Origin of the sequence: Rhizobium leucaenae USDA 9039 (assembly GCF_000426285.1) — a bacterium.
Taxonomy (GTDB): domain Bacteria; phylum Pseudomonadota; class Alphaproteobacteria; order Rhizobiales; family Rhizobiaceae; genus Rhizobium; species Rhizobium leucaenae.
In genome coordinates this window covers 1-87,066 of record NZ_AUFB01000022.1, presented here as the reverse complement: position 1 = coordinate 87,066, position 87,066 = coordinate 1, and the positions used below count along the sequence as shown (strand labels likewise).

75 protein-coding genes, 4 pseudogenes and 1 riboswitch are annotated in these 87,066 nt (G+C 58.9%); of the genes and pseudogenes, 41 read left to right on the top strand and 38 right to left on the bottom strand.

Annotated features, from left to right (window positions below; translation table 11 throughout):
• Together K290_RS35015 and K290_RS35935 are read left to right on the top strand one after the other, a co-directional pair.
• Positions 1 to 5,337, top strand: a 5,337-nt coding sequence (locus K290_RS35015) for a hemagglutinin repeat-containing protein (protein WP_202595640.1), incomplete at its 5' end; no start/stop codon positions are given.
• The gene (locus tag K290_RS35935; RefSeq protein ID WP_028754537.1) at positions 5,334 to 6,152 is read left to right on the top strand and encodes a hypothetical protein; all 819 of its coding nucleotides are present in this window, start codon (positions 5,334 to 5,336) and stop codon (positions 6,150 to 6,152) included. The genes K290_RS35015 and K290_RS35935, both read left to right, overlap by 4 nt.
• Before the next feature lie 694 nt (positions 6,153 to 6,846).
• Here K290_RS35935 and K290_RS0125830 read toward each other — a convergent pair.
• The 6 genes from K290_RS0125830 to K290_RS0125805 all read right to left on the bottom strand — a co-directional run bounded on the left by K290_RS0125830 (position 6,847) and on the right by K290_RS0125805 (position 14,873).
• Positions 6,847 to 8,796, bottom strand: coding sequence for a HAMP domain-containing methyl-accepting chemotaxis protein (locus K290_RS0125830; protein ID WP_028754536.1), 1,950 nt, complete (start codon positions 8,794 to 8,796; stop codon positions 6,847 to 6,849).
• Positions 8,797 to 9,160: 364 nt separating this feature from the next.
• Positions 9,161 to 10,273, bottom strand: coding sequence for an ABC transporter permease (locus K290_RS0125825; RefSeq protein WP_028754535.1), 1,113 nt, complete (start codon positions 10,271 to 10,273; stop codon positions 9,161 to 9,163).
• Between the two features lies 1 nt (position 10,274).
• Positions 10,275 to 11,429, bottom strand: coding sequence for an ABC transporter permease (locus K290_RS0125820; protein ID WP_028754534.1), 1,155 nt, complete (start codon positions 11,427 to 11,429; stop codon positions 10,275 to 10,277).
• Positions 11,426 to 13,168 carry an ATP-binding cassette domain-containing protein gene (locus K290_RS0125815; RefSeq protein ID WP_028754533.1) on the bottom strand — a complete coding sequence of 581 codons (1,743 nt, stop codon included), beginning with the start codon at positions 13,166 to 13,168 and terminating at the stop codon, positions 11,426 to 11,428. Before K290_RS0125815 ends, K290_RS0125820 begins: the two co-directional genes overlap by 4 nt.
• A complete protein-coding gene (gene hlyD, locus K290_RS0125810) occupies positions 13,165 to 14,178 on the bottom strand; it encodes a secretion protein HlyD (protein ID WP_028754532.1) in 1,014 nt (337 codons plus the stop codon). Before hlyD ends, K290_RS0125815 begins: the two co-directional genes overlap by 4 nt.
• A complete protein-coding gene (locus K290_RS0125805; protein WP_028754531.1) occupies positions 14,175 to 14,873 on the bottom strand; it encodes a CerR family C-terminal domain-containing protein in 699 nt (232 codons plus the stop codon). Before K290_RS0125805 ends, hlyD begins: the two co-directional genes overlap by 4 nt.
• 287 nt (positions 14,874 to 15,160) lie before the next feature.
• On the opposite strand from K290_RS0125805, the gene K290_RS38480 reads away from it, so the two are divergent.
• Both K290_RS38480 and K290_RS35005 read left to right on the top strand, forming a co-directional pair.
• Complete coding sequence (locus tag K290_RS38480) at positions 15,161 to 15,382, top strand: hypothetical protein (protein WP_028754530.1); 222 nt, start codon at positions 15,161 to 15,163, stop codon at positions 15,380 to 15,382.
• A 216-nt stretch (positions 15,383 to 15,598) separates the two neighbouring features.
• Positions 15,599 to 16,078 (top strand): GNAT family N-acetyltransferase, encoded by a 480-nt coding sequence (locus tag K290_RS35005; RefSeq protein WP_051264219.1) that lies wholly within the window; start codon positions 15,599 to 15,601, stop codon positions 16,076 to 16,078.
• Positions 16,079 to 16,490: 412 nt separating this feature from the next.
• Here K290_RS35005 and K290_RS0125785 read toward each other — a convergent pair whose 3' ends face one another.
• From K290_RS0125785 to katG, 5 genes are all read right to left on the bottom strand, one after another.
• Positions 16,491 to 16,916 (bottom strand): hypothetical protein, encoded by a 426-nt coding sequence (locus tag K290_RS0125785; RefSeq protein ID WP_028754528.1) that lies wholly within the window; start codon positions 16,914 to 16,916, stop codon positions 16,491 to 16,493.
• A 216-nt stretch (positions 16,917 to 17,132) separates the two neighbouring features.
• Positions 17,133 to 17,636 (bottom strand): RES family NAD+ phosphorylase, encoded by a 504-nt coding sequence (locus K290_RS0125780; protein WP_028754527.1) that lies wholly within the window; start codon positions 17,634 to 17,636, stop codon positions 17,133 to 17,135.
• Positions 17,637 to 17,644: 8 nt separating this feature from the next.
• Positions 17,645 to 17,995 (bottom strand): antitoxin Xre/MbcA/ParS toxin-binding domain-containing protein, encoded by a 351-nt coding sequence (locus K290_RS0125775; RefSeq protein WP_028754526.1) that lies wholly within the window; start codon positions 17,993 to 17,995, stop codon positions 17,645 to 17,647.
• Positions 17,996 to 18,202: 207 nt separating this feature from the next.
• Complete coding sequence (locus tag K290_RS35930; protein ID WP_051264218.1) at positions 18,203 to 19,159, bottom strand: GGDEF domain-containing protein; 957 nt, start codon at positions 19,157 to 19,159, stop codon at positions 18,203 to 18,205.
• 451 nt (positions 19,160 to 19,610) lie between these two features.
• Positions 19,611 to 21,809, bottom strand: a complete 2,199-nt coding sequence (katG, locus tag K290_RS0125765) for a catalase/peroxidase HPI (RefSeq protein ID WP_028754525.1) — start codon at positions 21,807 to 21,809, stop codon at positions 19,611 to 19,613.
• A 270-nt stretch (positions 21,810 to 22,079) separates the two neighbouring features.
• Here katG and K290_RS0125760 point away from each other — a divergent pair, with 270 nt between their 5' ends.
• Entirely contained in the window at positions 22,080 to 23,084 is a 1,005-nt protein-coding gene (locus K290_RS0125760) for a hydrogen peroxide-inducible genes activator (RefSeq protein ID WP_028754524.1), read from the top strand.
• A 935-nt stretch (positions 23,085 to 24,019) separates the two neighbouring features.
• Here the strand turns inward: K290_RS0125760 and K290_RS0125755 are convergent.
• Positions 24,020 to 25,030, bottom strand: a complete 1,011-nt coding sequence (locus tag K290_RS0125755; RefSeq protein ID WP_028754523.1) for a LacI family DNA-binding transcriptional regulator — start codon at positions 25,028 to 25,030, stop codon at positions 24,020 to 24,022.
• A gap of 336 nt (positions 25,031 to 25,366) precedes the next feature.
• Between K290_RS0125755 and K290_RS0125750 the strand changes: the two genes are divergently transcribed.
• From K290_RS0125750 to K290_RS0125715, 8 genes are all read left to right on the top strand, one after another.
• The gene (locus K290_RS0125750; protein WP_028754522.1) at positions 25,367 to 26,356 is read left to right on the top strand and encodes a sugar ABC transporter substrate-binding protein; all 990 of its coding nucleotides are present in this window, start codon (positions 25,367 to 25,369) and stop codon (positions 26,354 to 26,356) included.
• A gap of 167 nt (positions 26,357 to 26,523) precedes the next feature.
• Entirely contained in the window at positions 26,524 to 28,044 is a 1,521-nt protein-coding gene (locus tag K290_RS0125745) for a sugar ABC transporter ATP-binding protein (protein ID WP_028754521.1), read from the top strand.
• Positions 28,028 to 29,050, top strand: a complete 1,023-nt coding sequence (locus K290_RS0125740; protein WP_028754520.1) for an ABC transporter permease — start codon at positions 28,028 to 28,030, stop codon at positions 29,048 to 29,050. The genes K290_RS0125745 and K290_RS0125740 overlap by 17 nt, the downstream gene beginning before the upstream one ends.
• A 205-nt stretch (positions 29,051 to 29,255) precedes the next feature.
• A riboswitch (TPP riboswitch) is annotated at positions 29,256 to 29,388 on the top strand.
• Between the two features lie 90 nt (positions 29,389 to 29,478).
• Positions 29,479 to 31,305, top strand: coding sequence for a phosphomethylpyrimidine synthase ThiC (gene thiC, locus K290_RS0125735; protein ID WP_028754519.1), 1,827 nt, complete (start codon positions 29,479 to 29,481; stop codon positions 31,303 to 31,305).
• Between the two features lies 1 nt (position 31,306).
• Positions 31,307 to 32,287: a glycine oxidase ThiO gene (gene thiO, locus K290_RS0125730; RefSeq protein ID WP_028754518.1), complete on the top strand. Its 981-nt coding sequence runs from the start codon at positions 31,307 to 31,309 to the stop codon at positions 32,285 to 32,287.
• Complete coding sequence (gene thiS / locus K290_RS0125725) at positions 32,278 to 32,475, top strand: sulfur carrier protein ThiS (protein ID WP_028754517.1); 198 nt, start codon at positions 32,278 to 32,280, stop codon at positions 32,473 to 32,475. The genes thiO and thiS overlap by 10 nt, the downstream gene beginning before the upstream one ends.
• A 3-nt stretch (positions 32,476 to 32,478) precedes the next feature.
• Positions 32,479 to 33,252, top strand: a complete 774-nt coding sequence (locus tag K290_RS0125720; protein ID WP_028754516.1) for a thiazole synthase — start codon at positions 32,479 to 32,481, stop codon at positions 33,250 to 33,252.
• On the top strand, positions 33,249 to 33,863 hold the full coding sequence (locus K290_RS0125715) for a thiamine phosphate synthase (protein ID WP_028754515.1): 615 nt from the start codon (positions 33,249 to 33,251) through the stop codon (positions 33,861 to 33,863). Before K290_RS0125720 ends, K290_RS0125715 begins: the two co-directional genes overlap by 4 nt.
• Before the next feature lie 2 nt (positions 33,864 to 33,865).
• On the opposite strand, the gene K290_RS0125710 is transcribed toward K290_RS0125715, so the two are convergent.
• From K290_RS0125710 to bioB, 6 genes are all read right to left on the bottom strand, one after another.
• Positions 33,866 to 34,498: a GntR family transcriptional regulator gene (locus tag K290_RS0125710; RefSeq protein ID WP_028754514.1), complete on the bottom strand. Its 633-nt coding sequence runs from the start codon at positions 34,496 to 34,498 to the stop codon at positions 33,866 to 33,868.
• Positions 34,499 to 34,611: 113 nt separating this feature from the next.
• Positions 34,612 to 35,598, bottom strand: coding sequence for a beta-ketoacyl-ACP synthase III (locus K290_RS0125705; RefSeq protein WP_028754513.1), 987 nt, complete (start codon positions 35,596 to 35,598; stop codon positions 34,612 to 34,614).
• Positions 35,595 to 36,866 carry an adenosylmethionine--8-amino-7-oxononanoate transaminase gene (locus K290_RS0125700; protein WP_028754512.1) on the bottom strand — a complete coding sequence of 424 codons (1,272 nt, stop codon included), beginning with the start codon at positions 36,864 to 36,866 and terminating at the stop codon, positions 35,595 to 35,597. Before K290_RS0125700 ends, K290_RS0125705 begins: the two co-directional genes overlap by 4 nt.
• A complete protein-coding gene (bioD, locus tag K290_RS0125695) occupies positions 36,863 to 37,501 on the bottom strand; it encodes a dethiobiotin synthase (RefSeq protein ID WP_028754511.1) in 639 nt (212 codons plus the stop codon). The genes K290_RS0125700 and bioD overlap by 4 nt, the downstream gene beginning before the upstream one ends.
• Positions 37,498 to 38,643, bottom strand: a complete 1,146-nt coding sequence (locus K290_RS0125690) for an 8-amino-7-oxononanoate synthase (protein ID WP_028754510.1) — start codon at positions 38,641 to 38,643, stop codon at positions 37,498 to 37,500. Before K290_RS0125690 ends, bioD begins: the two co-directional genes overlap by 4 nt.
• Positions 38,640 to 39,620 (bottom strand): biotin synthase BioB, encoded by a 981-nt coding sequence (gene bioB, locus K290_RS0125685; RefSeq protein ID WP_210311588.1) that lies wholly within the window; start codon positions 39,618 to 39,620, stop codon positions 38,640 to 38,642. Before bioB ends, K290_RS0125690 begins: the two co-directional genes overlap by 4 nt.
• Before the next feature lie 523 nt (positions 39,621 to 40,143).
• On the opposite strand from bioB, the gene K290_RS0125680 reads away from it, so the two are divergent.
• Both K290_RS0125680 and K290_RS0125675 read left to right on the top strand, forming a co-directional pair.
• A complete protein-coding gene (locus tag K290_RS0125680; protein WP_154668669.1) occupies positions 40,144 to 40,467 on the top strand; it encodes a PleD family two-component system response regulator in 324 nt (107 codons plus the stop codon).
• A gap of 346 nt (positions 40,468 to 40,813) precedes the next feature.
• On the top strand, positions 40,814 to 41,233 hold the full coding sequence (locus K290_RS0125675; protein WP_028754507.1) for a DUF4168 domain-containing protein: 420 nt from the start codon (positions 40,814 to 40,816) through the stop codon (positions 41,231 to 41,233).
• 180 nt (positions 41,234 to 41,413) lie between these two features.
• Here the strand turns inward: K290_RS0125675 and serA are convergent, their stop codons facing one another.
• Positions 41,414 to 42,652, bottom strand: a complete 1,239-nt coding sequence (gene serA, locus K290_RS0125670; RefSeq protein WP_028754506.1) for a phosphoglycerate dehydrogenase — start codon at positions 42,650 to 42,652, stop codon at positions 41,414 to 41,416.
• Between the two features lie 13 nt (positions 42,653 to 42,665).
• Between serA and K290_RS0125665 the strand changes: the two genes are divergently transcribed.
• Positions 42,666 to 42,854 (top strand): hypothetical protein, encoded by a 189-nt coding sequence (locus tag K290_RS0125665; RefSeq protein ID WP_028754505.1) that lies wholly within the window; start codon positions 42,666 to 42,668, stop codon positions 42,852 to 42,854.
• Positions 42,855 to 43,014: 160 nt separating this feature from the next.
• Here the strand turns inward: K290_RS0125665 and K290_RS0125660 are convergent, their stop codons facing one another.
• Positions 43,015 to 43,797 carry a L,D-transpeptidase gene (locus K290_RS0125660; protein WP_028754504.1) on the bottom strand — a complete coding sequence of 261 codons (783 nt, stop codon included), beginning with the start codon at positions 43,795 to 43,797 and terminating at the stop codon, positions 43,015 to 43,017.
• 524 nt (positions 43,798 to 44,321) lie between these two features.
• On the opposite strand from K290_RS0125660, the gene K290_RS0125655 reads away from it, so the two are divergent.
• From K290_RS0125655 to K290_RS0125635, 5 genes are all read left to right on the top strand, one after another.
• Complete coding sequence (locus K290_RS0125655) at positions 44,322 to 45,458, top strand: hypothetical protein (RefSeq protein WP_154668668.1); 1,137 nt, start codon at positions 44,322 to 44,324, stop codon at positions 45,456 to 45,458.
• Positions 45,459 to 45,870: 412 nt separating this feature from the next.
• Complete coding sequence (locus K290_RS0125650; RefSeq protein WP_245276673.1) at positions 45,871 to 47,364, top strand: ABC transporter substrate-binding protein; 1,494 nt, start codon at positions 45,871 to 45,873, stop codon at positions 47,362 to 47,364.
• 82 nt (positions 47,365 to 47,446) lie between these two features.
• Positions 47,447 to 49,216, top strand: a complete 1,770-nt coding sequence (locus K290_RS0125645; RefSeq protein WP_245276672.1) for an oligopeptide/dipeptide ABC transporter ATP-binding protein — start codon at positions 47,447 to 47,449, stop codon at positions 49,214 to 49,216.
• Positions 49,213 to 50,076: an ABC transporter permease gene (locus K290_RS0125640; RefSeq protein WP_028754500.1), complete on the top strand. Its 864-nt coding sequence runs from the start codon at positions 49,213 to 49,215 to the stop codon at positions 50,074 to 50,076. The genes K290_RS0125645 and K290_RS0125640 overlap by 4 nt, the downstream gene beginning before the upstream one ends.
• Positions 50,077 to 51,066 carry an ABC transporter permease gene (locus K290_RS0125635; RefSeq protein WP_028754499.1) on the top strand — a complete coding sequence of 330 codons (990 nt, stop codon included), beginning with the start codon at positions 50,077 to 50,079 and terminating at the stop codon, positions 51,064 to 51,066.
• Positions 51,067 to 51,296: 230 nt separating this feature from the next.
• Here K290_RS0125635 and K290_RS0125630 read toward each other — a convergent pair whose 3' ends face one another.
• Positions 51,297 to 51,653: an SPW repeat protein gene (locus K290_RS0125630; protein WP_028754498.1), complete on the bottom strand. Its 357-nt coding sequence runs from the start codon at positions 51,651 to 51,653 to the stop codon at positions 51,297 to 51,299.
• A 547-nt stretch (positions 51,654 to 52,200) separates the two neighbouring features.
• Between K290_RS0125630 and K290_RS0125625 the strand changes: the two genes are divergently transcribed.
• The 4 genes from K290_RS0125625 (at position 52,201) to K290_RS0125615 (ending at position 56,434) form a co-directional block, all read left to right on the top strand.
• Positions 52,201 to 53,115, top strand: a complete 915-nt coding sequence (locus tag K290_RS0125625; protein WP_028754497.1) for an MBL fold metallo-hydrolase — start codon at positions 52,201 to 52,203, stop codon at positions 53,113 to 53,115.
• Between the two features lie 61 nt (positions 53,116 to 53,176).
• The gene (locus tag K290_RS36500; protein WP_081670435.1) at positions 53,177 to 53,392 is read left to right on the top strand and encodes a (2Fe-2S)-binding protein; all 216 of its coding nucleotides are present in this window, start codon (positions 53,177 to 53,179) and stop codon (positions 53,390 to 53,392) included.
• A 92-nt stretch (positions 53,393 to 53,484) separates the two neighbouring features.
• Positions 53,485 to 54,681 (top strand): HlyD family secretion protein, encoded by a 1,197-nt coding sequence (locus K290_RS34995; RefSeq protein ID WP_081670434.1) that lies wholly within the window; start codon positions 53,485 to 53,487, stop codon positions 54,679 to 54,681.
• Between the two features lie 142 nt (positions 54,682 to 54,823).
• Positions 54,824 to 56,434, top strand: a complete 1,611-nt coding sequence (locus tag K290_RS0125615; RefSeq protein ID WP_028754496.1) for an MDR family MFS transporter — start codon at positions 54,824 to 54,826, stop codon at positions 56,432 to 56,434.
• Between the two features lie 1,169 nt (positions 56,435 to 57,603).
• Here the strand turns inward: K290_RS0125615 and K290_RS0125610 are convergent.
• Both K290_RS0125610 and K290_RS34990 read right to left on the bottom strand, forming a co-directional pair.
• Positions 57,604 to 59,442: a PAS domain-containing sensor histidine kinase gene (locus K290_RS0125610; protein WP_028754495.1), complete on the bottom strand. Its 1,839-nt coding sequence runs from the start codon at positions 59,440 to 59,442 to the stop codon at positions 57,604 to 57,606.
• A gap of 60 nt (positions 59,443 to 59,502) precedes the next feature.
• The gene (locus tag K290_RS34990) at positions 59,503 to 60,210 is read right to left on the bottom strand and encodes a response regulator transcription factor (protein WP_051264217.1); all 708 of its coding nucleotides are present in this window, start codon (positions 60,208 to 60,210) and stop codon (positions 59,503 to 59,505) included.
• Positions 60,211 to 61,087: 877 nt separating this feature from the next.
• Here K290_RS34990 and K290_RS34985 point away from each other — a divergent pair.
• Positions 61,088 to 63,066 (top strand): annotated as a pseudogene (locus K290_RS34985) (adenylate/guanylate cyclase domain-containing protein).
• A gap of 14 nt (positions 63,067 to 63,080) precedes the next feature.
• Here the strand turns inward: K290_RS34985 and K290_RS0125585 are convergent.
• The 11 genes and pseudogenes from K290_RS0125585 to K290_RS0125530 form a co-directional block, all read right to left on the bottom strand.
• Positions 63,081 to 63,539 (bottom strand): YHS domain-containing (seleno)protein, encoded by a 459-nt coding sequence (locus K290_RS0125585; RefSeq protein ID WP_037136260.1) that lies wholly within the window; start codon positions 63,537 to 63,539, stop codon positions 63,081 to 63,083.
• A gap of 58 nt (positions 63,540 to 63,597) precedes the next feature.
• Positions 63,598 to 64,192 (bottom strand): annotated as a pseudogene (locus K290_RS34980) (ankyrin repeat domain-containing protein).
• A gap of 246 nt (positions 64,193 to 64,438) precedes the next feature.
• Positions 64,439 to 64,828: a type II toxin-antitoxin system VapC family toxin gene (locus K290_RS0125575; RefSeq protein ID WP_028754490.1), complete on the bottom strand. Its 390-nt coding sequence runs from the start codon at positions 64,826 to 64,828 to the stop codon at positions 64,439 to 64,441.
• A complete protein-coding gene (locus K290_RS0125570; protein ID WP_028754489.1) occupies positions 64,825 to 65,025 on the bottom strand; it encodes a type II toxin-antitoxin system VapB family antitoxin in 201 nt (66 codons plus the stop codon). Before K290_RS0125570 ends, K290_RS0125575 begins: the two co-directional genes overlap by 4 nt.
• Positions 65,026 to 65,297: 272 nt before the next feature.
• A complete protein-coding gene (locus K290_RS0125565; RefSeq protein WP_028754488.1) occupies positions 65,298 to 67,070 on the bottom strand; it encodes an adenylate/guanylate cyclase domain-containing protein in 1,773 nt (590 codons plus the stop codon).
• A 340-nt stretch (positions 67,071 to 67,410) separates the two neighbouring features.
• Positions 67,411 to 67,548 carry a hypothetical protein gene (locus K290_RS38990; RefSeq protein WP_425337608.1) on the bottom strand — a complete coding sequence of 46 codons (138 nt, stop codon included), beginning with the start codon at positions 67,546 to 67,548 and terminating at the stop codon, positions 67,411 to 67,413.
• A gap of 294 nt (positions 67,549 to 67,842) precedes the next feature.
• Positions 67,843 to 68,304 (bottom strand): annotated as a pseudogene (locus K290_RS34975) (YcbK family protein); the annotation flags it as partial.
• Positions 68,305 to 68,870: 566 nt separating this feature from the next.
• Positions 68,871 to 69,191, bottom strand: coding sequence for a tetratricopeptide repeat protein (locus tag K290_RS38470; RefSeq protein ID WP_051264215.1), 321 nt, complete (start codon positions 69,189 to 69,191; stop codon positions 68,871 to 68,873).
• Entirely contained in the window at positions 69,188 to 69,574 is a 387-nt protein-coding gene (locus K290_RS0125540; protein ID WP_028754487.1) for a tetratricopeptide repeat protein, read from the bottom strand. The genes K290_RS38470 and K290_RS0125540 overlap by 4 nt, the downstream gene beginning before the upstream one ends.
• Positions 69,575 to 69,604: 30 nt before the next feature.
• Positions 69,605 to 69,682 (bottom strand): annotated as a pseudogene (locus K290_RS38985) (hypothetical protein); the annotation flags it as partial.
• 395 nt (positions 69,683 to 70,077) lie between these two features.
• Positions 70,078 to 70,458: a hypothetical protein gene (locus K290_RS0125530; protein ID WP_028754485.1), complete on the bottom strand. Its 381-nt coding sequence runs from the start codon at positions 70,456 to 70,458 to the stop codon at positions 70,078 to 70,080.
• Positions 70,459 to 70,731: 273 nt separating this feature from the next.
• Between K290_RS0125530 and K290_RS0125525 the strand changes: the two genes are divergently transcribed.
• From K290_RS0125525 to K290_RS0125475, 11 genes are all read left to right on the top strand, one after another.
• A complete protein-coding gene (locus tag K290_RS0125525) occupies positions 70,732 to 71,730 on the top strand; it encodes a LacI family DNA-binding transcriptional regulator (protein WP_028754484.1) in 999 nt (332 codons plus the stop codon).
• Positions 71,727 to 73,244: a sugar ABC transporter ATP-binding protein gene (locus K290_RS0125520; RefSeq protein ID WP_028754483.1), complete on the top strand. Its 1,518-nt coding sequence runs from the start codon at positions 71,727 to 71,729 to the stop codon at positions 73,242 to 73,244. The genes K290_RS0125525 and K290_RS0125520 overlap by 4 nt, the downstream gene beginning before the upstream one ends.
• Complete coding sequence (locus K290_RS0125515) at positions 73,244 to 74,287, top strand: ABC transporter permease (RefSeq protein WP_028754482.1); 1,044 nt, start codon at positions 73,244 to 73,246, stop codon at positions 74,285 to 74,287. The genes K290_RS0125520 and K290_RS0125515 overlap by 1 nt, the downstream gene beginning before the upstream one ends.
• Before the next feature lie 53 nt (positions 74,288 to 74,340).
• Complete coding sequence (locus K290_RS0125510) at positions 74,341 to 75,330, top strand: substrate-binding domain-containing protein (protein WP_028754481.1); 990 nt, start codon at positions 74,341 to 74,343, stop codon at positions 75,328 to 75,330.
• Positions 75,331 to 75,864: 534 nt separating this feature from the next.
• The gene (locus K290_RS0125505; RefSeq protein WP_028754480.1) at positions 75,865 to 76,545 is read left to right on the top strand and encodes a redoxin domain-containing protein; all 681 of its coding nucleotides are present in this window, start codon (positions 75,865 to 75,867) and stop codon (positions 76,543 to 76,545) included.
• Positions 76,546 to 76,970: 425 nt separating this feature from the next.
• Positions 76,971 to 77,504, top strand: a complete 534-nt coding sequence (locus K290_RS34965; protein WP_051264214.1) for a 2Fe-2S iron-sulfur cluster-binding protein — start codon at positions 76,971 to 76,973, stop codon at positions 77,502 to 77,504.
• Positions 77,501 to 78,490 (top strand): FAD binding domain-containing protein, encoded by a 990-nt coding sequence (locus K290_RS0125495; RefSeq protein ID WP_028754479.1) that lies wholly within the window; start codon positions 77,501 to 77,503, stop codon positions 78,488 to 78,490. The genes K290_RS34965 and K290_RS0125495 overlap by 4 nt, the downstream gene beginning before the upstream one ends.
• The gene (locus K290_RS0125490) at positions 78,487 to 80,772 is read left to right on the top strand and encodes a xanthine dehydrogenase family protein molybdopterin-binding subunit (protein WP_028754478.1); all 2,286 of its coding nucleotides are present in this window, start codon (positions 78,487 to 78,489) and stop codon (positions 80,770 to 80,772) included. The genes K290_RS0125495 and K290_RS0125490 overlap by 4 nt, the downstream gene beginning before the upstream one ends.
• A gap of 117 nt (positions 80,773 to 80,889) precedes the next feature.
• Positions 80,890 to 81,792: an aminoglycoside phosphotransferase family protein gene (locus K290_RS0125485; RefSeq protein ID WP_051264213.1), complete on the top strand. Its 903-nt coding sequence runs from the start codon at positions 80,890 to 80,892 to the stop codon at positions 81,790 to 81,792.
• Between the two features lie 266 nt (positions 81,793 to 82,058).
• A complete protein-coding gene (locus K290_RS0125480) occupies positions 82,059 to 82,316 on the top strand; it encodes a hypothetical protein (RefSeq protein WP_028754476.1) in 258 nt (85 codons plus the stop codon).
• A 59-nt stretch (positions 82,317 to 82,375) separates the two neighbouring features.
• A complete protein-coding gene (locus K290_RS0125475) occupies positions 82,376 to 82,558 on the top strand; it encodes a hypothetical protein (RefSeq protein ID WP_028754475.1) in 183 nt (60 codons plus the stop codon).
• A 178-nt stretch (positions 82,559 to 82,736) separates the two neighbouring features.
• On the opposite strand, the gene K290_RS0125470 is transcribed toward K290_RS0125475, so the two are convergent.
• Positions 82,737 to 82,949 carry a hypothetical protein gene (locus tag K290_RS0125470; RefSeq protein ID WP_028754474.1) on the bottom strand — a complete coding sequence of 71 codons (213 nt, stop codon included), beginning with the start codon at positions 82,947 to 82,949 and terminating at the stop codon, positions 82,737 to 82,739.
• Positions 82,950 to 83,267: 318 nt separating this feature from the next.
• Here K290_RS0125470 and K290_RS0125465 point away from each other — a divergent pair, with 318 nt between their 5' ends.
• Together K290_RS0125465 and K290_RS0125460 are read left to right on the top strand one after the other, a co-directional pair.
• Positions 83,268 to 83,513, top strand: coding sequence for a DUF6074 family protein (locus K290_RS0125465; RefSeq protein ID WP_028754473.1), 246 nt, complete (start codon positions 83,268 to 83,270; stop codon positions 83,511 to 83,513).
• Between the two features lie 330 nt (positions 83,514 to 83,843).
• On the top strand, positions 83,844 to 84,119 hold the full coding sequence (locus K290_RS0125460; protein WP_028754472.1) for a hypothetical protein: 276 nt from the start codon (positions 83,844 to 83,846) through the stop codon (positions 84,117 to 84,119).
• A gap of 149 nt (positions 84,120 to 84,268) precedes the next feature.
• Here K290_RS0125460 and K290_RS0125455 read toward each other — a convergent pair whose 3' ends face one another.
• The gene (locus tag K290_RS0125455; RefSeq protein WP_280750407.1) at positions 84,269 to 84,604 is read right to left on the bottom strand and encodes an HU family DNA-binding protein; all 336 of its coding nucleotides are present in this window, start codon (positions 84,602 to 84,604) and stop codon (positions 84,269 to 84,271) included.
• A gap of 302 nt (positions 84,605 to 84,906) precedes the next feature.
• Between K290_RS0125455 and K290_RS0125450 the strand changes: the two genes are divergently transcribed.
• Together K290_RS0125450 and K290_RS0125445 are read left to right on the top strand one after the other, a co-directional pair.
• Positions 84,907 to 85,128, top strand: a complete 222-nt coding sequence (locus K290_RS0125450; protein ID WP_028754470.1) for a hypothetical protein — start codon at positions 84,907 to 84,909, stop codon at positions 85,126 to 85,128.
• 247 nt (positions 85,129 to 85,375) lie between these two features.
• Positions 85,376 to 85,597 carry a hypothetical protein gene (locus K290_RS0125445; protein ID WP_037136255.1) on the top strand — a complete coding sequence of 74 codons (222 nt, stop codon included), beginning with the start codon at positions 85,376 to 85,378 and terminating at the stop codon, positions 85,595 to 85,597.
• Positions 85,598 to 85,684: 87 nt separating this feature from the next.
• Here K290_RS0125445 and K290_RS0125440 read toward each other — a convergent pair whose 3' ends face one another.
• A complete protein-coding gene (locus K290_RS0125440) occupies positions 85,685 to 86,089 on the bottom strand; it encodes a GFA family protein (protein ID WP_028754468.1) in 405 nt (134 codons plus the stop codon).
• Between the two features lie 697 nt (positions 86,090 to 86,786).
• Positions 86,787 to 86,948 (bottom strand): hypothetical protein, encoded by a 162-nt coding sequence (locus K290_RS38060; RefSeq protein WP_154668597.1) that lies wholly within the window; start codon positions 86,946 to 86,948, stop codon positions 86,787 to 86,789.
• Positions 86,949 to 87,066 lie beyond the last annotated feature (118 nt).

The following is an 87,066-nucleotide window of genomic DNA, read 5'->3' as shown; positions in this document are numbered from 1 at the left end:
CAATCGGGCGGCGTCGGCGGCACCGTGCCGGGCCAGGTCTTCCTGTTCGAGACGCGGGCCGCCTTCCTTGACGTCTCGACCTTCTACGGCTCGGGTTATTTTATCGACCGGATCGGCTACACGCCGGAGACCAAGGTTCCCTTCCTCGGCGATGCCTATTTCGACAATCAGCTCGTCGACGAACAGATGCGGCAACTGGTCGGCGATGGTCTCGGCGCCGGCTCCTTCATCCCCGGCAACAACGCCACCGATCAGATGAAGACGCTGCTCGACAATGGCGTGGCCTATGCCGAGGCGAACGGCCTTTCCCTCGGCCAGGCGCTGACGCCACAGCAGGCGGCGTCGCTCACCCAATCAATCGTGATCTATCAGGCCGAGGTCATCGAAGGCGCGCAGGTACTGGTGCCGGTGGTCTATCTCTCGGCCGCCGACCGCGCCAAGGTCAACAGTTCTGCTGCCGTCATCGCCGGCAACACGGTCAGCATCGATGCCGGCTCCGTCGACAATTCCGGCGCGATTGCCGCCGCCGACGGCATGACCATCAACGCCACGGACATCAAGGCGAATGGCGGCGTCTTCCTCGCCGGCGGCAACATGAACCTCAATGCCACCAACGGCATCACGCTTGCCGCCCAGACGATGAACATCGGCGGGCAGAATGTCGTCAACACCAATGCCGGTATATCGGCCGGCGGCAACCTGCAAATCGCTGCGGGCGGCACGCTGAGTTCGCAGGGCGCCAAGATCGCCGCCGGCGGCACAGCCCAGCTTTCCGGCAACAATGTCACGCTCGGCGCAGTCAAGGTTGACAATGGCGGCCAGCAGAATGCGACCGGCACCCGCATCACTACCGGCGGCAATCTCACTATTGCCGCCAACGACAACGTCGATATCAGCGCTTCCATGGCCAAGGCCGGCGGTAATCTGACTGTCACGGCGAAGCAGGGATCGGTCAACATCATCTCCACCGATGTCGCCCGTCTGACCAATGATGGCTACACCGAGACCGCGGGCACGGATCAACAGGCCTCACAGCTCATCGCAACAGGCAATCTGGTGGTCAACGGCAATGCGGGCCTTCTGATCTCGGGCGCGCAACTGTCGGCCGACCGCAATCTCAGCCTGACCTCGAAGGGCGATATCAATGTCTCGACGTCGCAGAGCCAGTCTTCATCGACCTTCGGCGGCAACTCGTCCTCATCGACGACACATACGGGCTCGGAGATTACCGCAGGCGCCGACATCGTCGCCAAATCGGGTGGCGACCTCAATGTCATTGGCTCGAAGATCTCCGCCGGCGGCTCTGTCGGCCTGCAGGCCAATGGCGATGTAACCGTCGCCGAGGCGACGGATTCCTCGATCCTGGACGTTCACTCCTCCTCGAAGAAGTCCGGCTTCCTCGGCACCTCGATCAAGGAGAAGGCCAACGGCCATTTGGAAGATACGACCGCGGTCGGTTCGGCGATCTCCGGCAAGGAGGGCGCGACCATCATCTCCGGTGGCGATACCACCGTCTCGGCCTCAACCGTTACCGCCGGCGATGCTGATCACGTTGCCGATCTCAATATCCAGTCCGACGGCAATCTGGTCGTCACCGCGGGCAAGGACACAGAGACCGAAAACGACAGCGCCAAGCGAAAGGGTTTCCTGCGCAACGGCAGCTCGAGCTACGACGCCTACAACGAGACGACGGTCGGTTCGCAGCTTTCGGCATCCGGCGACGTCAATCTCGATGCCGGCAAGGCTGCCATCATTGCCGGCTCGAAGGTCGATGCGGACGGCTCCATCAACGTCTCCGGCGACACCGTCGCTGTTATCGGCGCGCAGGAGAACCATCAGGTCGACAGCCAGCGCAAGGATTCCGGCCTCTTCGTCGGCTCCGGCGGCGGCTTCATCTCGCTCTACGGCAAGAACGAGAAAGACGGAAAGCAGTCCTCTACGAACAATGTCGGCTCCGAACTCAGCGCCGGCGAGGACGTCAATCTGACGGCCCGCAAGACCAACCTGAATATCATGGGGTCGTCGGTCAGCGCCGATCAGGACATCAATCTGTCGGCTGCGCAAGACGTCAATGTCACACCGGGTGCGGAAAGCTCGTCGGAATCGCAGACGCAAAAGAAGTCCGGCTTCGGCCTGTCCTTCTCGGCCGACAATGGCGGCTTCTCCATTGGCATCGGCGCTCAAAAGACCAAGGACGAGACCGCGCAGCAGTCCGACACCAACGCCATCTCGACGCTGACTGCCGGTCGTGATCTCAACATCTCTGCCGGTAACAACGTCAACCTGCAGGCAACCAGCGCGTCCGCGGAGCGCGACGTCAATCTCTTTGCCGGTAACGACATCAATCTGCTCTCGGCCAATGATGTCACCAACTATCAGGAGGCCCACGAGAAGACGTTTGCCGGCGTGACGCTTACGGTTTCGAGTCAGGTGGGGAAAGCGGCCCAGAGTATCTATAACTCGGCCGAACGCCTTAGCGACAGCGGTGGTGTCAATGCCATCACCAACACTGCCATTGCTGCGCTCGGCTTCTATCAGGGCTTCAAGGACCTGCAGAGCGTCTCTGACGATCTCGCCAAGGGCAAGGGCCTCTCCTTCAACATCGGTATCAATGCGGGCGTCAACCATCAGCAGAGCGAATCCTCCTCGACGACATCGACACCGGTGGTCACCGATATTCGGGCCGGCCGCTCAATCACCATGGAAGCTGAGAACGGTTCGATCACCAGCGATGGTGCGCAGATCTTGGCTGGCTACGGCAAGGACGGCTTGCCCACTATCCCCGGTGATCCGCTGACGGGCGACATCTTCTTGTCTGCCGAAAACGGCGACATCAATCTTAATGCAGCCACGGGTACGTCGGATTCATCGAGCTCGAACAGCTCCTGGAGTGTCGGTGTCGGCGTCAATCTCGGCTGCTCCACGGCGACGAGCAAATGCAGTGCCAATGTCGGCGTCAACGGCTCCTATGGCGAGGGCGGTTCGGATACCGCGTCCGTCAGCCATACCAACACTCATGTCAACGGCACCGGCGACGTCACGATCGTCACAAACGATCTTGCGCTTAGGGGCGCAACTGTTGCCGGCAACTCGGTGACGGCCGATGTCCGCAATCTGACAATTGAGAGCCTGGTGGATACCGCAAAGGCGAAGGCCGATCAGACGAGTGCCTCGGCCTATATCGGCACTGACGGCGTCAGCCTTTCCGGCACGTTGCAAAAGGCGGACGGCAAAGCGGCAGTCGTATCCGAACAGTCCGGCATCCACGCCGGCAGCGGCGGCCTAGATCTCAATGTTGAACAGCAGACGTCGCTGATCGGCGGCTTGATCACCAGTCAAGCTCCTGCGGCCCTCAACAACATATCCACCGGCACGTTGGTCACGCAGGACATCGACACCTATTCCAAGTGGAACGCCAGCACTTATGGGGGCTCGATCGGCACTAGTGGACTGACGATCGCCCCGCCTGTCAAGGACGGCGACAGCAACTCGGGGAAGGCTTACTCGGCGATCGGCGGCAATATCGGCATCACCATCACCGATCCGGCCCACCAGACGCAGGATATCGGCGCGATCCGCCGGGATACCGAGAACACCAACACCTCACTGCCCGGTCTGCCGGACCTGCAGAACATCTTACGCGAGCAGTACAAAACGCAGGCCGATCTGCAGGCAGCTCAGGTCACTATGGCAGGGCTTGTTGGGGATATTGCCAGCGAGTTCTACAAGCAAGCCGCTCTGAGCGGAGACCAGGCGGGAATGGACTACTGGAAGGAGGGCGGATCGGGCCGCGTGCTTCTGCACACTATCGGCGCGGGCGTCCTCGGCGGGGTCAACGGCTGGGAAGGCGCGATCAAAGGTGCGGCTGGCGCCGCTACCTCGGCGTTACTGACGCCTGCCATTGCGGACCTTGTCAAGGGCATGCTGAAGGACAGCAGTTTGTCGGCCGCTGATCGCGAGCAACTTGCCGCACTGCTTGGCGAGAGCCTGAGCGCCATTGTGGGCGGAGCTGTCGGTGGCGCCGAAGGCGCTGCATATGCTGCCACGCAATATCAATATAATTATCTGACGCATGAGCAGCTTGACGAAGCCAACAAGGAACGTGGTGAACTCCTCAAGAAGATTGCCGATTGCAAGGCCGGCCTTAATAATGGCTGCTCCGGCCAGACCCTAGCCCGGCTCGAGGGTAATTTGGAAGTCAGCACGGCCTACTACCGTCAGTTGTCAGATGCGAACAATGCGGCCTTGGTAAGCGCCTGTGCGGCCTCCTTCACGAGTGCGGCCTGCCTCTCAGGTCGTCAGGAACTTCAGAACGCCGTTGATGAAGAAAGCGGGCTTGAAGCTCACGTGCTCGGTACAAGCGCGATCAACACGCCGGATGCATTGCTGCTTGGCGTACTTAGCGATGTGACGGCCGGCCATCTCGCCCCTGATCAGATCGCCGCCCAATATCAAAAAGCGTTGGTTACAAACCAGGTCGTAATAAATGGTGTGGCTGCTCTGTCCGTACTAGTTGCGGCCGGCGTAACCATCGGTCCGGAGGTTTACGGGTATTGCGCAGCTAACAGCGCGGCCTGCGCCAATGCCGTTACCGAACTACTGGATTGCACCGTTACCGTGGCCTGCACGAGCACGGCCGGAGGCGTTCTTTCGGTGGGCGCTGCAACCAAAGTTGCTGGCGAATTGGAGCAATCCGCTAGCGCGGCGGCAGGAGCAGCGGGAACACGCACGATTTTCGCATCCGATGGGACCAGCGTCATTGTACCAGCTGGATACAGGCCGATCTTAACGAGCAGTGCGAGTGATGTTAGTGGCTTACCAAATGGCTTCGTCAGGGTCATTGATGACGCCGGTAATGTTGTAATTGCTGGACCTAATGGTGCAATTTACGCTGACGTTGCTGCTGCTCAGAACGCGGCAACTATCAGCACTAATGCTCCAACGAACACAGCGCAGGTGATAATAAATCGGCAAAACGGGGCTGAGTTTGAGCAGCAGGTTTTGGACGCCTTTGGGCACGTTGGCGGCGCCAAGAATACTACTCCTATAACTGTCACATTACATGACGGCACGCAGGTGACGACGATTCCCGATCTTTGGGGAGCAAACGTCGGCGGCATTCTCGAAGCTAAGAATGTTCAGAATCTCTCGATGTCCAATCAGTTGCGCGCTCAAATTCAAGTTGCTATTGAGACTGAGCAGCCGCTGAACTTGGTGGTAAGCTCTAGGACTCAAAGTGTTTCTGGCCCTCTTATCAATGGCGTACGTAGTACCGGCGGTAACGTATATGTGTATAATCCCGCGAGTGACCGCCTTACATTGTGGTTGAAAAAATGAAGTCTGACTTTTTAATCACAGTACAGACAAGAAACGACCTTATTCCCTGGGTGATGGGTGAGAAAATCCTATCGGTGCTATTTTCAGAAAGAAAATTAATACCTGAAAGGATAGCGACGTTCGGTGAGGTTACAAAGAGCCATGGGGTGAATATTGTCGGCATTGAAGATTGTAGAGAACTTTGGGCCTCGAAGGCTATAATGCGTGCTGGCGGCTCCCAGTATGAAGTTATAGAAGATTTTCATTGGAAAAGGGATAAGATTGCCAAGTCTCAAGGCGCCGTGACCTTTGCTAGCACAAGCGCCAAGGGCGTGAAGCGCCCGGGGAGTATCTTTTTTCAATCACAATATCGGCGAGAGATTGACTGGATTCAGCTGTTTCGTGCTTGGTGTGAAGCGGCATCTCCGTTTGCCGCTGTGCTACATCCATTTATTGCAGAGGATGGTCCGCGAAAAGGTAACACAGACATTAGGGAATACAACCATAAGGAAGAAATTTCCCAACAGGCGTGGTCCCGATTCTTGAGCGGGGAATTTCATTGCGAATTTCGAGCAGGAGAGACGAACAGTCTGGTATCTGGTCTAACTAACCTCGGATGGGCATCTTGGTTTGGAGAGGAATATGCCAAGGAAGTTAACCAGCAAGCTATATCTTCTGCGGGCTTTCCAGTCCTTAAGATTGGATGTGGTTATTTGGTCCAATTAACAAGTCATCCAAACGATGTGATTGGCGACTATCCAGCTTTCTCGAGACTTCGGGCTCATCTGAAATCTCTTTTCAGACCTGGCTTGTTCTTGATTGATGATGAACCCTAGTCTCACGCATCTTTCCCGCTTTTTTCGGGCAGCATAGCGGGCGTTCTAAAGTTAATCGCTATCCGTTGGCACTCAGTGATGTGATGGCCGCCAGCTTGCTCCTGATCAGATGAGAATTTAACACTTACAAACCTGGGCGGAAATCAATCCGCAATCGTTGGGCTGCGCGCGGAGTGGGCTTGCGCCCGAGGGCATGATCCCGCCAAGGCAGCAGCCGAGCATAGTTCGGCCATCGCCCTCCTTCGAGCCCATCGCACTCGGTCGATACAATTAACTATGCGAAAGACCAGCACAGCGTGAGCCAGCGTGGCGGGGTCATCTGGTTTGAGGCCGGCGGTAACGATGACTTTCTATTTAATTATGTCAGCCCGAGAGCACAATTAGGATTGGATCGGAGCAGATTTTTGATGCCAGCTACATTCCCGCGATGGAACGCCGCAGCAATCCGACCGTCCTGGCGTCTGAGGCCTCCGGCACAGAACGTGAGCCATGAAGGAAGTTCTTGCTGAGATTTACATCTCCATACGGTTCACGAAATTTGGCTCGTCGTGGCGTTGTTAGTCAGGCCGTGGTTCTGCATCGACTTGAAGCCCATGCTTGGGCCTCGCGATCATTTCAGAAAAGTGACGCTCGCTCCAAACCGTTACCACTCCACCCTTACTATCCCCACCCCGACCACAAACACCTTCACACTTCAGCTCCCATCCGCCACCGCATTCCCGCCAAACGCGCTCGCCAGCTTTGCGGTCAACCGCCGCGCGGGCGACGCCGATGGCCTCGATGCCGCGCTGGCGACGGAAACATTTGCGGGTCGGGTGGGAGCGAACGTCGTTTGCGCGCTTATTCTGAACTGCGACAGCAGTTGGAAGAGAGCCTCGGCCTCGGATGCCAGGTTGTGAGCCGCGGCGGTGGCCTGTTCGACCATGGCGGCGTTCTGTTGTGTGCCCTGATCCATCGTGTTCACGGAGGTGTTGATTTCCTTGAGGCCGGTTGCCTGCTCCTTCGAAGCTTCGACGATCGCTCCGACATTACCATCGACCTGCTGGACCTGTGTGACGATTTCTTCCAGTGCCTTGCCGGTTTCGCCGACCAGGGATACGCCGCTTCTGACATGGTTGTTGGAAGTGTTGATCAGATCCTTGATTTCTTTCGCGGCCTTGGCGGACCGCTGAGCCAGTTCGCGGACTTCCTGGGCGACGACGGCGAAGCCTTTTCCGGCCTCGCCGGCGCGTGCGGCCTCGACGCCCGCGTTCAATGCGAGGAGATTGGTCTGGAAGGCGATTTCGTCGATGACGCCGATGATATTGCCGATTTCGGTCGCGGAAGCCTCGATTTTGTCCATGGCTTCCACGGCACTGCGCACGACGCGTCCGGAGTGTTCGGCGCTTTCCTTCGTCTTGCGCACGAGGTGACCGGCTTCCTGGGCGCGGTTGCTGGAGCCAGACACCGTTATGGTGATCTCTTCCAGCGCTGCGGCGGTTTCTTCCACTGAGGCAGCCTGCTGTTCGGTCCTTTTCGCAAGGTCGTCGGAAGCAGAACGAATTTCCTGTGCGCCCGATGCAATGGCACTCGCATTCTCGGCGACCTTTTGCATCGCCAGCCGCAGCTTCTCGACGGCTTGGTTGAAATCGACGCGCAATTGGTCGAGCGAGGGAATGAACGGGCCGGTGATCTGGCGCGTGAGGTCGCCATTCGCCAAGGCCTGAAGGGCGTCTGCAAGCTGGTTCACCGCCGCATTGGTCTGTTCGGCAAGAGCCTCGCGCTCCGCCGCTTCGCTCTGCAGCCGGTTGCGTTCTTCAGTGGCTCGCCTTGCATCCGAATCCGCGTCGCGCTCAGCCTTTGCCGAGATCGCGTCACGGAGTGCTGCGACTGCGCGAGCCAGCATGCCGATCTCATCGCCGCGTTTTTCCAGCTTGCGATCGCCTTCCATATTGCCTTGCGCCATCGATACGAGCGAGGTCTGGAGTTTTGCCAGCGGTCCGACGATGGAGCGGGCGGTTAATGCAGCCGCCACGCTTGCGAGGAAAATCGCAATGGCAAGTGCCGTCAGAGCCAGCGAATTGAAGCCGCCCGCGGCGCTTCGTACATCGTTTCCGATCGATTTGTTGAGGGCTTCCTGATAGTCGATGAACTTGTTGATCGCCTTCAGCCAGGCGACGAACTGAGGCCTTGCCTGTTCCAGAAGGATCTTGCGCGCCCCTTCGCCATCGCCTTTTTCCTGTCGTGCTATGATTTCGGCGACGAGCGGATTGGTCTTGGCCTGAATGCCGGCAATTTCATCGAGGATGGCCTTCTCTTCAGCCGTTGCGCCGGCTGGCGAAGCGATCATGTCCGCCATCTTCTTTTCATTATCTGCATAGGTAGAGGCCAGCGTCTCGATAAGCTTCTCCACGGCTTGGCGTTCTTCCGCAGATGTGACGAGGGTCACGTCGCGGATTGCGATCGCCCTATCGTGAACACTGCCTCGATAGTTGATTGCATAGCGCTGTTTCACGCTGTTGACGTCGTTGATGACACCAAGGTTGCGGTCGATCGTCTCGACCTGCCGGATCGAATAGAGCGTCAAACCGATCATCAGAATGAGCAGAAAGCCAAATCCTGCTGCCAGGCGAGCGACGATGCCGAATGTTTTCCAATTTGCCATATGCAGGTCCCCACCCCTGGTTTTGGAATCCTGCTGCCATCAGGGCTAACAGGAGCAAGGGAAGGTTGCGTCGGCAAGGGTCCGTGTCATCGACCCTGCATCCCGAAAGTTTTCTGAGCGACGAATCATTCGCCCGCACCACGGTTCCCATCTAGTGTTACTTTTATGGGTAACATAGTTTACATTGTGTAAACCAGTTCAATAAAGCCCCTAAAAATATGACTACAACTATCGGGGTGAAATGTTCGACGTACATTTCTTAGGAATTTACTTCTGTAGATTGCGCTATACAGCACTTCGCCATGCCTTATACCGACAATTGATCTCGCTTCGGAGGAGATGCCTTACGGCGATGTAATCTGGGCTACTCAAGCCTCCGCCGAAACAGCCATGATGCGGCGCTGAGAGTGATCGCCGCGATCACCAGGAGCGGCCAGGTCTGATTGAGCACCTCGGCAGGCGGAATATCCTTGAGAAAGACGCCTTTGACGATCACCAGAAAATAGCGCAGCGGATTGATGACGGTGAGCGGCTGCAGCCAGTCGGGCATATTCTCGATTGGCGTGGCGAAGCCGGAAAGCAGCATGGCGGGCACCAGAAAAAGGAAAGCGCCGAGAATTGCCTGCTGCTGCGTTGTCGAAAGGGCCGAAATGAAGAGGCCGAGACCGGCGACGGACGCGAGATAAAAGAGCGAACTGCCATAGAGCAGAAGCAGCGAGCCTCGCAGCGGCACGCCGAAGATAAAGATTGCGGCAAGGATATAGATCGTCATGTGAAACAGGCCGATCATCATCGGCGGGATGAACTTGCCGATCAGGATCTCGTGGGTGCGCAAGGGCGACACCATTAGCTGGTCAAAGGTGCCAAGCTCCCGCTCGCGTGCAATGGAGAGAGCGGTGACGATGAGGCCGATGAGCAACGCAATGCTGGCGATCAGGTTCGGCACCATGAACCATTGAAAGATCAGGTTGGGATTGAACCAGTTGCGCGGCACGACGGCTACGGATCGTGCCGCCGCGTGTTCTCCTGCCGGCGTTTCGGCGGCAAGGGTCGCCACGATCTGGTTGAGATAGCCGGCGACGATCTGCGATGCGTTCGAGCGGCGGCCATCGAGAATGATCTGCAGGTCGGCTGGCCTGCCCGCCTCGATATTGCGCGAGAAATCCGGACCGACGACTAGGGCGGCGGTGACACGCTGGCGATCGACCGCTTCCTGCAGTTCGGTCAGGTTTTGCAGCGACGAGATGCTGCGGAAAGTCGGTGAGCCGTCGATGCGCTGGACGAGTTCCTGTGCCCAATGGCCGCTGTCGCGGTTCAGCAGCGCAATATCGACGTTGCGCACCTCCAGGGTTGCCGCATAGGAGAAGACAAGAAGCTGCACGATCGGCGGCCCGATCAGGATCAAACGGCTCTTCGGATCGCGCATCACAGCCAGCAGCTCTTTTATGATGAGGGCCTTCAGCCTCGACCACCACATGTTACGCGATCCTCTTTTTTGTGCTGCGCGCGGCAAGCAGGAAGAAGATGCAGCCGATGGCGAACATGACGGCGATGGCCTGCAGGAACATCGGCCAAATATCTCCGGCGAGAAAGACTGTCTGCAGGCTCGGAATAAGATAGCGGGCGGGGACGATGAAAGTGATCCACTGAATGATGGTGGGCATCGAATTGATTTCGAAGAGGAAGCCCGAAAGCAGAAAAGCCGGCAGGAAGGCAGAGATCAGCGCAAGCTGCGAGGCGAGAAACTGGTTCTTGGTCACAGCCGAGATCAGCAGGCCCTGGCCAAGCGCGGGCATCAGGAAAACCGCCGATAAGGCGTAGAGCGCCAGCACCGAGCCGCGGAACGGCACGCCAAAGAGAAAGACCGCGAGCAGGACGCAGACTGTCATCGAGGTCAAGCCGAGCAGAAAATAGGGAAGCAGCTTGCCGGCAAGCAACTCGGCCGCCGTCACCGGTGTGGCCATCATCGCTTCCATCGTGCCGCGTTCCCATTCGCGTGCGACGACCAGCGATGTCAGCAATGTTCCGACTAGGGTCATGACGATTGCGATGGAGCCGGGCACGAGGAAGGAGCGGCTGGTAAGCTCCGGGTTGAACCAGAAGCGTTGTTCGACGGTGATGGCCGGGTTCCCCCCTTTCATTTCCGCCTGCCGCTGTAGCTGCCAGTTAGCGACGGCGCCCTGGGCATAATTCTGGACGAAACTGGCAGTGTTGGGATCGGAACCGTCGACGATCACCTGAATCTCCGGGCGACTGCCCGCCATATAAGTCGCGGTGAAGTCCGCTGGTATGACGATGATACCGCGGACGCGTGAGAGCACCAGGTCTTCCTCGAATTGCCGGCGGTCGCGGCCGCTGACGACCGAAAAATAGCGGGATGCCCGGAAGCTCGCGGCAAGATCGGCGGTGAGCGGCGTCGTCTCTTCCATGACTAGGCCGACACGCGTCAATTTGGTATCGAGTGAAACGCCGTAGCCGAACAGGAAAAGCAGAATGATCGGAAGCACGAAGGCAATCAGGATGCTGCTCGGATCGCGCATCACCTGGAAGCTTTCTTTGCGTACCAAGGCGGCGAAGCGGCGGAAGCGCTGGCGCTCCGAGGAAGCAGTCGTGGCGGGAGGAGGGGATATCATGCCGCCATCCTTTGCTCCGATGCCTGGACGAGGGCGATGAAGGCGTCTTCCATTGTCGGATCGGTATTTTCCGCAGTGGCAACCCCAGCCTTCAACTCGTCAGGCGAGCCCAGCGCGATCGAGCGTCCGCGGTAGATCAGCGAAATGCGGTCGCAATATTCGGCCTCGTCCATGAAATGCGTGGTGACGAGGACTGTGACGCCCTTTTCAACGAGCGCATTGATATGGGTCCAGAATTCTCGCCGCGTGATCGGATCCACGCCGGACGTCGGCTCGTCGAGGAAGAGCACCTCGGGCTCGTGCATCACGGCGCAGGCAAGTGCCAGCCTCTGTTTCAGGCCTAGCGGCAGGTCCTTCGCCGACATGGACAGGCGGGAGTGAAAATCGAAGATCGATGTCATGAGGTCGACGCGCTCGCGCTTGTGCGCGCCGCGCAGGCCGTAGACGCCGGCGAAGAATTGCAGGTTTTGGGAGACGCTAAGATCGCCGTAGAGCGAAAATTTCTGCGCCATGTAGCCGAGACGATTGCGTGCCTCCGCTGTGTCGCGACGCAGATCGAAACCGGCAATCCGGCCTTCGCCGCTCGTCGGCTTCAATAGGCCACAAAGCATCTTGAAGGTCGTGGACTTGCCGGCGCCGTTCGGGCCGAGCAGCCCGAAGATTTGGCCGCGCGGAATGTCGAAGGTGATATTGTCGGCCGCCGTGAAATCGCCGAAACGCTTGGTCAATGCGTGCGCTTCGATCACCGGTTTGTCGCCTTCGACGGCAAAGCTCCGTTGTGTCTCGGCCAGTTGCGAGCGACCGCCCGGTCCGCCGCCAAGCATGTCGATGAATGCGTCTTCGAAGCGCGGCTCCGCACCCGTGACCTCAGCGTTGCCGGCAGCCGCAAACCGGCTTTCTCTGTCTTTGACCGTAACGAGCCTTATCGCTTCTCCTTGAATGACGCCGTCGACGACGCCGTCTTCGTCAAGGAGTTTCGTCAGCATCTGACGGCGCCTGCCGGCAATGCCGCTGACCCGGAAAACGCGGCCGGCGACGCGTGCGGTCAGTTCCTTCGGCTCGCCGGCAAAAAGCAGCTTGCCTTCGCTGAGCAGGAACACGCGGTTGCAGGCTTCGGCTTCGTCGAGATAGGCAGTCGACCAGACGACGCCGACACCCTCTTCGGTTAGGTTTTCAACCATCTTCCAGAGATCGCGCCGCGAAATGGGATCGACGCCGACGCCGGGCTCGTCGAGCAGCAGCAGCTTCGGTTTCTTAAGAAGCGCGCAGGCAAGGCCGAGCTTCTGCTTCATGCCGCCGGAAAGTTTGCCCGCGAGACGGCCGGTGAAGCGTTTCAGATCGGTAAAGGTGAGCAGCTCGTTGAAGGTTGCAGTTCGTTCCTGCTTGGGAAGCCCGCGCAGATCAGCATAAAGATCGAGATTTTCCTGAACCGAGAGGTCCTCATAAAGGCCGAAGCGCTGCGGCATATAACCGATCCCCGCCTGGATCGCAGCGGAATCCTTGCGCGTGTCGAAGCCGAGAACCTGCACGCTGCCGCTTTCCGGCAGCATCAGCCCCGTCATGAGGCGGATGAGCGTCGTCTTGCCGGCTCCGTCCGGCCCGACGAGGCCGGTTATCTCGCCGCCACGGATCGAGCCGGTAATGGCGTCCAGCGCTGGCTTTTCCGCGTCAAACTGTTTGGTGACCCTCTCGAGCCGAACTAGATCGCCGCTACCGGTTCTGTCGACCGCGCCGCTCATTTTTCCGCCGCCTGTAATGTCGGGAAGTGAAGCGTTACCGGCATGCCCTGCCGCAGATCGGGTCCGGGCCTATCGATGGTGACCCGCAGCCGATAGACAAGGTCCGTGCGCAATTCGGGCGTCTCCACGGATTTCGGCGTGAATTCGGCAACAGGCGAAATGAAACCGATAGTGCCGTCATAAGCTTCGTCCGGCTTGGTGTCCGACGTCACCTTAACCTTCATGCCCGGATGAATCCGGCCGAGATCCGGCTCGGCGACATAGGCGCGGATCCAGACAGGCTCCGTCAGCGAAAGCACGAAGACCGGATCGGTCGGCGCCACGATTGCGCCTGGCTCCCGCACACGGGAGAGGATCACGCCGTCGTTCGGCGCGTGCAACTCGGTATCGCCAAGCGAGGTGCGTGCCGTCGCCAGCGTAGCCTCAGCAGCTTTTAGCTGCGCTTCCGCGGCCGCGATATCTTCCGCGCGGCTGCCTTCTTCCAGCAGCTTCAATGCCTGATTGGCTGAATCCGCGCGCGCGGCAGCCATCGCCCGCGCCGCAGTTGCCTGATCCAGATTGGCTTCGGATATGTTTCCCGACGGCCGCAACTGCCTGGCGCGGTCATAGGCCAGATTGGCGTTTTGCAGATCGGCAAGCTGCTCTTGATAAGAAGCGCGCGCCTGCGCGATTTCCGTCGGGCGCGCGCCGGCCTTGAGCTTGTCGAGCGTGGCGCGCAATGCCGCGGCGCTGGCCTCGGCCGAGCGGACGGCATACTCGTATGGCTCCGCGTCGAGCCGGGCAAGCAGCGTGCCGCGTTTCACGACATCGCCCTCGTCGACAAGAGCCTCGCTGAGCTTGCCGTTGACGCGAAATGCGAGCGAGACCTGGCGGATGTCGACATTGCCGTAGAGCACGAACTCCTTTTGCTGTTCCCATTTCCAGCCGAGCTTTGCCGGCGCATCGGACCACCAGGCGGCTGCGCCCGCAGCAATGATGACAACGGCGGCAATCGGAATGATCCTGTTCACGATATTTCTCCTTTCGCCGGCCCAAGAGCGGCGACAAGCCTGTGCGCATGCTGCTGCAAAATGGCGATCTCCTTCTCGCCGATCGCATGCCATTCCATCTGAGCAAGCACGGCCGCGTTGGCCATCCTGAAAACCATGAGACTGCCAACGAAAGACAGGCAGCGCAGGCGCACATTTTCCGATGCCGGATCGTCGGCGATGATCGCTCCGATCAGACGCCGCCCAATGGCGATCATTGGCCCCATGATGCCGGAATAGACCCGTTCGAAGGCCGCTGTCGGCTCCATCTGCTCACGGATGATGAAGCGCGCCCAGGCTTCGGATCTCTTGCTGACGAAAAGAACAACCATCGTCTCGACGATTTCATTCAGAAAGAGCCGCGCCTGCGCTTCGCCGAGCTTCGTACCGGTGGCATCGAGCGCTGCGATTTCCTTCGCAATGCGTTGCCGCATGCCGCCGACATGCTGACCGATCATGTCGGCGAGATATTCGGCTGTCGCGATGTAAAGCCCTTCCTTGTTGCCGAAATAGTAGGTGATCGCCTGAAGGTTCACGCCGGCCGCGTTTGTGATCTTGCGCGTCGAGGCGCCGTCGAAGCCGTATCGACCGAAGACGTCGAGAGCATTTTCGAGCAGTTTCTCACGCGTTATGTCGCTGCGCGCAGCCTCGGATTTTGTATCGTTTCGCTGTCTCATGCTCCCATAATGAACCAATTTTGAAATAAGTCAATCGATTGACTGAATATTGATTTGAGCGTCTGCCGCGGAGTCTCTGTTAACTGGGCGGCAAGCTTCCGCAATTCGGAGGCAACACAGAAATTTAGATCAGCAATTGCAGAAATGGACGCTGCGGCAATTTTCGGGATGCATGGCTAACGACATGGCCCGCTTAATCTTTTAGAAAATAAGCATAATAGCAGTGCAGGAAAAAACAGAAGTTCAGGACGAACTTGCAACCAGTCAACCTTTAGGGGGACGTATCAATGGAACCTACCCGACCGACAATACAAATCAGCGCCCCTCAACACGCTGCGAACAATCCATATCGCGTCGTCGAGCGCGAGGAAGTACTCGCCGAGGCATTTCGAGAGTTCGTGCTGACGGCTGTGGCTGCGGGTTGGAAAGAATCGGAGGTCGCTTTGACCTTGGCCGATATCGCAGATGACTACGTGATGGCTCTCGCTCGAAGAGTTGCGGCAAATTAGTATCGAGTTCCATCGGCGTTCGTGCGGAGCGGGCAAAGATGGCTGCCAAAACTCTTCATCAAGCCGCCGGCAAGCCGCTTCCAACCAGGCGGCTTGCCGGTGGCATAACGGGCATAATGGGGCGGGGCCGGTCGCCCCACGCGTCATCCGTCGATTTTGCACGAGAGGCCTGAGGCGCAGCAGGAGCCGATATTCTGGACCCAAGCGACGGACGGCATGTGGATGAAACCACTGCGTGAACTTCAATTCGACCAAATTGTAGGCCGCCTTCCGGCAGGTTTCGATGTTCTGCGCAGCGAGGCCGCGTCCGAAGGCAGGCGGTTTATTGAACGGCTGCATGACGAATGGCAGAGCGGCGAGCAGCGCTTCAATCGGGCACATGAAGTCCTGCTGGCCGCCAGGTTCAACCATGAGCTGGCAGGAATTGGAGGCATGACGGTCGATCCTGATCTGCCGTCCGCTATGCGCATGCGACGCTTCTTCATACGTTTCGCCTATCGCCGCCGTGGGCTCGGACGCCAGTTGGCCGCGGCGATCTTGAACCGGACAATCCCGAAGGGGACAATTGTAACTGTGAATGCGGACAATGCCGACGCGGCCGCGTTTTGGGAGGCTCTGGGCTTTCAACGCGGCTCGAAGCTTGGCCACTCCCATTGGCTCGCCTGGGAGCCCTCGCGAGATCGGCCCGGTGTCTAACCGACCGCATCGCGCGGCCAAGTCACGCTTAATATGGCTGCCTTCAAGTCAGGTCAGCAAGGCCTGCAATATGATGGCTGCAAAGAACGCGATGATAACGGCTGCAGCCATCAGGGTGACCTGCCGATTGGCACGTTGAAGGACGCGGGCCTGCCGCCCATGTTTCGCGCGAAGGCGATACCCTCGCACTGGGGTAGCATTCGAACGGACTTGCTCTTTTTTCCCGGACATACCTGCCTCCCTGCAGATGCGAGCCGTTGACTATAACAACCGATGTTCGGAGGGGTAAAGTCTCGCGCACTCACCGAACGATCGGTGCCGGCGCAGCGTCGACATATCCGGGAAATATCCGCGGTTGGTTAGAGTGCAGGTTTGGGCAGCTTGCCCTTCGCGATGAAGGGAGTTTAGCGACCTACTTGTGTTTGCCGCCACCGTGTCCTCTTCCAGAGGAGCCGTTAGATCGAGTGCCTGTGATGGTTGCGTCCGCCGGTGCAGAGTTGTCCTCTATAAATGCGTTGGCTTGATACCCCTGTACATCTGCGTTCTTTAGGCCAGGATTACCTTCGCCAGTGGCGCAGCTATAGGAGGTGGAAACGCCGTGCCGAATGAGAGTGTCGCTGCCGGGACCATTGTGAACGAAAACCATGTCGTGTCCGACCAGTCGTGCCGTCTTCTTGGAGATTTTCTCCTTCTTCATTTGAAAGAAAGTGCCGTCGAGTTCAATGATTTGCTTCTGCCACATCACGCGAAGATGCGGGTTTCCATTGCACTCCTGAAAGGCGTGTGCGGTATTGCATGCCAAGCCGGTAGTCAAAAACAAAGTCGCTATGAGGCGCATTTTCGACCCCTCCGCACCTTTTGCTTTCAAGGCGATAAATTATGCTAGGGGTTTATTAAATTATGAAGCCAACGCGCGGTAAAGTAGCCTACGGTGATTAGTCCAAAGAGACCCATAGGACTGCGGAAAAAGGGCTAAGGTGTTGTGTTTCAAACGCTCCGCTTGCGCGAAATTGGTCCTGCGCAGCGGCCCTTATTCGGGTCGGCCCAGCGGCCCTTATTCGGGTCGGCGCAGCCTGTTCTCATCATCGATCAGGGTTAGCCGCGCCGAAGCACGCTCACTCCAAGTCCAAAGGACGAGGTTCAGATCGTCTCCGGTTGCACCGGGGGCGAAGCTCCGGACGAGCAGACCTTGATAGCCGGCAGCGATAAGCCGCCGGGCAAAGCTCTGCGTCTTCGCTTCACCGCGCGCCTTCACCTGGTCGCGCCACGTCGGGTCGGCAATTGCGACGGCGTCCATTCCTTCGGCCCGGAGGGCATCTCCGTCGCGACTGTCGAAGACCCGCTCGAACGCAGCGTCATAGGAGACGAGTGTCGTCGGTTGCAAATTGCCGACCTGGTTGGCTTCGCGTAGCGCCGCCAGGACTGATAGCGACGTGTAAAGGGCGGGCACTCCCTTCGGATTGAATCGGCCGCCATAAAGTTCGGCTCCCCGGCCCGAGAGCGGCTGACGGGCATAGATCGGGTTCAACGCCCGATAAAGCTTTCCTTCGTATCGCATCGACGGGGCTATGCGTGAACGCCGGCGTCGACCGCGTCGATATAGTCGAGCACCTCATCCGTGCGGCCGTCGCGCACCAACTGCATGGCCGTCTGGCCCGAGAATCCGGACAGGGGTTCGGAACGATACCAGGCGTAAGCCATCAGCGCCGAGCCGAAACGCGGTTCGACCTTGTTGACGACCTCGATCATTTCGCGCAAGCGCCGCTGCGTCTTGTCCGAGCGGATCCGGTCCTTGCGTTGAATTGCATCCTTGCCCAGGCCGGCCGTCCGAGCGATCTCTTCACTGGTCGTGCGGAAGGCATCCGCGATTTTCCGCGGCGCGAATAGCCCATCATCCGCATATTGGGCGAGACCCATTTCTCTCACCTCCATTTTTAATGCCAATTATTATGACGGTATATAGCGTCAAAGAACGCGGCATTCAAGCCGATGGAGTGAGAAAGAGCAAAAGGAGGAAGGGGTGATCGGCGCCCGCCCAAACGGCGCGTCGGACGCGGACAGGACTTTTCTGCTAAAGAATAGATGTGGCCAAGGTGGCAGCGCGAGATGAACCTTCGGTCGCCTTCAGGATTGATGCGAGTATGTCTGAGGTCTTGGAGGCATCGAGGATTCAAAGTCGAACGGAGGAGTATGGCCCGCCAAGCTGAAGCCAGCTTTGGTGTCATGTTTCACCGCATACATGAGCTGATCGGCATGGCGCATCAACTCATGCAGCGAAGCGCTACCACCGGGAAGGGCGACCACCGCGCCCATGCTGCATGTAACCATGTGGCCGGTCCTCTCCAATGCAGCGGTGAATCCCGCATGCAAATGCTCCGTCACCGCTAGAGCTCGCTCTGTCTTGGACAGCTCCATCAACACTGCAAACTCGTCGCCGCCCATCCGCCCGAAGCAATCCTCCAAGCCAATGAGTGACTTCCCCTCTTCTGCAAGGCTTTGCAGGAGCCGGTCTCCGGCTTGGTGTCCGAACTGATCATTAACGGCCTTGAAGCCATCGAGATCGAAATAGGCAAGTAGCAAAGATTGATTGCGGGCCGCTGCCGAGACTAGCATTACCTCAGCCTGCCGTTGGAATTCCTGTCTGTTTAAAATTCCCGTCATCCAATCTCGTCGCGCGAGAAGGCGCTCCCGGTCGAAGCTTTGCCGGAAGCGCGCCACGACACCGGCCGCACATCCGTACTTGATGAGTTGCATTACCAACTCGATCATCGCGCTCGCGTCCAGATGACCTGAAACTCTTAGTGAGCCTACAAGCGACAATATGATTTCCGCGACCGCGATGCCCATCCCGGTTTTGAAACCGAAACGCCAGCACGCGATACAAATTGGCACCATATAGAGCGGACCGACATTGTGGATGCCGTTGGCTTGAAAAAGCCAATTCAAACTTGCGATGCAGATCAAGCCGAGGATCAGCAGTCGCCAAACAGCGACAGTCGTCAGGGAGTCGAGCCACTGTTCAGGGCAAAACAAAGGGGTCTCGAAATGGCCACTCCGCTGGCTTCGATAGTCTTCCCGCAATGCTGTCAGCCCTCCGTACGCAGCGTCCCTCCGCCTGTGTGCCGGTCGAGACCCGGACTAGTCGCATCAGGGGATCAAAGATGCGTAAGAGTGCAGAAGCCGGCGTTGGAAACCCGAGGTTAGTCTGGCACAGACGCCGTTAGCTCAAATCTGAACATGCGCGCCCGTCATCGGGGTCGCCGCGGCATCACGCTTATTCCTAACCAGGAGGTTTCACACCCCGGCCTGCGTCTCCACAAGCTGTCGGAGGAAATACCTGAAAATCCTTAATATTTAGAGCGCGCAACTTGTCTTCGCGGGGCGGCTATTGCCGTTCGCCCGTCGCAGACTCAGCCACTTCATACACAGGCGAAAGCTGCCGCTGAGCACTGATGCATATTCGGACGATTGCCCGACAAAAGACTCAGGCGCGGCTGGAGTTCAGCCGCGCCCGAGTGTCTCTCTATCCGGATCAGGCGATATCGAAACGATCCGCGTTCATGACCTTCGTCCAGGCGGCCACGAAGTCGCGCACGAACTTCTCTTGCGTGTCGCTCTGGCCATAGACTTCGGCAAGTGCCCGGAGCTGAGAGTTCGAGCCGAAGACGAGGTCGACACGGGTGCCGGTCCACTTGATTTCGTCCGTACCGCGGTCGCGTCCCTCGAAGACATACTTCGAGTCCGCCGATGCCTTCCACACCGTGCCCATGTCGAGCAGGTTGACAAAGAAATCATTGGTCAGCGTTTCCTGACGCGTGGTGAAGACACCGTGCTGGGACTGTCCAGCATTGGCGTTCAGCACGCGCAAGCCACCGACCAGGACGGTCATTTCCGGCGCGGTCAGCGTCAGAAGCTGCGCCTTGTCGATCAGCAACTCTTCAGGCGAAATGGAATATTCGCCCTTCTGATAGTTGCGGAATCCATCGGCGATCGGTTCCAGAACGGCAAAGGAGCTCACATCCGTCTGCTCCTGCGTTGCATCGGTGCGGCCGGGCGTGAAGGGAACTTCGATGTCGTGGCCAGCATTCTTGGCGGCCTTTTCGACCGCGGCTGCACCGCCAAGGACGATCAGGTCCGCGAGCGACACCTTTTTGCCATCCGACTGGGCATCGTTAAACACCTTCTGGATGCCTTCGAGCGTCTCAAGTACGCTTGCGAGCTGGGCCGGCTGGTTGACCTCCCAATCCTTTTGCGGCGAAAGACGGATGCGCGCGCCGTTCGCTCCGCCGCGCTTGTCGGAGCCGCGGAAGGTTGCGGCCGAAGCCCAGGCGGTCGAGACCAGTTGCGAGATCGACAGCCCCGATGCGAGGATCTTATCCTTGAGACCGGCAATGTCCTTTGCGTCGATCAAGGGATGGTCGACGGCAGGAATGGGATCTTGCCAGATCAGTTCCTCGGCCGGAACTTCCGGACCGAGATAGCGAACGCGGGGGCCCATGTCGCGATGGGTCAGCTTGAACCAAGCGCGGGCAAAGGCATCCGCGAACTGATCCGGATTTTCGAAGAAGCGCCGCGAAATCTTTTCGTAGTCGGGGTCGAAGCGCAGGGCGAGGTCGGTGGTCAGCATAGCGGGTGCATGACGCTTGGACTTGTCGTGCGCGTCCGGGATGGTGCCGGCACCGGCGCCGTGCTTCGGGGTCCACTGATGCGCACCAGCCGGGCTCTTCGTCAGTTCCCATTCATAGCCGAACAGGTTCCAGAAGAAGTTGTTGCTCCATTTCGTCGGCGTCGTGGTCCAGGTGACTTCCAGACCGCTGCTGATCGTATGGCCGCCCTTGCCTGTTTCGAAGCTGCTTTTCCAGCCGAAGCCTTGCTCCTCGATGCCGGCGCCTTCAGGCTCGGCGCCGACATGGGCCGCATCGCCCGCGCCGTGAGTCTTGCCGAAGGTGTGTCCGCCAGCAATGAGGGCGACGGTCTCTTCGTCGTTCATGGCCATGCGCGCGAAAGTCTCACGGATGTCCTTTGCTGCGGCAAGCGGGTCGGGATTACCGTTCGGTCCTTCCGGGTTGACGTAGATCAGCCCCATCTGCACGGCGGCTAGCGGGGTTTCGAGATCACGTTCACCGGAGTAGCGCTTATCGGCAAGCCAGGTTTCCTCGGCGCCCCAGTAGACGTCTTCCTCGGGCTCCCAGACATCCGGGCGGCCCCCGGCGTATCCGAAGGTTTTGAAGCCCATCGATTCCAGGGCAACGTTGCCGGTTAGAATCAATAAATCGGCCCAGGAGATGCTATTGCCATATTTTTGCTTGATCGGCCAAAGCAGCCGGCGCGCCTTGTCGAGATTGACGTTGTCAGGCCAACTGTTGAGCGGCGCAAAACGCTGCTGACCAGCTCCTGCGCCGCCGCGGCCGTCGCCGGTGCGGTAGGTGCCTGCGCTGTGCCAGGCCATGCGGATGAAAAGCGGGCCGTAATGGCCAAAGTCGGCAGGCCACCAATCCTGCGAATCCGTCATCAACGCATGGAGGTCCTGTTTGAGGGCGTTGAGGTCGAGCTTCTTGAATTCTTCGGCATAATTGAATGCCTCGCCCATCGGGCTCGACAGCGCAGAATTCTGGTGAAGAATTCTGAGGTTCAACTGATTCGGCCACCAGTCCCGGTTCGACCTGCCGCCATGGGCCGTGTGTGTGTGCACCACCGGACATTTGCCCGCTGTATCGGCTTTCGTATCCATATTTCTCTCCCTCGCGTACTTGAATTGAGCTTCCAGAGGAGGATCGTCTCTGATCCTCCTTCCCTGCAAGCAGACCGTCCCGAAGCGAAGAGCTTGGGAGGCACACCGGTGTTCCGGACGGTCTGGACGTCAATGAACTGCGCATCGTTCCTGGCCATTTTATGGACCAGTCGTGACAATGGCTACACCTCATCGGCGCTTTACGGACTATAGCCAAGAGGTTCCATTAATTTAAGTTGGATTTACTGATTGCGACGATAAGGTAGGGTTATGACGAATTTGACACTCAAGCAGCTTCGCTATTTCGAGGCATTGGCCCGACAAGGTCACTTCGGACGGGCGGCGGATGTCTGCGCGATCTCCCAGCCTGCCTTGTCGATGCAGATCAAGGAACTGGAGGAATCGCTGGGCACCGAGCTTTTTGAAAGAGGCGCCCGCCAGGTCCGGCTGACCAGTTTCGGGGAAGCGTTTGTGCTGCGCGTCCGCGATATCCTTCGCTCGGTCGATGAGCTCGCAGATATGGCGCGCGCCTCTCAGGATAGGCTCGTGGGCCGGCTCCGCCTGGGTGTCATTCCGACGATCGCGCCCTATCTGCTGCCCGCGATCATCGGCAATTTGACGCGCATGCACGATGGGCTCGACATTCACGTCCGCGAAACGCTGACCTCGAAACTGGTACAGGAGCTGGCGGAAGGCCGGCTCGACGCGGCAATCGTCGCGTTGCCCGTATCCGAACCGTCATTGACCGAGGTGACGCTGTTTTCGGAAAATTTCGTACTGGTCCGGCCAAGCGAGGATGAAGGCAAGCCGGTGCCCAACCCCGAAGCGCTGCGGGAGATGAGACTGCTTCTGCTGGAAGAGGGACATTGTTTTCGCGATCAGGCCCTATCGTTCTGCAACCTTTCTTCTGCCCTGCCGCGGGAGCTGATGGATGGCAGCTCTCTATCCACGCTCGTCCAGATGGTCAGCGCAGGCATTGGTGTCACCTTGATTCCGGAAATGGCAGTAGCGGTGGAGACGCGATCGGCGTCGGTATCCATCGCCCGCTTTCATAACGTTGAACCATCACGAACGATCGGCATGATCTGGCGTAAGACAAGCCCGCTGGCCAAACAGTTCCTTGAGATCTCCGAAGTCGTTCGCAAGTCAGCCGATGCGATGCGCGAGCGGCACAATTCGCTATTGCTGCCGCACGATCGAGAACTGAGCCCTCCGAATGCCGTCATTCGGCATCCGAACAACCATGGTTTGTCGCCGCTTGATTCATCCCGATGACGGCAAAACGCATGTGACTGCAGCCTGGGTCATATGAAGCTGGGCTTGCTCCGTTCGGGGATCTACACAAGACATCGACGTTACGAAAGCGCGATGGAGAGCGACATAATACGAATGAGCTAAGTAGCTTTACGCTGCAGTGATGCCGGTGGAAGAAATGAGGCAGATAAAAGCATTCAAAAACAACGTTGCTTACCATTCTCGACTGCTTGCAACAGTCGCGTGCTTAAATTGTATTAGTGTTTCCAAATATTTGATGGTTGAAGACCATCCTAAATCAATGTAGAATTTCAGTATCTTAAAAAGATAGAGAGCGGTCCTATGAGCGACCGATTTGTCAGATTCGCGGAAATCGCCGTGATTTCTGCAGGCTTAAGTATCGCATTTTCCGATTCTGCCGCGGCTGGCTGTTGGTCAGCTTTGAAAAGTCCGGAATGGCAACAGATCAGCTCGATAATTGCGACTGCGAAGCTATGCGAACAGATGCCTTCGGGACCCAATCGCACTAGGAGACTTGAGGTAACGGGCGTCGATTTCTGCACAGCCCCAAGTGGTGTCTCCGTGACCGCAAACGTGTCCCTTACTTGCGGTTCTAGTTCCGAATCCTTTCTCCAGTTATCACCCATGGACGGCAAGGTGGTAGCGACGGTGACAATGGATATCGGCGCGTGTCGGATAACGGATTCGGACATAAATGTGAGCGGACAAGCTGGCGAACTCCTATCCAAACTGCCTCAAACGCAGGAATTCCTGCGCACGTGGGCGCAAATACACCTCTCGAATTTGTGTGGATTGCAATGAGCCGCGGTCGTGGCGAGCGCAGTCGTCGACTACGGCGTCATTGGATGCGCGCGCGCGGCGTACATGCCGCTCGATCTATTTTATGAGATCCGCGCCTTGGTGAGCGCTAGCCGCCGGCTCGGCCATGATTGTGCTCAATCGGGTTGGGGCGCCGAGGTCGTTTCGCCCTCCGAAATCTCGCAAGCAAGCAGGATTGGGTCGTCGAGACCTGGCAGGGGTTGCTTGTTTAGCAGGATTGCCACGGCTGCCGCTGCAATCCTTTGGATCGGCTGCTTCACGGTCGTCAGGCGCGGCGTCGTCATGCTAGAGAGGGGGATGCCGTCGAAGCCCACGACCGAAAGGGCTGCGGGTATCGGAATACCAAGGTCGTGCGCCGCCCGCATGCAGCCGATCGCCTGCTGATCCGAGCTTGCGAAGATCGCGGTTGGGCGCTCATGGCGCGCGCGTGCAAGAAGATAGTTTCCTGCAAGGCGGCCGCTTTCATAGTCAAATGCCGCTTCGGCGATCAGGGATGGACTGGCCAGTTGCCCGTCACCTTGAATTTGCTCCATTGCGTCCAGATAGCCCCGAAGGCGGTCTTTGGCAGGGACAGAGTGTTTAGGCCCTGAAATGAAGCCGATGCGGCGATGGCCGAGCTTCAAAAGATGCTCGACACCAAGGCGGACGCCATTGCGATGGTCTGCGGCAATGCCGAAATATCCCGGCATCAGACGGTCGACGACGATGATCGGCAATCCCTTCGGCAGCTTGATCGTATGGAAATCGTTGCAGGGAACAAGGATGATGCCGTCCACTTTGCGGCTGGTCAGTTGTCCGATGCGATCGGCCTCCTTGGCTGCATGATCAAAGGACGTCATGACGATGATGTTGTAGCCATGGTTTGCGGCCGCTTGTTCGGCGGACTGGACGAGCTCCGAGAAGAAGGGATTGGTCAGATCCGGAATGACGATCCCGATGAGACGGCTGACCTTGCCGCGCATGCTTCGCGCGGACGGATCGGGCAGGTAGCCCAGTTCTTCGATGATGCCTCTGACACGTGCTCTTAATTCGTCGGTAACAGAGGGATGATCATTCAAAACTCTTGAGACAGTCCCGGTAGAAACCCCTGCAAGCCTGGCAACATCTCGAATTCCGACCTTTGGCATAGCAGAAATATATGTCCCTTCATCTTCGCCCTTCGGGGCATCCAAAGACGTCTGATTTGTGCTTTCAGCTAACGGTCTCTATCGCCTTAGTCAAAGGTCTGCTCGTTATTTCCGAGCATAGACAGCCATAGCACGGCCATTGCGGATATTCAATGGAAACGGTTCATCGAGCCGACTTCGCTGTTGGCTAGTTCTTGGGGTCGCGTTTCCCTTTTTGCTTCGTTTGGGCGAGTTGACAATCCTCCGGGGCACTGTTACGCATTAATGGCTGGAAACGGTTCATTGTTAGTCTCAGCTCAGGTGGAGTTGAGCCCAGGACCGTTCGGGAGGAGAGAAATGTCCAATTCTAAAAAGCGTGATTCCGTCTTGATCAATGCGCCGCGCCGTGCGGCGTTGAAGCTTGGACTTGCCGGCACGTTGATGCTCGCACTGTCCTGCGGCGTGTCGCCTGCCTTTGCGGCGGCGAGCAAGCCTAAGGTCGGCTTGATCATGAAATCCTTGTCCAATGAGTTCTTCAAGCAGATGAAGGCCGGCGCCGATAAATATGCGGCTGAAAACAAGGACAAGTTTGAATTCAAAGCCGTCGGCATGAAGGACGAGCGTGATTTCGCCGCTCAAGTCGATGCCGTCGAAAACTTCGTGACGCAGAAATACGACATCATCGTCGTTGCGCCGGCCGATTCAAAGGCTATGGCCACCCCTCTTGCAAAGGCAGTGAAGGCCGGCGTCAAGGTCATCAACATCGACGTGCCGCTCGATGCCGACGCAAAGAAGGCTGCCGGTATCGATCTCGCATTCTTCGGGCCCGACAACCGTGAAGGAGCGAAGCTTGCTGGCGATGCGCTTGCCAAGGACCTTGGTCCCGGCGGGAAGGTTGTCATCCTGGAGGGTAACCCTGAGGCCGACAATGCCAAGGAGCGCAAGGAAGGCTTCATGGATTCCATCAACGCCGGCAAGCTGCAGCTTCTCGACAGCAAGACGGCTCATTGGGAGACGGAAGAAGCCAATACCGTCATGACGAATTTCCTGACCAAATATAAGGATATTCAGGGCGTTATGGCAGCCAACGACTCCATGGCTCTCGGCGTCGTCAAGGCTCTCGATGCTGCCGGCCAAAGCGGCAAGATCAAGGTTGTCGGCTTTGACAACATTCCGCCGGTGCAGCCGCTGATCAAGGACGGCAAGATGCTTGCCACGGTCGAGCAATACGGCGCCGAGATGGCCGTCATGGGCATCAAATACGGTCTGCGCGAACTTGCCGGTGAAAAATTCACTGGCTGGGTCAAGACGGATGTCAAGCTCGTCACCGCCAAGGACCTCAAATAGTCGAATTGCCGGCTGTGAGGCAAAGAAGCGCCGGCTGATGGCCGGCGCTCACCACCACGAACCGTTTTCGGCGTCGATGACGCCGCTGAGGTCGTTTCGAACCTCGGAATACGGACTGCGTGGAGGCGGGGCATCTCCCATTGAAATAGACCACGCATGAGGTGGACGTGTCAGACCCATCAGATGACTTCATCTTGACGCTGGAAGGAATCGGCAAACGCTTCCCGGGTGTGGTGGCACTCCGGGACGTCTCAATGCAGATTGGCCGGGGCGAAGGCCATATTCTTCTTGGCGAGAATGGTGCCGGCAAATCGACGCTGATCAATCTCCTCGGCGGCGTATTCAAGCCGGACGATGGCCACATCGTGTTTGACGGGGAAAACTACAGTCCAAACTCGCCGCTGGAGGCATTCAAAGCGGGCATCCGAGTCATCCACCAGGAACTGCACCCTCTTTCCAATCTCACCGTCGCCGAAAATCTGCTTTTTGAGCACCTTCCGCGTCGGTACGGCCTGGTGAACTACAGGGAAATGAATAAAAGAGCGGCCGAGCTGCTGGCGGAAGTCGGCCTTGATGTCGCCCCGACCACGCCGGCCAATCGCCTCAGCGTCGCGCAGCTCCAATTGCTCGAGATCGCCAAGGCGCTTTGTTATGAAAGCAAGCTGCTTGTTCTCGATGAACCGACGGCAACCTTGACCTCCAGGGAGGTCGACCGCCTGTTCGAAATTCTGAAACGGCTGAAAGCGCGCGGCGTCACGACGCTTTACATATCCCACAGATTGGAAGAGATTTTTGAAGTCGGCGACAATGTCACGGTGTTGCGCGACGGTCAGCACGTGATCACGCGTCCGCTGCCGGGATTGGCTATTCCCGACATTGTCGAACTCATGGTCGGACGAACCCTTTCGGATCATGGCGTTTTTCGCAGTGACAGTGCCGTGTTCGGAGAGGCGCTTGGCGTCTCCGGCCTCAGGGTAACACGAAACAGCCCCGAATTGTCGTTTTCCGTCGGCAAGGGAGAGATTGTCGGCATTGCCGGCCTCGTCGGCAGCGGGCGAACGGAGGCGGTACGTGCTATATTCGGCGCCGACGACAAGGCTGCGGGTGAAATTCGCATCGACGGAAAAGAGGTCGAGATCAACTCGCCCAAGGATGCAGTTGCGGCGGGGCTTTGTCTGGCGACAGAAGACCGCAAGCTGCAGGGCCTGATGCTGGACATGAGCTGCGCCGAAAACACGACCATAACCGACCTCGGCAAGATCTCCCGCAACGGACTGATCCGTCAGAGGGTGGAAGAGGATCGCTCGCAGCGCCTCGTGCATGAGCTGCACATAAAGACGCCGTCTATCCATCAGGCGGTCCGGACGTTTTCCGGTGGCAATCAACAGAAGGTGGTCATCGCCAAATGGCTGTTCCGCGGTCCCAAGGTGCTGATCTTCGATGAGCCGACGCGCGGCATCGATGTGGGTGCCAAGGCGGAGATCTACGAACTTCTCTGGAAGTTTGCCGCCGAAGGAAAAGGCGTCTTGGTCGTGTCGTCCGACCTGCCCGAGCTCATGGGCATTTGCCATCGCATGATCGTTTTCTCGGACGGCAAGATTGCCGGAGAGATATCTCGGGACCAATTTGACGAGAGCAGGATTCTCTCACTCGCTTACAAGGAGTACAGTCGTGTCCGGCAACATTGAAATGACGACTGAGGTCAAAAAGGCCGGCGTCTGGGACAAGCTTATCCGCATTTCGATGAAGGAAGCCGGAGTAGCCATTGCCCTCGTGCTGATCCTGATCTTCTTCTCGGCGACGGCTCCATACTTCGCGACGCCGGAAAACTTTCTGAAGATTTTCGTCCAGATTGCCATAAACACCGTCCTGGCGTCCGGCATGACCTTCGTCATCCTTACCGGCGGCATCGATCTTTCGGTCGGTTCGCTGCTCGCCCTTTGCACGGTCATCGGCGCAACGATCATGATCGACCCGCGGTTTTCTCCATGGCAGGCGATCGTTCTGGCTTCGCTGGCGTCGATGGGTACCGGCGCTATCCTGGGCGCCATCAACGGATGGGTCTGCGAGAAGTGGAAGCTTCCATCCTTCATCGTGACGCTCGGCATGCTGAATGTTGCAAGCGGCTTGGCGCGCGTCGTCAGCGATAACTCGACGATCACCGGTCTGCCGCAACCCTTCGTGGATTTCGGGAACCTGATCTTCTTCGGCGTATTCCCTTCGATCTTTCTGATCGCGATCGTGGTGGTTCTCATCGGCTGGTTCGTGCTGCGCTACACGGTATTCGGGCGCTTCGTCTTTGCGATCGGCACCAACGAGGAGGCGGTCCGCTTGTCGGGCCACGAGCCCAAAAGATACAAGGTCGCCGTGTTCACGATTTCCGGATTGACTGCGGGCATTGCGGCCATGGTCTATCTGCTCCGCCTTAATGTCGGCAGTCCGGTTGCAGGCATTGGCTATGAACTGAATGCCATCGCCGCAGTCATCATCGGTGGGACCAGCCTCTCGGGCGGAAAGGGCTCGATCATCGGCACGCTTGTCGGTGCCTGTATTCTGCAGGTTCTATCGACCGGGTTGCAGCTTTTGGGCGCCGACGACAACATCAAGCCGATCGTCATCGGTGCTGTCATCGTGTTGGCGGTTATCCTGGATAGCTATCGCGGCCGGTTGATGCGGATACTGGAAACGCGGTGATTTTCGCGACGCTCCACATCTAGGTGCAGCTTGTAGCGGGGTGCCGCCAGCCATGCGGCGCTTCTCGCTAACCGATTGCCCGATCATAAGCGGGCGATCTTTCCGAGTGTTGGAAAACCTATTGAAATTCCTTGAGTGCGCAGTCAGGGGCTGAAGGCCGTGGTTCCAGGGTTGACACGGGCAGAGGCCCGGACATAGTCTTTGCGACATTCACCAGGGGAGTCCCGGCAAGGGGCTGAGATACTGCTAGGCAATACGGCTTTGCCGATTGTGGGCGCAGTGACCCGTTGAACCTGATCCAGTTCATACTGGCGTAGGGACGGTGCAAGCGCTCGAAGGCTTCGGATTCCGCGTGATTCTATGCCGGCGTCTTTCCATCATTCCGGCTGATTGACTGGGTCTCCAACTGCAACTTGGAGCCTCACACCATGAACATTGCCGCAAAAAACCTCACCCCGACTGTCACGACAGGCCCGCTGCCGGCGTCGCGGAAGATCTATATCCCCGGAGACATTCACACCGACATCCGCGTACCGATGCGCGAGATCAGCGTCCAGCCGACATCGGGCGAGCCGCCCGTCGTCGTCTATGATTCCTCCGGACCTTATACCGTCGAAGGTGCCGATATCCGTATCGAGCAGGGTCTGTCGCAGCTTCGTCGCGACTGGGTGCTCGCCCGCGGCGACGCCGAGGCCTATGAAGGTCGCCATGTGCGTCCCGAAGATAATGGCTTTGTCACTGGCGAGAGGCTGACGCCGGAATTTCCGGCCAAGCGCCAGCCGCTGCGCGCGAAGGATGGAAAGGCCGTGACCCAGCTCGCCTATGCACGCGCCGGCATCATCACGCCGGAAATGGAATTCATCGCCATCCGCGAAAATCTCGGCCGCAAGGCCAAAGCCGAAGCCCTGGTTCGCGACGGCGAGAGCTTCGGCGCCCACATTCCGGATCATGTAACCCCGGAATTCGTCCGCCAGGAGGTCGCAGCCGGCCGGGCGATCATTCCGGCCAACATCAATCACCCGGAAAGCGAGCCGATGATCATCGGCCGGAATTTTTTGGTGAAGATCAACGCCAATATCGGCAATTCCGCCGTCACCTCCTCCATGGCCGAGGAAGTCGAGAAAATGGTCTGGGCGGCTCGCTGGGGCGCCGACACCGTTATGGACCTCTCGACCGGTCGCAATATCCACAACATCCGCGAATGGATCATCCGCAACTCGCCGCTGCCGATCGGCACGGTGCCGCTCTACCAGGCGCTGGAGAAGGTCGGGGGCATTGCCGAGGAGCTGACCTGGGAGGTCTATCGCGACACTTTGATCGAGCAGGCGGAACAGGGCGTCGACTATTTCACCATCCATGCCGGCGTGCGGCTGCATTACATCCCGCTGACCGTCAATCGCGTCACCGGTATCGTTTCGCGCGGCGGTTCGATCATGGCCAAATGGTGTCTCCATCACCACAAGGAGAGCTTCCTTTACGAGCATTTCGAGGAAATCTGCGACATTTGCCGGGCTTATGACGTTTCCTTCTCGCTCGGCGACGGCCTGCGCCCGGGCTCAATTGCCGATGCCAACGATGCCGCGCAATTTGCCGAACTCGAGACGCTCGGCGAACTGACGAAGATCGCCTGGGCAAAAGACTGCCAGGTGATGATCGAAGGGCCCGGTCACGTTCCGATGCACAAGATCAAGGAGAACATGGACAAGCAGCTTGCCGTCTGCGGCGAAGCGCCCTTCTACACGCTCGGGCCGCTGACGACCGATATCGCACCAGGTTACGATCACATCACCTCGGGCATCGGCGCGGCGATGATCGGCTGGTTCGGCACGGCCATGCTCTGCTACGTCACCCCGAAGGAACATCTGGGCCTGCCCGACCGCAACGACGTCAAGACCGGCGTCATCACCTACAAGATCGCTGCCCATGCGGCCGACCTTGCCAAGGGTCATCCGGCTGCGCAGGTGCGCGACGACGCATTGTCGCGCGCCCGCTTCGAATTCCGCTGGGAAGATCAGTTCAACCTGTCGCTCGATCCCGATACCGCCCGCAGCTTCCATGACGAAACCCTGCCGAAGGAGGCCCACAAGGTTGCGCATTTCTGCTCGATGTGCGGCCCGAAATTCTGCTCCATGCGGATTTCGCACGACATCCGCGCCGAGGCGCAGAAGGAAGGGCTGGAAGCGATGGCGGCGAAATATCGGGAGGGCGGAGACCTCTATATGCCGATCGACGGCGCCGCACATCCGGCCGAGTGACATGCGCGTTCTCGTCAAAGGGGCCGGCGTTGCCGGCCTCACGGTCGCCCATGAACTGCTTCGGCGCGGTGCTGAGGTTATGATCGTCGATCCCAGCCGGAATTTCCGCCAAGCCGCCTCATGGCTCGCCGGCGGCATGCTGGCGCCCTGGTGCGAACGGGAAAGCGCCGATGCGGCCGTTCTCGAGCGCGGCCGCGATTCCGCCGATCGATGGGAAGGGATCCTACCCGGCAAGGTCGTTCGCAATGGAACGCTGGTCGTCGCGCCGAACCGCGATCAAAGCGAACTGAAGCGATTTGCCAGCCGTACGACTGGCTATCGGTGGGTTGACGAGCGGGAAATCGCCATCCTCGAACCTTCCCTCGACGGTCGTTTCAGGCATGGCCTGTTTTTTCCTCAGGAAGCGCACCTCAGTCCTCGCGAGACATTGCAATCGTTGAAGAATGATCTGTCGGCAAAGGGCGTGACCTTCGTCGATGAGATTGCGGATGACAGCGAATTCGCCGAAATTGTCGATTGCACGGGGGCGGCCCGCCTTGGCCAAAGCCCGGAGTTGCGGGGTGTTCGCGGCGAAATGCTCTATCTGCAGACGCAAGAGGTCACGCTTACGCGTCCCGTCCGCCTGCTGCATCCGCGTTTTCCCGTCTACATCGTGCCGCGCGGCGAGGGCCTGTTCATGGTCGGGGCGACAATGATCGAAACGGACTTCGAAGGACCGATCACCGCCCGCTCGCTGATGGAATTGCTAAACGCCGCCTATGCGCTGCATCCCGCTTTTGCCGACGCCGCCATCGTCGAAATCGGCGCCGGCATACGCCCTGCCTTTCCAGACAATCTTCCGCGTGTGACGCGGGAGGACAATGTCATCATCCTCAACGGCCTTTATCGCCACGGTTTTTTGCTGGCGCCAGCGATGGCGGCCGAAGCCGCGGATATGGTCTTTTCCGGAGAGACGAAGCGAAGGAGTTCCCGATGCGCCTGATCATAAACGGCGAACCCGAGACAACAGCCGCAACCACGCTTTCGCAGCTTCTCGCCGCGCTCGAATATGAGGGTGAGTGGCTGGCAACCGCGGTCAACGGCGAACTCATACATCGCGAGGATCGCGACGATCATCTTTTGAACGACAATGACAGGATCGAGATCCTGACCCCAATGCAGGGAGGCTGACCCATGCTTGATCTCTACGGAAGCCAGATTGAATCGCGCCTTCTGCTCGGCACGGCGCGTTATCCTTCGCCAGCCATTTTGGCCGAGGCTGTCAAGCGATCCAGGACGGAGATCGTCACCGTGTCGTTGCGGCGGGAAACGGCCGGCGGGCGCAACGGCGGCGCATTCTTCGATATGATCCGGGCGCTCGGCGTCCGCGTTCTTCCGAATACGGCCGGCTGCCACGGTGTATCCGAGGCCGTGCTGACGGCCAAAATGGCGCGCGAGGTGTTTCACACCAACTGGATCAAGCTGGAGGTGATCGGTAATCACGATACGCTGCAGCCGGATGTCTTCGCGCTTGTGGAGGCAGCCCGCATTCTCGCCAGTGAAGGCTTTGAGGTCTTTCCCTATACGACCGACGACCTAGTGGTGGCGGAGCGCCTGCTGGAAGCAGGATGCAAGGTGCTGATGCCCTGGTGCGCACCGATCGGCACGGCGGCGGGGCCGCTCAATCTTTCGGCCCTTCGGTCCATGCGGGCGCATTTTCCGGACGTGCCGCTGATCGTCGACGCAGGCATCGGCCGGCCGTCGCATGCAGCGACCGTGACGGAACTGGGTTTCGATGCGGTTCTTCTCAACACGGCGGTTGCCGGCGCCGGTGATCCCGCCGCAATGGCGGAAGCCTTCGCCAAGGCGATCGAGGCAGGCCGACAGGCATTCAGCGCCGGCATGCTGGAGCCGCGCGACATGGCGGTTCCGTCGACACCCGTGATTGGAAAGGCGGTATTCGCGTGAAGCTCGATCCCTTCTATTTGATCGTCGATAGCGCCGCCTGGATCGAAAGGCTGGTTCCGCTTGGTGTCAAACTCGTGCAATTGCGCATCAAGGAGCGCGCCTTATCGGATATACGCGCAGACATCCGGCGCGCAAAGGCAGTCTGCGCGGCGCATGAGTGCCAGTTGATCGTCAATGACTATTGGCAGCTTGCCATCGAGGAAGGCTGTGATTTCATCCATCTCGGCCAGGAGGATCTGGCGACGGCCGATCTTGCCGCCATCCGTGAGGCCGGCCTAAAGCTGGGGCTTTCCACACATGACGAGGCGGAGCTGGCAACCGCGCTTGCGGCGCGCCCGGATTATATCGCGCTCGGTCCGATCTACCCCACGATTCTCAAGGTGATGTCCTGGGCGCCGCAAGGGCTGGATCGCCTGCGCGACTGGAAGAGCCGCGTCGACCCGCTGCCGCTTGTCGCCATTGGCGGACTGACGGTGGAGCGCATTGCCGGCGTGTTCGAAAACGGCGCGGATAGTGCCGCCGTCGTGACCGACATCACGCGCAATCCCGATCCCGAACAACGGACGCTGGCCTGGATTGCGGCAACCCGGTCATTTCGTGGAGAAGGTTGAAACTACGAACGGCTTCCCGGCTTCTGGCCCATCCATTGCACATGGCGTGAAAGGACTGCTGTGGCGACGTCCACATTCCCGGCGCGCAACGCGTTGAGAATGGCACGATGATCGCGGTCCGTCGGCGCCTCCCACTCGGCCCGCCAGCCGGAAAACAGGAAGCGTGCGCTGACAGCATGCAGGTCTTCGATTGTCTTCAGCAGGCGCGGCATGTTGCAGGGAGACAGAATGAGACGGTGGAACGCCCCGTTCGCCTCTTCCCATGCCTGCACGTCAGTCGCGCGATCGCCGGCGTGGATCGCCTCTTCGGCCTGGTCCAGGATAGCTTTGGTCATATGAGGTGCGGCATTGCGCAGCGCCAATACTTCAAGGGCGGCGCGCATCTCCGCCACTTCGCGCACCTCTTCGACGCTAAAGCCGACCACACGCACGCCTTTGCGCGGCTGGCTGACCACCAACCCCTGGGATTCCAGGCGGCGAAAGGCCTCGCGCACGGGCACATGGCTGGCGCCAAATTCCTCGGCAATGTGATCCTGCCTGAGCTTGGCGCCGGCTTCGATCACGCCTGAAATAATGCGATCCGCGAGTGTCCGGCTTATCCGCACGGCGATAGGATCATCTTTTGCAACGCTCATTGAATTATCATCGGTTTTAGAAGGGGCGCATCGACTCAATGTCCTATGCTTACCTGCCCCTTTGTTGATTCTCCATATTCTTCATAGACCTGTCGCTGTTCCACCGCGCCATTTTAGATCGTGAGGATGACAGCCCCGCCCGCTAGCCCGGCACCGGCGGCAGCCATGAGAAGGCACTCTCCGGATTTAAATGGTTCGCGGCGATTTTCGACGGAAAGGGACAGCGGAATGGTGGCAGCCGAAGAGTTGCCGAATTCCGCAATCGTGCTGACAAGCTTGCTTTCCTCCAGTTCGAGATTGTGCCGAACCGCATCGCAAAGACGGAGGTTCGCCTGATGCGGAATGAAGCGGTCGATGGTGGAGACCGCTATGGCTGCCTCGTCCATCGCCTGGCGTGAGGTGCGTGTCATCAGATCGACGGCGCGGGAGAAGACTTCACGCCCATCGCGCATCGTCATCAGCACTTGGTCTGCTGCAGTCTCCGGAGAAAAAGGCTTGTTGCTGCCGCCGGATGGGATGGTAATCAGATCGTAGCCACTTCCATCCGAAGCCATCACGGCTGCTTTGACGCCGCTTTGACCATCGCGGCAAGGGGCAAGTACGACCGCACCTGCGCCATCCGCAAACAAAACTGCGCTGGCGCGCTCCGCCGGGTTGATGCGGCGGCTGAGAATATTGGCGGCGACGACGAGCACCGCCCGGCCATGCGCCCGCACGAAGCCATCCGCCAATGTCAGCGCGTAGAGGAAGCCTGAACAAGCTCCGGCAAGATCGATGGCTCCGGAATTTTGCAGGCCGAGCTTGTGCGCCAGAAGCGGCGCCGAGGGCGGCAAGAGATGATCCGGCGTCGACGTGGCAAGCAGGGTCATGGCGATCTCGCCCGGCGCAAGCCCGGCGTCCTCAAGGGCCATTTTTCCGGCCTCGGCTGCAAGGCCGCTCAATGTGTCCCCCTCGGTTGCCCAATGGCGTGATCGGATGCCGGTGCGCCTTTCGATCCAGCCTGCCTCAAGGCTAAGCCGGCCCTCGATTTCCGCATTGTGGACGATGCGGAATGGAACGGCATGACCGAAACCGACGAGGCGGGAAGAGAGGGGTGTCAAGATGCAGTCTCCTTGAGGACGATCGACGCGACATCGTCGATCGCATCATAGGCGGCCGCGATATCCGCGGCGCTCGTGCAATAGGGCGGCATCAGATAGATGACGTTTCCCAGTGGACGCAGAAGCAGCCCGCGTTGGCGAAACAGCCTGCGCATGCGCGGCCCCGCTTCAGCAAGGTAGCCGCCGGTGGGCACTGCAAGATCGAGGGCGGCGATGGTGCCGCATTGCCTGGCGTTTACAAATCTGGCGTCGCTTTCGAAGCGCTGCAGATGATGGGCGTGCTGCGCTGCAAGCTCGGCGATCCGGGCTTCCACCGGTTCGGCTTGCCAGACCCGCAGATTGGCGACAGCCGCTGCACAGGCGATTGCGTTGGCGGTGTAGGAACTCGAATGGAAGAAGGTCTTGCGCCGGTCGGAAGATAGATGGGCCTCGAAAATCTCTGCCGTGCAAAGGGTGGCCGCCAATGGCACGGCGCCTCCGGTCAGGCCCTTCGAGGTGCAGAGGATATCCGGAGTTACCCCCGCCTGTTCGCAGGCAAAGCGCGTTCCGGTACGACCCCAACCGGTCATCACTTCGTCGGCGATGAACAGGCAGCCATATCGGCCGGCGATCTCCTTGAGAGCGGAGAGCACAGCGCTGCCGTAGAATTTCATGCCGCCAGCGCCAAGTACCAGCGGTTCAACCAGAATGGCGGCGACCTTTCCCGAACGGCAGATGGCTTCGAACGCATCGAGTGTCTCTTGTTCGCAGCCAGCTTCTGGAAAGGGAAGACGGTCGACGCCGAAGAGCAGCGGCTCGAAGGGCGCATTGAATACGCCACGCTCTCCCGCGGACATGGCACCGATCGTGTCGCCATGATAGCCGTGTTCCATCACCACGATACGATCACGCGCGATGCCGCGATTGTGGAACGTGCCGAGCGCCATCTTGATCGCCACCTCGACGGCCGTCGATCCGCTATCCGAGTAGAAGACGTGTTTCAGTGCGGAGGGCGCGAAGGCGAGCAGACGTTCGGCGAGGACTTCTGCCGGTTCATGGGTAAATTCGGCGAAGATGATCTGATCGTACGCCTCCGTCGCCTCGCGGATTGCGGCCATGATGCCGGGATGGCGATGGCCATGAGTGATCACCCACCATGACGAGATTGCGTCGAGGATGCGATTGCCGTCCTCGTCGAACAGATAGGCGCCTTCGGTCGCGACGATGCGCTTCATCGGCGGTTCGAGGGCGTGTTGTGTGAAGGGGTGCCAGACGGGCGAGGGGGTCACGCGCGCATCTCCATCAGCGAGCCAAACTCGAAATTCTCTCGAAAGGCGCGACTTATGTTTTCCCTCGTCAGGTTTTCCAGCAAAGGCAGCCGCCCCAACACCTTCACTTGCCCAATCGCAGCAATGGTCGCCTGAGTGTCGGCATTTTCAGCGCCGATGAAGGCAACGCCGCAGAGCGGAATATCGCGGCGGCGCAGCGCCTCGATGGACAGCAGCGTGTGATTGATGGTGCCAAGTGACGTTCGGGCGCAGAGGATGACGGGAATGCGCCAGCGGGCGAAGACGTCGGCAAAGACCAGGTTGTTCGTGAGCGGGACCATCAGCCCGCCTGCCCCCTCGATGACCAACGGACCAGCGCCGGCCGGCGGCTCAAGCCGGGCCGGATCGATTTCCATGCCGTCGAGACGTGCTGAAAGATGCGGTGAGACCGGCGTGGCAAGGCGATAGGCTTCCCGCAGAATATGGTCGGCGGGCAGCCCGCTCAGTCGGGCGACGGCTTCGCTGTCTGTCTCATCTTCCAGCCCGGATTGCACGGGTTTCCAGTATCGGGCGTCGAGCGCGCCTGCCAATGCCGCTGCAAATACGGTCTTGCCGATGCCGGTATCCGTGCCGGTTACCACGAAACGGGCGATCATCTCCTGTGTTCCTCCATGGCGGCGGCAAGGCAATCCAGCATGTGCTCGACCTGCTCCGAATCGACGTTGAGCGTGATCGACAGCCGCAGGCGCGCGGTACCCTCCGGCACGGTCGGCGGACGGATCGCGCGGATGTCGAAACCTTGCGCCTGAAGAGTGTCGGCAATTCGGACCGCCCGCGCGTTGTCGCCGATGACAACCGGCTGGATCTGCGACCCGCTCGGCTCTATGCCGAATCGGCTTTTCAATCGGTCACCGACAAAGGCGACCAGACGCTCCAGCGCTTCGCGGCGCTGAGGCTCGTCATTCACGATGCGCAAGGCTTCGCGCACACCCGCCGCCATGAGAGGGGAGGGCGCGGTGGAATAGATGAAGGCGCGGGCGCGATTGACGAGATAGTCGGCGAGCACGCGCGGTACCGCGAGCAAGGCTCCGGAAACGCCCAGCGCCTTGCCGCAGGTGTGAAGGGCAAGCACATTGTCCCGGCCCTCCAACCCTGCCGCCAGTCCTCTGCCGCCCGTGCCGAAAACGCCGGTGGCATGGGCTTCGTCGATCACCAGAAAACCCTCGTGACGATCGGCAATATCGGCGAGCGCGGCGAGCGGCGCTTTGTCTCCGTCCATGGAGTAGAGGCTCTCGACCGCAATCCACGGCCTGCCTCTGCCGCCATTTCTGCGCCAGTTTCGGATCGCCTCATCGAAGGCGTTCGCATCGTTGTGCTCGATGCTGACGGCCGCCCCCTTGCTGGCTGCAATGCCCTCATGCGCGCTGGCATGGATGAGTGCGTCGTGCACAATCACATCTTCCCGCCGTGGCAAAGTCGAGAAAAGGGCGGAATTGGCGGCATAGCCGCTGCCGAAATAGAGTACGCGTTCCGCGCCGAAAAATTCGGCGGCTTCCGTCTCCAGCGCCTCGTGTTCCGGATGGTTGCCGCGCAGCAAGCGCGAGCCGCCCGCGCCCGCCGGAACGCCGCTTTCCATCGCTGCCATGATCGCCGTCTTGAGGCGCGGCGCGCCCGCAAGAGCGAGAAAATCGTTGGAGGTGAAGTCCACGCCGCGCTGCGGCGCAAGGCTGCGCAGCCGCGCCTTGCGCCGCAAGCCCTCAAGCGTGGCGGCATAATCCGAAAACATTGTCGTCGTCACACCGCCGGCTCCAACGGCATGGGAGAAAGCCCGAGGCGGCGGAAGAGCGCCGTGTCGTGATCCTCGCCGGGATTGTCTGCCGTCAAAAGCGTGTCGCCGACGAAGATGGAATTGGCGCCCGCGAAGAAACAGAGCGCCTGCATCTCGTCGCTCATCTCGGTGCGTCCGGCCGAAAGACGCAGATGCGAGGTCGGCATCAGGATGCGTGCCAGTGCGATCGTGCGGACGAAATCGATCGCGTCGACAGGTGCCGCGTCCGCCAGTTTCGAACCGGGAATGGGGATGAGCTGGTTGATCGGCACGCTTTCCGGGGGCACGGGCAGGTTCGCCAGCGTCAGCAGCATCGAGATGCGGTCGTCGACCGTCTCACCCATGCCGAGGATTCCGCCGGCACAAACCTTGATGCCGGCCATGCGCACGGTTTCCAGCGTATCGAGCCGGTCCGCGAAGCTTCGGGTAGTGATGATTTCGGAATAGAAGCGCTCGGACGTGTCTATGTTGTGGTTGTAATAGTCGAGGCCAGCTTCCGCGAGTTCGCCTGCCTGAGACTCCGTCAGCATGCCAAGCGTCATGCAGGTCTCCATGCCGAGAGCCTTCACGCCTTCGACCATGGCGACCAGCGTGTCCATATCGCGGTCCTTCGGACTGCGCCATGCCGCCCCCATGCAGTAGCGGGTCGCACCCGCATCCTTGGCTTTGCGCGCTTCAGTGAGAACGCGTTCGACTTCCATCAGCTTCGAGGCCTTAAGGCCGGTCGGATAGTGGGCGGACTGGCTGCAGTACCCGCAATCCTCGGCGCATCCGCCTGTCTTGATCGACAGAAGTCGGCTCATCTGCACGGCGTTAGGATCGAAATGTGCGCGGTGGACCGTCTGTGCCCGGAAGAGCAAATCGTTGAACGGAAAATTATAGATAGTTTTGGCTTCATCGAACGTGACGTCGCATGCTCGTGATGCAGAAGTCGTCGAATATCCCAAAACCGAGGTGTTTACTTCCACTTCGCTCGTCCTCCAGATTCAAATTATGGATAGAAAATATTTTTATCGATAATTTGGCAAGAGGTGATGCAAAGAGAATTGAGTGAAATCATCCGACGGTCCAAACATCAGGGATCGGAAGCGGCGAATTCGGTGAAGCGTTTTCATCAGGTGGGCCGGCCGAAAGGGCACGCGTCTTCATTCCGGGGCCGGATTGTATAATTCCGGGACGTACACCGGAAAGGTTTAGGCCATAGGCGAAAACTATTTACCGAGACGCAGCACATTCCTCGAAGCGCACAAGCGACGGGTGTATATATTTCGAAATACATCCTTTCCTTCGATGATCGAAGGATTTCGCTCAATCGCTGGTATTCAGGCGAATCTTGCGTCTTAGGGTCGCTCCCATCGATGGGAACGGCGATCAAATGGGAGAGTTGCCATGATGAACGCTTCAGACTTCAAGTTTGCGCCAAACATCCTGGTTCTCATTGCCACTGACGGCAATTCCGAGACATTGTCCATGGCAGCCAGCATAAGGAAAGCCGGATTGTCATGCGTGTGCTTTTCGAACTTTCATACGATGGCGGAGCATTGGCGAGCACTGAACCCGGCCATCGCCATTGTGGACGCGCCAATAGCCGACGAATTTTTCCGCTGTCGCAAGGAGGACGAATCTTTTTGCGATCTGCCCGTCATCGAATTTGTCCAGCCGGATGCCGAAAGCCGCACCAAAGCCTTTGCGGCCGGTGCAATGGATTGCATCGTTAAACCGGTCATAAGCGAGGAATTGCTGGGCTGCTTGAGAACGCATCTCGCCTCTCGGAGCGCATTGTCGCACGCTTGAGGGCGGGGTTCTAACCTTGACAGAATCGAAGGATCGGCTGGGTGCGAGTCTAGCTGACATCCGGCTTTCCGGCAGTTCGACGTTGCGACGGGTCCGCTGGATAATGGGACGCCGCTTTCAATGCCGACGGAATTCGTTATGCAACGGATAACTCCCGACAGTCATAAAGTCGCCGCCCTGTCGTCAGCAGATCGCCGCGCTATTGCCCCATAGAAAACGTTTCGCGACCACATTGCCGCCGGATCGTTCTTCAACCCTAACCGACGGCTGAATCAATGCGATATGCCGCCTTTCGCCCTACGCCATCAAAGAGGTGTTCTCCCCGCATTCCTAAAGAGGATTTAAGATGATCACGCGTTATCTCTCTGCCACATCGTTGACCGCCGCGGTCTTAAGCTTGATGTTTCTTGGCAATCCAGCGTCCGCACAGCAAGCAACGCAAGAAAAGCCTACCCAAGGACAATCAGATAACAATGGTGCGGCTGCGGCAGTCAGCGATCAAAAAATCGAGGCTTTTGCGGTCGCGTATCTGCAGGTGGACAAGATCAGGCAGGAATACGCGGCCAAGATCGGAGCAACGTCGGATCCGACGGCCAAGCAACAGCTACAGACCGAGGCGAGCAAACAGATGGTACAGGCTGTTCAGACCTCTCCAGACATGTCGGTAGACGAATACAAGGCAATTCTTTCGGCTGCCCAGAAGGATCCGGTGCTCATTAAGAAAGTTCAGGATAAACTTCAGAAATCCGCGCCTGCACAGCAGTAAGCGACGCCACGATCATCAAGCAAATTGATCGCCTGTCGCTGCCGCGCCGAGTGTCTCAATCTTGGCGCGGCAGCGATGAGGTAGGAGCGCGTCAAGCTCTTCGAGACGACGATGCGCATACGGGGGAAGGGCGGGGCTTTGGCCTCGGCGTCCGCACAGAATGCTCATTTCCCACCGGCGTCAGTAAAGCAACCGAGTTCGTATCGTTCCCGGTATCTGGCGAAGCGCATCAAGTATCTCATCCGCTGTCTGGCCAACGCCCTCGGCTTCAATGACGACGTAACCTGTTTCGCCGTGCGTCTGCAGGAACTCGCCGACGATATTCAGTCCGCGGGAAGAAAAGATCGTGTTTAGACTGTTTAGGATGCCAGGGCGGTTTTCGTGAACATGGATGAAACGCGTGCCGTTTGCACGTGGCGGCAGTTGTACCTGCGGAAAGTTGACTGCGCCCAGTGTCGAGCCGACGTCGGAATATTCGACAAGCTTTCGCGAGACTTCCCTTCCAATGCGCTCCTGGGCTTCTTCGGTCGATCCGCCAATATGCGGCGTGAGAATGACATTATCCAAGCCCTGCAGCGGCGTTTCGAAGCGCTCTTTGTTTGATGCAGGCTCTTTCGGGAAGACGTCGACGGCCGCGCCTGCGAGATGTCCGTCTTTCAAAACCTTCGAAAGCGCTTCCAGATCCACTACGGTTCCACGGGCATTGTTGATGAAAACAGCTCCCTTTTTCATCCTGCGCAGTTCGACCTCGGTGATCATGTTTCGCGTCGCACTGGTCTCCGGAACATGCATCGTCACGTAATCCGAGATTTCGAGAAGCTCGCCGAGCGAAGCCATCGATTCTGAATTGCCATGGCGAAGCTTGTCTGACGGATCGAAATAGCGAACGTTCATACCCATGCTTTCGGCAAGAACGCTGAGCTGCGAACCAATGTTGCCGTAGCCCACGATGCCGAGCGTTTTCCCGCGCACCTCACGGCTGCCTGTGGCGGATTTGTCCCATCCACCTTCATGAGCAGACACCGAACGCGGGAAAATCCGCCTGGTCAGCATTATGATTTCACCGATGACAAGCTCTGCGACCGAGCGCGTATTCGAATAAGGAGCGTTGAACACGGGGATCCCCCGTCGGCGGGCCGCATCCAGGTCAACCTGATTTGTTCCGACAGAAAAACAGCCGACGGCCATCAGCTTTTTGGCGGAACTCAAAATCTCCTCCGTCAGATGCGTGCGTGAACGAATTCCGACGATATGCGCCTCGGCTATATGGCTTTTGAGATCTTTGTCATCCAGAGCCTTTGGCAGATGTGTCAGATTGACGTAGCCGGAGGACGAAAAATAATCCACGGCGCTTTGACTGATGCCTTCCAACAAGAGCACGGAAATCCGATCGCGGGGAAGAGAAAGTTGTCGGGTCATTGAATTACCTTCGATGCTCAAATTCGATCAGGCCGAGGTCGCTTTTCGGCTACGAAGCTCACGGCAACATGACTTAGCGACCAACCAACGGACCGCGCAAGAACAAATTCAGCTCCTCGGCGGACAGAAGGATCTGCTTACTGCTTTGAACATCGCCATTGCCAGGGGCTTTTGCAGTGTTTCGCTGCGCTCGATTGCTTGATCGAAAATGGGCCGACACAATGCAGCGAATTCAAAAGATTCTATCGAGATTCTTCGACTTCTTGGAAACTCTGGGCACCTTTATGCTCGACGTTCGACGATGTTACGAGCCTGCGAAACGCAATCACCGGATCGTGGCGCCCCGACGCGCTAAGCTGCAATCAGAGCACAACGACCTTTGTTCCCACCCCGACGCGGCCATAGAGATCCATGACATCCGGATTTGCCATACGGATGCAGCCAGAGGATACCGCCTTGCCGATCGAATTGGGCTCATTGGTGCCATGGATGCGGTAAAGCGTAGAACCGAGATAGAGCGCTCTTGCGCCCAGGGGATTATTGAGACCGCCATCCATGTGATCAGGTAATTCCGGCCGGCGAGCAATCATTTCCTTGGGCGGCGTCCAATCCGGCCACTCGGCTTTGCGGCTGATCGCCTGCGTTCCCTTCCAGGCAAAGCCCTGCTTGCCGACACCGATGCCGTATTTGAGTGCAGTTCCGTCGTTGAGCACAAAATAGAGGCGCTTTTCCTTTGTGGAGATCACGATGGTGCCAGGTTCGTAGCCAGAAAAGGGCACAACCGTGCGCGGGATCGGTGACTTCGCCAAGCCCGCCCGCCTGTCGTCCTTGGCGCCTGGAGCGAGTTGCGGAGCAATCGCCTCGCGGTCGATGGAAGCCCGCCGTTGCGGACGACGGCGCGCCGGGAAATCTCCGTCTTCGTCGTCATAATAACCATAGCGATCATTCCGATAGTTATAGCCATCGTCGGAACGCCGATAATCGCGATAGTCCGGTGGCGCCTGCCGCCAATAGCGCGGAGCAGCATAGCCGCCGTCCGGGTCGTCGCCATAATCTGGATAGTATCTCCATTCCTGGGCATGCGCGGCGACGCTTGCCATCAGGACAGCGAGAACGAGTAAAAGGGCTGATCTTATGGTCTTCATGTTCACAAAATATACTTCCCGAAGAAGGCACCGGATTGCGCCGGCACGGGGCATACGCGCCGGCGACAATTCCGTTAAACCGCAGGCATAATTGTGGCAGCGGCGGTTGAAAAACTCTTTTTGGCGGCAGTTATGTTACCGACCTCGCCGTCGCCCATTCTTCCGCTCGGCGCCAGGCTACGCTACAGCGCTGACTTAACTCAAAAGGGATGATAAAATAACGCAGGCAACGATGCACCGGCATGTCGAACACTGAACAACGCCGTCGAGCTGGTCATGGCAAGCTGAAACAGTCGATCCGTGCGCTGCCACAACGGTCGGGCGGCAATCTTCAACCTGACCGGGCGGGATGAAGTCCGTATTTCGAATGGGCATTCGGACCAAGCGCTCTTGCCATGCTGCGAATTTGTTTGGCCGACGTCTTAACCGCGAGGCTGCCTGACCCCAACCAAAATGAGCAAAGATGAAATTGCGCAGCCAAGCAGAATTTTTTCAAAGAGCCTTTCAAAGAGGATTATAGTCGTATGCAACCCAAACGTATCGTAATAACCTCTGACCTGCTGCGCGCTACAGCCGAAAAAACGTCACGGAAGGGATTTGCGACAAACACAAATCTCTTCGCTGCAATGCTGACGCCACAGATTTCGGCGGCAACCCGCCTACCGGTTACCATACTAGAATGGGACGATGCATCACCATTCGACGGCAAAGCCGTTTATGACGCCTTTGGTCTGGCGGCGAACGCCGCAAGCTGGGCAAGGATCTTCGCGGCCGATGCGACAGATATTGTTTGTGCGTTGTTCCTGCCCCATGTCGAAAATTCATTGGTACTAGGTTTCGAGATCTCACCGCTACTGCAGAAAGTTCTCAACCGCCTGGATATACCCTTTGTCGACATGCGATGGCATCCATTGCGGTTTCTCGACGATATATTCTTCGGATTTTCGTCGAACCGTGGCGAACTATCGGCTGCAATCGCGCCATATGCCCTATCCGGTCAGGAAGTCGATTTCCATGTCGGCCTTCACAAGGCGACGGCAATTCGGCGTAGTGCTTTCAAAACAAAAGGGCGATCCTTCGAGACGCTGATCGTCGGTCAGACCCCATTCGACGCGTCATTGATCGATGACGGGCGGATCGCCACCTTGCTTGATCATAAAGACAGAATAGCGGAACTCGCCAAGAGCGGATCCGTCGCCTTTCGCCCTCACCCCTTCTCGCCTCATCCGAGCCCGGAATTGGCCGCGTTCCTCGAGCATCATGGCATCCCGCACGTCAACAGCGATATCGATATGTACGAGCTTCTATGCGACGAGTCCCTTCAGCGCGTCGTCGGTCTGAGTTCGGGAACCCTTGATGAAGCAGCGTTCTTCGGGCTGCCTGTGACCAGATTCATACCGCAACGATTCCGCTACCTTCCACACGCCGCGGACGCTTTTCAGACGGACAATGAGGCATTGGTCTATACGGGGATTTATCACGCCTTTCTCAGCGTCGATTTTTGGGCTGACATCTTCCGATCGACGCTGGAGCGTACCTGGCCAAACGGCAATCCAATCCCCTTCAAACCCGATCGTTTGCGGCATGTGAACGGAGCTTACTGGGGCCTTCTCAATACTGGCGGAACCAACCTCGTTATGTCCTACAATACGCCAGAATGAGTATGGGGCGGCTGGATTCGTGGTGATCTCGGCGATGGGATGTGGATCGGCCTCTTCGCAACGCAAGGATCAGGTCAATGCCGACCTGCCAGTCTTGATAAGGCACTGGCTCGCGCCGAGTCCTCCAAGCCAGAGCCCGATCGCCGATCGATCCCGTCTACCGGCGGATGCTCCAGCCTCACCGGAGAGCGGCTTTTCGCAACCCATCGGCAAATCTATGCCCCAGGTATAGGATACCCCGTGCCTACGGCTCAATGGACCACGATCGGTCTCGGAGGTACGATTTGCGGAACTCGGCGGTAAGCCATCCTGCAGGCCTTCTGAGTGATCGAGCGGAAGGGGAAGCTTAGTGCAGACGTACCCTTGTCTGACCAGCCAATTCACCAGGCGCGGCTTCTGCCTAGGCACACTGGTGCTTGCGGTCGGTTTCCAAGGTTCGTCGGCGATCGCCCACGCGCAAGAGGTCCTCCGCATACCTTATGTAGCCGATATTGGCACATTCGACCCGGACAACGGGTTTGAGACCGGTGCGATGAGCGCAATCGACAACGTCTACGAGGGTCTCGTCGAATACGAGCCGGGCTCGACCAAGATCGTTGGACTGCTCGCCAAGAGCTGGGAGATCTCGGACGACGGGCTGACCTACACCTTCCACCTAGTCGACGGTGTCAAGTTCCATGATGGCGCGCCATTCAATGCGGCGGCGGTCAAAAAGTCGTTCGAACGCCGCCGCGATCGTGAGCTGATCCTGAGCTACTTCCTGGCCAACGTGAAGGATATGAGGACGCCCGATGATTCGACGGTTGTGCTCACGCTGGACCATCCTCAGCCTTCGTTCCTCGATGCCCTTTCCAGTCCGTGGGGCCCCAAGATCATCAGTCCGGCAGCGCTCGCCACGCATGACAACGGCGACTTCGCGACGACCTGGCTAAATGAGCATGCGGTCGGCACGGGTCCATTCAAACTCGCTGAATTCAAACGCGGCCAGCGCTATGTACTCGAACGCAACGACGACTATTGGGGCGACAAACCGTTCTTCCGGCAGATCCAGATTTCGGTCGTGCCCGATATCAGCCAGCAGATACTTCAATTGCAGGCCGGGGCGATCGATGCCGTGCCGATCAACTATCCGTTCGCGCAACTCACCAGCCTGCCCGCGGGTCTGGAGATCACCACCGCCCCGAGCATGATACCATACGATCTCTTCGTTAAGCCGAACTCGCCGCTCGACGACCCGGAGGTCCGCAAGGCCGTTTTGACAGCGATCAACCCGGCGCTGTGGGTCAAAGACGCCTTTGGAGAGTTCGCAAGCCTGTCGAGGTCGGTTTATCCGAACGTGATGCTCGACCCCGTGAATCCGATCCGGTTCCCGACCGACTTCGAGGCAGCGAAAGCAGCAATCGCCAAACATGGCGCGGTAAATTTGGTCATTGGCCTCCATAGCGCGGCCCCGAGCTACGGTCGCATCGCCGACCTGATGATAGCGCAACTGGCGTCGATCGGCGTAACTGCAAAGGCTTACGTGCTGCCCTCTGGCGCTGCTTACAACTTGAAGAACGACCCAAACCCTCCCGATTTGCTGCTCACGATCGCAGGCCCGGACGCCGCTCATCCGGAGAGCCAGGCCAAGGTGTTCTTCACAAAAAACGGTCCTCTCAATTTTTTTGGCCGGGTGCTGCCGGAAGCCGATGCCATCGTAGAGCAGGCCGGGCGGTTGACCGACGCCAAAAAACGCGACGCTCTCTACGAAAGAGCAGGGCAGATGTATTTCGATGCCGGCATCGTCATCCCACTCGTCGACGTCAACGATGTGGTTGTCCACGCCAAGGGCCTGAAGGACCTTGGACTGCGTCCCGTGTACCCACCCGGCAACATCGACTTCGCCACCGTTCGCTGGGGATCCTGAACTCCGGCCCACCGGTTCATTCCAGCAGCAGGCCAGGCTCGTATCACAAATGGTCAACCTTTCGCACCGAACGTCCGAACCCGTGACCGAGTCCGTCCTCGCTGTTAAGGACCTCTCAGTCATCCTCAGCCGCGAAGGCCGCCCTTCCCGCGTCCTCGATGACATCAGTTTCGAGATGTTTCCGGGCGAGATCATCGCGTTGGTCGGTGAAAGCGGTTCCGGCAAGACAAGCATCGGGCTGACGCTTCAGGGGCTCCTGCCGCGGGAACACCTGCCGCAGATTGCGGGCTCGATCCGGCTAGTGGGGATCGAGCTGGTCGGCGCGCGAAGGCGCACCTGGCAGTCGGCTCGCCGCCACCTCGTGCGCGCCATATCGCAAGATCCGATGGGCGCGCTCAACCCCACGATGACGATCCGCCACCAGATGCGAGAATCCAACGGAGGATGCGAGGGATCGATCGAAGACTGGCTCAGCCGAACCGGCCTGCCTGACCCGGACCGCATTGCCGATGCGCTTCCGCATCGCCTGTCGGGGGGGCAGCGCCAGCGGGTGCTTATAGCCATGGCGATGATGGCAAGACCGAAGCTGCTCATCGCCGATGAACCGACCACCGCGCTCGATGTCACCATGCAGGAGCAGATCCTCGACCTGCTGCGCAATTTCGCCCGAGATCAGCAGGCGGCAATTCTGTTCGTTACGCACGATCTCAGTGTTGCCGCCTCACTGGCCGACCGCGTTCTGGTTCTCTACGCCGGACGCATCGTTGAAATGGGCCGCATGCAGGAAGTGGCCCGAAATGCCACGCACCCCTATTCTGCCGGCCTGCTCGCCGCTCGATTCGATCTGGACTCTGATCGACGGCGCCCGCTGCCCACGCTCCCATCCGAGCGCACGCGCTTCATAAATGTTGAGAACGCCTGCGCCTACGCGACACGTTGCCCGATCGCGCAGCCAGATTGCACGGCAATCCGCCCACCGCTGGAGCCCGCTTTGGTCCACGGTGGCGCAGTTGCTTGCCTTCACCACGAACAAACTCCATTTCTCTCAGTGCGGCGCGCTGATGCGAAGCCATGGCCGGCCCAGGCCATTCAGGAAACCGCCGCCTTGAAGCTTTCCAACGTCGGAAAAACATATCGGACAGGCATCCGATCGTTTTGGGGACGGCGTCAACCCCAGCCCGTTCTCAGATCGGTTAACCTCTCGATCAAGCTTGGCGAGTGCGTCGCCCTGGTGGGTGAGAGTGGCGCCGGCAAGTCTACCCTCCTGAGGATTGCTGCCGGACTAGTGGTACCCGAGAGCGGCACTGTTACACGCTTCGACAAGCTTCCCCCGCAAGTCGTGTTTCAAGACCCCGTGGCGGCGCTGACGCCGTGGCTCACGATCGGCGAGCAGATCGGCGAGCGCCTGCGGGCCGTTTCGCTGGACAGTGACTACGGCCGTCGTCGCGTGGGAGAGGCAATAAAGCTGGTCGGCCTCGATCCGGTTCTGATGGACGCACTGCCGGCCGAGATTTCGGTCGGGCAGTGCCAGCGCGCGGTTTTGGCTCGCGCGGTCATTGTCCCCCCAAGGCTTCTGCTCTGCGATGAGCCGATTAGCGCCATGGACGTGTCGCTGGCGGCCACCACCTTGAACCTTCTTAGCGACCTTCGGCGGCAGCTCGACATGGCGATGCTATTCGTGACCCACGATCTTGCGGCCGCCAGGATCATCGCCGACCGTGTCGCGGTGCTGAAGGACGGCGAGTTGGTTGAGATTGCCGATCCAGATGCCATCATCGCGGCACCACAGTCCGCCTACACTCGATCTCTCATTGCAGCGATGCCGAATCTGCGGACGGGAGGCGGGCGATGACCGACAGGCCAATACCGGACACGCTGCCCGCACGGCCTCGGTTCAACTGGCGCGATTTCTTCCGGCGTGCGGGTTGGCTTGAAAGCGTCGGCATTGTCGGCATGCCTGTCGTCACCGTCGTTGCCGTGGTGGCGCCCTGGATCACGCCGTTCGACCCACAACTGCGCGTCGCCAGGGCTTACCTGCCGCCTTCGGCCGAACATTGGTTCGGCACCGACGAGATCGGCCGCGACCTGTTCTCGCGCGTGATCCTCGGCGTTCACTATACGTGGCTGCCAGGATTGGCCGTTATCGGTTTCAGTCTCACTGTCGGCTCGCTGGTCGGACTGATTTCGGGCCTGATGGGCGACAAGGTCGATCTGGTCATCGACCGGATCATCGACTTGTTCATAGTCCTTCCAGGGACAATCATTGCGCTCGCTGTCGTGGCTTCGCTTGGCCCCGGGCTCGTCAACACGATGATCGCGCTAGCCATTACCTGGTGGCCCTGGTACGCGCGTATCGCGCGCGACGAAATTCGTCGTCTCATTGTGCGTCCTCACGTCGAGGCGGCGCGTATCGCCGGCGTCCACGGTTCGCGCCTGCTGTTGCGCTACTTGTTGCCGGGAGTGGTCCCGGCCTTGCTCATCGGGGCGTCACTCGATGTCGCCAACGTCATCATGACGATGTCGCTGATGTCGTTTCTTGGCCTTGGATTGCCTGCACCCGCGCCTGAACTTGGAGCGATGACATCGCGCACCCTCGACAGTCTCACCGTCCATTGGTGGCTCCCGATCCTGCCGGCCGCAATCATTTTTCTCCTCTGCCTCCTCGCCAACCTTGCAGGCGACGGCATTCGCGCCGCGCTGAGGGGGGCGTAGATGCTGGCATATCTCATCAAAAGTATCGTGGGCGCCGTCGTGGTTGTCCTGGTCATGAGCTTCATCGTTTTCGGCCTCCAAAGCATTATCCCCGCCGATCCAGCGCGGGCCATTGCCGGACCGAACGCTCCTCCGGAAACGGTCGAAGCGAGGCGCGAGCAGCTCGGACTGGACGATCCGGTTGTCGTTCAGTACGGGCGCTTTCTCTTCCGCCTCGTACATGCGGATCTAGGGACGTCGGTAAGGACCCGGCGGCCGGTGGCTGACGACATAAGGCAATATCTTCCTGCCACGCTTGAACTCGGCCTGGCGTCGATCATTTTGGGAGTGGCGCTCGCCGGCGTCATGGCTGCGCTTCAGTTCCTGATTCCTGGATCAGGCGGCATAAGGCTCGCAATGGTGGGGGTAGGTTCCACGCCGATCTTTCTCTCGGCCTTGCTTCTGGCCTATTTTTTCTGGTTCCGACTCCATTGGCTTCCCGGAGCAGGTCGGCTTGCCTACCGCGATTTCGCAGGCCCTACGGGACTCAACGTCATCGATGGACTACTCGTCGGCAGGCCCGAAGTCAGCGCCGATGCGCTGCTGCACATGATCTTGCCGGCGCTTGCACTGGCGTTGCCGATCGGAGTCGCGGTTGGGCGAAGCCTGAACGGTGCACTTCACGACGTTATGAGTCAGGCATATGTTCGGACCGCACGCGGCAAAGGCCTCAGCGAGACAAAGGTGCTGTTGCGCCACGGTTTGCGCAATGCCGCCACGGCCCCACTGTCCATGCTAAGCCTGCAGGTCCGCCTTCTCTTCGGCAATTTGCTTGTTGTCGAGCGCGTTTTCGGATGGCCCGGTCTGGGTCTTTACGCGGTCCAGGCCTTTGCCAGCGCCGATCTGCCGGCAGTCCTGGGCGTCGCCATCATCTTCGGAATCTTGTACATCCTGGTCAACACGCTCATCGAGATCGCGCAGTCGATGGCCGATCCCCGGATCAACCTCTGAAGGCGCCCGCTGAGGCGCTTACTGTCGCGGCGGTGTTGGTGAAGGAAGACAGGGATCGAGGTTGAGATCCAGCTTTACGCTGCTCGATGCGAGTCTGTCACCCAGGTCGCGGATCACCGCGTTCAGATCGATCGCGTGAGCGGCGCCAGCAGTTGAGGCGCCGAGGCGCAGGAGCAAGTCGATAGCTTCCTGTTCTTGAACTGCGCCGCGACGCCCTCCGGCAATCGATGCTAATTGGTGTTCGAAGGCGCTCGTGCCCTGCGACTTGCCGCAAGCTGTAAGGCAGCGAACGTCGCTACGCAAATCCCGATCAAGACATGCGTCCACATCGGACCCTGTGCCGATCCGAAGCCGAGCAGAAATGGGGCTACCAACGCCCAGCATCCTAAGGTGAGGTTGGACCATTCCGCCCAATCCCCGTAGCGATAGAGGGCCACGGCAGAGCTGCACACAATCAGTGCGCCCACGATCCCGGCGCTCCAAGCCGCGGTAGGCAGCCCGACGAACATGATTGCACCGCAGGCCAAGCCTGCGCCGAGGATAAGGTTGGTCCATTCCAACCCTTTGCTTGGCACATCACTTCTCATCTTCATCTCCTTCTTCAGCCGTACCACGGAAGTGGCCGGTACGCGGAGAATGGGGCAATCCGGTGCGCCAGCCTATTCTACGCAGGTACCTGTCTGTCGATGCTAAAGTTTAGGGCGCCTGCTAGCGTGAGGCGTCCGTTGCTATAGCGCCATCACTCATCGTGCTGGGCTGTCTGTCGGTGCTGCACGCCGTGTTCCACATTTGCCCGATCGACCCTGCTCGAAGTGGCATCTTCCGACGTTTGCGGGAGATCACCCGTGCTTGCAACCGGTCTGCCATGCACCTTCGCATTGCCTGGCCGATACTTCCGTTTGATGGTCGCGCCGGCCGCCGCAGCGCAATCTCCTCAGATGCCGGATGGCCGTCATTGGAGGCACGTGCCAATCCCCTTGGCCTGCGGGGGAGGCGGCCGATATGGCCGTGGTAAAGGCGATCGACAGGAGAAGCTCGCCGTAAAGCTCCGTCACCGGCCGGCCCCACCATCCGCCAACCTGGCGCGCTTAGGACAAACCCATCAACAGCAAGATGACGAAAGGAACACTGACAATGAATGTGATCACGAAAATGGAAGGCATTCGGAAGGGACCCGACGAGCTCGTTCCGTCGCGCTATGCCGTGCGGGTCGGCGACATCGACGTGTTGGTGATTAGCGATGGCGTGGTAACGCCGCCAGCCGAGTCAATGGCCACCAACGCCGACCCGGCCGTCCGGGGGGCTTGGCTGGACGACATGTTCCTGTCGCGGGACGCGTTCGATTGGGCACTGAACGCGGTCGTGGTGCGCAGCGGCGGCCAAACCATCCTCATCGACAGCGGGATAGGAGGGGAGGTCCCGGACTTCCCGCGGGCCGGGCAGTTTGGACATCGACTGGCGGCCGCCGGCGTCGATCTCGCGTCCGTCACCGACGTGGTGTTGACCCACATGCACTTTGATCACGTCGGCGGGCTGCTCGTCGACGGAGTGAAGGAACGGATGCTCCCGGACCTGCGGATTCATGTGGCAGCCGCCGAGGCCAAGTTCTGGGAGTCGCCCGATTTCTCGCGCACTGCCATGGGCCCGGTGCTCTCGGACGTGGCTCGCCGGGCTGCCAAGCACTTCCTAAACGAGTACCACGGCCAGCTGCGGCCCTTCGAGACTGAGTACGAGGTGGCGCCGGGCGTGGTCGTCCAACGCACCGGAGGCCACACCCCCGGGCACAGCGTGGTCCGCATGATGTCCGGCGGTGACCGGCTGATGTTCGCCGGCGACGCGATTTTCCCGGTCTCGTTCGACCACCCCGAATGGCACAACGGTTTCGAACACGATCCCGAGGAGGCGACCCGCGTTCGGCTCCGTCTGATGCGGGAGCTGGCGGAGACCGGCGCGTGGCTAGTGTCCACGCACATGCCATTCCCGTCGGTCGGCCGCGTGGCAGCAGTCGGCAACCTCTTCCGTTGGGTACCGGCCTGGTGGGACTACTGACAGCTCGTTGGGTTAGGGCCGTACGAGCCGCGATACGATCGCCGTGGAGAACCATCGCGCCATGATCATCTGTTCATGCAATGTGTTAAGCGATGAGGATGTCCGCTCCGTCATCGAGGCGGAGCGGACGCGCTCGATTAGTCAGGTCTATGGCCGTCTCGGCTGCAGCCCCAAGTGCGGCCGTTGCATACGCACGATCCGCCGCCTCATGGACGAGGCGCTCGATGGAGCGTGTGCGACATCCTGCAACGGCTGTGTGCAGTCAATCCAATCATAGGCTCGCGCCGTCTCCCCAAGCGAGAGCCTGATCGCCGACCGCTCCTCCCATCGGCCGGCGATCCCCCCTCATCACAAACAGGAGCCAGAACAATGATCAGCCCTTCGGTCAAACAGCCCACCTCGCTGCCGGATCGCGAGGAGGTTGCTCCCAGTGGTATCGGTGCGTCGGTATCCAGGCGGCGCGGTATCAAGCGTATGGTACTCGCGCTGGCGCTTCTTGCCGGCACCGCTGCGGGCGGTTATTGGGGTTACGGGTACTGGACCACGGGCCAGTACCTGGAGTCGACTGACGACGCCTATTTGAAGGCCGACTACACGACTGTGGCCCCAAAGATTTCGGGTTACATCGCCGCCGTGCTGGTGCATGACAACCAAACGGTCGAGGCAGGGCAGGTTCTCGCCCGCATCGACGACCGCGACTTCCGCGCCGCACTTGTCCAGGTAGATGCCGAGGTCAAGGCCGCGGAGGCGGCCGTCCGTAATCTCGACGCACAGATTGCGCTCCAGCATTCGCTAATCGAGCAGGCAAAGGCGACGGTCGCCGCAACGCAGGCCTCGCTGACGTTCGCCAGCGCCGACGCCGATCGATATGCGGCGCTGGCAAAGAGCGGCACCGGCACTGCCCAGGAAGCCCAAGCGAGCCGCGCCAAAGCCGACCAGCTCGTCGCCGGCCTGCAGCGCGACGAAGCTTCCGTGGCTGCCGCGCAGGCCAAGATCAACGTGCTCGCCACCGAGCGCGACAATGCCGTGGCCCAGAAGGACCGTGCCGAGGCGGCTGCGGAGCAGGCCCGGCTGAACCTTTCCTACGCTACGATCACGGCCCCTGTCGACGGCAAGGTCGGCGCGCGGACGCTTAGGATCGGGGAGTATGTGGGATCAGGCACGCAACTGATGGCTGTGGTGCCGATGGATGCCATCTACGTCGTCGCCAACTTCAAAGAGACGCAGCTCGCTCATGTGCGCGACGGTCAGCCGGTGCGCGTCACCGTCGACGGCCTCCCGGGCGTCCAACTGAAGGGGCACGTCGACAGCCTGTCACCGGCGAGCGGCCTTGAGTTTGCGCTGCTGCCGCCCGACAATGCAACAGGCAATTTCACCAAGATCGTGCAACGTATCCCAGTGAGGATCGCCATCGACAATCACGAGTCCGGCGGACTGCTCAGGGCCGGCATGTCCGTCGAGCCGACCATCGACACGAAGGCGACCGTGCTGGCTGAAGCAGGCACGTTCGCCCAAGCCGACACATTCGCCTCGAATACGGAGGCTGCCGCGGACGGCACCCGGTAGAAAAGCGCCGAGCTTCAGGTCAATCCGAGCTTATCAGAAACGCCAATCCGACGGTGCAGGCTGACAATTTTTCCACCGTTCGCGCGATGATCGACACGGGCTGTCAGGCCCATTTTTCCCACGCGCTTGAGGAGTTGCAACCATGATCACCGTCGTCTCGCCGCCCCCAACTTCCGCCCGCGCCCAGAGCGCCGCCGCGACAGCTGGTGCCGCCAATTCGGCGCGAGTCTGGGTGGCGGTGGTCGGCTCTGCCCTCGGCGCATTCATGGCCGTGCTCAACATCCAGATCGTCAATGCTTCGCTTGCAGACATCCAGGGGGCGATCGGGGCCGGCATCGACGACGGCGGCTGGATCTCGACGTCCTACCTCATTGCCGAGATTGTGGTGATCCCGTTAACCGGCTGGCTGTCCCAAGTCTTCTCGCTACGCAACTATCTGATCACCAATGCGGTGCTGTTCCTCGCGTTCTCGGTCGCCTGCGCCTTCGCCGCCAACCTGGGGCAGATGATCGTTCTAAGAGCGATCCAGGGTTTCACCGGCGGCGTACTCATCCCGCTCGCCTTCACCATCGTCATCACACTGTTGCCGAAAGCCAAGCAGCCGATCGGCCTGGCGCTCTTCGCGCTGTCGGCTACGTTCGCGCCGGCGATTGGCCCGACCATCGGCGGCTATCTCACCGAGAATTGGGGCTGGCAGTACATCTTCTACGTCAACCTGGTGCCCGGAGCGCTGATGGTCGGGATGCTGTGGTTCTCGCTCGATCGCCAGCCGATGCGGCTTGGCCTACTCGGCAAGGGCGACTGGTCGGGCATCGCTACAATGGCCATCGGACTCGCCGCGCTGCAAACCGTGCTGGAGGAAGGCAACAAGGACGACTGGTTCGGTTCGCCCTTTATCGCGCGGCTGGCGATCGTCGCGGCCGTGTCGCTGACGCTATTCGTCTGGATCGAGCTCACCTCGAGCCATCCATTGCTGAATCTCAGGCTGCTGGTCCGCCGCAACTTCGGCATCGGTCTCCTCGCTAATTTCCTGCTTGGCGTCGCACTCTACGGATCGGTCTTCATCGTGCCCGTCTATCTCGCCCGCATTCAGGGCTACAATTCCGAGCAGATCGGCATGGTGCTTGCTTGGACCGGCCTACCTCAGCTCGTGTTGATCCCGCTGGTGCCTGGCCTCATGCAGCGCTTCGACATCCGTCTCGTCATCGCGATCGGCTTTGCCCTGTTCGCCGCATCCAACTTCATGAACATCCATATGAGCGGAGCATATGCTAGCGACCAGCTTTTCTGGCCGAACATCGTGCGCGCCATCGGCCAGGCCCTTATTTTGGCACCGCTTTCGGCGATCGCCACATCTGGGATCGAGAATGAGAATGCCGGCTCGGCCTCGGCCTTATTCAACATGACGCGCAATCTCGGCGGCGCCGTCGGCATCGCGCTGCTGCAAACCTTCCTCACCAAACGCGAGCAGTATCATTCGAACGTGCTGGTACAATCTGTGTCCCTGTTTCAGGACGCAACCCACGTCCTCATCGCGCGGCTCACCGCCTACTTCCTCTCGCATGGTATCAGCGACCAGGCACTCGCCGCACAAAAAGCGATTCTTGCGATCGCACTAAGGGTCCGCCAGCAGGCCTACATCATGGCCTTCAACGACACTTTCTTCGTGCTTGGCGTTAGCTTGACGGTCGCGTTGGCGGCGGTCCTGTTCCTGAAGAAGCCCGGCCACACTACGGCCGGCGGCGCCCACTGAGAAGCAACTGGTTCGGCGATCCGCTCCGCCACTGCCTCGACACTGGCCAAAGCTTCGCAATGCGATATCGCCTGCGTCGCGCCGACGGCGTCTGCGGGCGATGAAGGCCGGCCCCATCGACTTTCTCCCCAAGCCGGTACGACTCTGGCGCAGCGCGAGCGCGAGGTTTTGCGTGAAGTCGCGCGCGGGGGCACACGTCGGTTCACGACCTTGGCCAGGTCCGCAAATTTCTGAAAGCAGCATAGTGCGACAACATGTGAGCCGAGGATGACGCGGCTATCGGGGTCGGTCCGCAAGAACGGTAGATTGTCCGATACCGAGCGCTACAGGCATAGTCTACCTCACCGCGAAGGACTCCAGACATCTCGGCATGCCGGTCCTGCACCTTGGCATTGCGGCAGAGATACTTCCGTAGAATAGGTTCGCGGCCCGGATTGGCGCATCATCCTCGTAAGCCATCACGACCGTCGAGTTCGATCGCTCCTTAGCCGCTCCCGCATGCGAAAGCACAGGTCGAATCGACGATCGTGATGGTGAGCCGGATGTTCAAAGGCCACATCATGGATGGATGGATACGATGAATAAGGATGGACTCTTCTCCGTTGGGGCTTCCCCCCGCGATGTAGTGCTGTTTAGTTGCGGCGAGGACGACCGGACCGTGCTCGTCAAGGACTCGCGAGTAAAGTTTGCGAGCCCGATCAAGGACGCAGAGAAATATCTAATGCGCCGGGGCGCCGCATCCCATCACAACCACGCACCAAGATTATGTGAACGCCCACCTGCCCACCTTCATCTCACATCAGAATCGCGCGTCGTCAGCAGTTTCTGGGAACTCGCAATGACCATGCTTGGCGACCTTTCGCGCATATTGAATCGCATGTCAGGTGGCCCGCGAGGCCAAACGTTGTGCGCTCGCATTGCTGAACGACAGCCCGATTGCTGGTTCTGTCGGCTTATGTCTCGGATTGTAGAACCGAACCACTGCGCCATCGAACTGGCGAGCTGGGTCAGGCACGGGAGACCCACTGAAGCGGAAGTGCGGATCAACGATCAAATGGAGCCGCGACCGCTAAGGCACGAAGTATCTGCCGAATAGGTACTGTGCATCGGCGCGGGCCCGTCCGTGGCCGGATCCCCGGATCAACCTCTGAAAGCGCCCACTGAGGCGCTTACGGTCGCGGCGGTGGGTTCTTGGTCGGGTCGGCAGCGCGGATAGGGAGGCTGAAGGTTATGGATGCCCCCCCTGTCTCGACATTTTCCGCCCAAAGCCGTCCATAGTGTGCCTCGACAATCGAGCGGCAGATTGCCAGGCCCATTCCCATTCCATCCGGCTTAGTTGTGTAGAACGCCTCGAAAATCCGCTCTGGATCGGCAAGCCCGCGGCCGCGATCTCGCACTTCGACCTCGACTGTTCCGTCATTCTGACGTCGCGACGCGATCCGCAGGTCTCGCACGCTGATGCTGACGTCCTCCATCGCCTCGATGCCGTTGCGGACGAGGTTTAGGACGACCTGCTCCATCTGAACGTGATCGGCAGTCGTGGAAGGAAGACAGGGATCGAGGTGGAGGTCCAGCTTGACGCTGCTCGACGCGAGTCTGTCACCCAGAAGATCACACACGTCGCGGATCACCGCGTTCAGATCGATCGCGTGCAGTTCGCCTTCGGTCTTGCCGAACAGCGCCCGAATGCGGCTGATCACCTGCGCCGCCGCGTCGGCGTTTTTGAAGATTTTTTGGGCGACCCGGCTTGCGTGATTGAAGTTTGGTGGATCGGCGTTCAGCCATCTCTGGAACGCCCCGGCGTTGGCCACGACTGCCTGTAATGGCTGATTAAGTTCGTGCGCAATAGACACCGACAGTTCGGCCAAGCTGGCCGCGCGCAGGGCGCGCGCGAGCCGTTGGTCTGCCAGACGCAGGGATTCCTGAGCGCGGACCTCGTCGTCGATGTCGAAGTTTACGCCGTACCAGCGAAGGATGGTGCCGTCTTCGTCGCGTAGCGGTTCGAAACGCGAATCGATCCAGCGATATTCACCATCCTTCCGGCACAGCCGACCTTTGTGCTGCAGTGGCTCTCCACGGGCAAAGGACTTCTGGAACACGGCCTTGACGGCCGCCCGGTCATCGGGATGGAACAACTCCACATGCGAAGCAAATTGCCGCGTGCCTCGCGGCTCCTCTTTGGCCGAGTCGATGCCCGCCCAGTCGACGAACCGCTTGTTGAAATAGTACGGTAATCCCGCCGGCGTCATCAGCCAGATCATGGTGGGAACCGTATCGACCAGCAACCTGAGCTCTCTCTCACTCTGGCGCAGCGCGGCTTCTGCTTTGCGCTGGTCGTCGATGTCCTCGGTATGGCCATACCAGCCGACAATTTGCCCCCGCTCATCGCGCGAGGCAACACCCGTATCGCGAAACCATCGATAGGTGCCATCGAACCGGCGCAAACGCTTTTCTTCGATCATCGGCTCGCCCGTTTCCAGGCTGTGCTGCCATCGCGCCAAGCTTGCCTCGACGTCGTCGGGATGGACAAATCTCAGCCAGGAAAAGTCGTCGGCATCCGTGATCTCGCGCATTTCTTTGGCCGTGACACCGACGTATTCGAGGGCTGCGGCATTGAGAAACCTGAGGCGCCCGTCCGGATAGGCGGACCAGCCGAGTCCCGGAGTATCGGAGTTGCTGGGCCCGGCGCCCCGGTAGGCCCGGTCATAAAAGCCGATGGTCCTGAAGATCTTTACCACCAGCCATAGGCCGAACGCCCCGCAAACAAACGCGGCGAACCGAGCAAGACCGTTTTCCGTTCCGTATTCCGGCGACAGCAGGATAGCCGCTGATATCGAGCTGGCGGCTACTACGGCCGCCAATCCCGCCTTCCAGCCGATGCAGATACCCACAGTTGCGACAGCGACTAATAGGCCAGATGGCTCGTGGGTCAACAGCGCAAGCAAGGCGCTCGCAACGCTGACTACCGCAGCCACGGCGCGGCGCTGCTGCGATGAGGTTAGTTCCATCTGGGACCCTCTGGGTACCGCTTCTGCGGTCGATCTGTCGTCGTGGCTCCGTTTACTCAGTTAAGCAAAATGTGCTCTTGCCGCCGATTCTGCGACTGCTTTCCCCGCGGCGGAAGCCGTCTTCAACTGACACTGGATATCGGCTGGAAGCGACTGGCAGACGTTGAATAGATGAGAGACGGATCGCGCGTTCATCTTCTTCATCATGTTGCTCCGATGGAGCTTCACCGTGATTTCGCTGATACCAAGATGGAACGCGATCTGCTTGTTCATCGCACCAGAGACCACAAATCTCAGAACCTCCCGCTCGCGGGGCGTAAGTGTCTCAAACAAGGACGAGTTCTTTCGGGCTACGGCTGAGGCCGCTCTTCGAGCGATATCCGCCGCGATGGCAGTCGACACGGCATCTAGAAACGTTTGGTCACGCACCGGCTTGGTCAGGAAATCATGTGCGCCCGCCTTCATTGCTTCAACGCTCATGGCAATGTCACCGTGACCCGTCAAGAATACGATCGGCGTCAGTATGCCTTTGATTGCAAGGACCTGCTGGAGATCCATGCCGCTCAGACCCGGCATACGCACATCTAGAACGATACAACCAGGACGGTCGGGAAGCTTCGTGTTGAGCACTTCCTGGGCTGAGGAAAACGATATCGAGTCGATTCCAACTGAACTTAGCAACTCCTCCAGCGAGTCGCGGACCTCAGCATTATCATCGACTAGAATTGCTATGGGGTCATTTGCGGTTTCCGAATTTGCCGCGCCCATGATCCTCTCCTCCGGGTCATCTGCGGGATACGAATTGACGGAGTTCACGCTGCTACTATCAACCGCGCGTTGGTCACACGTCAACTAAGCTGCAATTGCATCCGCCGCCGGAAAAATGACGCGTCGAGCGACCGATAGCCAAGGATGGCTCGTTAATCCAGTAGCCTGCCTCTTACGGTGTAGTCCTAATGGAATCAAGGCGGCAGCACAATCCGACAAAGGGCGATGGGAGCCTAGAGATGCGATTGGATAACCTAGACCTCAGGATAGGCTAGCTGCCGGTTCAGGCCTGCCCTCACATGGGCGCGCTAAGCTCGGGGCAGCCAGCCGCCTTGGGCTCCTGTTGGGAGCATTTCAAAGTGCCGCTCTAGCGGAACCCGACCTGGCGGCTCCCGGGTGCACGGTAAGGGATGAATATAGCAATCCCCTGAAAAGAGCTGCCATCAAACGATAGGCCCTACCTCGTGAGGGGAGGCAGGGCCGCGGAACCGGGGGTCGGTTCTTTCTGCGCGAACGATTTGACGAGGGGACGTCTTGTTCGCGCGATCATGCTACCGCCACAAGATGAAATCAGATTGAATACCCGCCGTGGAAACAGCATTTCCTTTGCGGGCGTATTGCAAAGGTGTCCGAAACGCGCGATTCCGTACAGGCGCAGAACAGCCTGTCCACAAAGAACACTATTATAAATTTCAGAGGTGATCTCACTCCGACATTTCGTGAGTGCGATCCGCAACTGCAAAAGCCGTCTCGCGATTTCGTCAGGGCGTATCCTGAACGCGGGCCAAATTAAGCGAAAAGACCGCTCTCCTGTGCCTGCACACCCGCGGTCGTGGTAAGATGCTCAGCTCCCTGTATCGAAAAGGTGGGCACAGAAATGGAGAGGCGTCTCGCCGCGATACTTTCCGCCGATGTGGTAGGCTATAGCCGTCTCATGGGAGTGGATGAGGGCGGCACGCTTGAGCGGTTGAAGGCCTGCCGTCGGGAGCTGGTCGATTCCACCATTGAAGAGCACCATGGCCGGATCATCAAGCTCATGGGCGACGGCGCACTGGTCGAGTTTGCCAGCATTGTGGACGCGGTTCACTGCGCGGCCGTAATCCAGCGGAGTATGCCCAGCAGAGATCAGGGAGTTTCCGAGGAACAGCGCATTCGGTCTCGCATCGGGATCAATCTCGGCGACATTATTGTTGAAGGCGATGACATTTATGGCGACGGCGTCAACATAGCCGCCCGTCTGCAGGGAATTGCCGAATCTGGCGGAATTTTCATATCCGGCACCGCATTCGACCATGTCGCGCACAAGGTTGATGTCGGTTTCTCGGCGCTCGGCGAGCATCGGTTGAAAAACATAGCGGACCCGGTCCGCGTCTATCGTGTTCTGCTTGACCCTTCCCACACCGGCAAGGTCGTCTTTGCTCCTCGGGCAAGGTCGCGAGGGATAGCGCTGTTACCGCTCGTAGGGCTATTGATCGCTACCATTGCGGCTGTCGTCGCGTGGCAATGGCCTCATAAACAACGCGCATCGATCGCAGTGCTACCCTTCGCCAACTTGAGTGACCAAACGCAGGACTATTTCGCCGATGGCATTACCGACAACCTGATTGCCGATCTCACCAGGCTGTCGAAACTTGATGTGATTTCCCAGAATTCCGTCTTTGCCTACAAGGACAAGCCCCACGTGCTGGCAGACATACGCCGTGATCTCGGCGTGCGCTTTGTCGTGGAGGGCAGTGTGCAGCGAATAGGCGACCTGATGCGCGTCAACGCGCAACTGATCGATACTGAGAGCGGCGACCATCTGTGGGCCAATCGGTTTGACCGCAGCGAGGCAGACGTGTTTGCCGTCCAAGATTCTATGAGCCGCCAGATCGCCAATGCGCTCGGTCTGAAACTGACCCCGTCCGAGGCAGAGCGAATTGCCCGTCCGCCGACCGCCAATCTCGAGGCATATGATTATTATCTGCGTGCCGAGCAGGCGGCCCGTACCGGACGTCGTTCTCTGATGCTGGAGGCACTGGCGCTGTTTGACAAGGCCGAGGCACTGGACAACGGCTTTGCCGAAGCCTTCGCATCCGATGCGCACGCGACGGCCTATGTCTGGCGAAGCGCATATGACGACGTCCTCAAGAGCGCCCTGGCGCGAAAAAGACCTACGACAAGGCAAGTCGCGCGCTTGCCCTCGATCCCGAACTACCATCGCCTTATGCGGTCCTCGCCGTCATGCAGGTCGTGGACCGACGTTACGAGCAGGCGATCGCCTCGGCGCAGAAGGCCGTGTCGCTCGGCCCAGCCGATCCCGAAGCCCACATGGCGGTGGCATATGTTCAAATGATCTCGGGCAATCACGCCGACGCCGCTGCGGCTATCGAGAAGGCGCTCAGGTTCGATCCCAACCTCTCCGCCATCGATCGATACACGGCTGGCATGATATTTTATCTGCAGCGCGACTACGAGAGGGCGATAGACAGTTTCAAGCGCGCGGGCTACGGCTCTCAAGGCAACGGCGAGTTCGTTACCCCGCTCGCCATGGCCTATGTCCGTGCAGGTCGCATCGATGAGGCTCGAGCGACTGTCGCCGAGGCCCAACGTCTTCTCGGGGGGCGCGACTGCCTCGCGGCCGAAAGCCTGGCGCTAATGCAAGTCCAACCGGACGGCAAGGCCGCATTCCGTTCCGCTTCCCAGATGATGACCGAGAAGGTTTCTGTCAAAGGCAACCTGCTTTGCGAGCAAAGTGAAAACGCATTTGACCGACCCGATTGCGGCCCGGTCTACAGACACGCAAACCCGGCCGACGAAACCACCTATGCTTACATGAATTCGACCAAGGTGTTCTATTTTTCGCCTGCCCAATAGAGCCCTTTTGGTGGTCAGTGATACTGATCCAGTTCGAGATCGGCCGCGACCTTCGGCCATTTGGCATCGGCCTTGGTCACAGTGTCCGCCGGATGGGCGGCAAATCCCTCCGCATATGCCTGGTCATACATCAGGTAAAGCTTGCCTTCGATAATCTTGAAGGCTTCTGGATCGATGTTGACCGTGACAGACCCGCTGCTTACCTCGCCCGCGCAATAGCCGCCGTACTGAGGCGCGTATTTAAGCGGTTCGCTGATAAACATTTCGCGATGTTTGGCATTGGCGAAATGCCACGGCGTTCCCATCCATTCGTAAGAGATTTTTTCCGAACCTTTCGTCGCCTTCCCTTCGGTAAAGTAGGCAACCGTGTCGTATCCCATGATAGCGACACCGCCGAAGTATCCCGTGTTTACCGAATCGTCGGCCATGGCCGGTGATCCACTGACAGTGCCTGCGACAGCCAGACCGATCATTGCCAAAGGGCGACCAATGCATTGTGCCCCGTTTCCAAAGTGCATCTGCGCCTCCTATTTAATCATGGATTGTCATGCACTTAGTGTAATCCTCCTCGCCGAGAACGCGGACCGGAGGACACGCCACGCCATGTCGCTTGAACAGACGGACGATATCGAAATTGCCTTTCCACATGGCCCTCGTGATCGGCGCGTAGCCGTGAACCTCGGCGTGGGTGGCGTCGGCCCCCTTAGCAAGCAAAAACTCCGCGAGGAGGACGTGGTTCTCTTCGCCCGCAACCATCAGCGGCGTAACACCCGCTTTGTTGGATGCATCGTCGAGAATTGCTCCATGGTCTAGGAGCAGCTTGCTGATGGATATGCTGCCCGAAAATGCCGCAGCATGAAGGGGTGTAAAGCCGCCTGAATTCCTTGCCATGACATCGGCATTTCTGCGGATCAACAACTCGGCTACGGCAAGCTGATTCTCGAGCGCGGCGTTGATGAGTGGTGTTGCCTGGTCGCGAGTGCGGCTGTTGACATCGGCACCCGAAGCCAGAAACTGCTCCACGGCACCTGTATTTCCTGCTGAAACGGCATCGAACAAGGTATCACCCGCAGCCGTTACGGTCGCTGACAAAAAACAACGCTACCGATGCAAGAAACCGGCGCATAGCTTCACCTTAATATTTTCCGAGAGAATAGCACGTCGTCGGCACTTCAGCTACCTAGCACCTAAATCGGCGGCCGTCCTGATGACGTCTCTTATGAGGCCCGCAGAAGAAGGAAATTTCCGCCTCTTTCAAGGCCAGCAGAAACATAACGAACGCGCCTTCTTGGACAACATTTCCCGCACCATAGCCGGCGCGTCCGTTGAAGAGCGAGAGTTCGGAAAAAATCCGAAACCTCGGCAACACCATTTAAGTGTTTAGTTGCGCACTGGCCGGCGTATGCAATGAAGCGCCTGCCTTTTCGGCCGCCGCCTGCAGGCGCTTGTCCCTGGTCCATAATGCCGCTCGCGGATCAAGCAATATCGAGGCGAGCAAGTGGGCATCGGTATAGCCAATGCCCATACTGAAAATGCCGTGGCGATCAATCATTGTCATCACTTCGTCGTGCGTTGCGACGAACGTTTGGCGCTGGGCCGCCAGAAACATTATCACGCGCCCGCGATCTCGAAGGTTGCCAAGCGCCAGTTCGCCAATCACAGCCGGATGGCAGAGTAGACGATCGTCCTCAATGATCGTGCGCAGCTCTGCATCAACATGGCGGAAATGATCGATCCATATAGAAGTGTCTGCCAATATCACTTGGCCCGTGCGCTCCGGCCACGTGGAGCTGCCTCTGCATCGGGCATAGTTCCGCCGAGCGCGATGAGGCGTTTTCCCGATTCTACTCGGACAAGCGTCTCCAACGCTTGGCGAACTAGAGCAGCGGTTTCTTTTGTGCCGGTCAGGGACTTAGCCCTTTCCAGGAGAGCGTCGTCGAGATTGATAGTCGACCGCATCGTTTCGTATCCTTATCTGGCGCTCTAGATAGCACCATTTGGTGCTAAAATCTACGCTTGGCTCCCACGTCGATACGTCCGGTGTCGTGATACAAATCAAGCGGCGACCTGTTGATCGAGATCAGCTGACCTGACCAGCACGCTCAACTTCCTGAAAGCAGGCCTTGCTGGCGATCACGCTGGAAGTCGTGGTTGCGCTGGCACTGGCTGGCTATTGCTCATCCTCTCTGCAAATGACGGCAACAGGTTCAAGATCAGACATTAATCACCCGTCATTGTACGACACCGGCCCTGCGTAGCCCCTCCATAACAAGCTCGAAATCGGCGGGGTTCTTGAAAGGCAAGACTTTGCGACGGTATTCCAAGGAGTAGCCGGGATTGACGCGCAGTACCTCTTGCCACGTTGCGCGAGCCTCTTCGAAACGGCCGAGGTGCCCGTAACAGGCGGCAAGAAGGGCGCGCGAGACATCGGTGACGGGGTTGCGGCTCACGCGCTGCAGCAACAGTTCGACGGCCTCTTCGTACCTTCCCAGTTGAAACAACGCCAAGGCCTGAAAGTGGAGAACGATATCCGGAAAGTAGGGGTTCAGGACCGTCGCTCGATCGAAATAGGCGAGTGCCTCTTGGGATCTGCCTGAGTAGATAAGTGCCTCGCCGAGGCTGACCTGCCCTTCGGCGAAGTTCGGATTGAGGGCTATCGCACGCTCGGCCTCGCTGATGGCTCCATCGTGCTGTCGCGAGTAAAGGTTGACCAGACCCAGCGCCCAGTGCGCCAGGGGATCGCTATCACCCCGCGCTACAGCCAGCGTCGCAGCGTCATGGGCTTGCTCGATCGAGCGCTGCGGCGACGCGCTCCACTGGTTCAGGTAGTCGAGCCCATGGGTAAGGGCGAGGAAGGCGTGCGCCGAGGCGAAGTTCGGGTCCAGTTCGACGGCACGTTGCAAAAGGTCGCGGGCGTCGCTGTTCGTTTGCTTCGTCAGCCGGTGCCAGAGCTCCCGGCCGCGCAAGAAGCAGTCATACGCCTCGGGGTGCCGGGTCTGCCCCGGCGCCAATCTTTGCCGATCGCCCGCTGTCAGGTTAACCGCCAGCGCGCCGACGATCTGCTGCGTGACATCGTCCTGAACCGCGAATATGTCGGTCAGGTCACGATCGAACCGCTCCGCCCATAGATGCCCGCCTGTGGTCGCGTCGATGAGCTGCGCGGTGATGCGTACCCTGTTTCCCGATTTGCGTACGCTGCCCTCAAGTACATGCCGCACGCCGAGCTTCGCGCCAACCTCCTGCACATGGACGTTCTTGCCCTTGAAAGTGAACGACGAATTGCGGGCGATGACGAAGAGCTGCGACAGCTTCGATAGCGCCGTGATGATGTCTTCCGAGATGCCGTCGGCAAAGTAGTCCTGTTCGGCGTCACCGCTCATATTGACGAAGGGCAGGACAGCGATCGACAGCTTCGGCGACGCTGCCGCCGCCGATTGGCTCGTCGCGGTTTCAGAGGTCCCGGCTATCTTGGTCCCGGCGCTGCCGACTTGCAGCGAATAGACCCGGATCGGCTCGGCGATGTTCTTGAGCTGCGTGCTGCCGAGATCGCAGACCGAGAGGTCGATCCTCGCCTTGACTTGGCGATAGGCATCCTCGGACAGGCAGATCGCGCCCGCCGCGGCGACGCCCTCCAATCGCGAGGCGATGTTGACGCCGTCGCCCATCAGATCGCCGTCGCTTTCCTCGACCACGTCGCCCAAATGGATACCGATCCGGAACTCGATGCGGCGGTCCTGCGGCACGCCGTCATTGCGCTCCACCATACCGTTCTGCACCTCAATGGCGCAGCGCACGGCGTCCACCACGCTACGGAACTCGACCAGCGCACCATCGCCGGTGCGCTTCACCACCCGGCCATGGTGCACGGCGATCGTGGGATCGATGAGATCGCTGCGCAGTGCCCGCAACCTCGCCAGCGTGCGGTCCTCGTCGGCGCCGGCAAGCCGACTGTACCCAACCACGTCCGCGGCTAGGATTGCAGCCAGCTTTCGGTTCTCGCTCATGGCGCGGTCTCCTCACTTCCACGATACCAGGGAGACAAAGGGCAAGAAAGAACTTTTAACCGCTGCTCAGAGCGATCTTCGTTGAGATCGAGTTAGCCATGACTCATGTGGAGCAGCCGACATCGTAGGCTAGCGCGTTGACTGCACTGTCAAGCTCCCGGCCGTTGGACGCGATCGTTCCGAAAGCCCACTCGGCGTCAGGTCAGGACGACGGCCGTGCCCACAGGGATGTCCGCTCGTTGAAGATCCGCAGCTTGAAGTTGCCTGTCTGCTCCGGCCCCCACTTACGAACGCGCGCTCGGTGCACCGAACCACTTAGTGAGCCTCAACTCGGCTTCCTTCAGGTCGGCTCCCGTCTCGCAGGCCAAGGCGCCACCCCACCAGGTCGTACCAGTGCTGCCGTCGTGCCCAAGCATTCCGATCCGCTTCCTGTGATATAGGCGATCCGATTGCTCCAACGGCCTGCAAGCTCGCGCAAAGAAGCATTGCCTTCAAAGTCAAGCAGCAGGCCTCGCCCGTCTTTGGGAACGACAGAACGTCCTTCTCATCGCTCAGAGCCGCTTTTGGCTTCCAGCTCGACGCGGCTGACCAAGACCGACACCTTGGCCTTGCTGATACTTGTGGTGATGGTCGTGTCTTTTGTCGTCGCTTTCCTGATCGGCGGCGTAGATTTGGCAATGGTCCGTCGCAACTTGAACCGCAAGCGGCCTGCCGAGTCCCCCGCCGCAGCGATCAACGGCGAACCCGGACGGAAGAAGTGCCGGCCGCGCGAGCAGTAGTTCCAGAAGCGCTTCGAACCGAGATCGACGTGAATGATGCCGTTGCAGTATGTGCCGACGCCGCCGATGCCGGGCGCGCTGACCGCGGCTGCGATTACGGCGCGATAGGACGCGCCGGGCACGCGGATATCCGCTGCCAGGCAGCGCCGGTGCAGCGAGCCTCTTCGGCCATGCGCCCTGAGGCCTGACGTGACGATCGGCTCTCGATGAGTTTCTGCTCCGATATGGGAGAGGATTTTGCGCAGCTTTTCCGGAAAGCAGCTAGCCTGGACGCCGACCGTCTGCAGCATGTAGGATCGGCCTACATTCTGGTGCGATCCGCTTACCTCTTGATGAGATCCGCTCAGCTCTTGCCGACGGCCCATGGTGTATCGGCGGACGGGTTCTGCCGCACCTGTTGCTTCGGAAAATAGAAGAACCAGAATCGCGAACGCGACCGAATAGGTTCGTTTCATTGACCTACCTCCGAGACGAGCCTCCCGCGCTCTATGACCCCGAAGGAAATGGTTTTCCGGCTAAAAATTCCATAGGCAAAAACATACTAAAATAGTAGTAAAATTATTCGCTAATTATCATTAAAGGACGATAAAATTGGAAAGATGACACATAGTCACATAACTTCTTGAGGTGCAGGGAGATGTTTATTTCCTTGCTGGAGGTGATTAACGCAGCGCGGGTGACGATGAGCTTCCAGAGACTGGCGAAGGTTGATTTCGCCCTCTTGTTCTCACCTCATCTTGCTAGGTTTTGCTGATACTCTGCCATCCAGGTCGTGAAAGTGCATGGGCGTCAGACGCCAAGGCGGCGAATCGCCCAACAACATCCAAAAACCGCAGATCGTTATGCTCCAATCGTTGTGGCTTATGACGCCATCGTTCAGGCAATGTCATTTGCTCTGATAAGATCAAAGTCACAGCGATATTGATGCGTTCAATCTGTCAATGATTTGTCGACGACTGAACTGGTTACCGGCAATGGAAATACGGGCCAGAATGTCGTGAAACTCGATATTTCAGGGTCTCTAACGCTTCAAGGAGGCAATTGCCAGCAGGATGTTGGTGCGCCCGGTATCATCGTTCGACGTTAGGTCGAGTGCTTTCTGAAAGTCGGCCAAAGCCGCCCTAAAATCTGCTTTGTTGCGGTAAACTTCACCTCGCACGAAGTAAGCCGAACCGGATTGATTGTTCAGTTCGATTGCCTTGTTGAGGTCGAGGAGAGCTTGGTCGTTGTTGCCGGTCTTAAAATAGGAAAGGCCGCGATTGCTATAGGCGTAGGGATAGGATGGATCGCTGTCGATGGCTTTGGTGAAATCCGCAATGGCGCGGTCGAAATCGCTAGTCATGTTGTAGACATCGCCCCGATCGTTGAGCGCTCTTGCGCTGAGCGGGTTAGTTGCAAAGCCAGCGTATAATCGTCGATCGCCGCACCATAGTTCCCCTGTTTTTCCCTCAGGCCGCCCCGTTCGTTATAAACAAGCTCGAAATTCTGCTGGAGCGGACCTGACAATTCGGGCTTGAGGGCAACCGCCTTGTTGAAGTCGGCCAAAGCCAAATCGTATTTGTTCTGCGCAAGATAACCGTTGCCGCGTCCTGCATAGGCTTCCGCATATTCTGGCGCGAGTGCGATCGCCTTGTTCATATAGCCAATTCTGGCTTCGCGGTCGCCCTTGCGGTCGGCGAGTGTTCCAAGAATGAGATAGGAATCAGGATGGTCGTCAGGCTTCAATTCCACCGCTTTTTCGGCATCTGCAACGGCTTGCTCGTAGGCGCCTTTCGCAAATTCGGCATCACTTCGCCCGGCATAGGCGATGTCAGAATTCGCATCGAGCGCCAGCGCTCGACTGAAGTAATCCGCGGCAAGATCAAGTTCCTGGTTCTCAATCTTAATGTAGCCGGCGCTACATTCGCGCCGGCTCCGCGCTGAAATACACCGGTACTGATCATCATCGAGAGCATGGCAATCGTCCTACGAGTTGGAGCTTGCCGTTCGGCGTACCCGGCAATTGAAAATAGCCGATCGAAGGTTAAGGCCCGGAATTGGCTTTTAGAACGGATGTCGAGCCACGGCGGGTCAGTGGTTCGGTTGCCTTCAACTGCAAAGATCGGTGATTGCGCGGCGCGAAATGTCTGCCGACTAGCAGCAGCGAGACCGGCGGTGCCGCCGATCTGGGTTATCGGGCGACATCGGACTCGCGTGGTCTGCGTGCGGCTGGTTCGAAGACGGACTGGCTATAGCAGAGCGAGAAGAACATCACCTTCAGTCGGTTCTGTGGATCGAAACAGCACTTCGCCTTCCTTGCTGACCAGTATGACGCAAAAATCCACCACCGAATTGGCGTCAAGTTGCGCGCGAACCACTTTTGGACGCAGCCCATTCGCGGCGCCATACAGGGGCGTTACTTGACCGTCATACACGCGCACCACCGCCAAGTCGGCATCTTGGAGCCGCTGGCAGTCCTTAAGAATTAGCCGCTCCTGTTCGGGTCCAGCTTCTCGCGCGAGATCGCTGAAGATTACGGCAACCGCCTTCCTATCCCGAAAAATTTCGAGCCCTTCCGCAGTTTTGCGGGGCTGCCGCTCTAGCTCACGACATTGATCGATAATGGTCATAAGTCATACCTCATTCTCGGTTCGTGACATGCTGCCCATTTGAAGTTCAACCAAATCCAGCCCGCCTTGTTCCCATTTATCGGAACGACGGGCGCAATGTGAGCGATGCCATCACTGCGATCCGTAGAAAAACGATTGCGCAAACGTTTCGATGGCGCTAGCTTGACCGTATTGGCGGATCCTGGGAGAGCCTCGTTGAGGTTGGAATTCCGCTTCGGAGGATACTTTGAAAAGCCTGTTTGTTGCGCTGCTGGCGAGAGCCGGAGTGCGCCCATGACGACTATTTCCGAAGTGGCAAGGGCGGCCGGGGTTTCGGTCTCTACGGTTTCGCACGTTCTCAATAAGACGCGCTATGTGTCGCCCGAGAAGGTCAAGCTCGTCATGGATAGCGTGGAGGCGATCGGATACATCCCCAATGTACTTGCTCGCTCGCTCAAACTTTCATCGACGGGTACCGTCGGTCTCGCGATATCAGCGATTTCGAACCCCTACTTCAGTGACATCATCTGCGCGATCGAAGCCGAATGTTCCAAGCGCGGCTTGATCGTGTTCCTGTGTGACACGCAGGATGACCCCGATCGAGAGCTGGAGTTGATCCAACATCTGCATCAACGCCGCGTCGACGGGATTATTCTTGCTGCCTCGGGCGATGCTAAAAGGTCGTTAGACTACCTCGTCGACTCCGATCTCCCCTGCGTGTTGGTTGACAGGTTGTCGGATGATCGTTTCGACCAGGTCGGAACCGATAACGTCGCTGCAATACGCACGCTCGTCGATCATCTCGTGAGGCTGCATCATCGAAGGATTGGGATCATCCTCGGTCAGCCGGGCTTTGCGACGACTGTGGAGCGAATGAATGCTTTTCGCGCCGCGATGGCGGAAAAGGGAATAGAGGTATCGGAGGAGTTGATTAGCGACAGCAATCACAACACCGCTGACGCCACTGTTTCGACGCATCGTCTGCTCGAATTGAAGGAACCGCCGACAGCCATTGTTGCATCGAACAATTTGACGATGATCGGGACTATGAGGGCTATCCGGGAACGGAAACTTCGCGTTCCCGCGGACATTTCTGTACTCGGGATCGATGATTTCGAATGGGCAGATTATTTTGAACCGCGCCTGACGCTGATGGCCCAGCCTTGCGACGAGATCGGCCGGAAGGCGGCGGACTTGCTGATCGAGCGGATAGGCAACAAACGTCGCCCGCGCGAGACCATTCGATTGTCACCGGTTTTGCGGGTGCGTGAATCGTGTGGAGAACCAGCATGAGCCAGATTGTTCTTTCAGCGAAAGGTGTCGTGAAGCGCTTCGGCGGGGTTCAAGCGCTGCGCGGGGTGGATTTCGAACTTGAGGTTGGGGAAATCCATGCGCTGCTGGGTGAAAATGGTGCAGGAAAATCCACGCTGATGAACCTGTTGTCCGGTGTGCATACGCCGGACGAGGGAGAGATCTTCATCGACGGGAAACCGGCGCGATTTCACAGCCCTCGCGATGCACAAGCAGCGGGCATTGCAACGATCTTCCAGGAGCTAGACCTCGTTCCGAGCCTGAGCGTGGCTGCCAATCTTTTTCTCGGGCACGAGCTTGTCCATCCGCATGGCATGCTCGACGGCAAGACAATGCTGCACGAGGCGCGCAAAAGACTGGAAGCGATCGATCAATCTATCGATCCGAGCCAGCTCGTGAGTGAGCTTTCCATCGGTCAGCGCCAGGTCGTCGCCATTGTCAAGGCGCTTTCCTACGCATCGAAAGCCCTCATTATGGATGAGCCGACGGCTGCTTTGACCGTTGGCGAAGTGGATCGGCTGTTCGACATCATGCGTGGCCTGGCTTCATCCGGCGTTGGCATTGTGTTTATCTCGCATCGTCTTGAGGAAGTTCCCCAGATCGCTCATCGTGTAACGGTCATGCGCGATGGCAAGGTGGCTGGTGTCACCGAACCAGATGCGCCGCAGGCCGAGCTGGTGCAGCTTCTCGTCGGACGTCCTTTGAATGAGCTTTATCCCCGGCGCGCAGAAAGTGTCGGTGACGTGCTGCTGCGGCTGCGGCAGGCTTCCTTCCATCCGTATCGCGCGTCGCCCGGGTGGCAAGCGCCGGTCAAAGTCGATCTGGATGTTCGGCGCGGCGAAATCGTCGGTCTCGCTGGAGTTATGGGGGCGGGCCGGACCGAGCTTTTGAGTGCTCTTTACGGAGCAGGCGTGCCTGGCCACTGGCAGGGCGAGATTGCGGTTGGCGGCAAGTCGACCAGGCTGAAATCGATTGCGGCTGCTCGCCGGGCAGGGCTGGCGTTCGTAACCGACGATCGCCGCGGGGCCGGCCTCATGCTGCGTATGTCGGTGGGCCTCAATCTGGTGATGTCGATTATTCGCCGGATATCACCAAACGGCTTGCTGTCGGCGCGACGCCAAGAGGATGCTATCAAGAGGTCTTTCGGCCAATTCGACATCCGTCCAAGGAATCCCGGTATCGCGGTTGGGGCTCTCTCGGGGGGGAATCAGCAGAAGGTCGTCCTCGCAAAGGAAGTGCTGGGCAATCCGCGCCTATTGCTTCTCGACGAGCCGACACGCGGCGTCGACGTCGGCGCAAAGGGAGAAATCTACGCCCGCTTGCGCAAGCTTGCTTCCGAAGGATTGGGCATTCTTGTCGCCTCGAGCGAAATGCCAGAGCTGATCGGCCTGTGCGATCGAATAGTGGTTTTGCGCAACGGCTGCAGCGTTGCTGAGTTTTCTGGCGGCGTAGGGGAACACGAAGTCCTGGCGGCCGCCAACGGGAGGGAGGCCTGATGTCCGAACAGCAAATCACGTCCATTCCAGCGGTTCAGCCCGCCAAGCGCATTGATCCACTCGCGGTGCTGGTGCGCTTCCAAAGTTTGATCGGCCTTATACTCGTCTTCGCCGGCGGCGTTATTTTTTCGCCGCGTCGACATGGTGTCATCCTGTTTCTTCAACCCGACAACATCGCCAACATCGTCCGCGCGGTCTCTGAAACTGGCATCATCGCGATCGGAATGACATTCGTGATCATCACTGCCGGGATTGATCTTTCCGTCGGGGCGACACTTGGCCTTGCGAGCGTCGTGACTGCAACATTGATGGTCTCGGGCGGTTTCGGGCTGATTACAACAGTGTTGGCCGTGCTACTGATGGGCACGTGTTTCGGGTTGGTCCAAGGAGCGATCTCAAGCAAGTTTCGGCTTGAGGCATTTATCGTGACCCTTGCCGGCTTGCAGGCTGCTCGCGGGCTTGCGCTCGTTGTCTCGGGCAATCAGTACATCAACATCTCCTATGGCGACGGACCTGGTCTCGCTCCACCAATTTTTGCCATTCTGGGCGGCCGATTATTCGGCAATGTCGTTCCCGTGGCCACGATCGTCTTTCTGATCTTTGCCTGCGTCGCCACGGTCGTGCTGAACACGACCAGGTTCGGCCGTTACGTCTATGCCGTCGGCGGCAATGAGCGTGCGGCTCGCATCTCAGGTGTTCCGGTCTCGGCAATCAAGATCACCGTTTACGCCATTACCGGCTTTGCATCCGCGCTAGCTGGCATCGTTCATGCCGGGCAGTTCAATTTCGGAAGTGCCAATGATGGGACCGGATACGAACTGACGGCCATCGCGGCTGTGGTCATTGGAGGAACCAGCCTATTCGGCGGCTCGGGTTCCATGGTCGGAACGATTGCCGGCACGATCATGCTGGGCGCCTTGGCCAATATTCTTCAGCTCAACAACATTACGCCCGCCATGCAGTTGCTTGCCACTGCGGCAATTATCGTTCTGGCGGCGGTCCTTCAATCCCTTGTTCGTCGTCGCGAAGGATTGGGAAGGTAGTGTGGCGGCATCTCCCGGAGGGTGGATCCGGGATCAACGTGGAGGAGAAAGTAATGACACAGACTGGACTTCGATCATCGAATGCCTGGCGCATGGCACTCCTGGCCGGCTCTTGCCTTGGTATGGCCAGCGTAGCCCAAGCTGCTGATCCGCTTGTGAAGGCTTGCGCGAAGAATGGCGAATTCGTCATCGGTTTCTCGCAGGCAAACAATGCGGAGCCGTACCGTCAGCACGTCAATGATGAATTGCAGGCAGCCGCCAAGGCAGTCCCGCAGTTCACGCTGCAGATTGCCGACGGGGCGGGCAACGTCAATACTCAGACGTCGCAGGTCGACAATTTCATCACCCAAAAGGTTGACCTTCTGTTGATCTCGCCCTTCGAAGCGGCGCCGCTCACACCCGCCGTCAAGCGAGCAATGGATGCGGGTATCCCGGTAATCGAACTTGATCGCAAGACGAACGGCGAAGCTGGCAAGGACTACACCGCGTTCATCGGAGGAGATAACTACAAGATCGCCTTGGCGGCAGGCGAATATACCAGCAAGACGCTTCTGCCGGATGGCGGCGAGGCTGCCGTGCTGGAAGGGTTGCCGAGTTCGACACCGGCTGTCGAACGGCTCAATGGCTTCAAAGATGGCGTGAAGGCCAACTCCAAGATCCAGATCGTGGCGGAACAAGCGGCTGACTGGCTGCCGGATAAAGCCCAAACGGCATTCGCCGCCATGCTGCAGGCCCATCCCGACATCAAGATGGTCTATGCCAGCAACGACATGATGGCGGCGGGTGCACTGCTTGCCGCAAAGGGGGCCGGAAAGAGCGTGAAGATCATCGGCACCGACGGCTTGCCGGGTCCTGCAGGCGGAATCGAGGCGGTCGCGAAGGGAGACTGGTCGGCGACCTTCACCTATCCCACAGGCGCGAAAGAGGCGATCGACATGGCAAAGTCGATATTGCTGGACTGCGCGTCGTCGGTACCGGCAACGGTAACGGTCGATACCACCGCCATTACACCCGACAATGCAAAGCAGATGATGGGTAAGTAAGCTTTGGGCTCAACTCGGCCGGACACATCCATCTAGCCGGGTTGAGCCAAAGTCTGCGCGCGCGATTGCGCCAGGAGACCTCGGCATTAAGCGAAGCTACCATCGGCGGCCGGCACGAGCCTAAAGACGCAATCGTCGATCGGCATTCTATCTTAGCGGCCGCGTCATCTACGAGAGCTCATCAGTCGTCAACGCTGTCGCGCTGCATTTTAGAACTCCGGTTCCATTCAGCTTCATTCCGCCGAGAGCAGGATATCGGTTCTGTTGCTTTGCGTTCGGCAGGCGTTGCATTGGATGCAACGTGAGTTGCGTCCGTGGCCGCTTATATACAAAGCCCAGCGGTCCGGTGGATCCGCGTAGCCGGCTTGTTGAGAGCGTCGTCGCTGTCCACCTCTGAGTTATTTTGTCGACAGCATCAAATGACACGCGAGCCAAATTCAACGATTTCAACATCGAGCGCTGGGCCTTCATGCGACAAGTGGTATAGTTAAATTTTGGTCATCCACCTAAACGATACGACAAGGGGATCATTCCATGGGAGACCAGAAGCGCCCGCTGCAACCAGGAGAATCCGCTCCCGCGTTCGCTCTGGCTGCGGCCAACTTCGACGGAACGGTCTCTTTTGCCGAATTGAGCGGTCGCCCGTTCGTGATCGGGTTCTTTCGCGGGCTGCACTGCCCGTTCTGCCGACGTCAGTTAGAACAGCTTGCCGGCATACAGCCGACTCTGTGCGCCGCTGGGGTGGAGACGGTCGCAGTTATCAACACGCCGGTGGAACGTGCCCGCCTGTATTTCCGCCACCGGCCAACGCCGGTAACGCTTCTATGTGACCCGGACTGCCGCACGCATCGGGCCTACGGTGTGCCGCATACCGAGTTCCTGCCCGATGGAAGCTGCGAGCAGCCCGAGTGGCCTTATCTCGCAACGACCGCGCAGTTCGAGGCGACACGCATCAACCCCACGGGCGAGCTTCCAAAACCGCTGCACCCGATGGAAGCCAACACGGTGCTCAACGCCAAGGACCATTTCGAGCTTGATGAAGCCGATAATGCGATCTGGGCGAACCATGCTACCCAGCTCGTGGGGCACTTCCTCGTCAATGCGAACGGCACTATCGGTTGGGCACAAATCGAGGCGCTCGACGGACCGAACAGCCTCTCCATCTTCCCAACCGCAGCGGAGATCGTCGCGGCTGCCGGCAGCCTTGGACGCTGACCTGCAGCGAACCGTCCGTCAGCGTTGTTGCGCTATGTCGAATGAGAGAGACGACACGCGTTAGATCGGACGCAGGCCGGTCATGGCGCAATCCGACGATCGCAGAATGTTTTTCACTATGCCTAGCTTGGAAGCCGGCCCTATCGGAAGTTTCGGACTTTAGGGAACTGGCTCGGCATAATCGCGGGCTCGGGATCAAATCCCGATCTGTACATCGACACGCTGAGCTGAAGAGTCGGAGTACTTACTGAATTGCACGCTTGCTAACTGTCGCTACAGGCGGGGTAATGGGTGTGCTCGCTCTCCTGATATTTGAGGCATGAATCCGCGGCGGCACAAACAGCGGTATTGGAAGTTACGCGACTGGCTCTAGATGACCGACGGTGAGAACGCGCGAAATTCGCTTCAGCATAGGAGAACCGCTTATGCAGTTTATCATCAACGGAGAAACCGTCGAAGTCGCCGCAGACATCCGGACATCGCTGCTGGATCTTCTCCGCAATTATCTGGGTTTTACCGGAACTAAGAAGGGATGCGATCAAGGCGCTTGCGGTGCATGCACAGTCTTGGTGGATGGCGAACGGATCAATTCCTGCCTGGCGCTGGCTGTCCAATATCAGCACCGCAACATCACAACGGTCGAGGGGCTTGCAAGGAATGGCAGTCTGCATCCATTGCAGCAGGCGTTCATCGACCATGACGGCTTCCAATGCGGGTATTGCACGCCGGGTCAACTCTGTTCGGCCATCGGCATGGCAAGCGAGATCGAACGCAACATCCCGAGCGTGGTCACGAAGGACCTCTCGGCGACATCCGTTATGCTGGACGAAACCGAGTTTCGCGAGCGCATGAGCGGTAATCTCTGTCGATGCGGTGCCTATAACGGCATCGTCGAAGCCATCTCCGAGGCAACGGTTCCCGCAGCGGCGGCAAAGACGGCGGGGAGGGCAAGCCCATGAACATCTTCTCTTACGAACGGGCTTCAGAATCCAGCACCGCCATAAATTTGGCAAAGAGCAACGTTGCAGCGAAATATCTGGCCGGTGGCACCAATCTCGTCGACCTGATGCGGGAAACGATCGAACAACCGGAGATGCTGATCGATGTCACCCATCTGCCGGGCGATATCGAACGGCGTAGCGACGGTAGCCTGCTGATCGGGGCGGCCGCGACGAACACCGCGCTTGCCGCCGATCCGCATGTCCGCTCCGCCTATCCGCTTCTAACGCGCTCGATCCTTGCGGGCGCCAGTGCCCAGATCCGGAATGTTGCGACGGTTGGCGGCAACATTCTGCAGCGCACCCGCTGTCGTTATTTCTATGACAATGCAGCCCGTTGCAACAAGCGGCGGCCGGAAAGCGGCTGTGATGCGCGGGAAGGTTTCAACCGCTATCACGCCATTTTGGGCGCTTCCGAGGCTTGCGTTGCGACCCATCCGTCCGACATGTGCGTCGCGCTCGCGGCGTTGGATGCCGTGGTCCATCTCGAAGGTCCCGACGGTTCACGCGGCATTCGGCTCCTGGACCTGCATCGCCTCCCGGGAGATCGTCCCGATATCGAGACGGAGTTGCAGCCGAACGAGCTGATCACCGCGGTAGAAATTCCGCCACTTCCTTTCGCTCGCCGCTCCACCTATCGAAAAGTGCGTGACAGGGCGAGCTATGCCTTCGCGCTTGTTTCCGTCGCCGCTGCCGTCGACATCGATGACAAGGGGATCATACGTGACGTGCGACTGGCGCTCGGCGGCGTGGCTCATAAGCCCTGGCGAGCATTGAAGGCGGAAGCGGTCCTGAAAGGCCAGGCCGCCGACCTGGATAGTTTCCGTGCCGCTGTGGAGGAAGAACTCGCGGGTGCGACTGGCCTTCGTGACAATGAATTCAAGATCGAATTGGCGAAACGAACAATCGTCGCGGTTCTCAATGAGCTGAAGGGAGAGGGCGCATGAGTGTGCAATCCGATTTCAAAAACTCGAAGCCCGGACGCTGGCAACCGGCGGTCACCTCCGATCCACTGCTGCGCAAGCATGGTGCGCTCGGGCAGCCGATCTCGCGTATCGACGGGCCGCTCAAAGTGCAGGGAAAGGCGCTCTTCGCTGCCGAATTTGCTTACGGCAACCTCTGCCATGCAGCGCTTGCATATAGCAGCATTGCCAGAGGACGCATTACCAGCCTTGACACAGACGCCGCTGAAAAAGCACCCGGCGTGGTGCTTGTCATGACGTATAAGAATGCCCCACGCATGAAAGCGCCGTCCCTCATGATGTCGTCGCCGACGGCAGCCGGTGCAAGCGACCTTCCCGTCATGCAGAACGACGAAATTCATTGGAATGGCCAGCCGGTCGCGCTCGTGCTTGGCGAAACACAGGAGCAAGCCGATTACGCCGCGTCTCTGATCGAGGTCGACTATGCGTCGCTGCCAGCGGTCACCTCCTTCGCGGACGCGAAGAAAAAGCCGCGACAACTGGAAACGGTGCTCGGCGAGCCGCCGGTTCTTGAAATCGGGGATGCCGAGGCAGCTCTTTTGAGCTCGCAGGTAAAAGTCGACGGCATCTATCGCACCCCGCGGCAAAACCACAATGCGATCGAATTGCACGCGGCGACCGTTGCCTGGAATGGCGACGAACTGAGGGTGCACGACGCCAGCCAATTGCTGGATCTCACCGCCGGTCAGTTGGCGGACATCTTCGGTATCGACAAAAGCAAGGTTCGCGTCTCATCGCCCTTTGTCGGTGGCGGCTTTGGCGGCAAATGTCTGTGGGATCATCAGATTCTTGCCTGCGCTGCAGCAAAGCTAGCCAAGCGGCCGGTCCGCATCATCTTGTCGCGCGAGGGCGTCTTCCGTCTGGTCGGTGGCCGCACAGTGACCGAGCAACGCGTGGCACTTGGCGCCAATTCCGATGGCAAGCTCGACGCGCTGATCCATACAGGCATTGTGGCGATGACTTTGCACAATTCCTGTCCCGAGCAGTTCACTTTCCCGGCCCGCCATCTCTATGCCGCCAAGACATTCCGGATCGCGCAGGAGGTTGCCGACATGGATATGCTGGCGAACACCTTCATGCGTGCGCCGGGCGAATCCGTCGGTACCTTTGCGCTTGAATCCGCGATAGACGAGCTGTCGGATAAGCTTGGGCTTGATCCGATCGAGCTTCGCAGGCGTATCGAGCCGGAGAAGGATCCGACAAGCGGCAAGCCGTTCTCGTCTCGCCACCTGATCGAGGCGTATGAGAAGGGTGCAGAGAAGTTCGGTTGGCATCGCCGCACTCAAAAGCCGCGCCAGAGGCGCGAAGGCGAATGGCTGATCGGCATGGGCTGCGCGACGGCAACATACCCCTACTATCGCTTTCCCGGCGTTTCCGCGCGGATCAGGCTCGCGGCCGATGGCAATGTCACGGTCTCGACTGCCGCGCATGATATGGGCATGGGCACTGCCACAGCGCAGGCCCAGCATGTCGCCGTTCGCCTCGGCGTTCCGCTGGAGCGCGTGAGCTTCGAATATGGCGACAGCAGCCTGCCGCGCGGGGTGATCGCCGGCGGATCGACGCAGACGGCTTCGATCGGCGGCGCCATCATTGCCGCGACCGAGGTGTTCATCGAGGAGCTGATCAAGCTTGCTGGCAATGACTCGCCACTCGCCGGTCTTTCGCTGGACGAGGTCGAGCTGAGGGATGGCGGCATCGGCCACCGCAGCGATGTCGCGCGTTTCGAGACCTATCACTCGATCCTCAGCCGTTCGCGACGCGAGGAACTCGTATGCCAAGGCGAAGCGGCAGCGCCAGCGGAGATGGAAGCTTTTTCAATGCATTCCTATGGCGCGCAGTTCTGCGAGGTGAGGGTGAGCGAGATCACCGGTGAAACCCGCGTCTCACGCTTCGTCGGCTCCTTTGACGCTGGCCATATTCTCAATGCCAAGACAGCCACGAGCCAATTCAAGGGCGGTATCGTCATGGGAATTGGGCTGGCGCTCACCGAGGAGACCAATTTCGACGAGCGAACCGGCCGCATCGTTAACGCCTCTCTCGCCGAATATCATGTTCCGGTGCAGATGGATGTTCCGCAGATCGATATCCTCTTTAGCGACGAGGCCGACCCGCAGGCGCCGATGGGCGCGCGTGGTATCGGTGAAATCGGTATCACCGGCGTTGGTGCCGCCGTCGCAAATGCCGTCTACAATGCCACTGGTAAGCGTATCCGTGACCTTCCGATCACATTGGACAAGCTGATATAACGACGCGCACTTAGCTTTTCGGCTCATGCCGAAACTCGGCGGGCGCAGCAGCAGCATAACTTGCCTGCCCACCGGGCTTGCACTGAACATCCATATGCGCACGCCGGGGAGAAACGAATGAGTGAACGGATTCCAGTAGACGAACGTGTTGCGGTCGACAGCGCGACGGTCGCAGCCCTCATTGCCGAACAGTTTCCTCGGTTCTCTCATCTGCCGGTGAAACCGGTCCTGCGCAGCGGCTGGGACAACCATACCCTCCATCTCGGTGATTTCTACAAGGTGCGTCTTCCCGCTTCGAGCGTCTATCTGTCCCAGACGGAGAAAGAGACAACCTGGCTGCCACGGCTTGCACCGCATCTGCCCTTTGCCATTCCAGTGCCGGTCGCGGTAGGTAAGCCGGCCCATGGCTATCCGTTCCCTTGGTCGATCTGGCAATGGATCGATGGCGAGCCGGCCAGCCCGGAGGTCATCGGCGACTTGGGACAGTTCGCCGAGGATGTGGCGCATTTCCTCAAGGCTCTGGCTCAATGCGACACGGAAGGAGCACCGCCGGCGAGTGCAGCAAATTTCTTCAGGGCCGGGAACTTGGCGGTCTATGACGCGCAGACCCGATCATGCCTCGCAAAACTCTCCGGCGTCGTCGACACCGATAGGCTGGGCCACATCTGGAAAGCGGCGCTGCGGAGTCGCTGGACCCGTCCTGCCGTATGGGTTCACGGGGACATCGCCTCAGGCAATCTGCTGGTCCGAGACGGTCGGCTGCATGCGGTGATCGATTTTGGCAGTTCCGCCGTTGGCGATCCCGCCTGCGATCTCGTCATCAACTGGACAATGTTCGACGTGCCCGCTCGAAGGCGATTTCGCACGCATTATCCCGCAGACGCCGACACCTGGGCGCGAGCACGTGGCTGGTGCATCTGGAAAGCGATGTTGGTCCTTTCCGAGAACCTGGAAGACCTCGACATTGCTCGACGGGAAAAGGCCGTCTTAGATGCTGTGCTGAGCGATTGTGAGGCTTGATTGCTATAGAGCGTTTGCTGCCGACGACGAGTGCTGGCATCTTGAGGTCTTCACGGATGGGTCCCGTCGCCTTTATGCAAAATGGCTTGAGTCAGAGCACCCTTGTTGTGCGCAGCGCGGCCGCAGGAAGCATCCCAATGGCCGGCAATTGTGGAGGAGGCGAGCAGCTCGTCAGGACGAGAATCGACTCCCGTTGAGATCCATTATGGCGTCGGCGGGAACCGACTGTTGTCCTGCGGGTTACCTCGGCAACGTAAGGAGTGATCATGCCATTTCCATCACCACGATCCCAGGATTTGCAGCAGCGCTTCGAGGAGTTGAAGGCGGTGGCCAGAGACGCCCTCGAAGAAGTCATCGCCTCCGCCAACGAAGCGGGGTGGGGCACGCGGGAGATACTCGTCGCGCTGGTCGCGGCGGCCCACTCTCTGGAAGACGCCAACAGTGCCGACCCGGATCCGGCTGATGATCCGACAGGCGGTGATGCAGTTCGCGAACAGATCGGACACGGTGAACAATTCGATTGAGGAGCAGCGCCGGCAGCCATTGTTCTTTCAGGCGAACGCCAAACCTTATGGAGAAGACGATGAGCACCAACGATACGAATGTGACGCCTGAGCAGCGACGCCCCAAGGACGTGAATCCCGTACCGGAAAAGCCCGAAAAGGCGGACAAGGAATCGCTCGCGCCCTCAACCGTGCAGCCCGCTGGTAGCAAGGACGAGAGCGAGCGGCCGATCGTCAATCCGATTACCGGCGTGGCCCTTTGAGGTTCGGAGAGATCGAGGAATACGAACGTCTGGTTTGGGCCTGCGCGGGGCATTCTCCTTCGCTGTCTGTGGAGCACTACGCCGATGACACGAAGTTTGTCGAGCGCTGGGCGCTAACTACAGGAGTTTAGCGTTCAGAGGAGATAAAGACTAGGTGATCCTGAAGCTGCCCCGAGGTTTACTGCCGCCAGAACCGCCGCTCCGCTTGGCAGGCCAGAACAATGGAGCTGCAAATCCAAACAACTGGATACAGCGGCAGCAACAGCAGATAATATCCGCTCTCGAACGCCGCTCCGAAGAAGGTCTCCTTCGCCAGCCACCAAGCCGGCACACTGGTGGTGGCTAATGTTGCTGCACACAGCAAAACTATCTTCAGATCGCGTCCGTACATCCCGATGCCCCCCGGCAAGATCGTGCGAAGCTTGTATTAGTAAATCAAAAATGTCGAGAGTTGGGGACCGAAAGCTGAGTTGAGCCGTCTTAAATTCTCAGTTTTGAATACGTCCTATGACATCAACTCGCTGGCAAGCGCCAGTAGCGGGAGCGACATTGAGCTTCTGTCCGACCGCGAAGTCCTTCGGTGATGGTCTTGCGTCCGATCTGCAGATGACGGAAACGGGTCTCGCCCGAGCGCGTTCACCTTTTGTGAAGGTCCGGCCGCAATGCTGCGCCATCGCGAGGTGATTCGACTTACAAGGACAAAGAAAGCATGACGGTTATACAGTTCCCTGTTCATCGGCGCACGGCCGAAGTCGAACGATGCGCAGAAGCTCTCCAGCGCCTTCATGGCGAGGAAGCGAACCGTTTCTGGCGGTCGGAGATGGCTGCGTTTGCCGCTGCGCTCGAACGGCAAGGTATGGCCGACGAGGACATATCGCTGCAAGCGAGCCGCTTCATGCATGCGGTCCAGACGGAGCTGCAACTCGCCTTTGCGATGAATGAGGCGAGGAGCTAAAGCGTGTCGCGATCTTTCAGATTCGCTCTTTGCGCTTTAGGCTTTGATTTTGCGCATGTCGTTATCGCAAAACCGCTTCACACTTTTGCGCGACATGCTTTAGATCCCCGAAGGCTGAGCAAGTGCTTGCGAGCAACCCCGCCGCGTTAACCCACTTCTGCGCGCCGGTTGACAGAGCTGCCATGGGCTTTCCGGCAAACGGAAAAATTTGTCCGCCCGGAGATTCATATTGGCGGCGACTAAAATACTATGCTGGCCATGTCCGTTGAAGGGTGACAGGAGAGAGCGAATCTGTTTCTTCCCAATTAGCGCATTTTGGAAGGTGCTAATATGGATGGAGCAGACAACGACCTGCGTTTGATCGCCGTTATGCGGCGCTACTTCGCTGTCAAGGAAGAGCTTGCGGGCTTGAAATCGTCGCTCGAAGAAAGGCGCAAGGCGGCGGGAATTGCGGTCGGTGAATTTTATCACGTGCGCACCGAAAACGAGCATGCGGACGATGTCAGTCGAACCGTCACGCTCAGAAGAGAGATGGAGATCCTGATGAGCCTCGCAGAAGGCTGGTCGAGGGGAGATATCATTCAGCTCGGTCCTTCAGCCAATTGATGCGGCGATGAGCGTGGATCGAGGACGCTGAACCTGTTCAGTAGTCAATCCACTGCCTTGCGAAAACTGGGCGACGTCACCGCTGATTGATTGGAACTGCCAAGCGGAAACGAAAGAGCCTCGCCCGACCGAGCAAGGCTCTCCAGGCATCACTTGTTGAGCGCATCTTTCAGGGCTTTGGCCGGCTGGAAGGTGAGCTTCCTTGCAGCGGCGACTTTGATCGTCGCCCCGGTTCCCGGGTTGCGCGCTTCACGCTCCGGCGTGTCCTTGACCTTAAACTTTCCGAAGCCCGGGATCGACGTCTCGACGCCGGAGGTCGCTGCCGCGGTAATGGATGCGAACACAGCCTCGACGACCGCTTTGCTCTGAGCCTTAGTGAGATTGTGTTCAGTTGCAATCTTGTCCGCAATTTCGTTGGTGGTGGTCATGATGGTTCCCCTTTTTTGACAAGGGAAATAGTTTTCATTCAAGGTGCCTGTTGTCACCTGTTGCTGTCGTTCGAAAGGCGCTCAATAGCGCTATTTTCCACAGGTTCCGATGGATCGATATCGTTTCGCATCCCTTCTGCGCGCAAGTATCAGAAGGCGAATTGCCGCCTCGTGCGCTGTCCCGATCATTTCGGCCATTTCGCCAGGTGTATTCGCTTAAGGCTTTTTGAAATCGATTGCCGTGTTCGGTGCACGACGGGTATGGATTCAATTCGCTTGCCACCGCTCCATCTGCAACATACTGGCCATGAAATTGGTGAACGTATAAAAAGCCGGTCGAGACAGATGCGGGATGATCCATGAAAAACACGATCGAGGTAGACAATCGCGGCGAATTCGGCCTTTGGGCTATCGAAGTGGCGAAGCAGATTGTCAGTGAGCAAGGGTTCGATCTTGCCAGGGCTGCTCGAGACGGCGCTGACGAGGAAATTCGTGTGGCTGGTAACGCACTCGGCCAGGCAATCACCAACGCACTTCTGGAAGTTTTTGACGGGCTGTTGGAAGGCGTGCCAGCAGAATAGAGATAGCAACCAGCATCGACAGCATCGCTCCGCTATTTAATTTCCGCGCATACCTGAAATCAAAGTTTCGGTCGCGGTGACGACGCCTTTCCGCAATCGTGCTATTCATTGCTCCGGGCTGCGGCCGCGCTGCGCAACAAGACATTCAGGAGCTTTTTATTGATCGATTGTAATCGTCAAAAAATGGTCGCCCGCAATCGTCGGGCGACGTCGTCGTCGCAATGCACCTGGCAAAGAAGGACCTGTCATGGCCGATACCCAGAAGATGTTGTTGGAAATTAAGCAAGGGCTCGCGCAGCTTGTCGACAAGTTCACGGCTGACGGCGCCGACCGGGGATACGTTCTTGACGCTCTCGCCAACGAAGTCGAGGTCCTTCGGGGAGCTGCTCACCGGGAACCTCTGCGAGCATCAGGCAAAGGGGTGGAGGAGGAGCCATCCAACGACTGGCCTGCAGCAGACACGAAATGAAAAAGTCGGCCATTCTACTTGGAAGTCACCAATCCCCTGGTCTCGAACCGGCCCTGATGCACATGGGTGCCTGTTCTTCCACCATTCTCAATCTCGCGCCACGCCGGGAAGCGCCGCCGTTTCGCCGAACCAGTCAACCGCGGAATTGCACCAGATCTGCCTCTTAGGTTTTAGCGCTGCACGTTGGTTGATGCTGCCCCAGCGGATGCCCCAATTGACGGCATCCTCTTCGGTACCGGCAGTGAAGAGCGGGGAGCCGCATTCCGGACAGAAGTATTGCAAACGCTTGCGGCCGTTGTCGGCGATTTTTGTATAGAGCTTGGGCAGATTGCCCGTCAGGCGCAGGGCCTCGCGCGGCACGCTTGCAGTGACGCGATAAGGCGAGCCGGTCAGCCGCTGGCAATCCGTGCAATGGCAGATGGAGACCGCGTCAGGTTCGATGTCGGCCTCGTAGGTGACGAAGCCGCAATGACATTGCCCGTCGATATTCATGAAGGTTGTTCCTTCCGTCCTACGAGGATCGCGGAAGATAGGGCCTCGTGGTCTGACGTCAATACGCTGGTTTGACGATGACATTTAGATAACACAACTCCGTATGAAGACCCCGTGTCGGCTCTACACACGGCAAAGCGCGCGGGGCGGCTTCTTCGACGCTCAGGCAGTCACCGTTTTGTCACACGGATGGGACTTTGCGCCGCGCATTTGTCTCGCTCGTTGCTCCGAATCACATTTTTGTCTGTGATGCCTTGAGGCAAACGAGGGCGACGGTATTGTTCAGGGTAATTGAAGGCGGACAGGGCCTGTCGGGCAAGCAAGAGCTGTGCGATGAACCAAACAGGGTTCTGGAAGAAGGCCGCAGACGACTTCGCGACGCTGGCGTGGACAGATATGAAATTCGGGAACGGGTCACAGGCATCCCGATGCCATCGGCCCTGCGGAATTTTAAGCTCCAAGTTGAATTCGCAGCTTCCGCTTTGGCGCAGCTCAGTCCTCTTCCGCCGGACTACCGGCAGGACGGATATTGGCCCTGTCACATCGACCGGGCCGCATTGACCTAAGCTGGCCTCGTGAATGGTGAGGCGGCCTAGCTCTTGCTGTTGCTGGGATTTGAACTAGTTCGTCAGATTGGCCGGTCGGGCGCAGGCACTCATATCTGCGGATTCCGACGTGAAGCCGGCCGCCAATCCGATCAAAGACCGGCCACCATTCCGATTTGAAGCCGGCCACCGTTCCGATCAAAGACCGGCCAGTTTTCGACACTGAACATCACTCCCTGGGTCAGCAACTTTGGCATCAAATACCTCGCGGTGAACGAGGGGATTTTGATGCCGGCAAAGAGAAGGCTGACCATGAGACATTTGCGACAAATGCTGCGGCTTGCAGCAAGCGGAACCAGCTCGCGTGAGATTGCCGTCGTGTTGGGAATTGCGCGTAGCACGGTGCAGGATAATCTGCAGCGCGCAGCGGCG

Excerpts from the sequence above, each read along its gene's own strand:
- katG (WP_028754525.1), bottom strand. The coding sequence starts at position 21,809 with ATGGATACGAAAGCCGATACAGCGGGCAAATGTCCGGTGGTGCACACA.
- K290_RS0125760 (WP_028754524.1), top strand. The coding sequence starts at position 22,080 with ATGACGAATTTGACACTCAAGCAGCTTCGCTATTTCGAGGCATTGGCC.
- K290_RS0125525 (WP_028754484.1), top strand. The coding sequence starts at position 70,732 with ATGACGACTATTTCCGAAGTGGCAAGGGCGGCCGGGGTTTCGGTCTCT.
- K290_RS0125635 (WP_028754499.1), top strand. The coding sequence starts at position 50,077 with ATGCTGGCATATCTCATCAAAAGTATCGTGGGCGCCGTCGTGGTTGTC.
- K290_RS0125675 (WP_028754507.1), top strand. The coding sequence starts at position 40,814 with ATGATCACGCGTTATCTCTCTGCCACATCGTTGACCGCCGCGGTCTTA.
- K290_RS0125755 (WP_028754523.1), bottom strand. The coding sequence starts at position 25,030 with ATGCCAAAGGTCGGAATTCGAGATGTTGCCAGGCTTGCAGGGGTTTCT.
- K290_RS0125660 (WP_028754504.1), bottom strand. The coding sequence starts at position 43,797 with ATGAAGACCATAAGATCAGCCCTTTTACTCGTTCTCGCTGTCCTGATG.
- K290_RS0125825 (WP_028754535.1), bottom strand. The coding sequence starts at position 10,273 with ATGTGGTGGTCGAGGCTGAAGGCCCTCATCATAAAAGAGCTGCTGGCT.
- K290_RS0125505 (WP_028754480.1), top strand. The coding sequence starts at position 75,865 with ATGGGAGACCAGAAGCGCCCGCTGCAACCAGGAGAATCCGCTCCCGCG.
- K290_RS0125720 (WP_028754516.1), top strand. The coding sequence starts at position 32,479 with ATGCTTGATCTCTACGGAAGCCAGATTGAATCGCGCCTTCTGCTCGGC.
- K290_RS0125465 (WP_028754473.1), top strand. The coding sequence starts at position 83,268 with ATGACGGTTATACAGTTCCCTGTTCATCGGCGCACGGCCGAAGTCGAA.
- K290_RS0125710 (WP_028754514.1), bottom strand. The coding sequence starts at position 34,498 with ATGAGCGTTGCAAAAGATGATCCTATCGCCGTGCGGATAAGCCGGACA.
- K290_RS0125490 (WP_028754478.1), top strand. The coding sequence starts at position 78,487 with ATGAGTGTGCAATCCGATTTCAAAAACTCGAAGCCCGGACGCTGGCAA.
- K290_RS0125830 (WP_028754536.1), bottom strand. The coding sequence starts at position 8,796 with ATGGCAAATTGGAAAACATTCGGCATCGTCGCTCGCCTGGCAGCAGGA.
- K290_RS0125775 (WP_028754526.1), bottom strand. The coding sequence starts at position 17,995 with ATGGGTCTCGCCCAATATGCGGATGATGGGCTATTCGCGCCGCGGAAA.
- K290_RS0125495 (WP_028754479.1), top strand. The coding sequence starts at position 77,501 with ATGAACATCTTCTCTTACGAACGGGCTTCAGAATCCAGCACCGCCATA.
- K290_RS38480 (WP_028754530.1), top strand. The coding sequence starts at position 15,161 with ATGGAACCTACCCGACCGACAATACAAATCAGCGCCCCTCAACACGCT.
- K290_RS0125785 (WP_028754528.1), bottom strand. The coding sequence starts at position 16,916 with ATGCGCCTCATAGCGACTTTGTTTTTGACTACCGGCTTGGCATGCAAT.
- thiC (WP_028754519.1), top strand. The coding sequence starts at position 29,479 with ATGAACATTGCCGCAAAAAACCTCACCCCGACTGTCACGACAGGCCCG.
- K290_RS35005 (WP_051264219.1), top strand. The coding sequence starts at position 15,599 with ATGTGGATGAAACCACTGCGTGAACTTCAATTCGACCAAATTGTAGGC.
- K290_RS0125615 (WP_028754496.1), top strand. The coding sequence starts at position 54,824 with ATGATCACCGTCGTCTCGCCGCCCCCAACTTCCGCCCGCGCCCAGAGC.
- bioD (WP_028754511.1), bottom strand. The coding sequence starts at position 37,501 with ATGATCGCCCGTTTCGTGGTAACCGGCACGGATACCGGCATCGGCAAG.
- K290_RS0125815 (WP_028754533.1), bottom strand. The coding sequence starts at position 13,168 with ATGAGCGGCGCGGTCGACAGAACCGGTAGCGGCGATCTAGTTCGGCTC.
- K290_RS34995 (WP_081670434.1), top strand. The coding sequence starts at position 53,485 with ATGATCAGCCCTTCGGTCAAACAGCCCACCTCGCTGCCGGATCGCGAG.
- K290_RS0125530 (WP_028754485.1), bottom strand. The coding sequence starts at position 70,458 with ATGACCATTATCGATCAATGTCGTGAGCTAGAGCGGCAGCCCCGCAAA.
- K290_RS38470 (WP_051264215.1), bottom strand. The coding sequence starts at position 69,191 with ATGACTAGCGATTTCGACCGCGCCATTGCGGATTTCACCAAAGCCATC.
- K290_RS0125520 (WP_028754483.1), top strand. The coding sequence starts at position 71,727 with ATGAGCCAGATTGTTCTTTCAGCGAAAGGTGTCGTGAAGCGCTTCGGC.
- K290_RS38060 (WP_154668597.1), bottom strand. The coding sequence starts at position 86,948 with ATGGTCAGCCTTCTCTTTGCCGGCATCAAAATCCCCTCGTTCACCGCG.
- K290_RS0125510 (WP_028754481.1), top strand. The coding sequence starts at position 74,341 with ATGACACAGACTGGACTTCGATCATCGAATGCCTGGCGCATGGCACTC.
- K290_RS0125480 (WP_028754476.1), top strand. The coding sequence starts at position 82,059 with ATGCCATTTCCATCACCACGATCCCAGGATTTGCAGCAGCGCTTCGAG.
- K290_RS0125450 (WP_028754470.1), top strand. The coding sequence starts at position 84,907 with ATGAAAAACACGATCGAGGTAGACAATCGCGGCGAATTCGGCCTTTGG.
- K290_RS0125440 (WP_028754468.1), bottom strand. The coding sequence starts at position 86,089 with ATGAATATCGACGGGCAATGTCATTGCGGCTTCGTCACCTACGAGGCC.
- K290_RS0125780 (WP_028754527.1), bottom strand. The coding sequence starts at position 17,636 with ATGCGATACGAAGGAAAGCTTTATCGGGCGTTGAACCCGATCTATGCC.
- K290_RS0125475 (WP_028754475.1), top strand. The coding sequence starts at position 82,376 with ATGAGCACCAACGATACGAATGTGACGCCTGAGCAGCGACGCCCCAAG.
- K290_RS34965 (WP_051264214.1), top strand. The coding sequence starts at position 76,971 with ATGCAGTTTATCATCAACGGAGAAACCGTCGAAGTCGCCGCAGACATC.
- K290_RS34990 (WP_051264217.1), bottom strand. The coding sequence starts at position 60,210 with ATGGGCGCGGCAAATTCGGAAACCGCAAATGACCCCATAGCAATTCTA.
- K290_RS35935 (WP_028754537.1), top strand. The coding sequence starts at position 5,334 with ATGAAGTCTGACTTTTTAATCACAGTACAGACAAGAAACGACCTTATT.
- K290_RS0125515 (WP_028754482.1), top strand. The coding sequence starts at position 73,244 with ATGTCCGAACAGCAAATCACGTCCATTCCAGCGGTTCAGCCCGCCAAG.
- K290_RS0125625 (WP_028754497.1), top strand. The coding sequence starts at position 52,201 with ATGAATGTGATCACGAAAATGGAAGGCATTCGGAAGGGACCCGACGAG.
- K290_RS0125820 (WP_028754534.1), bottom strand. The coding sequence starts at position 11,429 with ATGATATCCCCTCCTCCCGCCACGACTGCTTCCTCGGAGCGCCAGCGC.
- K290_RS0125640 (WP_028754500.1), top strand. The coding sequence starts at position 49,213 with ATGACCGACAGGCCAATACCGGACACGCTGCCCGCACGGCCTCGGTTC.
- K290_RS0125445 (WP_037136255.1), top strand. The coding sequence starts at position 85,376 with ATGGCCGATACCCAGAAGATGTTGTTGGAAATTAAGCAAGGGCTCGCG.
- K290_RS0125565 (WP_028754488.1), bottom strand. The coding sequence starts at position 67,070 with ATGAGCGAGAACCGAAAGCTGGCTGCAATCCTAGCCGCGGACGTGGTT.
- K290_RS36500 (WP_081670435.1), top strand. The coding sequence starts at position 53,177 with ATGATCATCTGTTCATGCAATGTGTTAAGCGATGAGGATGTCCGCTCC.
- K290_RS0125680 (WP_154668669.1), top strand. The coding sequence starts at position 40,144 with ATGGCAGCCAGCATAAGGAAAGCCGGATTGTCATGCGTGTGCTTTTCG.
- K290_RS0125665 (WP_028754505.1), top strand. The coding sequence starts at position 42,666 with ATGCTCAAATTCGATCAGGCCGAGGTCGCTTTTCGGCTACGAAGCTCA.
- K290_RS0125570 (WP_028754489.1), bottom strand. The coding sequence starts at position 65,025 with ATGCGGTCGACTATCAATCTCGACGACGCTCTCCTGGAAAGGGCTAAG.
- K290_RS0125655 (WP_154668668.1), top strand. The coding sequence starts at position 44,322 with ATGCAACCCAAACGTATCGTAATAACCTCTGACCTGCTGCGCGCTACA.
- thiO (WP_028754518.1), top strand. The coding sequence starts at position 31,307 with ATGCGCGTTCTCGTCAAAGGGGCCGGCGTTGCCGGCCTCACGGTCGCC.
- thiS (WP_028754517.1), top strand. The coding sequence starts at position 32,278 with ATGCGCCTGATCATAAACGGCGAACCCGAGACAACAGCCGCAACCACG.
- K290_RS0125585 (WP_037136260.1), bottom strand. The coding sequence starts at position 63,539 with ATGATCGGTCTGGCTGTCGCAGGCACTGTCAGTGGATCACCGGCCATG.
- K290_RS0125485 (WP_051264213.1), top strand. The coding sequence starts at position 80,890 with ATGAGTGAACGGATTCCAGTAGACGAACGTGTTGCGGTCGACAGCGCG.
- K290_RS0125805 (WP_028754531.1), bottom strand. The coding sequence starts at position 14,873 with ATGAGACAGCGAAACGATACAAAATCCGAGGCTGCGCGCAGCGACATA.
- K290_RS0125630 (WP_028754498.1), bottom strand. The coding sequence starts at position 51,653 with ATGAGAAGTGATGTGCCAAGCAAAGGGTTGGAATGGACCAACCTTATC.
- serA (WP_028754506.1), bottom strand. The coding sequence starts at position 42,652 with ATGACCCGACAACTTTCTCTTCCCCGCGATCGGATTTCCGTGCTCTTG.
- K290_RS0125460 (WP_028754472.1), top strand. The coding sequence starts at position 83,844 with ATGGATGGAGCAGACAACGACCTGCGTTTGATCGCCGTTATGCGGCGC.
- K290_RS0125610 (WP_028754495.1), bottom strand. The coding sequence starts at position 59,442 with ATGGAACTAACCTCATCGCAGCAGCGCCGCGCCGTGGCTGCGGTAGTC.
- K290_RS0125750 (WP_028754522.1), top strand. The coding sequence starts at position 25,367 with ATGTCCAATTCTAAAAAGCGTGATTCCGTCTTGATCAATGCGCCGCGC.
- K290_RS0125470 (WP_028754474.1), bottom strand. The coding sequence starts at position 82,949 with ATGTACGGACGCGATCTGAAGATAGTTTTGCTGTGTGCAGCAACATTA.